At 44.1% G+C, this 110,306-nt stretch carries 120 protein-coding genes and 2 pseudogenes; 47 read left to right on the plus strand and 75 right to left on the minus strand.

Annotation, left to right across the window (positions count from 1 at the left end; translation table 11 throughout):
* From AB5026_RS03210 to AB5026_RS03245, 8 genes are all read left to right on the plus strand, one after another.
* On the plus strand, nucleotides 1-173 hold a 173-nt coding region (locus AB5026_RS03210), incomplete at its 5' end, for a S4 domain-containing protein (RefSeq protein WP_368212765.1).
* Between the two features lie 20 nt (nucleotides 174-193).
* The gene (aroB, locus tag AB5026_RS03215) at nucleotides 194-1,285 is read left to right on the plus strand and encodes a 3-dehydroquinate synthase (protein ID WP_092069990.1); all 1,092 of its coding nucleotides are present in this window, start codon (nucleotides 194-196) and stop codon (nucleotides 1,283-1,285) included.
* Between the two features lie 62 nt (nucleotides 1,286-1,347).
* On the plus strand, nucleotides 1,348-1,818 hold the full coding sequence (gene lspA / locus AB5026_RS03220; RefSeq protein WP_242872557.1) for a signal peptidase II: 471 nt from the start codon (nucleotides 1,348-1,350) through the stop codon (nucleotides 1,816-1,818).
* Between the two features lie 51 nt (nucleotides 1,819-1,869).
* Entirely contained in the window at nucleotides 1,870-2,784 is a 915-nt protein-coding gene (locus tag AB5026_RS03225) for an RluA family pseudouridine synthase (protein ID WP_015525156.1), read from the plus strand.
* A 102-nt stretch (nucleotides 2,785-2,886) separates the two neighbouring features.
* Nucleotides 2,887-3,528 carry an AAA family ATPase gene (locus AB5026_RS03230; protein WP_022427272.1) on the plus strand — a complete coding sequence of 214 codons (642 nt, stop codon included), beginning with the start codon at nucleotides 2,887-2,889 and terminating at the stop codon, nucleotides 3,526-3,528.
* 170 nt (nucleotides 3,529-3,698) lie between these two features.
* The gene (locus tag AB5026_RS03235; protein ID WP_178529005.1) at nucleotides 3,699-5,126 is read left to right on the plus strand and encodes an AI-2E family transporter; all 1,428 of its coding nucleotides are present in this window, start codon (nucleotides 3,699-3,701) and stop codon (nucleotides 5,124-5,126) included.
* Entirely contained in the window at nucleotides 5,123-5,572 is a 450-nt protein-coding gene (gene dtd / locus AB5026_RS03240) for a D-aminoacyl-tRNA deacylase (protein WP_114001611.1), read from the plus strand. The genes AB5026_RS03235 and dtd overlap by 4 nt, the downstream gene beginning before the upstream one ends.
* 223 nt (nucleotides 5,573-5,795) lie before the next feature.
* A complete protein-coding gene (locus tag AB5026_RS03245; RefSeq protein WP_173741191.1) occupies nucleotides 5,796-6,857 on the plus strand; it encodes a tyrosine-type recombinase/integrase in 1,062 nt (353 codons plus the stop codon).
* A gap of 221 nt (nucleotides 6,858-7,078) precedes the next feature.
* Here the strand turns inward: AB5026_RS03245 and AB5026_RS03250 are convergent, their stop codons facing one another.
* From AB5026_RS03250 to AB5026_RS03290, 9 genes and pseudogenes are all read right to left on the minus strand, one after another.
* Complete coding sequence (locus tag AB5026_RS03250; protein ID WP_015525151.1) at nucleotides 7,079-7,336, minus strand: hypothetical protein; 258 nt, start codon at nucleotides 7,334-7,336, stop codon at nucleotides 7,079-7,081.
* A 156-nt stretch (nucleotides 7,337-7,492) separates the two neighbouring features.
* The gene (gene rhaD, locus AB5026_RS03255; RefSeq protein WP_129974502.1) at nucleotides 7,493-8,323 is read right to left on the minus strand and encodes a rhamnulose-1-phosphate aldolase; all 831 of its coding nucleotides are present in this window, start codon (nucleotides 8,321-8,323) and stop codon (nucleotides 7,493-7,495) included.
* A gap of 390 nt (nucleotides 8,324-8,713) precedes the next feature.
* Nucleotides 8,714-9,286, minus strand: coding sequence for a class IV adenylate cyclase (gene cyaB / locus AB5026_RS03260; protein ID WP_161208780.1), 573 nt, complete (start codon nucleotides 9,284-9,286; stop codon nucleotides 8,714-8,716).
* Between the two features lie 4 nt (nucleotides 9,287-9,290).
* Nucleotides 9,291-9,638 carry a hypothetical protein gene (locus tag AB5026_RS03265; protein WP_015525145.1) on the minus strand — a complete coding sequence of 116 codons (348 nt, stop codon included), beginning with the start codon at nucleotides 9,636-9,638 and terminating at the stop codon, nucleotides 9,291-9,293.
* Between the two features lie 174 nt (nucleotides 9,639-9,812).
* Nucleotides 9,813-10,685 (minus strand): DegV family protein, encoded by an 873-nt coding sequence (locus AB5026_RS03270; RefSeq protein WP_161208782.1) that lies wholly within the window; start codon nucleotides 10,683-10,685, stop codon nucleotides 9,813-9,815.
* Nucleotides 10,686-10,708: 23 nt separating this feature from the next.
* Nucleotides 10,709-11,350, minus strand: a complete 642-nt coding sequence (locus AB5026_RS03275; RefSeq protein WP_059085858.1) for a GNAT family N-acetyltransferase — start codon at nucleotides 11,348-11,350, stop codon at nucleotides 10,709-10,711.
* Nucleotides 11,351-11,549: 199 nt separating this feature from the next.
* Nucleotides 11,550-12,560 carry a HAMP domain-containing sensor histidine kinase gene (locus tag AB5026_RS03280; RefSeq protein WP_059085857.1) on the minus strand — a complete coding sequence of 337 codons (1,011 nt, stop codon included), beginning with the start codon at nucleotides 12,558-12,560 and terminating at the stop codon, nucleotides 11,550-11,552.
* Entirely contained in the window at nucleotides 12,557-13,228 is a 672-nt protein-coding gene (locus AB5026_RS03285; RefSeq protein ID WP_021652048.1) for a response regulator transcription factor, read from the minus strand. Before AB5026_RS03285 ends, AB5026_RS03280 begins: the two co-directional genes overlap by 4 nt.
* A 10-nt stretch (nucleotides 13,229-13,238) precedes the next feature.
* A pseudogene (locus AB5026_RS03290) lies at nucleotides 13,239-13,424 on the minus strand (purine permease); the annotation flags it as partial.
* Nucleotides 13,425-13,735: 311 nt separating this feature from the next.
* Between AB5026_RS03290 and AB5026_RS03295 the strand changes: the two are divergent.
* On the plus strand, nucleotides 13,736-15,118 hold the full coding sequence (locus tag AB5026_RS03295; RefSeq protein ID WP_022427281.1) for a citrate/2-methylcitrate synthase: 1,383 nt from the start codon (nucleotides 13,736-13,738) through the stop codon (nucleotides 15,116-15,118).
* Nucleotides 15,119-15,338: 220 nt separating this feature from the next.
* Here AB5026_RS03295 and AB5026_RS03300 read toward each other — a convergent pair whose 3' ends face one another.
* The 6 genes from AB5026_RS03300 to AB5026_RS03325 form a co-directional block, all read right to left on the minus strand.
* Nucleotides 15,339-17,093, minus strand: a complete 1,755-nt coding sequence (locus AB5026_RS03300) for an alpha-amylase family glycosyl hydrolase (RefSeq protein WP_118607987.1) — start codon at nucleotides 17,091-17,093, stop codon at nucleotides 15,339-15,341.
* Nucleotides 17,094-17,267: 174 nt separating this feature from the next.
* The gene (locus tag AB5026_RS03305) at nucleotides 17,268-17,498 is read right to left on the minus strand and encodes a hypothetical protein (protein WP_015525138.1); all 231 of its coding nucleotides are present in this window, start codon (nucleotides 17,496-17,498) and stop codon (nucleotides 17,268-17,270) included.
* Between the two features lie 75 nt (nucleotides 17,499-17,573).
* The gene (locus AB5026_RS03310) at nucleotides 17,574-18,806 is read right to left on the minus strand and encodes an MYG1 family protein (RefSeq protein ID WP_114001617.1); all 1,233 of its coding nucleotides are present in this window, start codon (nucleotides 18,804-18,806) and stop codon (nucleotides 17,574-17,576) included.
* Between the two features lie 167 nt (nucleotides 18,807-18,973).
* Nucleotides 18,974-19,393, minus strand: a complete 420-nt coding sequence (locus AB5026_RS03315) for a twitching motility protein PilT (protein ID WP_114001618.1) — start codon at nucleotides 19,391-19,393, stop codon at nucleotides 18,974-18,976.
* Between the two features lie 131 nt (nucleotides 19,394-19,524).
* Nucleotides 19,525-20,763, minus strand: coding sequence for a DNA polymerase IV (locus AB5026_RS03320; RefSeq protein WP_114001619.1), 1,239 nt, complete (start codon nucleotides 20,761-20,763; stop codon nucleotides 19,525-19,527).
* 42 nt (nucleotides 20,764-20,805) lie between these two features.
* Nucleotides 20,806-21,354: a hypothetical protein gene (locus tag AB5026_RS03325; RefSeq protein WP_368212738.1), complete on the minus strand. Its 549-nt coding sequence runs from the start codon at nucleotides 21,352-21,354 to the stop codon at nucleotides 20,806-20,808.
* 195 nt (nucleotides 21,355-21,549) lie between these two features.
* Here AB5026_RS03325 and AB5026_RS03330 point away from each other — a divergent pair, with 195 nt between their 5' ends.
* On the plus strand, nucleotides 21,550-22,071 hold the full coding sequence (locus tag AB5026_RS03330; protein ID WP_092070016.1) for a hypothetical protein: 522 nt from the start codon (nucleotides 21,550-21,552) through the stop codon (nucleotides 22,069-22,071).
* A gap of 83 nt (nucleotides 22,072-22,154) precedes the next feature.
* Here the strand turns inward: AB5026_RS03330 and AB5026_RS03335 are convergent, their stop codons facing one another.
* The 29 genes from AB5026_RS03335 to AB5026_RS03475 form a co-directional block, all read right to left on the minus strand.
* Entirely contained in the window at nucleotides 22,155-23,321 is a 1,167-nt protein-coding gene (locus tag AB5026_RS03335; protein ID WP_022427287.1) for a D-alanyl-D-alanine carboxypeptidase family protein, read from the minus strand.
* Nucleotides 23,318-24,493 carry an FtsW/RodA/SpoVE family cell cycle protein gene (locus tag AB5026_RS03340; protein ID WP_015525128.1) on the minus strand — a complete coding sequence of 392 codons (1,176 nt, stop codon included), beginning with the start codon at nucleotides 24,491-24,493 and terminating at the stop codon, nucleotides 23,318-23,320. The genes AB5026_RS03335 and AB5026_RS03340 overlap by 4 nt, the downstream gene beginning before the upstream one ends.
* A gap of 3 nt (nucleotides 24,494-24,496) precedes the next feature.
* The gene (gene minE, locus AB5026_RS03345) at nucleotides 24,497-24,736 is read right to left on the minus strand and encodes a cell division topological specificity factor MinE (RefSeq protein WP_021978008.1); all 240 of its coding nucleotides are present in this window, start codon (nucleotides 24,734-24,736) and stop codon (nucleotides 24,497-24,499) included.
* Between the two features lie 46 nt (nucleotides 24,737-24,782).
* Nucleotides 24,783-25,571 carry a septum site-determining protein MinD gene (minD, locus tag AB5026_RS03350; protein ID WP_022427288.1) on the minus strand — a complete coding sequence of 263 codons (789 nt, stop codon included), beginning with the start codon at nucleotides 25,569-25,571 and terminating at the stop codon, nucleotides 24,783-24,785.
* A 58-nt stretch (nucleotides 25,572-25,629) separates the two neighbouring features.
* Nucleotides 25,630-28,527 (minus strand): penicillin-binding transpeptidase domain-containing protein, encoded by a 2,898-nt coding sequence (locus AB5026_RS03355; RefSeq protein WP_022427289.1) that lies wholly within the window; start codon nucleotides 28,525-28,527, stop codon nucleotides 25,630-25,632.
* Nucleotides 28,512-29,039: a rod shape-determining protein MreD gene (mreD, locus tag AB5026_RS03360; protein ID WP_021978005.1), complete on the minus strand. Its 528-nt coding sequence runs from the start codon at nucleotides 29,037-29,039 to the stop codon at nucleotides 28,512-28,514. The genes AB5026_RS03355 and mreD overlap by 16 nt, the downstream gene beginning before the upstream one ends.
* The gene (gene mreC, locus AB5026_RS03365) at nucleotides 29,029-29,925 is read right to left on the minus strand and encodes a rod shape-determining protein MreC (RefSeq protein WP_118070009.1); all 897 of its coding nucleotides are present in this window, start codon (nucleotides 29,923-29,925) and stop codon (nucleotides 29,029-29,031) included. The genes mreD and mreC overlap by 11 nt, the downstream gene beginning before the upstream one ends.
* A 13-nt stretch (nucleotides 29,926-29,938) precedes the next feature.
* Nucleotides 29,939-30,952 (minus strand): rod shape-determining protein, encoded by a 1,014-nt coding sequence (locus tag AB5026_RS03370; protein WP_021978003.1) that lies wholly within the window; start codon nucleotides 30,950-30,952, stop codon nucleotides 29,939-29,941.
* Between the two features lie 12 nt (nucleotides 30,953-30,964).
* A complete protein-coding gene (radC, locus tag AB5026_RS03375) occupies nucleotides 30,965-31,675 on the minus strand; it encodes a DNA repair protein RadC (protein WP_021978002.1) in 711 nt (236 codons plus the stop codon).
* Between the two features lie 105 nt (nucleotides 31,676-31,780).
* Nucleotides 31,781-33,382: an NAD(P)/FAD-dependent oxidoreductase gene (locus tag AB5026_RS03380; RefSeq protein ID WP_148446912.1), complete on the minus strand. Its 1,602-nt coding sequence runs from the start codon at nucleotides 33,380-33,382 to the stop codon at nucleotides 31,781-31,783.
* Nucleotides 33,383-33,384: 2 nt separating this feature from the next.
* Nucleotides 33,385-34,584, minus strand: a complete 1,200-nt coding sequence (locus tag AB5026_RS03385) for an NAD(P)/FAD-dependent oxidoreductase (RefSeq protein ID WP_021978000.1) — start codon at nucleotides 34,582-34,584, stop codon at nucleotides 33,385-33,387.
* Nucleotides 34,581-35,855: a methionine gamma-lyase family protein gene (locus tag AB5026_RS03390; RefSeq protein ID WP_186582311.1), complete on the minus strand. Its 1,275-nt coding sequence runs from the start codon at nucleotides 35,853-35,855 to the stop codon at nucleotides 34,581-34,583. The genes AB5026_RS03385 and AB5026_RS03390 overlap by 4 nt, the downstream gene beginning before the upstream one ends.
* Nucleotides 35,856-35,876: 21 nt before the next feature.
* Complete coding sequence (miaA, locus tag AB5026_RS03395; protein ID WP_186582312.1) at nucleotides 35,877-36,830, minus strand: tRNA (adenosine(37)-N6)-dimethylallyltransferase MiaA; 954 nt, start codon at nucleotides 36,828-36,830, stop codon at nucleotides 35,877-35,879.
* 27 nt (nucleotides 36,831-36,857) lie between these two features.
* On the minus strand, nucleotides 36,858-38,972 hold the full coding sequence (mutL, locus tag AB5026_RS03400) for a DNA mismatch repair endonuclease MutL (protein ID WP_368212740.1): 2,115 nt from the start codon (nucleotides 38,970-38,972) through the stop codon (nucleotides 36,858-36,860).
* Nucleotides 38,973-38,977: 5 nt separating this feature from the next.
* A complete protein-coding gene (mutS, locus tag AB5026_RS03405; protein WP_368212767.1) occupies nucleotides 38,978-41,596 on the minus strand; it encodes a DNA mismatch repair protein MutS in 2,619 nt (872 codons plus the stop codon).
* A 555-nt stretch (nucleotides 41,597-42,151) separates the two neighbouring features.
* Nucleotides 42,152-42,331, minus strand: coding sequence for an AlpA family transcriptional regulator (locus tag AB5026_RS03410; protein ID WP_110103134.1), 180 nt, complete (start codon nucleotides 42,329-42,331; stop codon nucleotides 42,152-42,154).
* 84 nt (nucleotides 42,332-42,415) lie between these two features.
* Complete coding sequence (locus tag AB5026_RS03415; protein ID WP_368212741.1) at nucleotides 42,416-43,519, minus strand: DUF4179 domain-containing protein; 1,104 nt, start codon at nucleotides 43,517-43,519, stop codon at nucleotides 42,416-42,418.
* On the minus strand, nucleotides 43,492-44,046 hold the full coding sequence (locus AB5026_RS03420) for an RNA polymerase sigma factor (RefSeq protein ID WP_118511542.1): 555 nt from the start codon (nucleotides 44,044-44,046) through the stop codon (nucleotides 43,492-43,494). The genes AB5026_RS03415 and AB5026_RS03420 overlap by 28 nt, the downstream gene beginning before the upstream one ends.
* 299 nt (nucleotides 44,047-44,345) lie before the next feature.
* Nucleotides 44,346-44,603, minus strand: a complete 258-nt coding sequence (locus tag AB5026_RS03425; protein WP_294415093.1) for an Ig-like domain-containing protein — start codon at nucleotides 44,601-44,603, stop codon at nucleotides 44,346-44,348.
* 115 nt (nucleotides 44,604-44,718) lie between these two features.
* A complete protein-coding gene (locus tag AB5026_RS03430) occupies nucleotides 44,719-47,364 on the minus strand; it encodes an ABC transporter permease (protein ID WP_368212743.1) in 2,646 nt (881 codons plus the stop codon).
* Nucleotides 47,365-47,379: 15 nt separating this feature from the next.
* Nucleotides 47,380-48,051: an ABC transporter ATP-binding protein gene (locus AB5026_RS03435; RefSeq protein WP_368212744.1), complete on the minus strand. Its 672-nt coding sequence runs from the start codon at nucleotides 48,049-48,051 to the stop codon at nucleotides 47,380-47,382.
* A 135-nt stretch (nucleotides 48,052-48,186) separates the two neighbouring features.
* Nucleotides 48,187-49,086 carry a sensor histidine kinase KdpD gene (locus AB5026_RS03440; RefSeq protein ID WP_173759225.1) on the minus strand — a complete coding sequence of 300 codons (900 nt, stop codon included), beginning with the start codon at nucleotides 49,084-49,086 and terminating at the stop codon, nucleotides 48,187-48,189.
* Nucleotides 49,079-49,756 (minus strand): response regulator transcription factor, encoded by a 678-nt coding sequence (locus tag AB5026_RS03445; RefSeq protein ID WP_161208810.1) that lies wholly within the window; start codon nucleotides 49,754-49,756, stop codon nucleotides 49,079-49,081. The genes AB5026_RS03440 and AB5026_RS03445 overlap by 8 nt, the downstream gene beginning before the upstream one ends.
* Before the next feature lie 172 nt (nucleotides 49,757-49,928).
* Nucleotides 49,929-50,885, minus strand: coding sequence for a helix-turn-helix domain-containing protein (locus AB5026_RS03450; protein ID WP_161208812.1), 957 nt, complete (start codon nucleotides 50,883-50,885; stop codon nucleotides 49,929-49,931).
* Nucleotides 50,886-51,134: 249 nt separating this feature from the next.
* A complete protein-coding gene (locus tag AB5026_RS03455; RefSeq protein WP_059085804.1) occupies nucleotides 51,135-51,515 on the minus strand; it encodes a hypothetical protein in 381 nt (126 codons plus the stop codon).
* Nucleotides 51,516-51,568: 53 nt separating this feature from the next.
* Nucleotides 51,569-51,901, minus strand: coding sequence for a DUF3784 domain-containing protein (locus tag AB5026_RS03460; RefSeq protein ID WP_059085803.1), 333 nt, complete (start codon nucleotides 51,899-51,901; stop codon nucleotides 51,569-51,571).
* Between the two features lie 124 nt (nucleotides 51,902-52,025).
* Nucleotides 52,026-52,442 (minus strand): YjdF family protein, encoded by a 417-nt coding sequence (locus AB5026_RS03465; RefSeq protein ID WP_015525019.1) that lies wholly within the window; start codon nucleotides 52,440-52,442, stop codon nucleotides 52,026-52,028.
* 248 nt (nucleotides 52,443-52,690) lie between these two features.
* Complete coding sequence (locus AB5026_RS03470; protein WP_110103126.1) at nucleotides 52,691-53,095, minus strand: hypothetical protein; 405 nt, start codon at nucleotides 53,093-53,095, stop codon at nucleotides 52,691-52,693.
* A 51-nt stretch (nucleotides 53,096-53,146) separates the two neighbouring features.
* Entirely contained in the window at nucleotides 53,147-53,830 is a 684-nt protein-coding gene (locus AB5026_RS03475; protein ID WP_173758373.1) for a hypothetical protein, read from the minus strand.
* Between the two features lie 551 nt (nucleotides 53,831-54,381).
* Between AB5026_RS03475 and AB5026_RS03480 the strand changes: the two genes are divergently transcribed.
* On the plus strand, nucleotides 54,382-55,251 hold the full coding sequence (locus AB5026_RS03480; RefSeq protein WP_118607976.1) for an HNH endonuclease signature motif containing protein: 870 nt from the start codon (nucleotides 54,382-54,384) through the stop codon (nucleotides 55,249-55,251).
* A 14-nt stretch (nucleotides 55,252-55,265) separates the two neighbouring features.
* Nucleotides 55,266-55,808 carry an SMI1/KNR4 family protein gene (locus AB5026_RS03485; protein WP_147603555.1) on the plus strand — a complete coding sequence of 181 codons (543 nt, stop codon included), beginning with the start codon at nucleotides 55,266-55,268 and terminating at the stop codon, nucleotides 55,806-55,808.
* Nucleotides 55,809-56,047: 239 nt separating this feature from the next.
* On the opposite strand, the gene AB5026_RS03490 is transcribed toward AB5026_RS03485, so the two are convergent.
* The 14 genes and pseudogenes from AB5026_RS03490 to AB5026_RS03555 all read right to left on the minus strand — a co-directional run.
* Nucleotides 56,048-57,841: a DUF4209 domain-containing protein gene (locus AB5026_RS03490; RefSeq protein ID WP_195567515.1), complete on the minus strand. Its 1,794-nt coding sequence runs from the start codon at nucleotides 57,839-57,841 to the stop codon at nucleotides 56,048-56,050.
* Between the two features lie 123 nt (nucleotides 57,842-57,964).
* Nucleotides 57,965-59,347 carry a DUF6034 family protein gene (locus AB5026_RS03495; protein WP_110103124.1) on the minus strand — a complete coding sequence of 461 codons (1,383 nt, stop codon included), beginning with the start codon at nucleotides 59,345-59,347 and terminating at the stop codon, nucleotides 57,965-57,967.
* Between the two features lie 110 nt (nucleotides 59,348-59,457).
* Nucleotides 59,458-60,717 (minus strand): cell wall metabolism sensor histidine kinase WalK, encoded by a 1,260-nt coding sequence (locus tag AB5026_RS03500; RefSeq protein ID WP_059085799.1) that lies wholly within the window; start codon nucleotides 60,715-60,717, stop codon nucleotides 59,458-59,460.
* Between the two features lie 2 nt (nucleotides 60,718-60,719).
* On the minus strand, nucleotides 60,720-61,379 hold the full coding sequence (locus AB5026_RS03505) for a response regulator transcription factor (RefSeq protein WP_015525013.1): 660 nt from the start codon (nucleotides 61,377-61,379) through the stop codon (nucleotides 60,720-60,722).
* A gap of 359 nt (nucleotides 61,380-61,738) precedes the next feature.
* The gene (locus AB5026_RS03510; protein ID WP_059085798.1) at nucleotides 61,739-62,845 is read right to left on the minus strand and encodes an RNA-guided endonuclease TnpB family protein; all 1,107 of its coding nucleotides are present in this window, start codon (nucleotides 62,843-62,845) and stop codon (nucleotides 61,739-61,741) included.
* A gap of 292 nt (nucleotides 62,846-63,137) precedes the next feature.
* Entirely contained in the window at nucleotides 63,138-63,302 is a 165-nt protein-coding gene (locus AB5026_RS03515; protein WP_368212769.1) for a CPBP family glutamic-type intramembrane protease, read from the minus strand.
* A gap of 241 nt (nucleotides 63,303-63,543) precedes the next feature.
* Nucleotides 63,544-63,735, minus strand: coding sequence for a DUF6019 family protein (locus tag AB5026_RS03520; protein ID WP_059085796.1), 192 nt, complete (start codon nucleotides 63,733-63,735; stop codon nucleotides 63,544-63,546).
* 63 nt (nucleotides 63,736-63,798) lie between these two features.
* On the minus strand, nucleotides 63,799-64,149 hold the full coding sequence (locus AB5026_RS03525; RefSeq protein ID WP_059085795.1) for a DUF2116 family Zn-ribbon domain-containing protein: 351 nt from the start codon (nucleotides 64,147-64,149) through the stop codon (nucleotides 63,799-63,801).
* A gap of 59 nt (nucleotides 64,150-64,208) precedes the next feature.
* Entirely contained in the window at nucleotides 64,209-64,460 is a 252-nt protein-coding gene (locus AB5026_RS03530; RefSeq protein WP_235812351.1) for a hypothetical protein, read from the minus strand.
* Nucleotides 64,461-64,504: 44 nt separating this feature from the next.
* On the minus strand, nucleotides 64,505-65,953 hold the full coding sequence (locus tag AB5026_RS03535; protein ID WP_118037293.1) for a L,D-transpeptidase family protein: 1,449 nt from the start codon (nucleotides 65,951-65,953) through the stop codon (nucleotides 64,505-64,507).
* Between the two features lie 60 nt (nucleotides 65,954-66,013).
* Complete coding sequence (locus tag AB5026_RS03540) at nucleotides 66,014-66,592, minus strand: energy-coupling factor ABC transporter ATP-binding protein (protein ID WP_235812414.1); 579 nt, start codon at nucleotides 66,590-66,592, stop codon at nucleotides 66,014-66,016.
* A gap of 339 nt (nucleotides 66,593-66,931) precedes the next feature.
* Nucleotides 66,932-68,422 carry a UDP-glucose--hexose-1-phosphate uridylyltransferase gene (gene galT, locus AB5026_RS03545; protein ID WP_021652240.1) on the minus strand — a complete coding sequence of 497 codons (1,491 nt, stop codon included), beginning with the start codon at nucleotides 68,420-68,422 and terminating at the stop codon, nucleotides 66,932-66,934.
* Nucleotides 68,416-68,766 carry a DUF2500 domain-containing protein gene (locus AB5026_RS03550; protein ID WP_044961943.1) on the minus strand — a complete coding sequence of 117 codons (351 nt, stop codon included), beginning with the start codon at nucleotides 68,764-68,766 and terminating at the stop codon, nucleotides 68,416-68,418. Before AB5026_RS03550 ends, galT begins: the two co-directional genes overlap by 7 nt.
* Before the next feature lies 1 nt (nucleotide 68,767).
* Nucleotides 68,768-68,947: pseudogene (locus tag AB5026_RS03555) on the minus strand (AraC family transcriptional regulator); the annotation flags it as partial.
* A 513-nt stretch (nucleotides 68,948-69,460) separates the two neighbouring features.
* Between AB5026_RS03555 and AB5026_RS03560 the strand changes: the two are divergent.
* From AB5026_RS03560 to AB5026_RS03670, 23 genes are all read left to right on the plus strand, one after another.
* Complete coding sequence (locus AB5026_RS03560; RefSeq protein ID WP_368212748.1) at nucleotides 69,461-70,840, plus strand: ParB/RepB/Spo0J family partition protein; 1,380 nt, start codon at nucleotides 69,461-69,463, stop codon at nucleotides 70,838-70,840.
* 309 nt (nucleotides 70,841-71,149) lie between these two features.
* Nucleotides 71,150-71,506, plus strand: coding sequence for a hypothetical protein (locus AB5026_RS03565; protein ID WP_003500157.1), 357 nt, complete (start codon nucleotides 71,150-71,152; stop codon nucleotides 71,504-71,506).
* Nucleotides 71,493-72,578, plus strand: a complete 1,086-nt coding sequence (locus AB5026_RS03570) for a DNA cytosine methyltransferase (RefSeq protein ID WP_110436876.1) — start codon at nucleotides 71,493-71,495, stop codon at nucleotides 72,576-72,578. Before AB5026_RS03565 ends, AB5026_RS03570 begins: the two co-directional genes overlap by 14 nt.
* A gap of 4 nt (nucleotides 72,579-72,582) precedes the next feature.
* The gene (locus AB5026_RS03575; RefSeq protein ID WP_110436877.1) at nucleotides 72,583-73,296 is read left to right on the plus strand and encodes an antirestriction protein ArdA; all 714 of its coding nucleotides are present in this window, start codon (nucleotides 72,583-72,585) and stop codon (nucleotides 73,294-73,296) included.
* 14 nt (nucleotides 73,297-73,310) lie between these two features.
* Entirely contained in the window at nucleotides 73,311-74,360 is a 1,050-nt protein-coding gene (locus AB5026_RS03580) for a hypothetical protein (protein WP_368212750.1), read from the plus strand.
* Between the two features lie 91 nt (nucleotides 74,361-74,451).
* The gene (locus AB5026_RS03585; protein ID WP_025543433.1) at nucleotides 74,452-74,922 is read left to right on the plus strand and encodes a PcfB family protein; all 471 of its coding nucleotides are present in this window, start codon (nucleotides 74,452-74,454) and stop codon (nucleotides 74,920-74,922) included.
* Nucleotides 74,919-76,742 (plus strand): VirD4-like conjugal transfer protein, CD1115 family, encoded by a 1,824-nt coding sequence (locus AB5026_RS03590; RefSeq protein ID WP_368212752.1) that lies wholly within the window; start codon nucleotides 74,919-74,921, stop codon nucleotides 76,740-76,742. The genes AB5026_RS03585 and AB5026_RS03590 overlap by 4 nt, the downstream gene beginning before the upstream one ends.
* An 89-nt stretch (nucleotides 76,743-76,831) precedes the next feature.
* Nucleotides 76,832-77,047 (plus strand): Maff2 family mobile element protein, encoded by a 216-nt coding sequence (locus tag AB5026_RS03595; RefSeq protein ID WP_016306504.1) that lies wholly within the window; start codon nucleotides 76,832-76,834, stop codon nucleotides 77,045-77,047.
* 40 nt (nucleotides 77,048-77,087) lie between these two features.
* On the plus strand, nucleotides 77,088-77,954 hold the full coding sequence (locus AB5026_RS03600) for a VirB6/TrbL-like conjugal transfer protein, CD1112 family (protein WP_005927637.1): 867 nt from the start codon (nucleotides 77,088-77,090) through the stop codon (nucleotides 77,952-77,954).
* A 42-nt stretch (nucleotides 77,955-77,996) separates the two neighbouring features.
* Nucleotides 77,997-78,638 carry a septation protein SpoVG family protein gene (locus tag AB5026_RS03605; protein ID WP_173772645.1) on the plus strand — a complete coding sequence of 214 codons (642 nt, stop codon included), beginning with the start codon at nucleotides 77,997-77,999 and terminating at the stop codon, nucleotides 78,636-78,638.
* A 9-nt stretch (nucleotides 78,639-78,647) separates the two neighbouring features.
* Nucleotides 78,648-79,301 carry a hypothetical protein gene (locus AB5026_RS03610; RefSeq protein ID WP_173772643.1) on the plus strand — a complete coding sequence of 218 codons (654 nt, stop codon included), beginning with the start codon at nucleotides 78,648-78,650 and terminating at the stop codon, nucleotides 79,299-79,301.
* Between the two features lie 44 nt (nucleotides 79,302-79,345).
* Nucleotides 79,346-79,732, plus strand: a complete 387-nt coding sequence (locus AB5026_RS03615) for a PrgI family protein (protein WP_003500106.1) — start codon at nucleotides 79,346-79,348, stop codon at nucleotides 79,730-79,732.
* Complete coding sequence (locus AB5026_RS03620; protein ID WP_368212753.1) at nucleotides 79,686-82,079, plus strand: VirB4-like conjugal transfer ATPase, CD1110 family; 2,394 nt, start codon at nucleotides 79,686-79,688, stop codon at nucleotides 82,077-82,079. The genes AB5026_RS03615 and AB5026_RS03620 overlap by 47 nt, the downstream gene beginning before the upstream one ends.
* Before the next feature lie 279 nt (nucleotides 82,080-82,358).
* Nucleotides 82,359-84,026: a CD1108 family mobile element protein gene (locus AB5026_RS03625; RefSeq protein WP_368212755.1), complete on the plus strand. Its 1,668-nt coding sequence runs from the start codon at nucleotides 82,359-82,361 to the stop codon at nucleotides 84,024-84,026.
* Nucleotides 84,027-84,048: 22 nt separating this feature from the next.
* The gene (locus tag AB5026_RS03630; RefSeq protein ID WP_005927622.1) at nucleotides 84,049-84,315 is read left to right on the plus strand and encodes a DUF4315 family protein; all 267 of its coding nucleotides are present in this window, start codon (nucleotides 84,049-84,051) and stop codon (nucleotides 84,313-84,315) included.
* Complete coding sequence (locus AB5026_RS03635) at nucleotides 84,302-84,949, plus strand: DUF4366 domain-containing protein (RefSeq protein WP_368212756.1); 648 nt, start codon at nucleotides 84,302-84,304, stop codon at nucleotides 84,947-84,949. Before AB5026_RS03630 ends, AB5026_RS03635 begins: the two co-directional genes overlap by 14 nt.
* Nucleotides 84,946-85,143 (plus strand): hypothetical protein, encoded by a 198-nt coding sequence (locus AB5026_RS03640; RefSeq protein WP_005927616.1) that lies wholly within the window; start codon nucleotides 84,946-84,948, stop codon nucleotides 85,141-85,143. The genes AB5026_RS03635 and AB5026_RS03640 overlap by 4 nt, the downstream gene beginning before the upstream one ends.
* A complete protein-coding gene (locus tag AB5026_RS03645; protein ID WP_118771694.1) occupies nucleotides 85,144-85,545 on the plus strand; it encodes a cysteine-rich VLP domain-containing protein in 402 nt (133 codons plus the stop codon).
* 132 nt (nucleotides 85,546-85,677) lie between these two features.
* The gene (locus tag AB5026_RS03650; protein ID WP_202615304.1) at nucleotides 85,678-86,268 is read left to right on the plus strand and encodes a hypothetical protein; all 591 of its coding nucleotides are present in this window, start codon (nucleotides 85,678-85,680) and stop codon (nucleotides 86,266-86,268) included.
* A gap of 12 nt (nucleotides 86,269-86,280) precedes the next feature.
* Nucleotides 86,281-86,463 (plus strand): DUF4316 domain-containing protein, encoded by a 183-nt coding sequence (locus AB5026_RS03655; RefSeq protein WP_003500078.1) that lies wholly within the window; start codon nucleotides 86,281-86,283, stop codon nucleotides 86,461-86,463.
* Nucleotides 86,463-86,804 carry a plasmid mobilization relaxosome protein MobC gene (gene mobC / locus AB5026_RS03660; RefSeq protein WP_005927607.1) on the plus strand — a complete coding sequence of 114 codons (342 nt, stop codon included), beginning with the start codon at nucleotides 86,463-86,465 and terminating at the stop codon, nucleotides 86,802-86,804. The genes AB5026_RS03655 and mobC overlap by 1 nt, the downstream gene beginning before the upstream one ends.
* A gap of 175 nt (nucleotides 86,805-86,979) precedes the next feature.
* Complete coding sequence (locus tag AB5026_RS03665; RefSeq protein WP_154252646.1) at nucleotides 86,980-87,270, plus strand: CD1845 family protein; 291 nt, start codon at nucleotides 86,980-86,982, stop codon at nucleotides 87,268-87,270.
* 79 nt (nucleotides 87,271-87,349) lie between these two features.
* Entirely contained in the window at nucleotides 87,350-88,765 is a 1,416-nt protein-coding gene (locus AB5026_RS03670) for a relaxase/mobilization nuclease domain-containing protein (RefSeq protein ID WP_055194526.1), read from the plus strand.
* A 169-nt stretch (nucleotides 88,766-88,934) separates the two neighbouring features.
* Here AB5026_RS03670 and AB5026_RS03675 read toward each other — a convergent pair whose 3' ends face one another.
* Nucleotides 88,935-89,300 (minus strand): helix-turn-helix transcriptional regulator, encoded by a 366-nt coding sequence (locus AB5026_RS03675; RefSeq protein WP_004064252.1) that lies wholly within the window; start codon nucleotides 89,298-89,300, stop codon nucleotides 88,935-88,937.
* Nucleotides 89,301-89,499: 199 nt separating this feature from the next.
* Between AB5026_RS03675 and AB5026_RS03680 the strand changes: the two genes are divergently transcribed.
* The 10 genes from AB5026_RS03680 (at nucleotide 89,500) to AB5026_RS03725 (ending at nucleotide 96,811) form a co-directional block, all read left to right on the plus strand.
* Complete coding sequence (locus AB5026_RS03680) at nucleotides 89,500-89,883, plus strand: GntR family transcriptional regulator (RefSeq protein ID WP_015564335.1); 384 nt, start codon at nucleotides 89,500-89,502, stop codon at nucleotides 89,881-89,883.
* Nucleotides 89,876-90,736: an ABC transporter ATP-binding protein gene (locus AB5026_RS03685; RefSeq protein ID WP_173813658.1), complete on the plus strand. Its 861-nt coding sequence runs from the start codon at nucleotides 89,876-89,878 to the stop codon at nucleotides 90,734-90,736. Before AB5026_RS03680 ends, AB5026_RS03685 begins: the two co-directional genes overlap by 8 nt.
* Nucleotides 90,729-91,379, plus strand: a complete 651-nt coding sequence (locus tag AB5026_RS03690; RefSeq protein ID WP_015542934.1) for an ABC-2 transporter permease — start codon at nucleotides 90,729-90,731, stop codon at nucleotides 91,377-91,379. Before AB5026_RS03685 ends, AB5026_RS03690 begins: the two co-directional genes overlap by 8 nt.
* A 128-nt stretch (nucleotides 91,380-91,507) precedes the next feature.
* Entirely contained in the window at nucleotides 91,508-91,687 is a 180-nt protein-coding gene (locus tag AB5026_RS03695; protein ID WP_074021989.1) for a cysteine-rich KTR domain-containing protein, read from the plus strand.
* 80 nt (nucleotides 91,688-91,767) lie between these two features.
* Entirely contained in the window at nucleotides 91,768-92,391 is a 624-nt protein-coding gene (locus AB5026_RS03700; protein ID WP_025580950.1) for a VanZ family protein, read from the plus strand.
* A 588-nt stretch (nucleotides 92,392-92,979) separates the two neighbouring features.
* Nucleotides 92,980-93,237 (plus strand): hypothetical protein, encoded by a 258-nt coding sequence (locus AB5026_RS03705; RefSeq protein ID WP_008689645.1) that lies wholly within the window; start codon nucleotides 92,980-92,982, stop codon nucleotides 93,235-93,237.
* A 532-nt stretch (nucleotides 93,238-93,769) separates the two neighbouring features.
* On the plus strand, nucleotides 93,770-94,192 hold the full coding sequence (locus tag AB5026_RS03710) for an RNA polymerase sigma factor (RefSeq protein WP_015564337.1): 423 nt from the start codon (nucleotides 93,770-93,772) through the stop codon (nucleotides 94,190-94,192).
* A 507-nt stretch (nucleotides 94,193-94,699) separates the two neighbouring features.
* Entirely contained in the window at nucleotides 94,700-94,903 is a 204-nt protein-coding gene (locus AB5026_RS03715; RefSeq protein ID WP_117851693.1) for a hypothetical protein, read from the plus strand.
* A gap of 133 nt (nucleotides 94,904-95,036) precedes the next feature.
* Nucleotides 95,037-95,213, plus strand: a complete 177-nt coding sequence (locus AB5026_RS03720; RefSeq protein WP_165483719.1) for a hypothetical protein — start codon at nucleotides 95,037-95,039, stop codon at nucleotides 95,211-95,213.
* Between the two features lie 89 nt (nucleotides 95,214-95,302).
* The gene (locus AB5026_RS03725; RefSeq protein WP_005927564.1) at nucleotides 95,303-96,811 is read left to right on the plus strand and encodes a recombinase family protein; all 1,509 of its coding nucleotides are present in this window, start codon (nucleotides 95,303-95,305) and stop codon (nucleotides 96,809-96,811) included.
* 162 nt (nucleotides 96,812-96,973) lie between these two features.
* On the opposite strand, the gene AB5026_RS03730 is transcribed toward AB5026_RS03725, so the two are convergent.
* The 13 genes from AB5026_RS03730 to vanR all read right to left on the minus strand — a co-directional run bounded on the left by AB5026_RS03730 (nucleotide 96,974) and on the right by vanR (nucleotide 104,575).
* A complete protein-coding gene (locus tag AB5026_RS03730; protein WP_158565314.1) occupies nucleotides 96,974-97,072 on the minus strand; it encodes a hypothetical protein in 99 nt (32 codons plus the stop codon).
* 25 nt (nucleotides 97,073-97,097) lie between these two features.
* Nucleotides 97,098-97,577 (minus strand): hypothetical protein, encoded by a 480-nt coding sequence (locus tag AB5026_RS03735; RefSeq protein WP_059085791.1) that lies wholly within the window; start codon nucleotides 97,575-97,577, stop codon nucleotides 97,098-97,100.
* Between the two features lie 61 nt (nucleotides 97,578-97,638).
* Nucleotides 97,639-97,833 carry a zinc ribbon domain-containing protein gene (locus AB5026_RS03740; RefSeq protein WP_055056113.1) on the minus strand — a complete coding sequence of 65 codons (195 nt, stop codon included), beginning with the start codon at nucleotides 97,831-97,833 and terminating at the stop codon, nucleotides 97,639-97,641.
* Nucleotides 97,834-97,913: 80 nt separating this feature from the next.
* Entirely contained in the window at nucleotides 97,914-98,294 is a 381-nt protein-coding gene (locus tag AB5026_RS03745; protein WP_055056114.1) for a DUF4825 domain-containing protein, read from the minus strand.
* A 92-nt stretch (nucleotides 98,295-98,386) separates the two neighbouring features.
* The gene (locus AB5026_RS03750; RefSeq protein WP_055056115.1) at nucleotides 98,387-98,719 is read right to left on the minus strand and encodes a DUF1648 domain-containing protein; all 333 of its coding nucleotides are present in this window, start codon (nucleotides 98,717-98,719) and stop codon (nucleotides 98,387-98,389) included.
* Entirely contained in the window at nucleotides 98,707-98,868 is a 162-nt protein-coding gene (locus AB5026_RS03755) for a hypothetical protein (protein WP_173722117.1), read from the minus strand. Before AB5026_RS03755 ends, AB5026_RS03750 begins: the two co-directional genes overlap by 13 nt.
* A 118-nt stretch (nucleotides 98,869-98,986) precedes the next feature.
* Nucleotides 98,987-99,190 carry a PF20097 family protein gene (locus AB5026_RS03760; protein ID WP_015524992.1) on the minus strand — a complete coding sequence of 68 codons (204 nt, stop codon included), beginning with the start codon at nucleotides 99,188-99,190 and terminating at the stop codon, nucleotides 98,987-98,989.
* Between the two features lie 100 nt (nucleotides 99,191-99,290).
* Nucleotides 99,291-99,623 (minus strand): DUF3784 domain-containing protein, encoded by a 333-nt coding sequence (locus AB5026_RS03765; RefSeq protein WP_059085790.1) that lies wholly within the window; start codon nucleotides 99,621-99,623, stop codon nucleotides 99,291-99,293.
* Nucleotides 99,624-100,004: 381 nt separating this feature from the next.
* Nucleotides 100,005-101,246, minus strand: a complete 1,242-nt coding sequence (locus AB5026_RS03770) for an ABC transporter permease subunit (RefSeq protein ID WP_059085789.1) — start codon at nucleotides 101,244-101,246, stop codon at nucleotides 100,005-100,007.
* Nucleotide 101,247: 1 nt separating this feature from the next.
* On the minus strand, nucleotides 101,248-102,135 hold the full coding sequence (locus AB5026_RS03775) for an ABC transporter ATP-binding protein (RefSeq protein ID WP_059085788.1): 888 nt from the start codon (nucleotides 102,133-102,135) through the stop codon (nucleotides 101,248-101,250).
* Between the two features lie 140 nt (nucleotides 102,136-102,275).
* Nucleotides 102,276-103,340 (minus strand): sensor histidine kinase KdpD, encoded by a 1,065-nt coding sequence (locus AB5026_RS03780; RefSeq protein WP_059085787.1) that lies wholly within the window; start codon nucleotides 103,338-103,340, stop codon nucleotides 102,276-102,278.
* Between the two features lie 13 nt (nucleotides 103,341-103,353).
* The gene (locus AB5026_RS03785) at nucleotides 103,354-103,863 is read right to left on the minus strand and encodes a VanZ family protein (protein WP_059085786.1); all 510 of its coding nucleotides are present in this window, start codon (nucleotides 103,861-103,863) and stop codon (nucleotides 103,354-103,356) included.
* Between the two features lie 16 nt (nucleotides 103,864-103,879).
* Nucleotides 103,880-104,575 (minus strand): VanR-ABDEGLN family response regulator transcription factor, encoded by a 696-nt coding sequence (gene vanR / locus AB5026_RS03790; RefSeq protein WP_059085785.1) that lies wholly within the window; start codon nucleotides 104,573-104,575, stop codon nucleotides 103,880-103,882.
* A 380-nt stretch (nucleotides 104,576-104,955) separates the two neighbouring features.
* Here vanR and AB5026_RS03795 point away from each other — a divergent pair, with 380 nt between their 5' ends.
* Both AB5026_RS03795 and AB5026_RS03800 read left to right on the plus strand, forming a co-directional pair.
* Entirely contained in the window at nucleotides 104,956-105,435 is a 480-nt protein-coding gene (locus AB5026_RS03795) for a sigma-70 family RNA polymerase sigma factor (RefSeq protein WP_059085784.1), read from the plus strand.
* The gene (locus AB5026_RS03800) at nucleotides 105,432-106,874 is read left to right on the plus strand and encodes a DUF4367 domain-containing protein (protein ID WP_059085783.1); all 1,443 of its coding nucleotides are present in this window, start codon (nucleotides 105,432-105,434) and stop codon (nucleotides 106,872-106,874) included. Before AB5026_RS03795 ends, AB5026_RS03800 begins: the two co-directional genes overlap by 4 nt.
* A 274-nt stretch (nucleotides 106,875-107,148) precedes the next feature.
* On the opposite strand, the gene AB5026_RS03805 is transcribed toward AB5026_RS03800, so the two are convergent.
* The 3 genes from AB5026_RS03805 to AB5026_RS03815 are packed head-to-tail and all read right to left on the minus strand — an operon-like array spanning nucleotide 107,149 to nucleotide 110,217.
* Nucleotides 107,149-108,015: a DUF2971 domain-containing protein gene (locus tag AB5026_RS03805; RefSeq protein WP_059085782.1), complete on the minus strand. Its 867-nt coding sequence runs from the start codon at nucleotides 108,013-108,015 to the stop codon at nucleotides 107,149-107,151.
* A 57-nt stretch (nucleotides 108,016-108,072) separates the two neighbouring features.
* Nucleotides 108,073-109,821 (minus strand): M56 family metallopeptidase, encoded by a 1,749-nt coding sequence (locus AB5026_RS03810; protein WP_015542764.1) that lies wholly within the window; start codon nucleotides 109,819-109,821, stop codon nucleotides 108,073-108,075.
* Between the two features lie 6 nt (nucleotides 109,822-109,827).
* On the minus strand, nucleotides 109,828-110,217 hold the full coding sequence (locus tag AB5026_RS03815; RefSeq protein WP_059085781.1) for a BlaI/MecI/CopY family transcriptional regulator: 390 nt from the start codon (nucleotides 110,215-110,217) through the stop codon (nucleotides 109,828-109,830).
* Between the last annotated feature and the right edge of the window lie 89 nt (nucleotides 110,218-110,306).

Below are 110,306 nucleotides of genomic sequence, written 5' to 3' on the forward strand. Positions count from 1 at the left end.
GTATTGAAGAAGGGCTTGTTTTTGTAAATGGAAAACTGATCACATCCAATGGTTATGAGCCCAAAGAGGGAGACATCATATCCGTTCGGAAAAAGGGACGTTTTATTTATGATGGGGTATCCCGTCAGACAAAAAAAGGACGTCTTGGGGTACGGATTCTGCTTTATATCTGAACAGCTAGGAGGAAAACGCAATGACAGCATCAAAATTACTTGTAAAACGAGAAGGTGATTTTCATTATCCCATCTGTTTTGAAGAAGATTTTTCTAATCTGGCACAGGTTATGAAGGAAGAAGGACTTGTTGACAGAAAAATCTGCATTGTAACAGATTCTAATGTGGGACCACTGTATGAAGAATCTGTAAAACAGGTTTTAAGTGAGGTAAGTTCCGATATTTCTGTGTTCACCTTTGAGGCAGGAGAAAAAAACAAAAACCTTAATACCGTTTCGGCATTGTATCAGGCCCTGATCCAAAATGGTCTTGACCGAAAAAGTCTGCTTGTTGCATTAGGCGGTGGTGTGGTAGGGGACCTTACCGGATTTGGCGCGGCAACTTATCTCAGGGGGATTGACTTCATTCAGGTACCGACAACACTGCTTGCACAGGTAGACAGCAGCGTTGGCGGAAAAACCGGCGTAGATTTTCAGCAGTACAAAAACATGGTAGGAGCTTTTCACCAGCCACGTCTTGTATATATGAATCTAAGCACTCTTTCTTCGCTTCCGGCAGAACAGTTTGCCTGCGGAATGGGTGAGATTTTAAAAACAGGATTGATCTGTGATGGAGATTTTTTCCGCTATGTATGCTGTGAGCAGAAAGGGATCAAAAAGCTGGATATGGAACAGATTGCCAGAATGGTACGCAGATGCTGTGAGATCAAAGCAGGCGTTGTGGAGCGTGATCCTAAGGAACAGGGAGAGCGTGCGCTTCTTAACCTGGGACATACTGTGGGGCATGCAGTAGAAAAACTTAAGAATTTCACCCTGCTCCACGGACAGTGTGTGGGAGTCGGACTGGTAGCTGCGGCATATCTTTCCATGAAACGAGGACTTCTGACCAAAGAAGAATATCAGGAAATCTGCCAGGGATGTTCGGATTACGATCTTCCGGTGCATGTAGATGGTCTTATTCCGGAAGAAGTTCTTTCCGCAACAAAGAAAGACAAAAAAATGGAACAGGGACATATCAGGTTTATCCTGATGGATGGTATCGGAAAAAGCTTTATCGACAAAACAGTTACCGATGAAGAAATGCTTTCCTGTATTCAGGAGATAACTCTATGATCAGTCGTGTTAACCATCATCAGAAAATGTCTTTTAGTAAGTGTATGTCGGGGGACATTTTTTTGCTGATCTTACTCGTGGCTGCGGATCAGGGAGCAAAATGGCTGTCATATCTGTATCTGAAAGGACAACCATCGGTTTCGCTGATTCCCGGCGTACTTGAACTTCATTATCTCTATCCGGAAAACAGGGGAATTGCGTTTGGAATGTTTCAGGGAAGTGTACTCTTTTTTGCCATTGTGAGTGTACTGTTTCTGGGAGTGATCCTCTATGCATGGATCCGTATTCCGAAAGAGCGGTTTTATCTGCCGTTGCTCACCATTGCTACAGTACTTGCAGCTGGTGCACTGGGAAATTTTATCGATCGTTTTTTCAGAGGATATGTGATCGATTTTATCTATTTCTCCCTGATCGATTTTCCGGTATTTAATCTTGCGGATGTTTATGTGGTTGTAAGTGGAATTTTTCTGATCCTGTTTGTATGCACGAAATACAGAGATGATGATTTTGCGTTTCTGAATATCAAACAGTGATCCGGGCAGAGAGATATATCATGTATCTGTCTGTTCTTGTAGGAGATATAAATGGAAATATATGATTATACAGTAGAAAAAGAAGAATCAGGTATACGAATCGACCGCTATCTTGCTGAGAAAGACAGCGGTCTTTCCAGGTCTTTCCTTCAGAAACTTCTGAAAGAAGGACAGATTACCGTGGGAGAGAAGGCTGCCAAATCTAATTATAAGGTCCGTGAAAATGACAGGATCCATCTGGAGATCCCGGATTCCAGTGAGCCGGATATCGTTCCGGAGGATATTCCGCTGGATATTCTTTACGAGGATGAAGATGTACTGATCGTTAATAAGCCCAAAGGGATGGTTGTACATCCTGCAGCCGGGCATTATCAGGGAACATTGGTCAATGCAGTTATGGCACATTGTGGTGACAGCCTTTCCGGTATTAACGGAGTGATGCGGCCTGGAATTGTCCACAGAATTGATAAGGATACCACCGGGGCATTGTTGGTATGCAAAAATGATATTGCTCACCGGGATCTGGCAGAACAGCTGAAATGTCACAGTATCCGCAGACGCTACCGGGCAGTTGTGCAGGGAAATCTGAAAGAGGATGAGGGAACCATAGAGGGACCTATTGGACGGCATCCGACAGATCGTAAAAAAATGGCCATCAATCATAAAAATGGTAAAGACGCAATAACACATTACAAAGTGCTGGAACGTTTTGGCGAGGCCACGTATGTGGAATGTCGTCTTGAAACAGGCCGTACCCACCAGATCCGTGTGCACATGGCCAGTATCGGACATCCGCTTCTTGGGGACACGGTGTATGGTTCATCCAGAAATCCCTATCATCTGGAGGGACAGGCACTTCATGCAATGATCCTTGGATTTGTTCATCCACGTACCGGGGAATATATGGAATTTACAGCCCCACTTCCGGAATATTTTGTTAAATTGCTGACAAAATTGCGAAAATAGCTGGAAAACTTGTGAAATATAGTGTATAATAACTATATTAAAGAGGAAGCGGAGTTAATATTTGCAAATTCGCTGAATCTGAGCAGAAAGGATGTGGCTGTTATGAGTAACAATACAACAAGTTCTATTATTACTATCGGTCGTAAATATGGCAGCGCCGGAAGACAGATCGGCCAGGAAGTTGCTAAATATTTTGGAATCAAATGCTATGATAAAGAGCTGCTGGAGCACGCAGCCAATGACAGTGGGATCTGCAAGGAGCTGTTTGAGCATCATGATGAGAAGCCAACAAACAGTTTTCTTTATTCTCTTGTAATGGATACTTATTCATTTGGGTATTCCTCAGCCGGATTTACAGACATGCCTATGAACCATAAGATTTTTCTTGCACAGTTTGAGGCAATCAAGAAGCTGGCTTCAGAAGGTCCCTGTGTAATGGTCGGCAGATGTGCGGATTATGCACTTGCAGATAATCCGGATTGTTTCAGTGTATTTGTTCATGCAAACCTTGACTGGCGTATCAACCGTATTGCTCAGAAATACAATAAAAATGCCAAAGAGGCCAAGGACATGATCAACAAAACAGACAAAAGCCGTTCCAGCTACTATAATTATTATACCAACAAGAAATGGGGATCTGCGGACAGCTATAATCTTTGTCTGGATAGCAGCAAGCTTGGCATTGATGGAACTGCGAAGGCAATTATCGAAGCCATTCACATTTATGACAGCCTGAAAAAATAAACATCAGATTTTTAGGCACCCTGCCATTTTATGGCGGGGTGTTTTCTGTATCAGCGCGATACCCTGAAGTCGGAATTTATCTTTGCAGGTTATTGGAAAATAATGTTTATGTTTTTTTTAGACACAAACCAGAGATGCTATGTTATAATCACCTGGTGGAGGAAATTACTATGAAAATTCGTTGGAACCATCGCTATGTGCAGTTAGGTGTGACTGCATTTCTGGTTATTGCTGCCAGTATTTTATTTTATTACGGGATTTTCCATATGAAATCTCTGATCACCGGAATTAAAACATTTTTCGGTATTATGGCGCCGATCATTTACGGAGCTGCCATAGCATATCTGCTAACTCCCATTGTTAATTTTTTGGAGAGGAAGATCATTTTTCCGATTTTTGAAAAAAGGAATAAAGCACTTCAGAAAAAGGGGAGGAAAGTAGTACGCTGGATCTGTGTGATCCTTTCTGTATTTCTTATGTTTCTGGTCATTTATGCCCTTGTCATGATGATCCTTCCTCAATTGATTCGAAGCATCATGAATATTATCTACAGTTTTCCTCATTATGTAAGTGTAGTGGAAAACTGGTTAAATTCCGTCGTGGAAAAGGGATGGAAACTGAATCCGGATATGATCAGCCAGATCAATCAGTATTCCAGCAGATTACAGGAGTATCTGACAAATACGATCCTTCCCCAGATGCAGTTTATGATGAAAAATATATCCGCAAGCTTTCTGGATCTTCTTGTTTTTTTGAAGAATTTCCTTATTGGAGCGATCGTATCTCTTTATATACTGGCGGATAAAGAGGGATTTGTTGCCAAGGCAAAAATGGCTGTTTATGCAGTTCTTCCAACCAAATGGGCAACCTTTCTTGTTCATTCCATGCGTTTTACGCATAAAACCTTTGGTGGATTTATCAGCGGAAAGATCCTGGATTCCGCAATTATCGGTGTATTGTGTTATGTTGGAACATCGATCATCGGAACCCCATATGCGATTCTGGTCAGTGTGATCGTTGGAGTTACAAATGTTATTCCGTTTTTCGGGCCATATTTGGGAGCAGTTCCGTGTTTTCTTCTTATTTTGCTGGTAGATCCCATTCAGAGCTTGTATTTCCTGATCTTTATTCTGATCCTTCAGCAGTTTGACGGAAATATCCTTGGACCAAAGATCCTGGGTGAGTCGACCGGACTGTCCAGCTTTATGGTTATTGTTGCAATCATGGTCGGTGGTGGTTTATTTGGAGTTCCGGGAATGATCGTTGGAGTTCCGGTATTTGCTGTGCTGAATGCTGCCGTATGGAAGCTGATCGGACGTAGTCTTGATGAAAAAGATATGTCTGCAGATGCTGAGTTTTATAGAAATATTGATTGTGTAGACCCCGTTTCCGGAAAGGTCCTGCCAATGCCGGTGAAAAAATCCGTATCAAAAGCACAGGAAGTTACAGTAAAAGCGGAAAAAAACAGAATCTGGTCCGGGGCTTGGGATGAAATTAAACGAATGTTTACATTTTTAGTTAAATTTATTCAGGCGAAATATATAGGCTTTCGATTGAAGCAGAAAAACAGACGGAGACGGAGGAAGAACAGGTTATGAAATTTGTAATTCAGCGTGTAAATCATGCAGAAGTCAAAGTAGACGGAGAAATTGTCGGAAAAATCGGAAAAGGGTTTCTTGTTCTGATCGGCGTTGGCCGTGAGGACACCAAAGAGGATGCAGACTGGTATCTGAAAAAGCTTCTGGGACTTCGTATTTTTGAGGATGAAAATGGAAAGACCAATTTGTCCCTGGCGGATGTAAACGGGGAATTGCTTTTGGTTTCACAGTTTACCTTATATGCAAACTGCCGTAAGGGAAACCGTCCAAGCTTTATAGAAGCCGGTGCACCGGATGAAGCAAATAAATTATATGAATATATTATTTCGGAAGCCAGTAAACAGGTTCCGGTTGTAGAACATGGAATTTTTGGTGCAGATATGAAAGTATCTTTGGAAAATGACGGACCGTTTACCGTTATTTTTGATGAAAGCCTCAGAGGGTAACGACAAATAATAATAAAAAGTGCTTCCATAAGGAGGCACTTTATTTACTTGAAAATTTATCAAAAACAGACAATTTTGTAGGAAGTAGCTGTTTATACTACCCATCTATTTGAAAAACTCGGGTTTGTCGTATAGATATAGATGAGTGTAAAACCACTTCTTTTAACAGGTGTTTCAGGTATTTCCTGCAAATTATGTAAAATTTATATATTAAGGAGTTTTTATGGATAACAAAATTACTTACCACGAACAAAATGACATTGACAATACTTTAAAACTCCGTGAGGTTTTAAAAACGCTTCCGCCATTTTGCAGGGATTATTTCCGGGCTATCGATGCAACGACTACAACCAAGACCAGAATTTCCTATGCATATGACATTCGTATATTTTTCCAGTTTTTACTGGAGCAAAATCGAATGTTCAAAGACAAAACCATGTCGGATTTCACAGTTGATGTTCTGGATCAGGTCAAAGCTGTTGATCTTGAGGAATATGAAGAATTTCTCAAAGTTTATAAATCCGCGGACTCTTCCAAAACGGAAACAAATGGTGAACGTGGCGTCAAACGTAAAATTTCTGCTTTAAGAAGTTTTTATGCTTACTATTATAAACATGAAATGATCACCACCAACCCGTCTGTTCTGATCGATGTGCCCAAGATCCATGATAAGAATATTATTCGTCTGGATACAGATGAGGTTGCCATGCTGCTGGATTATATTGAGCATTGCGGAGATACGCTGACCGGGCAGAAACGGATGTACCATGAAAAAACGAAGGACAGAGATCTTGCTATTGTTACTCTCCTTCTTGGTACCGGGATCCGAGTATCGGAATGTGTCGGACTGGATGTTGAGGATGTAGACTTCAAAAACAATGGAATCAAAGTTACCCGAAAAGGCGGAAATGAAATGGTTGTATACTTTGGTCCTGAAGTAGAAAAAGCGTTGAAGAAATATCTGGAAGTCAGGGAGAATATTACGCCTCTGGCAGGCCATGAGCACGCTCTCTTCTATTCTACCCAACGCCGCCGGATCGGTGTTCAGGCTATCGAGAATCTGGTTAAAAAATATGCCAGGGAGATCACAACTACAAAAAAGATCACCCCGCATAAGCTTCGCAGCACCTATGGTACTGCCCTGTACCAGGAAACCGGTGATATTTACCTTGTAGCGGATGTTTTGGGTCATAAGGATGTCAATACTACTAAGAAGCATTATGCGGCTCTGGATGATGCCAGACGGCGTCAGGCGGCCAAGGCGGTACGTCTTCGCGAGGACTGATGAATAATGGGACTGCGGAGTAACTGATTCGTTTGACATGCATTGCATATAAATATAGAGACAGTTAGTTCACATAATATAAATTATGTAAATCAACTGCCTCTATATATTTAATCAGATCAAGAAAATCTCAAATTCCCTGTAGGGTTCAAAAAACCTTAAGCAGTGATTATGGACATCTGTATTATATCCATGACCCAAAATCAAAATCCGTACTTAACTTATTTATCAAAATCTGTCTCGAATACACCCTCCGGAGTACGCATGGTAAGAACACCCAGATTAAATTCACTGTCCATAATTGAGATATGATATTCAAAGATCACATCATCATCAAATTTGGAAAGCAGCACATAGCTTCCATTCTCTTTCCCATCGATCTGATCGCAGATGTCGTCGTAAACGTCCTCTCCGGAAATCTTTCGCGGGTATCCGCTTGCCTTGATCTTCTCTTCGATCGCTTTATATAATTCTTCCATACCTTATCCATATCCTTTCTGATATTAATTTGCTGATAAACCAGATATGTTTTTATCATACCAGATTTATCGGCAAAAATCAGCAAATATTTGGTTGTTTCTGATAAAGTTTCAGATAGAGATACCGATTATAGGATTTGCTGCATATGAAGGATTTTATTTCTTTTCGTAAAGGAATTCTTCCGGCAGAGTTACTTTGAAATCCTTTGCAAGGGCGCGGAAGTTATTCGGTGTGATAGTCTGCAGCTTCTGTGGAGCCATGGATAAGATCTTAACCAGGATCTCTGCAGATTTTTCAACGGTATGAAGAAGTCCGAAGGTCAGGTCGAAATCCTCGCCTGAGCAGAACATACCATGATGCGCCCAGATAACAACATCATATTTTTTCATCAGTTCAGCGGTTTTGATCGCGATTTCTCTTCCACCTGGAACCATCCATCCGATGACACCTACACCATCCGGGAATACTACCGGACACTCAGTTGCGGATTCCCAGAGTTCACGGGTAAATACCTTGTCATCCAGGGGAAGAACGAAGGTAAGTGCAATGGTATTGGTGGTATGTGCATGGTAAATAACACGATGTTTACCGTTGGTAAGTTTTTTCTTTACTTCATGGTTCATCAGATGAGTTGGAAGCTCACTGGTCGGACGACCGCCTTCCACAAGACCCCAGCGGATACGGTAGTTGGTTCCTGTTTCGTCAAGCTCAATGATCGCAAGACATACTTCCGGGTCAACGATGATATTACGGAAATATTTACCGCTTCCTGTTACCAGGAAAAACTCTCCGGCAAGTCCCGGAACCTCAACACCGATGGGGGTCCATTCTCCGGGGGCGTTCAGTCGTGGGCGGATCATTTCCACTTCTTCTGCTTTCAGACGATAGCTTAAGTTTCCGCCGTTTCTTTCATGCCACCCCTGCTTATATCCATCATCTGCCATTTTGATAAAGCCCTGTACGAATTTAGATTCAAGAATTTTCATAATATATTTCCTCCGTGTTTAAATGTGGTTTATTGTTGGGTTTGCGATTGCTTCAATATGCTTTCTTGTTGTTTGTGACTTTATTATATGCCCGATTGTGTGGATTTGTAAAGGGCTTTTTTGAAAAAATATCAATAAATCCACATGTAAAATGCAAAAAATCTTGTAAACATTCAATAAACCACATAAAAATAAACATAAAGCAACAAAAATCACGAGTGGTCAATAGTAATGACATGTACATTGAATGTGGTTTGGTGTTGCTTTGTGATGTGGGATTTATAGTATGATAGATAAACTTGGAACGCCGAAGAATTGTAAGAAAAGAAAAAACAGGAACATTTCCGTATTCTGTACCTTAGATACTCACACGAAAATATTCCTGCTGGTTTAAAAAAGATTTTTATTTAATTTTTTCGAAAGCATACTGAGATAAGAAGTCTGTACAGTGTCCGACATGTGATATCCCAATATGGCAAGCAGATCTTCCATTTTGGATAAAATTTCTTTCCGCTCACTTTCCTGCTCTGCGATCACCTCAAGCTCCAGAAAGTCTCCAAGTCCCTCTACCTGATCCAGACAGGCGGTAAATCTGCCACATTTCATATACTTTCGCGTTTTCATGACAGACGCTACCGGAGAAAAATCCAAATGGATGAGAATATTTTTAAGCACTTCTGCATCGGATACTTCTGTTTCCAGTTCCATTCGGGACATGGAGATTTTATCCAGTTTGGGCCCCTTAAAATTAATCTGAGTCTTAGAAATACCGGATCTGCAGTCTGTGCTTGTTCGGATACGCAGTGCTTCATCACGTTTTTTTACATCATGATAGACACTGTTAAAATAGGTATCTTCTTCCTGGATCTGTGCTGTCTCCTGAAATCCCTGATCTGTCAGAAATTTCAGGGTTTCCTTAAGATTCTTTAATGGAAGCTTGATCTCAATTTCAAACTGGGCCATGTGATTACTTCAGAATTTCTGCTTTTTTGTTCAGAAGTGCTTCGCAGGCTGCACATGCTGGGCAGTCACAGTATTTTGCACCGGAAGCTTTGATCTCCTCAGCATGAGCCAGGATCTTTTTTGCGTCATCTGCGCCAAATACCTGTGCGCCCATGTCAGAACCTGCAAAAGAGATCAGTCCGTCGATGGGCATGATATCTGCTTCCAGCTCTTTTACGTAAGCAGTTGCCGCATCTGCTTCTTTCTCAGTTCCTGCCGCATCCAGATAATTCTGTGCCGCTTCTTTTACTTCTTTGCATGCAGATGGTGCCTGAAGAAGATCCTGTGTTAATTCTTTAATTGTTTTTGCCATGATAATTTCTCCCTTCTGATCATAGCACTCCCAGAAATTACTGCATCGAGTTCAGCTGTGCAGAACATGAATGGTTGGAAGTGCTATAATAACAGATAAAATCTGCCTGTTATGTATTGATAACAATATCATACCACAACCCTGGATTATTTGCAGAAAATATTGAGACGTTTTTTATAAAGGCATGCAGGAACATCCGATTCCCAGTCCGTCCGGGCCAATATGGCAGGAAAGTCCAAGGGAAAGATCATCACACATCACATCCATTCCCGGAAAGCTTTCCCGGATCTGTGAGATCCAGTCTGCGGTAATTTCCGCAGTGCTGCTGGAAGCAGCCATAAGATATACTTTTCCGGCATCATATTCTTTTTTAAAAGTTGTTTCCAATTCTCTGTGCATAGCATCGATCATGGCTTTTCTTGATTTTTTCATGCCTCTGCATTTCTGGAAAACATCCAGTTTACCGGTTCCAAATTTCATAACCGGTTTGATATTGAGAAGATTTGCGGCCAGTGCTGTGGTGGTATTGATACGGCCTCCCTTTTTCAGATATTCCAGTGTGCTTAATCCGACATAGATCACGGTTTTTTCACGGGAAGCTTCTAGAATATCCTTGATCTGCGGTGCTGTATATCCATCTTCCACCAGGTCTATCGCATCCAGAATGGAACGGTGAAGGGGTGTGGAAACACGCCCGTTATCTACCACAAACACTTTGTTTTCGTATTTGGGTTCCTGAGACAAGGCGGCAGCAGTCATGCAGGAACCGCTTAAACTACTGCTCAACGGAATGTAAAGGATCTGATCATAAGATAAAAGCATTTCGTCCCACATTTCCATAACTTCCTGTGGGGAAGGCTGTGAAGTTGAAACATCTGCTCCTTCACGCAGCTTCTCATAAAATCCTGTTCTGGAAAAATCCAGGTCTTCATGAAACAGTTCTCCATTCAGATAAAAAGGCATGGGAAGGACATGAATATCCAGTTCCTTTGCTTCTTGTTTTAAAATGCCACTGTGGCTGTCAGCCATGATTCCAATTTTTTTCATTTTCCATTTATCTCCTGCGTAATTTATGAATGTGTTTCGCAACGCGGTTCTTTTTTATAAAGAGCTACACTTTCCCGGAAGCGTTTTTTGTTTAGCTCCCGCATCTGGGAAACCTCGTTTTTCTTTACGAAACCATGACTTTCCATAAAGGTTCTTTGATCCAGCTGGTCCATATATATGGAATAATCCGTATCCTTCTCTGTTGAAATCTGTTTGAGAAGCCCGGTACCGATTCCGTTTCTGCGGTAATCTTTGCTTACATAAAGAAAGAGGATATTTCCGGGAGTCGGTTTCTCCGGGGAAACAGTCAATTGTTTTTTCATATCCTGAAGTTTGTTAAAATGCTCCAGATTCTTCCGGCCTTCCTTAGTAAACTTCAGGCGCAGGAAATGATAGCCTTTTTTCAAACGGAAAACCGGGGCAAAATGGCCATGAGATTCTTTACCGGTAATGAGCACCCCAACTACCTGATCACGGTAGGTTGCCACGGTAACGCTATCTCTGTATATCATATAGGTGTAAAAGAAAAGTCTGGTCAGACGTTTTTCGGTATGTGTTTCCTCAAACTCCCAGCGGTCTTTATAATTTCTTCGGATAAATTCCCGGATTATTGAAAAATCTTCCTTTTCTGCTTTCCGGTAGGCAGGTGCTTTTTTTAATAACATAGTCCATATCTCCTGTATTTTTTCATAAATAACTATCCTATACTTTAAAAGATGATCTGCAACTTAACATCAACTGTTTCTCAACAATTGTTGAAGTTTATGAAAAAGTTTATATAAAATAAAAAACAACGGAAGAACCTCATGAAAAATAAGGTGTCCGCTGTTTTTTGGTTTTATGGATATGTGTAAAATATTTGTTTTACAGTATAACAGTAAAACGACAGCCGCTTCCGGGAATATTTTCCACGGAAACGGTTCCCTTACACAGGTTCAGGATCTGTTTTACAAGGGCAAGTCCAAGACCGTTTCCCTCCTGTTTATGGGAACTGTCGCCCTGGTAAAATTTGTCAAAGATATGTTTCATGGAGTATTCACTGATCTGGGGGCCTTCGTTTTCTATGGAAAAACGAATCTTTTCTCCTTCCGGCATCATCCGGATATAGATCGTACCACCACAGGGACTGAATTTGATAGCATTGGAAAGCAGATTGTCCCATACATGACAGATGAGATTTTCGTTTCCAAGATACTCCACATCCATCATGTCCACATCAAATTCAATTTCTTTTTCTGACCATTTCGGTTCCATCATAACAATGGATTGTCGGATCTGCTCATCCAGACGGTACCAGTTCTGACGGGTCTGGATCGACTGGTGTTCGATCTTGGACAGCAACAGGATATTTCCTGCCAGGTGGGAAAGCCTTCTGGTGTTAAAAAGGATTTTGCTGATGTACTGCTCCTGCTCTTCTGATATAGGCATGTCATCATCCTGCAGCAGAGTTGCATAACCCTCAATAGCACTGATGGGAGTTTTGAATTCGTGGGAAACATTGGAAACAAAGTCTGTCTGCAGAATCTCCGTTGCTTCCAGTTCCTGGACCATCAGGTTGAAATTAGAATAAATATCCCGGATTTCCTTCATTTGCTTTTCCGTTTCCAGTCGGACGGAAAAATCGCCTTCAGCAACCTGTTGCATGGCTTTTTTCAGCTTTAGTACAGGACCGAAATACCGGATACTGAGAAAGTTGTTAAGGACACCCCCTGCGGTCACGCTGGCCAGGATGATCCATACGATGTTCGGAACAGCTGAAATATGCAGTACATCCATAACAAGCCAGGATATCAGAGATACACAGACAAGCTCCAACATGATCATAAAGATAAAACGTAAACGAATGCTTAAATTTATGAAGAGTTTCTTTTTCATGCCTTTACCACCTTATATCCAACTCCACGGATCGTCACGATCTTAAAATCCGGATTATCGCGAAAGCGTTCCCGAAGCCTTCCAATGTGGACATCTACTGTGTGGGCATCGCTTGCGGAATCATATCCCCAGATATCATCCATAAGCTGTTGCCGGGTAAAGATTTTTCCCGGAAAAGAAACCATCTTATATAAGAGCATGAATTCTTTCTGAGGAAGTACCATACTTTCCGAGGAGGTGGAGACCGTCAGGGAATCGCACTCCAAAATGGTATCTCCGATTCGCTGTTTCCGCTCATTGATCATCTGTGCTCTGCGGAGAAGTGCACCTACCCGCAAAACCAGTTCATTGATATTGACCGGTTTCACCATATAATCATCGGTACCGGACAGAAATCCCATACGCATATCATCAAAAGCATCTTTGGCAGTGACCATAAGTACAGGAATGGAATCTCCGGCATCTCTGAGTGAGCGGACCAGTTCATAGCCATCCATGTTGGGCATCATTATGTCCGAAATGATCAGATCGTAATAATCTTTTTCCAGGACATCCAGCGCTTCCTGCCCGTCAGAGACCCCTTTTACTGTATAACCGTTTTTTAAGAGGACATGCCGGAAAAGCTGGCGGAGTTCCAGGTCATCTTCCGCAATGAGAATTTTAAACATTTTTACATCCCTATTCCTTGATCTTTTCAATGTCCATGTTTTCAGGCAGGATACAGCTTAAAACAATGGATATGATAAATACAACAGCAACTACATTTTACGCAAAAACGGACTGTATGATCGACGGGAAAATATCCCAGATCCCGCTCTCACTTGCTGTGGTGAATCCGATTCCGACAGCAAGAGAAAGAGATAGGCGGCAGCAGTCCGATGTGAAACAAACTACTATTATAAGAAAAATTACGGAATAATCATAACATAGATTCGTTGTGGAAACCAGACGGATTTTGATGAATAAATGTAATAATAGATGAATTAGGTCATATTATGAATATTTATACACGAAAAAAAGAAATACCCTCTTGCATTTTCGAAACTTTTACTGTAGAATTATTAACCAGGTAAACACAAATGTATGCCATACCCGAACACTGATTACAAAGATGTAACCAATCTTAACTGTATCAGTGTTTTTTAATATACAATGGGGAAACGAGGAAAAAGATTATGGAAAAAAAGCATGAAATGATGAGTCTGGAGGACTCCGAACAGCTGAAAGGCAGAATGAAATTCTTTGAAAAGGAACTGGTAGAGAATCATCACATCGATCCCAACCTTTATGTGGAATACGATGTAAAAAGAGGACTTCGTGATTCCGCAGGTAAAGGTGTTCTCACAGGTCTTACTGAGATTTCCGATGTTACCGGCTATAAGCTGGTCAATGGCAGACGTATTCCTGCAGACGGTGCATTGTATTACCGGGGAATCGATGTGCAGGATATCGTAAACGGACTGAAGGACAGACGTTTTGGTTTTGAGGAGACGATCTATCTTCTGATTTTCGGTAAGCTTCCCAGCAAGGAAGAGCTTTCCAGATTTCTTGAGCTTCTTTCTGACATGGAGGATCTGGGAGGACGTTTTGTCCGTGACGTTGTCATGAAGGGAACCAATGCCAATATTATGAATGCTATGGAGCGCTGCGTACTTGCTCTCTATACATATGATGATAACCCGGAAGATATTTCTGTGGAGAATGTACTCCGCCAGTCTCTGGAACTGATCGCTAAGCTTCCTGAAATCGCGGTTTACTCCTATCACGCATACCGTCATTTCCGTAAAGACGAGACACTTTTTATCCGCAATCCGCAGAAGGGGCTTTCACTTGCCGAGAATATCCTTCTGATGCTTCGTCCGGATGGCAATTATACAGAGCTTGAGGCCAAGGTCCTTGATATCGCACTTGTACTTCATGCAGAGCACGGCGGTGGTAATAACTCTACTTTTACCACACATGTAGTAACATCTTCCGGAACAGACAGCTACTCTTCTACCTCTGCATCCATCGGTTCACTGAAGGGACCGCGTCATGGTGGTGCCAACCTGAAGGTCCAGAACATGTTTACAGATCTGAAGGCCAATGTAAAGGACTGGGAAAGTGATGAGGAGATCACGGCATATCTGCAGAAAATACTGAATAAAGAAGCATTTGATCATGCAGGTCTGATCTATGGTATGGGACATGCAGTTTATACACTCTCCGATCCGCGAGAAGTGATCCTGAAACGTTTTGCACAGGCTCTTGCAGAGGAAAAAGGAATGATAGATGAATTTAAACTCTATGATAAGGTTGAGGGTATTGCCGGAAAACTGGTCATGGAACACAGAAAGCTGTTCAAAAATGTTTGCGCAAATGTTGACTTCTACAGTGGCTTCGTTTACTCAATGCTTGGTATTCCGGAAGAACTTTTTACTCCGATCTTTGCCATCGCACGTATGCCTGGCTGGAGTGCACATCGTCTGGAAGAGCTGATCAGTGCCAATAAGATCATCCGTCCTGCTTATAAGTATGTGGGGCATCATGCAGATTTTGTACCTTTTGATGAGAGATAATAAACAGAATGATAAAAGCAGTGGGGATTTCTGACCTATTTAAGTTGGAAATCTCTGCTGTTTTTTTGTTCTCCTAAATTACAGAAAAACAGAATCATAACTATACATAATATATATTATGTAAAATAAATATCTGTTTTCACAAAAAAACAAGGCTCACCGCATAAGATATGATCGGATTGCCTTGTTTTTTATGGAATCTTACTTTATTATTCCTTTCCTATCGGAAGCTCTTCAGCCAGTTTACAAGAGAATCATGCCAGATGTTGTCGTATACGGTCTTTTTCATCTGGTCATCTACGGGTCCGTTTCCTGCCATTTTTGCAAGGATAGCAGCCTGAAGTTCGCCTACTGTCATTTCTTCTGGTGTTTTGTGCGGATTTGGCGCAGTGACCGTTTCCGTTTCCTGTGTATTGGAGGATTCTGCTTCAGGAGTTGACGGAATATCCGCTGCGTTTGCTGTATTGTCAGAAGCTTTATCTGTATTTTCAGCGTTTGAAGCTTCTTTTTCCGGGGCAGCTTCTGTTACAGTGCTGTTTTCAGCCGCCTGCTCCTCTTCTGCCTCAGATGCAGCGTTTTCGTTCTCTTTTGCTACGGCAGTTTCCAGAACATTAGTCTGAACCGGCTTATATTCCGGCATATCTCCTGCAGGAAGCCAGATCTCACCGCTGTTTGCTGCAACACGGACACGGATCCGTCCGCCCTGTGCGGAAACCTTCTGACCTGTGAGGGCACCTACGTATTCCGGAGCACTTCCTGTTGGAAGGTTCATCTCTGAATCACTGTCATCATTATTCACAGTAACGATCACTCGTATGCCTTCCAGATCTCTTGCAAAGGCAAACTGACGGTTTGTAAGAGCCAGTTCTGCGTAGGAACCATAGCTTAATGCAGGAGTTCCCTGGCGGACCTTTCCGAGGGCTGCGATCAGTGCAGTACATGGGTTCTTTGTTGCAGCATCCGCATAATCGTTAAGATCAAGTGCCGGACGTAAGCTGGCATCGGAAAATTTTTCTTTTTTTCCGTCAATACCAAATTCTGAGCCGTAATAAATGCTTGGAACGCCAGGTAAAGTATAAAGAAGTACATGTACAGGAGCAAAATGTGCTTTGTTCTGCAATTTGGTATGAATTCGCTCTACGTCATGGTTGTCCACGAAATTGTAGAGGTCCAGATCTCCCATATTCTGAAGATATTTTACTGTATGAGCAATTTCAAAATAGTTGTGGTCATTATGTCCGCTGTAAAGTGCCTTGTGAAGGGCATAGTTGGTTACACTGTGAAGAGTCTGTCCGTTTACCCAGCGGCTGTAATCTCCGTGAATGACCTCTCCCATAAGCCAGAAGTCTTTCTTAACCTCATCTGCGGTATGACGTAGAATACGCATGAAATCAAAATCCAGAACATCAGCGGCATCCAGGCGGATTCCATCAATATCAAATTCGGAAACCCAGAAACGGATCACATCACAGATATAGTTCTGTACTTCCGGATTGCGCTGGTTCAGCTTTACAAGAAGATTGTATCCACCCCAGTTTTCATAGGAAAAACCGTCATTATATTCGGTATTTCCGCCGAAATTTACATTGCAGTACCAGTTAACGTAAGGGGAATGCTCACGGTTTTTCTGGATATCCTTAAAAGCGAAGAAATCACGGCCTGTATGGTTAAATACACCATCAAAGATCACGCGGATGCCTTTTTCATGGCAGGCTTTTACAAAATTGGTGAGATCTTTATTAGTTCCAAGACGGGAATCCAGTTTTTTGTAATCGGTTGTCTCATAGCCATGTCCGACACTTTCAAAAAGCGGCCCTATATATAAGGCAGTACATCCGATCTCTTTGATGTGGTCAATCCACGGCAGCAGTGTGTTCAGTCGATGTACAGGAGTTCCGTAATCATTTTCTTTTGGAGCGCCTGTAAGTCCAAGTGGATAAATATGGTAGAAGATTGCTTCGTTGTACCAGCTCATAATATTACACCTCTGTTCTAAAAATTTGCAATTTCCTGATAATTAGAGAAATTACACAAATATCTTCTCTATAATACCAGATTCCTATAATATAATCCAGAATAAATCAGCCAGTTTTTCAGCGAAAAATCCGGCATATTGCTAATTGCCGGATCTTACCTGATGGACATATGTTTATTCGTCAAATTCTGCAGTAACTATAAAGCCGCGTGGCGTATGCTCAATGCTTTTGATGATCCCCTCTTTGGATCTGATGCGGTCTGCGTTTCTGTAGCAGCCAGACATGGCTACTGCAGGCTCAATGATATAGCTGTAGTTTGTGGCAGAGAGAAATTCGGAGATCTTTACTTTATCTCCCACCTGTATCAGCCCCTGTCTTTCCATTTTAAATTTTTCTTCTCGCATAAACATGCCTTCTTTCTGTATAAATACGCAATGTGAATATATCTGTAAATACAATTAATTACATGTTTAAGATCTTTAAGAACCGGATGGGATCCGTACCAGAAGCTTCTGTCCGTCTTTTTCTACTGCTGTAAGAACGGGAATATGTTTTTTTCGCAGAGCATGAACGATGGGATACAGGGAAAACATGGCATTATCTGCAAAAACTGCTTCCGGTTTGTAGCGGAGGATTTCTTTAATCCTGTCTTTTATAAAGCTTTTCCATTCTGTCTTTTCCATGGAGAGTTCTCCGTAGATTCCGTTCAGAGTCAGCTCCGGTAATTGGGGAACCGGCAGATGTACGATCCTGGCAGAAGAAAGATCCGGAAGCTTTTGAAGCAGCATGTCTGTTTCTTTATTTCCGCCAAGGCTTACGATCACAGCTTCTTCATGGAAGGCGGCAAGACTGCTCCTGCAGGCAAGAACAGAATCCTCAAGGGTTCCGCAGGTCATGAGAAATCCTCCTTTATGACAAAAGGCTGCACTTTTAAGACCGGTTACCAAAGATAACTCTTCGCCTTCCAGGCCAAGCCAGGAAGAAGGAAAACTGCATTTGTAATTCATGGAATATTCTTTTTTCTGTGGCTGGATACAGTAACCGCCCCGGTTGGACGGAAAGATCACAAAAGCAATGTTAGTTTCCGAAAGGCGTTTTTGGCAGGGAATAAATTCCGGAAGTATAAGGATATTGGTATTTTCTGCCGGGGTATCGCCCGAAGCCAGGGAAGCAGCATGTTCTGTAAGAACTTCTTCCACCCGTCTGTCTGCACGTTCATTTCCAAGGTAACGCTCGAATTTATTTTCCAGGATCATACCTGCCACACTGACTGCCTGGAAAAAGGCTTCGTCATTGCTGCTTTTGGAATCCCATCCCGGATTAAAATTGCCGATCAGTGTGGCAAGTTCATTTTTTTCACCGGTATTATCATTGATATCCAGAGGCTGGACAAAGGATTCATCGAATTTTAGTGCCAGCTCCTCACCTAGGATTTCCGGTCCAAGCTTTTCCCAGAGAAGGCCGAAGGCCGCATATGGGACGCCATTATCGCGGATACGGCTGTCTTTCTGATGATGATCATACTGTCCTCTGCCAATATCAAAAACAAGACCTTCATAGTTTTCAGGAACCTGGTTTCCACGTGTGATGGTAATCTCGGGATTCAGATATAAAAGCAGAGCGGCAGAAAAAACATCGTCTGCGTGAAATTTTCCGCTGTGGGTGAATGCGGATGCATTTTTTTGTTTGATTTTTTCCAGTAAATGATTCATATGAAACGCTCCTGTGTGTTTATTCTGCTCTTCAGTATACCACAGAAATGAAGAATAAACAAAGTTTCCTACAGTTAAAAAGGGATCCGTCCTGAGGACAGATCCCTTTAAAAATTTACGTTCTTTTATGCTTTATGTACAAAATAGGACGTTCATATTCAATTTTATTATAATGCGCAGATAATTTTATCCTGATATGCTTCCGGAACTTCTTCTTTATCCAGAGACATACTGATAATAAAGGAAACTTTGAAGGTTTTACCGATGGCACTTAACTGATCCAGTGTTTCGGTTGCATCCTTTCCTTCAAGCTTGGCTGTTGTAAGGAAGCTGTCCAGATATACCTGCTCCAGATCATGATCCTGAGAGAGGATACCACAGATAAATCCTACAAATTCGTCCGCATTTTTAACCGGAAATCCGGAAACATCGATAAGGCGGACCTTGTTGTTCAGCTCATACATGTGCTTGGTGCTCTTGTCTAAGTAAACAATACTACCGTTGGCGTCCTTAACAGCTCCGTTTACTTTGTCTAACAGTACTTTTGTTTTTCCTTTGCCTTTCTTTCCTACGATCAGTTCAACCATCCTGTTTTCCTCCTTAGACACATATAATAATTTTGAATAAAATTGCTATTGATATGCTTCAAATTATAGTGCATTGTGAATAAAATTGCAAGGGCTTTTTGAAAAAAACTGGTAATTTTAATCAAGCTTTACTACTCTCTTTCATTTTCCATTTGTGCTTTTGCTTTCCTTCCAATCCGGGCAGTGCTGTTCATGATACTGGCCCGGGTAACTTTGTCGTTTCCGTACTTCAGACGGATGGAATCCAGTGCTGCATCCAGTTTCTGCTGGCGTTCCTTCTTGTGAGTATCCTCAAAAAAGGACAGCTGTTCAAAGGAATCATCCGTAAGACCGGTCAGTGATACTCCCAGGAGCCGGAGTGGCTGTCTCATCCAGGACTCCTGAAAGAGGTTTTGGGCATTTCTGTAAATCTCTTCTGTGATATCGGTGGCATTTGGCAGTTTAGTCTGATGAGATTTGTTTCGAAAATCCAGGGTACGGAAGGTTACAGAAATGCAGGTGCATTTTTTCTTTTTGCGGCGCATGCGGGCGGCCAGAATATCGCATTGTTCCAGCAGGATCGGAAGTGCCTGCTCCAGTGAGACCAGATCATCGTTAAATGTAGTTTCCAGACTGAATCCTTTTGCTTCATCAGGTTTTGCTTTCACAGGGGAGTCATCAAGGCCACGGGCATACTGATATAACTGCTGTCCTGCTTTTTCACCGAGAAGTGCCTGTATCTTTGCTTTTTTTTCATGAGCCAGATCTCCGATGGTTCTGATCCCTGCATCCTGCAGTTTTTTTTCAGAGGATTTGCCAAGAAAAAGAAGCTCTCTCACTGGAAGAGGCCACATTTTTACAGGGATTTCTTCCGGAAATAAAGTATGCACCTTATCTGGCTTTTCGAAATCAGAGGCCATTTTTGCAAGAAGTTTATTGGTGGAGATGCCGATATTTACGGTAAAGCCGAGTTCTGTACGGATCTTATCCTTCAGCTCATGGGCAGTTGCCACCGGATCCGGGTAAATATAGGAGGTTCCGGTCATATCCAGAAAAACCTCATCAATGGAAAAGGATTCCATTACCGGTGCATAGGACCCACAGATTTTTTTGAAGGCTCTGGAACATTTATCGTATAATTCAAAGTCAGATGGAACGGCCACAAGATTCGGACATTTGCGAAAAGCCATAGCCATAGGTTCTCCTGTCTGGATTCCGTATTTTTTTGCAGGAATGGACTTGGCGACAACGATGCCGGTACGTTTACTGGGGTCTCCGCCAATACAAGAAGGGATGTCTCTCAGATCCGGAAGTCCCATCTTTACTCTTTTTGCTGCTTCCCAGGAAAGAAAAGCACTGTTTACATCAACATGAAAAATCAATCGTTCCATATAGGGTTCTTCTTTCAATTGTATAAAGTGTGTCTGTTATATCTATTTACAGATTTTTGCAGACAGCTGATCAAAAAGGTTTCGATATTCCTCTTCTACCTGTGAAAAAGGGTATTGCCGGTATTGGATCGGAACATGGACAACCGGTTTTGGAGTGTCCGGTGTTTCATTCAGAAGATATTTCAGGTCATACCAGAGCAGGTCATTGTCGATCTCCTTCAGCTTCTGCTCTTCTATGGCAGAAAGTCCGGATCCCAGATATTTCTGATAGATAATGTTTAAAAGAGCTTCCTCCTGTTTCCGATACGCAGGAAGACTTTTCTTAAATGGTCTTGGAACATCGGACATATAACATTCGCTGGCATCGTGAAGAAGGGACGCCAGTATAAGACGGCCGGAATAGCCACGTGCTTCGGCTTCTTTGGCACAAAGGATGCAGTGTTGCCCTACAGAAAAAAAAGTCCTTACATGACCATTTCCGCGGCATAGAAGAGAAAGTGCGTGTGCAATGTCCTCAATGCAGATCAGCTTTTCGTCTGGATGTGTCGGATCAAAATGTTTTCCAGTGTATGTGGTAATGCAGTCGCCCATAAAGTGTTACGCCTTTCTTTAAGCTTATGAATAAATATGATTATTTATTATAAACACCCAGAGAAAGTGTGTCTATATGATCGCGAAATAAATTTCGGGAACTGTTACAGAAAAACAAAAGAAATACATGGCTGTTTTACAAATATGAGTGATTCTGTGCTATAATACAAAAAAACGACAGGGAGATCATCAGCGATGAAACATATGGAAGAAATGAAGATTGCCGGATTAGCCATGGCATTATGTATCGTGATGCTGGGAATCTATATCGTCGTCCCAAAGGATGGAACGGTTTCTCATCTTACTGCTATTCCGGATAATAATGCGGCGGAGCCTGTTACAGATTCTACATCAGAGGGAACTGCTGATGCGGATTTTCCAATCTATACAGAGGACAGCTACAGCAGTGAGCCCGAGAGTTCTGACGATACTGGGGACGGAGATTCCTACACGGAAGAGCCGACTTATGATCCAGGTGATAATTCTTACGACGGCAATACGGATAGTGAAGCCAATGGAGCAGATACCTCGGATACTTCAGATACATCTTCAGATGGAACCGGTGAAGACGCAGGCAATTATGAAGATCCGGACAGTGGCTCCGGTGAAGTGGTCGATGACAATGATTACAGTGGTACTTCGGATACGGATCTTGATAGCAGTGAGACCGAAGATACCGGCAGTGATGGCACCGATGATATAGTAGAAATTAACTGAATGTAAAAGAAAGAATAAAAAAGCAGATCTGCGAAATAAAATTTCAAACAGATCTGCTTTTTTGTTTTTTGTATGGAATCCTGTCAGTTGATGTTCTGGAGCAAGGATGTCATTTCCTGATAAAGAACATCCTTTGAGGATGCACCCATGACGATGGAAATAAATGGCTTCCCATAAGCATTCTGGCTTAAAAGTGCCAGACAGTTACCGGCTTTATCGGTTGTTCCTGTTTTTCCTCCAAGGATAGTGACATCCTTAGGAGTTGCTGCCTCTCCGGTAAGATAATGATCTGTAGCGGGTAAGGTAGCACTTGCATCGGAGCCATCGGAATGCTTATAGCTAACTGTATAAGATGCCATTTGTGTGATGTCTGTAAACTCCGGATAATTCAAGGCTTCTTTCAGCATCAGATAAATGTCATAAGGCGTTGTATAATGATTTTCGTCCTGAAGACCATGGGGATTGGTAAAGTGAGTTCCTGTACAGCCAAGTTCTGCAGCAAAGCTGTTCATCATCTCTACAAATTTATCTGTTGATCCACCTATATGTTCCGCAATGGCAGATGCTGCATCATTGGCAGAATAAACAAGAAGACAATGAAGAAGCTGATCCATGGTAACCTGATCTCCCGCCTGGAAACCAGCTACCTGAGAACCGGATTCCAGGGTAACATTCTCCTGTGAGATCGTTACTGTATCGTCCATGTTTCCATATTTCAGTGCAAGCATAGCTGTCATGATCTTTGTGATGCTGGCAGGATAAACCTTGTTGTAGGCACCTTTTGCATAGAGTACCTTTTTATCACTGAGATTCAGAAGCACACCGGACTGGCTGTCATCCAGACTGACAGAATCCAGAGCAACATCTTTTGTAACAACACAGAGATCATGGGCGAAACCTGCCGCGCGCTGCTCTTCTTTGGAAGTCAGAGTATTATCAAACTCGGAGAATGCATTGAAAGAATTTGCAGGAGTGGAAAAATCTCCGCCCTTCAGCATGTAAACACCAAAACCGCCAGCTGTGCATAGTACGATCAGCAGAAGAAGGAGAAAAATGGTGTTGCGGATCCTTTTACGACGCATCCGTTTCATCCGGGTATTTTGAGCTTTACGTCTGGCAGAAACAGTCCTGTCAGACGGCATGGAAGTTGTTTTTGTCCCCTTGGAAGCTGTATGTGCAGCCCGGGAAGCCTGACCTCTGGAAGGATTGCCAGAACGTACATGATTTTTTACAGGTTCTTTACGTGTCATAAGTATTCCTCTTTCCGAAAGTAGGTATCCGATTTCTGACCTTTTTTCTGTAATTCTTTATTATATGCACTGCTCTGCAGTCCTACATTGAGAACAAGTCCCATACCCATAAACAGACTGATCAGAGAAGTAAGACCATAGCTTACAAAAGGAAGCGGAGTACCTGTGTTTGGTGCAAGGCCGGTAGCAACACAGATGTTGATGAAGCTCTGTATGGAAACGATGCTTCCAACACCGCAGCATATGATCTTACCGGCAAGATCCTTGGCCCGCAGGCTCATACGAATACATTCAAAGGTGATCAGAAACAGCAGCAGTACGATCAGAGTACAGCCGATAAATCCGTACTGCTCTCCAGCCACCGCAAAAATAAAGTCGGTCTGATTCTCAGAAACAAAGTTTCCATCATTTACGGATGTAACACTGGTGTCATTACTGAAAGCACGTCCCACAAGCTCTCCGGAGGCGATGGCTGTTTTTGAGTTGTTCTGCTGTTCAATATCATCTGCGTATTCTTCGTTCTCCGGATACAGGAATGACATGATACGGTTTCTCTGGTAATCCTGTATCAGTTTCTGATCCGGCTGCACGATAATGGACAGAAAGATGATGGCCAGAGGAATCGCGATCAAGGCTACACCTCCGATGATCTTATAACTAAGTCCTGCGATGTAGATCAGAATACAGAACAGGACTGTTACGGTGATGGTGTTTTTCATATCCGGCTGTACATAGATCAGCATCAGTGGGATGACCAGAAGGACAGCTGATTGTATCAGAGTCTTTAAGGTATTCAGATCTTCCTCATGATCCATAAAAAATTTGGCAAAAAACAGGATAATGATGATCTTTGAAAGCTCGGTAGGCTGGAAACGGATAAAACCTAAATCCACCCATCTGGCAGCACCATTGGCGCTGGATCCGAAGAACCGGACAGCCAGAAGCATAACGATATTAAATCCATACATGATCCATTGAAAATTCAGCAGCCAGGAATAATCCATCAGTGAAAGGATCAGCATAAAGACCACACCGATGATCACACCCAGAAGCTGACGTGTGCGAAGGTAGTCGGCAGCTGTTCCTACAAGCTGAATTCCAATAAAGCTGATCGCCAGGAGAAAGATCACCAGTCGAAAATTGTAAAACCGCAGCTTATACTGTTTAATCATAAATTATGCATCCCTTTTCTTAAGTACAGGTATGACAGCATGCAGAACAGGTGGTTCCTGTGAAATCTGTATGGTCACCCTTGTTTCATCAATTACAACGTATTTTTTTACGGTATGTATGAGGTCATTCCGCAAAAGTTTCATCATCTGTGGAGAGCAGTCTATGCGTTCCGATACAAGAAGAAGTTTCATTCGGTCACGGGCATAACCTGCGGAGCGTTTTTTTTCGGAGAAAAACCGCATATTTATTCCTCCCTCTGTGATGAAAAGATAATCTGGCAGTGCTTATTTATCTGCGAAAAATACTGCCAAGCCGTTGGAATACACTGCTTTTTCGCCGGACGGTAGTATAGGGAACATCTTCTCCAATAAGTCGTCGACAGATATTGCGGTATTCCTCCTCTGCCTGTGAATTTTTCCCAGACAGTGGTTCACCCTGATTTGTGGAAATTACAATCTGTTCATCATCAAGAATGGCACCGATCAGATCTACAGCAAGGATTTCCAGGACATCTTCTACTGACATCATATCTCCTTTTGCGATCATTTCAGGCCTGAGCCTGTTGATAATCAGCCGGATATCCCGAATCCCTCCGGATTCCAGCAAACCTATGATACGATCTGCATCACGGATTGCGGAAACCTCCGGAGTTGTTACCACAAGGGCACGATCTGCACCGGCTACCGCATTTTTAAATCCCTGTTCAATTCCGGCAGGACAATCCAGAAGAACATAATCAAATTCCTCCCTGAGATCGTCCGTAAGCTTGATCATCTGTTCCGGTGATACAGCAGTCTTGTCCTTTGTCTGTGCAGAAGGAAGAAGGTACAGATCCTGATGCCGTCTGTCACGGATCAGAGCCTGTTTCAGGCGACAGCTTCCATTGATGACATCTACCAGGTTATAAACAATACGGTTTTCAAGTCCCATAACAACATCCAGGTTTCGAAGTCCGATATCCGTATCCACAACAGCAACCCGTTTTCCCATGGCCGCCAGCCCGGTCCCGATATTTGCTACCGTAGTGGTTTTACCCACGCCGCCTTTTCCGGATGTAATGACAATGACCTCACTCATATTTTCTGATTCCTCCCATTAAAATGTTCCACACTTCTGGTATCCTCATAAAGTTTGTTTAGTCATTCGATACATTACTGGTGTCGCTTGCGGCATAACCAGTGAGAATGGTGCTTTCATCTGCAAGTCCGAAAATGTATTTAAAAATATCATTAGCTGCAAGGCAGGCATTACCGGATGCATATCCGTTTGAGATTCGAACGGATATTGCGTATTTCGGTTCGGAAACCGGAGCATATCCCACGAAAAGAGCATTATTTGGATGATAGTAATCAATTTCGGCAGTACCGGTTTTTCCGGCAACTTCCACACCAAGTCTGTTAAACTGATCATGAGTCTGCACTACACGGTACATACCATCATGGATATCATCCCATATATTGCTGGAAATGTCCAGCTGTCCCTCTGTTTCAGAAGGATATTCCTTGATCAGTTTGCCCTTGGAATCTGTTACACGGTCCAGCAGAGAAAGCTTGTAGATCGTACCGGATGTAGCGATCGTTGAAGCATATCTTGCAAGCTGGCTGGTGGTAAACATATTCGTACCCTGTCCCATATAGGAAGGAACTGCGTTTTTGTCTGAAATCTGAGGAGAAGCTTCAGAAATTTCAATGCCAGTTTTTTTGTCGAGTCCCATAAGGGATGCATACTTCTGAAGCATACCAAGACTTCTTGCTTCAGAAAAGTTTCCTTCGGAATCTTTTCCAAGTTCAAGACCGATCGTACTGAAAAATACGTTACAGGACTGCCCGATTGCTCCACGGATATCCAGAGCTCCGTGCCCCTGTTTATTCCAGCAGTTGATCGGTGGTGTTACAAGATCGAAACTTCCTGTACATTCAATATAAGTACCGTCATCGATAACACCTTCTGACATGCCTGCAACGGTAGATAATATCTTCAATGTAGAACCTGGAGCCGTTCTCTGCTGTGTTGCCTTATTAAAAAACGGACTAGAAAGATCAGTTGATAATTTGGCATAATAATCAGTATCCATATTATTGGTCAGTCTGTTATTATCATAACCAGGATAGGAAACGCAGGCAAGAACATCTCCACTTGTAGTATCAGTAATAACAGCAGAAGCAGAACATGGTGCCAGTGCAAGCTGAGCTGGAGTGATTTCAAGACTGGCAATCTTTCGATACATAAAGGTATATGCATCCAGACCTCCGGAAAGCATTGTCTGATACAGCTCATCTTCTTTGGAAAGAACTCCCTGTTCATACAGAACAACACAAAGTTCTTCACCACTGATGGTGTCTTCCTGAAGCATATATTTGTACAGAAGCTTGGAGAATCCGGTATCTGTCTTCAGATAGTCGATAATATAATTTGTCAGTGCCTGATAGATTTCTTCAGAATCCAGATATTCATTAGAAGTGGAAATCTGAGAAATATCAATCCAGTTCTGACTGGCAGCATAATTCAGATAATCTTTCAAACTGATGCTCTCATCATTTTTCCATGCTTTATATGTTTCATCAGAGGTATCAATGGAATCACTTTTCAGTATGTTTAATGTGTTTGTTAAAAGATCATCACAGATATAGGTAAGATATTCCTGCATTTGTGAGTCTTCGTCTTTATATGCCGGAGGATTATCTCCTGTCAGCCTGTTACTTATTGTATCAAAAACCTGTTGCTGTTTTTGCTGAAATTTGGCATATAAATTTTTTTCTGTATCGGATGCATCATCGTTACTGAATTTATTGATATCAATAACGCTGTTGGCAATAAGAGCATTATATACAGAGTAGATTGGAATTGTGATTTTACTTGCGTCTTTCTCTGCTTCATAATCAAAACTCTTATCAGGGGTCAGTTTGGAAAGAACAATACCGGCTACACGCTGCTCAAGAATCTGGTAAATACTCTTCTGCCAGTCAGAATCAATGGTGAGATACACATCGTTTCCGGCTATTGGCTCAACAGTTTTGGAATTATCAATATCAAGAACTTTTCCAAGATTATCAACTGTAACGGTTTCTTCACCGTCTTTTCCCTGAAGCTGAAGTTCCATATACTGTTCAATCCCGGCTTTTCCGACAATGGCATCATTGGAATAATCTGGATTATCTTTCCGAAGAGTTTCCAGTTCTTCAGAAGAAGCCTGACCGGTATAGCCAAGAATCGGTGCCATACTCTCATCTTCCACATATTGCCTTGTGGAATCTTCCACAATATCAATTCCCTGAAGTGCGGATTGATTTTCTTTTATGGCAGCAACTGATTTTTCGCTGACATTCGTTGCAATCGTTACCGGCATATATTTTTTGAAACTGTTCGTATTCAGCTGATAGCGCATGATCGCAATTTCAAGGATTTCCTGTTTGGTAAGCTCTTTGGGGAGAGAATGCGCTGCCAGCTCTTCGTCAGTATAGGCATCTTTTCCGTAGAGTACAATGGAAAATCCATTGCTTCCTGTAAGATAATCCATCATTTGTGCTGCAGTTGCGTTTTTCTGCTCATCACTCAGATTATCAATCTGTGCTTCACCATAAACATCTGCACGAAAACGGTTCAGAGTAAAACCTTCCTCCACATCGAAAGCATAATCACCGTGATCATTAACAATAATATGAAAATTGTCGGCCAAACTGTCCCCGTTTTTGGAGAGAATCTGCAATACCTGGTATGCGATACCATTTAATGCCAGATTTTTTTCACGTGTGCTGTTATATGTTCCACTATCTTCAAAAGTAACAGAATAGGCAAGAACATTGGAAGCTACAACAGTGCCGTTTCGGTCATAGATATTTCCTCGTGTACTTTTGATCACACGTGTTTTTGTGGTACGTGTCTGAAATTTACTGATATAGTCTTCTCCCTGTATGATCTGCAGGCTGAAAAGCTGCCGAACAAGAACAGATGAAAGAAAAACAAATACGATCACAAGAACAGTAGTACGTTTCAGACGGATTTTTTTGATGATTTTTTTTATTTTAATTCCCAAATAGACTCACTTTCTTTCCTTACAGTATCCATTAAGTGGTAGTTGATCCAGTAAAATATCCGATATACGATAATTGTGAGAAAAACCGTATAAACAATCTCGGGGATAATAATTCTGTATATGTAGGTCAAAAATCCAAGTCGGCCCCGGAGAAGAAACTGAAGGCCGTATACAGACAGATTATAAAGAAGATCTGTTCCTGCTACAAGAAAAAGCGGAACTTTCAGATCATCATCATAAAAGCTGCGGAATGCGTAGCCGCTGATATATCCTGCATACATATAAATCAGCGCATAGAAACCAAACAGTGATCCGTAAAAAAGATCAATAAAAAGTCCTGAAAAAAATCCTGTCCAAAGTCCGACTTTTCTTCCGCGCATCAATCCCATGGCTACACACAGGATCAAAGGCAGGTTTGGCGTAATGGAACCAATGGAAATGTAATCCATTATTGTACATTGCAGGAGAAAACAGACAATAATGGTAATAAATAATACTATTTTATTTTTCATTGGACGCATCCTCCGTTTTGTCTATTGCGTCCTGTTTATTGACGGTAATGACAAACACATCTTTCAGATGGCCGAAATCAACGGGTGTAACGATCGTACCTGTTTTTGTCAAGTTATTGGGATCCTGTTGGATTTCGCTGACATAACCGATAAACAGTCCTTCCACGTATTTTTCGCTGATATTTGAAGTGACAATACGTTCTCCCACGGTTACTTTGTTATCCTGGTCATAGAGCTGTTCAAAACTCAGTTTTCCCTCATCGATCAGCTCCAGATCTCCGGTAACAACGCAATTATCAGAAGTGCTGACAGCCATGGCACTGACATTACTGCTGTCATCAATAATGGAACGAACGGTAGCCCATGATGGGCCAACTTCCGTGACGATCCCGACAAGTCCTTTTCCTGCAATTACGTTGTTGTCAACATGGATTCCATCATTAGTACCTTTATTGATCATAAATGTATCGTACCAGTTGCCTGGATCTTTGGAGATGATCCTTGCCGCAACTTTTGGATAATCAGTGTATTCCTGATCAAGATTATAAAGTTCTTTCAGCCTGGTAAGTTCTGTCTGATCCTGGATCAGGATATTATTCTGTTCGGTAAGACTGTTGATCTGATTTTTAAGTTCCTCGTTTTCCTGAAGTACGTCCTGCTTATCACGAAGACTGTTTTTTACATCTCCGAACATATTACTGACACCGGAAATGCCCTTTTCAAAGGGAACAACCAGAAATCCGGCCACATTCTGCAAAGGTGCTGAAGTTGTTCCGGAAGCTGCGGTAGCAACAATACAGCTTCCACAGAAAAGTGTCATGATTACCAGAAGATGTTTGCTTTTTAAATTAAAATGAAAACGCACTTTTTTTCGGATGTTTTTCATTATATATGCCCCTTTACAGTTTTTTCTGCTTTACAGGCTGTGCCCATCTGCGCAGTTCTCTGTCGTGAATGATCTTTTCCAGTCCATGTACAGCAGAAGTTTCGTACAGATCAGAAAGATTAAAGGCAAATCCTGTATAACTTGCCAGATAGTTGTCGATATATGGAAGTCGAGTACTGCCACCGGTAAGGTAAATTCCCTCTTTTGCAATATGATAGGCAATCTGTGGTGGTGTACGTTCCAGAAATGTTTTCATTTCTGCCGCGATCTGATTTACGCAATTGGTGATTCCCTCATTAACAACATAGGCGGAAACAACTTCTTCTCTGGGAAGTCCGGAAACGCTGTCGATTCCTACAACTTTCCGGGCTTCCTTTTTCTGGTCGTTAAGCCGTCCCATGACTACTTTCAGGCGTTTGGCCGTACGTGTTCCGATCTGCAGATTGTAATGTTTACGAATCTCACTGCAGATGGATTCATTCATCTGCCGGCCTCCAAGAGGGATCTTACGGCTTATGATGATCTTGCCATCTGTAAGGATTGAAAATTCTGTACTCTGTGCACCAATGTTTACAACCATACTGCCTTCATTTTTTTCAAGATTGATGTTCATGGCTACCGCATCTGCAATCGGAGATTCTACCATGAAAACCCGGTTTTTTCTAAGCCAGTGTCCATTGACCAGATGATAGTAGGCTCTTTTTTCAATGGCCGTCATATCAAGAGGAACCGAAAAAAACATATCCGCACCAAGGCCGGATGTATGATCGATCTTTTTCAACATGCTGTAAAGTACGATTTCCTGTAATTCGAGATTCGCAAGCATTCCAAAAGCCATGGGAGAATCTACAGAAATATCCGAAGGTGATTTTTCAAACATTTCATAGGCCTCATTTCCAATAGCAAGGATTCGACGCCCCCGGTAGGCAACCATGTTTTTTTCTATGTAAGTTTTATTTCTGAAAAAAGAATAGACTTTTACAGAGCTGCTCCCCAGGTCTACCCCGTAATTATTTCTAAAAAGCATAAATCTGCCCCTTCACTTAATATACTCATCAAAAATCCCCTTTTCCCGGAAACTGATGTACCTGTGATCTCCAATGATAATATGATCCAACAGATGGATTCCAAGAAGCTCACCAGATTCGAAAACCCGTCTGGTGACTTCCAGATCGGCCTGACTGGGGGAAGGATCACCGCCTGGATGATTATGCACAAGGATCAAATTTACAGCATGATATTTTACAGCTTCTACAAAAACTTCTCTTGGAGTGATCAGTGTGGCGGTGGCAGTCCCACGGCTTAAAAGCTGCTCTCCTGTGAGATGATTATGTCCGTCCAGCATCATACAGTACAATAATTCCTGTTCTTCGTGACGAAGCTGTTCCATATAATACTTTGCAATTGTGACAGGATGCTGAAAAGACAGTTCCGGCTTCGCTGCAGCAGTTGCCATACGTTTGGAAAGCTCCCCGATGCATTTCAGCTGTATGGCTTTTACCTTGCCAATCCCATGGATCTTCATCAGCTCCGGTACAGAAGCATGAAACAGACCCAAAAGTCCGGAATGACCTGTTTGTTCCGATAAATTAAGGATTTTATCAGCCAGTGTCAGAGAACTTAATCCCTGTACGCCACAGCGCAGGATCACAGCAAGAAGCTCACGATCGCTTAAAGACTGTTCTCCCTCCCGAAGACATTTTTCATACGGGCGCTGATAATCTGGCATTTCCATTATAGTATCTTTCATATGATTTCCCTTTTCGCTCTCGAAGAAGGGTATGCAAAATTGCAGAAGTTATTTTAGCATAAAAAAGCAGGAATGTACACTCTATCCCGGAAATTTCCACTTTTTTCACATTTTATTTACAGGCAGGGCATAAATGGAAGCTACTGCTTCTGCCACTTTAATTCCGTCCATTGCTGCAGATGTAATGCCACCGGCGTAACCAGCGCCCTCTCCGCAGGGGTAGATTCCTTCTATATTGGAAGTGAGTTTTTTTGGTTCCCGCACAATCCGGACAGGAGAAGATGTACGGCTTTCTACTCCTTCCAGCAATGCATCCGGCCGGTCAAAACCGGAAAGTTTTTTTCCAAAAGCATGGATTCCGGCTTCAATGGAATCCCCGATCTCTTTCGGGAAAATGCTGCGGACATCGGTAAGTGTATAGGCTCCTTTGATACAGGGGCTCACATCTCCAAGTTTGATACTTTTCTTATGCGCACAGTAATCTTTGAAAAGCTGTACCGGAACTTTTCCGTTTCCGGCTTCCCAGGCAGCACGTTCCAGCTTTCGTTGGAGTGCGATTCCTCCAAGAACGCCTTCCTCCGGAAAATCAGAAGGATTTACTGTAACGATGATGGCACTGTTGGCATTACGGCTGTCACGTGCCTGGTAACTCATCCCATTTACTGCCAGCATGCCTTCCTCAGAAGAAGCATTTACCACATAGCCACCGGGACACATGCAAAAAGAATAAACGCCACGTCCGTTTTCCAGTGTATGGGTAACTTTGTAGCTGGCTGCGCCCAGGTAATCATTTTCCGGCTCTCCGTAAAGATCCTGGTTGATCATGGTCTGTGGATGTTCCACTCGTACTCCTACTGCGAAAGATTTTGGCTCCATGGAAAGATTGTGCTTGTTCAGCATGGCAAAAGTATCTCTGGCACTGTGGCCGGGAGCAAGAACGCAGATTTCTGCCGGTATTTCTTCTTTTTCATTGACGATGACAGCCGCAAGTTTCTGGTCACGGACCACCAGATCAGTCACTGTGGAACGGAATCGGAATTCCCCGCCCATTTCTTCAATCTGATGGCGCATAAACTGAACGATTCCCACAAGCTGATCCGTACCAAGGTGGGGTTTTTGCTGGTAAAGGATTTCAGATGGAGCTCCTGCTTCTACAAATCTGGAAAGGACTTCTTTTCCTCTTCCGTAGGTATCTTTTACCAGAGTATTCAGCTTTCCGTCGGAAAAAGTTCCCGCACCGCCTTCTCCGAACTGCACATTGGAATCCGGATCCAGGATGCCGTTCTTCCAGAAATTTTCTACAGTTTCCTGGCGTTTATCTGCTTCTTCTCCACGTTCCAGTACCAATGGACAGTATCCGGCTTTTGCCAGATACCAGGCGCAGAATAATCCGGCCGGTCCGCTTCCGATCACTACCGGTCGATGGGACAATGTTTCAGAACCAGGTGTCGGAAAATGATACTTTCTCTCTGCGATTAACATAATGTTTTTATCGTGAACCTTTTTTAAAACACGGGATTCATTATCCACTTTAATGTCTACAGTATAGACAAATTTTTTGTCCTCTTTATGCCGGGCATCCAGAGATTGTTTTCGGATCTCATAAGTGAACGGCTGATTTCCAAGGCGAAGTGTTTTCGCTATTTTTCTGTGAAGCTGCTCTTCTGTATGGGTGATGGGAAGCTTCAACTGTGTGATCCGGATCATTGTTATTCCTCCTTTGCTGCCCAGATACCGGCGGTAGCTCCACTTGACCATGCCCACTGCAGGTTGTATCCACCGCAGGTGCCGTCAATATCAAGGAGTTCTCCGGCAAAATAAAGGCCTTTATGAAGTCTGGATTCCATGGTTTTACTTTGAACTTCAGAAGTATCCACGCCGCCGGAACAAACCTGTGCCTGTTCAAAAGAAAGGCTGTCTTTTACCGGAAGGCGAAAATCATTGATCCCATGGATCAGATCCTTCTGTGCACATAAGACACGGATCAGTTTTTCCGGAAAAAGTCCGATGAGAAGTTCTTTTTCTGTTTTATAAGGGCAGGCTGTTTTTCTCTGTTCCAGGTATTCTTCCAGTTCTTTCTGGTTCAGTTCCGGAAAAAAATTTATGGAAAGCTCTGCGTTTTTGTTTTCGTGAACCGCTCGGATGGCGTAGCGGGAAATCTGAAATACCGGGATCCCGGATACACCGTAATCGGTAAGCTGCAGTTCTCCCTGCTGAGAGGCTGCCGGAATGCCATCTATATAAAGGGTTATCTTACCTTCTGTCCGCACACCACTCCAGCCGGAAAAAGAATTTCCCTTACATTTCAAAGCTGTCAGAGCTGGAAGAGGTTCGATCAGATGATGTCCGAGACTTTCTGCGATTTTGTATCCACTTTCACTGGAACCTGCAACGGAAGAGGCGCGGGAACCGTTTGCAAGAATCACGGCATCACCATTGTAGGTCCATCCGTCAGTATGGATCTTCCACTGTCCGTCTGTGAAAGACACGCCGGTAACAGTCTGATTGGTTTTCAGTTTTACTTTCAGGCTGCGTGCTTTCATGGTAAGAACATCTACCACACTCTGCGCCTGGCTGCTCCGGGGATAGATCCATCCGTCGCGGTCTGTGGTACAGATTCCCAGTTCCTGAAAAAATTCCAGAGTCTTTTCCACAGGAAACTGTGCCAGGGCATCTTTGACAAATTCCGGATGGGATCCCCGGTAAGCGTTTTCATCCTGGTTCAGATTTGTCATATTACAGCGTCCATTTCCTGTAGCACAGATTTTTCTTCCGGGACGGTCATTCTGTTCCAGAACCGTAACCGCTGCTCCGTTTATGGCAGCCTGAATAGCCGCCATAAGGCCGGAAGCACCTGCTCCTACGACAAAGACCTGCTTTTTTAAGTCCTGTCCTTCGGATTTTTTCATAATTTCACAAGTTCCTTATCAACCATATACTGAAGAGATTTCAGGATTCCAAGTTTAGCATGCTCCCAGGTAAGACCACCCTGGAAATAAACAGCATAAGGTGGTTTCATAGGACCATCGGCAGAAAGCTCGATGGAAGAACCCTGGATGAAAGCACCTGCAGCCATGATGACCTGACTGTCATACCCTGGCATATCCCACGGTTCCGGTGTCACAAAACTGTCTACCGGTGCTGCAGCCTGGATACCCTGGCAGAATGCTACAAGACCTTCCGGTGTTCCAAGGGTGACTGCCTGGATGATATCCTGACGTGGTTCTGTGCTGTTCGGTACCACCGGGAAACCAAGTTTTTCGTAAATGTTTGCTGCAAAAACGGCGCCTTTTAAAGCTCCTTTGGTAACCATCGGTGCAAGGAAAAATCCCTGGTACAGAGAACGGTTTACACCAAGGGTTGCCCCCACTTCCATGCCCAGTCCCGGGCAGGTCATACGGTAGGAAGCGTTTTCCACACAGTCTTTTCTTCCGGCGATATATCCGCCGATAGGGGCAAGACCGCCGCCTGGATTTTTGATCAGGGAACCCACCATGATATCTGCACCTACATCACTTGGCTCTATGGTATCTACGAACTCACCGTAGCAGTTATCTACCATGCAGATCACATCCGGTTTGATCTTCTTTACAAAAGCGATCAGCTCACCGATCTGTTTTACGGAGAAAGAAGGACGGGTCTGATAGCCTTTGGAACGCTGGATGGTTACCAGCTTTGTTTTTTCATTGACTGCTTTTCTGATGTTTTCATAATCAAAGGTACCATCCTCGAGAAGATCCACCTGACGATATTTTACGCCATATTCCGCAAGGGAACCATTGGACGGGCGGATACCGATCACTTCTTCCAGGGTATCGTAAGGCTTTCCTACAGGGGAAAGAAGCTCGTCACCGGGGCGCAGGTTTCCGAAGAGAGCAATGGCAAGTGCATGAGTTCCACAGGTGATCTGCGGGCGTACCAGGCAGGCTTCTGTGTGGAAGGTATCGGCATAGACCTGCTCCAGAGTTTCGCGGCCAAGGTCGTTGTAGCCATAACCGGAGGAAGCTCCGAAACAAGCCTCACTGACACGGTTCTTCTGCATGGCGCGGATAACCTTCATCTGGTTGTATTCTGCAGTCTTATCAAATTTCTCAAAACGTTCTTTCAGGGAATCTTCCACAGATTTACCGAAATCGTAAACTGCAGAAGAGATTCCAAGTTGTGCATATAATTCTTTCATGATCATTTTTCCTTTTTTATTTTATTTGGCAGGGAGGATTCCCTTTTCCCTGCATACAGAAAGCATGTAGGAAAGGATCCTGCTGTCATCGTAATCAAAGTTATCTTTATCTACCCAGGTTACTTCGCCTTCTCTGCGGAACCAGGTAAGCTGACGTTTGGCAAAGTGTCTGGTGTCACGTTTCAGGACCCTTACGGCTTCCTCATAAGAATAGTTTCCGCCCATCCAGTCCAGGATTTCCTTATAGCCAAGCCCCTGCATGGAAACCATTCCCCTGTGGCAGCCCATCTCCCGAAGCTTTTTAACTTCTTCTGTCAGACCGTTTTTCAGCATTTCGTCCACTCTTGTGTCAATGCGTTCATAGAGAAGTGGGCGTGGTGCGTTCAGGACGAAATAAGCCAGTGCATAGGGACTGGTATGCTCCTTCTGTTCTTCATTATGTTCGGAGATCCTGGTACCGTTCTGTTTATAAAATTCCAGGGCACGTATCACCCGCTTGACATTGTTCTCATGGATATCTTCGGCTGACTTGGGATCGACCTTAGCAAGCATGTCATGGAGAAATGCAGGCCCCTTCTGCTCTGCCAGCTCTTCCAGCTCCCTGCGGTAATGTTCATCCTGGTCGGAGCTGGTAAAATCAATATCTCTGGTCACAGACTGAATATAAAATCCTGTGCCGCCTACCAGGATCGGAATCCGGCCTTTGTCATAAATTTTGTCCATGGCATCTTTTGCCATCTGCTGAAAAAGGACAATGTTAAAATCTTCTGTTGGCTCCAGTACATCCACCAGATGATGTGGGACGCCATCCATTTCTTCCGGCGTGATCTTGGCGGAACCGATATCCATATGGCGGTAAACCTGCATGGAATCCGCGGAAATGATCTCTCCGTTTACTGCTTTTGCAAGTGCAATGGAAAGCTTTGTTTTTCCCACGGCAGTAGGCCCGGTAAGCACGATAAGAGGTTTTTTCATATATTTCCTCCGTTTATGTTAAGTATCTTACACGATACGTTTGAATTTTTTTTCGATTTCTGTCTTGCTCATGGCAATGATCGTTGGTCTTCCATGAGGACAGTTATAAGGATTTTCCAGTGTCAATAATTCATCGATCAGCTTGTCAGCTTCCTGAGGTGACATGGAATGATTGCCTTTTACAGCAGCCTTACAGGCCATGGTCGCAAGCCTTGAGGCAAAAATTTCAAAGGCATCCTTGGAACCGTCTGCAGTGAGATGGTCCAGCATTTCCAGAAACAGCTCTTCTTCTGTCATTCCCAGAAGGCTGGAGGGAACCGCACTGATACTGTACTCCCTTCCGCCAAAGGGTTCGATCTCAAAGCCGAAATCCCGGAAATACTTTTTGTTTGCCTTCAGCAGATTCTCCTCCTCAAGGCTGAGTGAAACGATCAGTGGGGGACTTACATACTGGGACTGGATGTTCTGGGACTGAAACTGCTTTACAAATCGCTCATAATATACTTTTTCATGGGCAGCATGCTGGTCAATGATATAAAAATTATCCTCAAACTGTACCAGCCAGTAGGTATCAAACAGCTGTCCGATCAGTCTGTGGCGGCTTCTGGATTCAGGAGCAAGAAGCCGTTCTTCGAACAGTTCCAGCTGTTTTGGCGGTTCCTGTTCCTGCGATTTGATCGGCTCGTTGTCTACCTCAGGAGGTGCCGATTCAGCAGGCTTTTCAGAAATCACTTCATAATCTGCTGTTTCTGCAACGGAATTTTCATTTCTTCCGTCTTTTAATGTTCCGGAAAACATTTCCTCTTCTTCTTTTGTGAAAGGCTGCGATCCATATACGGGATTTTCCCGCAGAGAATCCACACGTTTGTATTTATCTGCAGAAGAAGCTGAAGAATTGTGAGCTGTTTCAGCTGAACCATAGGAGGCGGTACCATTTGTTGGCTTATTATAAGGTATCGATGGAACCGGCGCTGTACTACGTACTTCAGAAGCTGTCGGTGCAGCATGGGAAGCTATATTTGCCGTCCGATTCGGGTGACCGTACATCTCCTGCCGCCGTTTTACTTCAAAAGGCTCCGGAATATTTCCTGGCTTTATCTGTTCTGTGCGGGGTGTCGGTTCGTCTTTGCCCACAGATACCTGCGGGATCAGTTCTCTGTGGGTCAATACCTTGCGGACAGTTTCATAAATGGCCGTATAAACTTCGGTTTCTCTGGCAAAACGCACTTCTCTCTTTGCGGGATGCACATTAACATCCAGGTCATTGCCGTCCATTTCGATCCGAAGTGAGACAAACGGAAATTTATGCTGCATGACAAGTCCTTTATATCCGTCCTCAATGGCCTTGGTAATGATCTTGTTTTTTACATATCGGCCATTGATATAATAATTCTCAAAAGTGCGGTTTCCTCTGGAAATCTCCGGTTTTCCCACAAAGCCTTCGATCTTCATAAAATCATTTTCATAGGAGACTTCCAGAAGTGCTTTGGCGATCTCCCGTCCGTAAACGCTGTAGATCACATCCTTTACGCTGTAATTTCCGGAACTGGAAAGTTTCACCTGACGATTCTGGATATATTTAAAGGAAATTTCCGGATGGGAAAGCGCCAGCTGTTCCATCAGCGTATTGATGTAACCGGCTTCTGTCATGTCGGATTTCAGAAATTTGCTTCTTGCAGGTGTGTTGTAAAAAAGGTTCCGGATCAGGAAGGTGGTTCCCTCCGGTGCGCCCATCTCCTCCAAAGACTGTTCTTTTCCACTTTCGATCACATAGCGGGTACCGCTGATCCCGGAAGGAGTCTTTGTGATCAGCTCCACCTGGGAGACGGCGGCAATACTGGAAAGTGCTTCACCACGGAAGCCAAGAGAGGCAATGTGGGTCAGGTCTTCTACTTTTTCAATTTTACTTGTGGCATGGCGGAGAAAAGCAAGCGGAACCTGCTCTGCATCCATTCCGGAGCCATTATCCGTGATACGGATCAGCTTTTTTCCGCCGTCTGTGATCTCTACAGTAATAGCGGTAGCACCTGCGTCAATGGCATTTTCCACAAGCTCTTTTACAACAGAGGAGGGGCGCTCTACGACCTCTCCTGCTGCGATCTTATCAATGGTATTCTGGTCTAAAACTGCAATTTTTTTCAAGGGTATCACCACCGGTTCTTAATTTTGTTCTGCAGGTTATAGAGAATATTCAAAGCTTCCATTGGTGTCAGATTCCCGATCTCCAGGTTTTTGATCTCTTCAATGATATCATTGTCCTGTACCGTGTCAAACAGTGACATCTGTGCCATATCTAACTGATCATAGGTGATCTTCTGCTTTTTCTTTGGAGCAGTCAGATCTTTTACAGCTGCAGTGATATCTGCATCACTGAGCTCCTCTACCAGTTCCTTGGCACGCTGGATCACGGAATCCGGAACACCGGCAAGCTTGGCTACCTGGATACCATAGCTTTTATCTGCTCCGCCTTTTACGATCTTACGCAGGAATACGATATCGTCACCTTTTTCCTTGACAGCGATACAGTAGTTGTTGACACCAGAAAGCTTGCCTTCCAGTTCGGTAAGCTCATGATAATGGGTCGCAAATAAGGTCTTGGCGCCGCAGAGTTTGGTGTTGCTGATGTGTTCGATCACTGCCCAGGCAATGGAAAGGCCGTCAAAGGTACTGGTTCCACGTCCGATCTCATCCAGGATCAGAAGACTTCGGGAAGTGGCATTACGAAGAATGTTGGCAACCTCTGTCATCTCCACCATAAAGGTACTCTGTCCGCTTGCAAGGTCATCGGATGCTCCCACACGGGTGAAGATCCGGTCAACCACACCGATATTCGCACTGTCCGCAGGAACAAAGCTTCCGATCTGTGCCATCAGTACGATCAATGCTGTCTGGCGCATGTATGTGGATTTTCCGGCCATGTTCGGTCCTGTGATAATGGAGATACGTTTTTTGTGGTTGTCAAGATACGTATCATTTGGAATGAACATATCGTTTTCGATCATCTGTTCCACAACCGGGTGGCGGCCATTTCGGATATCGATGAGGCCGGTCTCATTGATCTTGGGCCGGACAAAGTTATTCCTCTGTGCAACCAGTGCAAGGGAAGCAAAAACATCCAGAGCAGCTACTGCCTTTGCAGTACGCTGGATACGGACAACCTCAGCTCCAACCTGATCACGGATATCTGAAAACAGTTCAAATTCCAATGCATAAAGCTTATCTTCCGCTCCAAGGATCAGATCCTCCAGATCCTTCAGCTCCTGGGTGATGTAACGCTCTGCGTTGGTAAGGGTTTGTTTGCGGATATAGTCCTCCGGCACGAGATCCTTGAAGGTGTTGGTAACTTCTAGGGAATAGCCGAATACACGGTTATATTTGATCTTCAGGCTCTTAATACCGGTGCGTTCCCGCTCTCTTGCTTCCAACTCAGATAACCACTTCTTTCCATCTGTCCGGGAGCGGCGGAATTTATCCACATCTTCATTATAACCTTCCCGAATGATACCGCCGTCCTTCTGGGCAAGGGGCGGATCATCAGTAATGGAATTACGGATCAGAGCGGTAATGTCTGACAGTGGATCCATGTCTTCATTGATCTGCATAAGCAGCGGAGAGTTAAATCCTGCAAGGATCTGCTTTATATAAGGCAGCATTTCCAGGGAAGAGGCAAAGGAAACCAGATCTCTTGGGTTGGCAGATTTGTAGCTGATACGGCTTATCAGACGTTCCAGATCGTAGATCGGATTTAAGTACTCCCGGATCTCATCACGATCCATAGGTTTTGCGTTCAGTTCTTCCAGGGCACCAAGTCTCTTTTCGATTTCCTCTGCATCGATCAGAGGCTGCTCCACATAAGAACGAAGGGTTCTTGCACCCATGGCAGTTTTGGTTTTATCCAGAACCCAGAGAAGAGAACCTCTTTTCTGCTTTTCGCGCATGGTTTCTACAAGCTCCAGGTTACGACGGCTGGAGCTGTCGATGAGCATATATTTTTCAGCAGAGTAAGGGCGGATGCTTGCCATATGGGAAAGTGCTGTTTTCTGTGTTTCCTTCAGATACAGGAACAGTGCACCGGAAGCAATGATCCCGCTGTCATAATCTCCGATCCCGAGACCTTCCAGATTTCCGACATGAAAATGCTCTTTCAGGGTTTTCTGGCACAGCTGGTCGTCAAAGTACCAGGGATCCAGAGCAAATACACAGATCCCAAGACGCCCCTTCAGATCCGCTACATCCACACCGCTTAAAAGAAAGGCGTCGTTGCAGATGATCTCGGCAGGTGTGAATTTATTGATCTCATCCAGAAGCTTCTGTGGTTTATCCAGTTCTGTGAGAAAACAGTCACCGGTTGTGATATCTGCAATTGCACAGCCAAAATGATCTCCAATGGAGACAATGGACATCAGATAATTGTTTTTTGACTCGTCCAGTGACATGGTATCCAGAGTAGTTCCCGGTGTGACAATGCGGACAACCTCTCGTTTAACAAGACCCTTGGCTTTTTTCGGATCTTCTACCTGTTCGCAGATGGCAACCTTATAGCCTTTTTCGATCAGCCGGTTGATATAAGTTTCCGCAGCATGAAAAGGAACGCCACACATGGGCGCTCTCTCTTCCAGTCCGCAGTCTTTTCCTGTAAGTGTAATTTCCAGTTCCCTGGATGCAGTCAGTGCATCCTCAAAGAACATTTCGTAAAAATCGCCCAGACGGTAAAAAAGGATACAGTCGCTGTACTCTTCTTTGGTCTTTACGTATTCTTTCATCATCGGTGATAATGTACTGGTATCAGCCGGAAACCCAGTGTTTATGCGGGTTTCAGATGCCTCATATTCTTTTTTGACCCACTTTTGCCCCATTTTTTTTTCTTCTTCAGTGTTTCTTGCTTTTTCCAAATATTTAAACCTCTTCCTAAATTGTCATTTTATCAGTAAAATCAGATTTCTTTTCCATACTTTTCTTCATAATTTCTTATCGTGGTTGCTTTAAGATTCCGAACCTTATAAAGTTCCATCCATTTCTCATACCATTTTGAAACGGACATACTCGAATCAAAGCCTGGAATACCTGGGAGAACTTCCGCCAAATACATGTTTCTTTGCTTTTTCACCTGCTGAAGATTTGTTCCATAGATAGAAAAAGGCGGTTGCCAGATCCCTTAATTGTGATTCTGGCTTCTTACCGCCCATCTTTTCTTTGTCGGATTCCCTTACCTATTTCTTTTCCTCTTAGATTTTTTCCATAACATTACCATCCTTTTTCTAATAACAATAGATGATCATGCATGGCACTGGACTTAATTTTAACACAACCCCAAAAACCTTTCAAGACTGCCGATCTATCCATTTCTGAAATTTTTTCTTATCAATCAGGGTTCTTCGCCCAATTCGTACCATGAAGGTATTATTCTTCATAAGAATTCTCATGGTTTTCTCTGAAAGACCTGTGCGTTCACAGGCTTCCTTGACTGATATAAGAATCTTATCGTTATCTGCTGCTTGTATTTTTTATGTATCATATATATTACAGCCAATATCTGAAGGCAGATGATATTGGCTGTTCCTCTCTTCGATTAAATTATTCTTTTGTCATCTGATTTTAATTTCTATTTTTCCTTCCACTGGGCTATATAAATCCAGAGGATCTTCATCACTTTCATAAACACGTCCTACGCCTTCTCCGTAAGTATCTTCTGTTCCTGTTTCATATTTTTTATATGTTGTTCTGTTTTTTTCTTCTTTATTTACATATAATTCTAATGTCACCGTTTTTGCATCTGGAGAAATTCCTTTATATTTTGTATTATTTCTGCTTTCTTCAAACACAGTCTCTGTGTCTCCATAATTTGTCATTCTATAAAGCCCCTGATTTCCTTTATCGTCGGTTCCTATTAAATAATAATCTTCATATTCTTTATTATCCAAATTTCCATAAATTGTACTTGCCAAATCGTTTAAGCTCATTTTTGAAATTGTCAGATTTTGATTTGGAGATATCTTTATTTTTTTATTCACATTTACATCTATGGTATTCTTCTCCAGTTCTTCCCAATTTGATGAAAATTCAAAAATATAGTCATCCGTATCTTCTGTATCTGCAGTATCCATTTCTGTTGGATCAAATAACCATACTTTCATTTTTATATCTGCTGTATTGTCTTTAATAGTTGTATCTTCCAGCCTATAATGACAAACCTGACCATCTGTTCCGTTCTCCTTTTTCTCCAGAGCATATGTTCCATCTAACTGTGCCGCTTTTCCATTTATCTCCACTTCTGTTAGTAGAATAGTCTCCTTTTCTTTTGAAGCATTTATATTATCAGATATTGCCACCCATAAATTCTCCTTATCCGCAGCAATTTCATCTAATGTAATAGAAATTCCATTTTTAGTAATCGTTTTTCCAACACTATCTATATATGATTCTACATTTTCATTAATCCCCAATGCAGTTTGAATCCACGAAGTAATCTGTTCCCAGGCCGCCTTTATCTCGTGCGGATGTCCCAAGCCTCCTATCAATAATGCTATTACAACTCCTGCTGCTGCAATCTTTGCTAATTTTAATTTCAAATTAACATTTCGCTTTTTCCATGGCAAGGAAGCTTCGTAAACAAATTTTTCATCTATTTCTCCCATCAAATCCAAAAAATTGTTTTCTTTTTTCATATGATTTCTTTCACCTCTTCCCATAATTTGTTTCTGCTTCGAAAAAGACTAGATTTAATTTTAGTCTCAGAGCATCCATGTCTTTTTGCAATGTCTTTAATATTATCCATATACCAATATCGCCTGACAAAAATATCCCTGTCCCCTGCTTTTAAATCACTTAAAAATTTTTCTAAAATATTCAAAATTTCCTTTTTCTTTATATCCTCTTCCACATAATCCTTTATTGTATTTTCCAGTTTTTCCACTTCACCACAAATATCCATCATATGTGTATCTGCTCTTTTTGAAGCATTTTTCTTTCTGAAATTGTCCAATGCCAAATTTCTGGTTATTTTTCCAAGAAATGCAGATAATTTTGTTGGCGTTTTGGGCGGAATCTTATTCCACGTTATCAGCCATGTATCATTTACACATTCTTCTGAATCTTCTGTGTTATATAAAATATTCCATGCAATCTTAAAGCAAAATTTTTCATACTTTACTTCTACCTGGCGAATTGCATCTTCTGATCTTTCTAAAAATAAATTTATAATATGTATATCTTCCATATCACATTTCTCCCCTGTATATTAGTGTTTTTATGCAGATAGGTTATTTGCAGTGTGCCATATTAATGTTGTCTATTATATATAACGTATTTTTTTCTGTTTGGTTGCACTTTTTTTATAAATTTTTTTGTTACCATAATTCCATTATCACTATAACATATTATCTAATCATTCTTCTCTCCCTGGTCAACTATTAATATCGTAATCTACTTCTGCAAATAAAGCTACATGCAAAAAATGAAAAAAGGAGCTGACATTCCATGTGTATTCATGAAAGGCAGCTCCTGCTTAAATCATTTTTATTTAACTACTACTTTTACTTTTTTGCGGATCTTTCCAGATTTCACTGTGATATAGGCTGTTCCCTTTTTCTTTCCAGTGATCACACCACTGGAACTTACCGTTGCGATCTTCTTATTTGAAGAACTGTAGGTAACCTTCTCCTGGGAAGTGATCGGGCCGATGACCGGTTTCAGCGTAAGTTTTTTATTTCTTGCAACGGTCACGCTTGATTTCAGTCCGGTGATCTTTGTTGTTCTTACTGTTGTTTTTTGCACAGTAACGGAAATGACCTGTTTCTTGCCGCTGGCCAGTGTAATGGTCACTTTGATTATTATTTGAATTCCAGCCCTCAGCCTTTTCATTGACAGAGGGCTAATTTTGGCTTAACAATTATTGAGCATCCCTTAACTGATCTACAATGCTGCATTTCGCTGCGTTATCATACATCATGCAGGGAATCAGCCACCCAAGCAGAAGAAATACCGGAATTGTCAGCAGGACAGGCAGAACGGTGAACCGATACTCAAAGAACCAGAACATACTGCCCAGCATTTTCCCCGCAAGAGGTCCCACCGCCAGTGAAAGCACAAAGGCCACCGATACGGAAGACATTGCGTAAAACAACCCCTCGTAGATCAGCATGGTTTTGAGCTGTCGGGGCGTCATTCCTACAGCCTGAAGCACCGCAAATTCCCGGCGGCGGGAAAGAATACCGGTCATCATGGCGTTGAAGAAATTTAAGAGTCCCACCAGCCCAATGATAGCACAGAGGATACCACCGATCAGAAGGAACATCTGCCGGAACTGAGCAAACTCAGAGCGAACCGTGGCTTTGCTTTCATACATCAAGGGCGAAAACTCACCGGACGTGAGCTTTGACAGATATTGCTCTGCTTCGGCCTCGTCAGCTTCGTCCGCTGTGTCGAACAGGTAGAGCATCGGAACGACTGCACCACCGCTGTCCCTCTGTGCGGTGTCCACAGGCAAAACTGCGTTATATCCAATACCACCATAACGATAACCCATGGAGTTCGGAAGTTCTACCAAGGCGCAGACCGTGTACTCTACATCTCTGGCCCCATACAATTTTGCCTGAAGGTACTCCTCCGGTGTGTCTTCGTTGCACAGTTCCCCGGTGCGGCTGTCGATATATTTCACATCATCCGCATAGGTAGCCGTGATCGTGTCTCCCACCTTGGGGTAGTATTCAGGATTGGGCAGATTGCCGTAATCATCCAAAGAAACCGCAATGGCAATGGCGTTATTGTCCGGCTCCAGCATAGGAGAAATATCTCCGTCGAACACTTGCAGCTTGTCAAACAGACTGTTATCCAGAGCCTCGATTCTGGTATCTCCCATCACCATATTGCCCCGGTGCTCCATGCGGCTCATATGGCTGTCCAACTGCTCGGCGCTTTCGTACCTTGCATAGTCTTGCCGCAGAGCATCCTCCGTCATCCACAGGTATGCGGTTTTTAGCACAGCATATCCCGTGCCGGAAAGACTGGCCTTTGTGTTTGCTGCGATCTCCTCGATCTGTTCTGGCGTGATGAATTCATCTGCCGGGTTGAAACGGAAATAGTCGGGAGTGCTGACGATAAAATCGGCGCAGGTCATGGAGGATACATACTTCTCCATGCTGAAGCCTCCCACAAAGGCACACAGCGCATTGAACAGTGTCACCGACAGTGCCAGAGACACCACCACCAGCACCGTCTTTTTCTTGTTTCGTCCCAGATTGGCAAAGGCCATCTGATGGAGCTTGGCTCCCCGAGTGCTGCGCTGTTTTTTCTTAGTCTGTATCGCATCCGTATATTTGGTAGCCTCTACCGGAGAGACCTTGGCTGCCATTTTTCCGGGCTTGGAACAGGACAAAAGCACCGTCAACAGGGCAAACAGCATGGAACCAAGGAAGATCACAGGCGAAGTGCTGATGGTGGTGATGCCTGCATCCAACTGGGTGGAGCGCAAGACAACAGGTACCAGAACAGCGCCGATGCCGTAGCCCAGCAACAGTCCTGCCGGAATGCCGATCAGACAAAGTAGAAGTGCCTGCTGGCGAATGATACGTTTGAGCTGCCGGGGCGTTGTGCCAATGGTTTTCAAAAGTCCGTAAAACCGGATATCCCCTGCAACAGAGATCTGAAAAATGTTATAGATGATAAGATACCCGGTGAAAATCACCAGCAGCAGAAAAGCTGCTATGGCGACCATCAGCTCTGGATCGAGCTGCGACTCCAGCTGGGATGAGGTATATCCCCAGTTAACACCGATTCGGACGCTGTTGGGATCAGTATAGCTGTCCCAGGTGTAGCCAAGATCGGTATCCACCTGCTCCATCTGCCCTTGAATATTTGTGCCGGAGGCCAGCATGACATTCAAATCGGTGCGGAAAGGCTGTAACCCTGTTTTCACTGCCTGCGCTTCGATGTCATCTGCGTAATCACGGCTGATGTTGATGTAGTGAACAGGCATTAGTTCATCATATTCCCAATAGCCCACCAGCGTAAAGGTATCTGTTACAGTAAAGGCGGTTTGATCCTTGTCCGTGATGGAATAGGAAACCGTGACCTCGGCGCCCAGCTCCGGCGTTACGCCAAGCAGCTGCAACGCTGCCGTATCCATGGCTACTTCTTTGCCGCTTTCGGGCATCCGCCCGGTAGTAGGGGTGGCATAGCTCCATTTGGTGCAGTTGGCATCCATGTAGCTGATCTCTGCAGGCGTTTTGGAAAAGACTCCTTCCGCAGTGATGCCAATCACCTTCCGTGCCCCCACAGCCTTCACCTTTGGATGAGCAGCGATACGTTCCGCCTGCTCGGGGGAAACATCTTTAAAGGTGCCGTGTGCATAGCCGCCTACCTGCCGAAACTGGTAGGTTTCATAACTGGCGTTCAACGACAAGACAATGGTGAACATGGAAGTAAATAGCAGCGTTGTCAGCGCAATGGCAAAAATGGCGATCAGATTGCGGCGACGGTTCGCATAAAGGGATTTTAAGCTGAGCTTTCGAATACATTTTCTGTTTTTGACATTCATCGTAGCCACCTCCCGTTAGTTCTGGGAGACGATCCGACCATCTTCGATACGGATAATGCGGTCTGCCATCTGCGCAATTTCTTCGTTGTGAGTGATCATTACGATTGTCTGGGCGAACTTTTGACTGGTGACTTTCAAAAGGCTCAATACATCCTGGCTGGTTTTGGAATCCAGATTGCCGGTGGCTTCATCTGCCAGAATGATAGCGGGTGCTGCCGCCAGCGCACGGGCAATGGCTACTCGCTGCTGTTGACCGCCTGAGAGCTGATTGGGCAGGGCATCCAGACGGTCGCTCAGTCCAAGCGTCTGCACGATCTGCTGCACAAAAGCCTTGTTTACCTTTCCGCCATCCAGTTCAGTGGGTAGAATGATATTTTCATATACATTCAGCACCGGAACAAGATTGTAGCTCTGAAATACAAAGCCGATTTTCCTGCGGCGGAAGATGGTCAGCGCTTCCTCCTTCAGGGAGAAAATATCCTGTTCGTCCACTATGACCGTGCCGCTTGTAGGGCGATCCAGCCCACCCAGCATGTGTAACAGCGTAGATTTGCCGGAGCCGGATGTGCCGACTATTGCAACAAATTCGCCCTTCTTCACACTTAAATCAACTCCATCCAACGCATGAACTGCGTTATTGCCGGAGCCATAAATTTTTTTCAGGTCTTTTGCCTGTAAAACCTCCATAAATGAGTACCTCCATGAAAAAATCTGTATGTATGAAAGGAAATGATCCTTTGATACATACAGATTATCGCATAAGATTCTTTCCACATTCTTTCCTGCGGAAAATGAAATCTAACAATTTTGATAGAATTGTTGTTATTTCGGCAGAAATATGGAAAACGTACTTCCTTTTTCCGGAACGGAAGCAACCTTGATATAACCACCCTCGCCGGATATGATCTGTCGGGCAAGGTATAAGCCGATGCCAACCCCTTCTTGTTCCTGAACAGCATTTGAACGATAAAAACGGGAAAATATCTTTGCCTGCTCGTTTTCCGGGATACCTGAACCGGTATCCGATATATCGATCCTTGTAAACATTTCGTAACTTACGGTAGAAATCGTGATTGTTCCATGCTCCGTATATTTGATGGCATTGTCTACAATATTAGCCAGTGCTTCCGCTGTCCATTTGAAGTCAAATGTAGCGGAAATATCTGTATCGTACAGATATATGGATAATCCTTTTCCAGAAGCCTTGGCGGCATATTGTTCTACTACGCTTTCAAGCAGCGGCTGAAGTGATGCTTGCTGAGGGGAAAGTGAAATGATCCCATTTTCCAGTCTGGAAAGTTTTACGAGAGAATCAATCAGAAATCGTAGCTTTTCCGATTGTTTGTACAGTGCCTCCACGTTTTCCTTTGCCGATGCAGGCAGAGTTTCCTCCATCAAAAGCTCGCTGTATAACAGCAGGTTTGCAATCGGCGTTTTCGTCTGGTGGGAAATGTCCGCAATCAAGGATTTGATTTTGTCTTTTTCCTGTGCCATATTTCGAGAAGATGCTTCTGCGGCAGAAAGATAGTGTGCAAACTTTGTTTCCAAAGCAGACAGCTGGCTTTCATCAAAAGTTGTTTCAGAAAAGGAGCCGGTCATGGCGGCGTCCAGCATCCTTTCGATTTCTTCCATCGCTTTTATGACCTTTCTCCGCTCCCATAATACAACAGCTGCTGCCGCCAGAAAACACAGCAGTATGATCGCGATGCCGCTTTTATTCATCTTTTGTCACCCAACTATAACCGATTCCATAGACGGTTTTAATGTATTTCTGTGCCCCAAGCTTATCCCTCAGACGCTTGATCGTAACAGACAAAGCATTTTCATCCACATATTCAGCACCATCTGTCCAGATCCTGTCTACAAGGTCTCCACGGGTCATGGTTCGACCACGATTTTCAACAAGCAGACGCAGTAATTTTTGCTCTGTTTTACTCAATTCCACTTTTGAATCTCCCACATAAAAGGTCATAGCCTCAAAGTCAAAGTGAAAAAGATCAATATGGATCGGTGCATTTTTATGGCTTGACGTTTGCTTTCGCAGTTGGGTATTCACCCTTGCCCGCAAAACCGAAAGAGAAAAGGGCTTGGTAATGTAATCATCAGCGCCCCTCTCCAGTCCGTCCACGATGTCCAGATCGGTATCATTGGCAGTCAGCAGAATAACAGGAATCCCGGGTGTGTTTTCCTTGACCTCCCGGAGCAGCTCAAGCCCACTGCCATCCGGTAGATTGATATCCAACAGGATCAGGGATACACCGCCGCAAAGCAGCTGCTCCTTCGCCGTTTTCAGGTCTTGGCAGGAAATAATCTTCCGATCATCTACTTTCAGTGCTTTGCATAAACCTTGATTCAAACCAATATCATCTTCAACAATCAATAATTGCTCCATATATCTCACTCCCTCGTTACTCAAAGGTATTCGGCAAAGTTAATAACAAGACACAAAAATAACCGCCCCAGCAAAACTGAACGGTTATTTTCAATCAATTAAGTATGTGGACTAACCGTTTATCGGCAGCACACTTTTTCTATAATCATATTAGCACGCATATGTGACAATGTCAAAAAATTTCTTCATTCTCTTGGTTATTAATCTCCTTGATCAGCTGTACTGCCTTCTCTGTATCATCGGTTTTCACGAATATATCCACGCCATATATTCCAAATCCGGGTGCCCCATGCATTGCAACATTCGCACCTGCTTCCTGGGAAAAAGCTTCTATTTCACTTTGCTTTAACATTTCTACGAGCTGTTCTGTCTCTACTATATTCTGTGCATTATAAATCTTTGTCCATTCTGTCTTAGATTGGGAAGTTTCTTTTCTCTCCTGAACATTTGGTGAATTCTGATTTCTTTTTCGATTAATAAATGCTAAGGTCCTAAGAATAATAAATGACACAATAGTAATACCTATCAGAAATCCCAATGCCAATCGTGTTATCTGTGTTTCTGTAGCTCCCATTCTAAATAAACATATACCATAGATGACTGTAAAAATTCCTGCACATATTACACTGGTGAGAAAATTTCGCCATATAGCAGCACTTTTTGGCAGGCATTTATCCCATATTCCATTATACACCATAATAGCTACATATAGGATTCCTCCTACTAAGACAGTTACTATCTCTCCCAAAACCAAACGAGTATCCACCATTAATAGCATCTGAATAATAATCGCTAACACACCAATCACAAACATTGATGCAAATGCAAGATTTCCAGCCTTTAATGCTTTTTGTTTCACCCATTCTTCATACACCGCAACTTTGTCCAGTGTTTCTTTCATATCTTTATTCATAGTCTGGCTCCTTTCTCCATCCAGGAGCTCTCTCATCTCAACATCGTAATATTCAGCAAGTTGAACAAGTACACTGAGATCTGGCATATTTATTCCTGTTTCCCATCTGGAAACTGTTCTTGCAGATACCCCAAACTTCTCGGCAAGCTGTTCTTGCGTAAGATTCTTTTCTTTACGACATTGCTTTAAAAAAGCTCCAATCTTTTTTGTATCCATATCTCTACCTCTCTTCCACTTACAGCTTACCAATATGCACCAAAATTACCACGACATAAAACGAGAATCCGTTAATTTTCAACCGGACATCTTATGTCTGGAATAAATAAACGGTATTTTCATACCGAAAACAAATACCTATAATCATTCCAACATTCAAACAAGAAGTATCTCTCGCCCAATGCGCTCGGTCATATGTGAGAATGTCACAATTTTTTTAAACTCAATATTGCAAGACTGCTGGCATTGTTATTTCTTCTCATTCAATAATTCTTTTACTCTTTTAACCGGAAATCTATCTTCAATATCAACTACTTCAAACAGATTTAATGGCAATTCCTTTTCACCAATCAGGGAAAGGTATTCATTAACAGCTCTACGATCAACCATAATCTTTCCATGTCCTGCCCAATGACGATTGCTCTCTTCCTTTTTCAGTCCGGAAATCCAATATTTATCACCATTCTCAATATCTATATAATTTGCATAGTTACCGATATTTTTCTGAAAGGCATGGTCATTAAAATAGATTGTTTTCTTACTTTTTGAAGTTTTGACATATCCAATCCATGCCGGACCATCATCAGAATATCCCGTTTTTAATTCAATATACATCAAATTGTTAATCATTCTTATTCTCTCCTGATTCCAAATTTTGCAACATCTCAACTAACTGGAAGTTATTACTTTCTGCATAGCGTGTTTCCCAAAATGATAATTACCGCGACATCAATCAAAATAATTCCCAATGCAATATATACAAAAAATGCAGGCAAAATATTTTCAAGCACGCCCATAATTAATGCAAGAATTGCTATAATAGACATTCCAATTCCCATTGTTCTGCATAACTTCTTTTCATCATATTTTTCCTTTTCTTCTTTTGTAGCTGTATTATATCCAGAAATAAACCAGCTTCCGTGTCCAGAAAGTAAAGTTATAGAAAGTGCAGCAAATATTACAAAGACAATCCACACTATCCAATCAGAACCTGTTGCTAAATCTGCTAATTTCATCTATATGCTCCTTGAATTCCAATTTTCTAAACTCTCAATTCCATCTTCTTGCCATTCAAACAAGAAGTATCTCTCGCCCAATGCGCTCGGTCAATCCCGATTTGAGTTAAAGCCCAAGAGGCTTTTAATGCCCCTTATGCTTTTCTCTTTTCTTTTGCTGTTTCAATTCAAACATTCGCTGTTCTTTCGCCTCTTTTTTCTTGCGATTTCTCTCTTTACGCTCCTGTTTGTTATGTTCCTGCTGTAACTTCAATGCTTGCTGCGATTTTGTGCCAATACCTGTCCCTATTGTCTGCTTTTTTACTTCTCGATGCATCCGTTTCGGATTTCTTTTTATATCCTTTACAACAGTTTCAACAGCCGGACTGAATTTCAAACTGAAATAGTATTGTTGAATATATTCCTGCACTTCGTAATCTTTTGGTTCTGCACCAAATATTACCTTCGCTACAGATAATTTACCATCCTCAATACGCTCGAATACGCCTACCCAAAATGGTTCTTCAAAATATACCGTCAGTTTTCCATTTGTTTTGTCCATAAAAATCCCTCCTAAAATGAATTGAACAAAGAATGGACAACCCGGAGGGGCAGGTTACTTACCCTATTTACATAGGACGGCTGGGCTACATACCAGCTCTAGCATATCTTAAAAATATGCATTGCGTTTTTATCTTGTTTTTATCATATAAAGTGCAATATCACACAATATATCCTTACAATTTATATATTCTAATTTCTATAGTAAATCTATACAATCATCTTTTCCATTGATAGTACGAGACGATTTTAACATAATACTTTATCTGCTTTCAACACATAATCATGGGAACATATAATTCTGCTTCTCTGAATGATATCACCTCTAACAGAACAGTTTCCTTTTGCACAGCCTTCTATCGGTGTAAAATTTTCGCAGGAACCACATTTTCTGCGTTCCTTTTTCATTCCACGTCCATCGCACCGGATCATTTCATAACCAACAATGTATTTTTGCAATTCATCTTCCGGGATTGTCTTTTCGAGCTTTTCCCCTGCATCATTTCTCAGTTCAAAATGAATATCCTTGCCATTTATGTCTGCTTGCAAGGCTATATTATTATTTAAGAGACCTTCCTCGTTTAACTCATTGATTTCTTCACAATCCAGATTTTCAATAAATTGCAAAATATCTTCCATTATGTCCACAGACAAGCCATATCCTCCAGAGCTGTATTCATAGAATATATTTCCATAATAATCGCCTTATTTTAAGGTTATCGCAATCACATAGTCCCTGGATTTGTAATCATCAGATAGATCATGGTACATTTTTGTCTTCTCCTTATACTGATATCTGTTCTGGTTTTCTTCCCTATACTTTTCATTTTTTATTTTATCGACTGCATTTTGTTTTTCTATCTTTGCTTCCATTGCAGCATAACCATTTTGCTTAAATTTTTCTATCAGCTCGTCCCCATAACAATCACGAAATTCTTCTCTACATTTCTTTAATGCATCCAGCTGTGTAGATAAAAACTCATCAAAGAAGCTTTCCGGAATATGTAGCCTGCTTGAAAATTGTCTTTTTCTCTTTGGTATCGTTTTTTGTGTGCTGGCATATCCCAGCACTCCCATAGACACATCTAATACCCCTGCTAATTCTACTGAATTTAATTCATAGACCTTTTCAATCGCATCATAAATATTTATTTCTACATCGACTCCCTGTTCATCCTGTTGTAAAAGATCCAGAAATTTTTCATAACTTATTTTACATCTATCATAAGGTCCCTTAATATACCAAGGTGCTTTTTTCGTAATCTCCGTATAATACTCCAAAGAAGCTTCCCAGTCATCGCACTCTTCGTCTTCCTTACATGTGCTATACATACCACACACACCATTAGAGTCAAATCCACAAGTTTTGCAAGTTTTGTCAACCCTCATACTGATCCCCTCTCAATCCATCAATACTTTTTTGCATAGATAAATTTTTTCATCGAATTCTTTCCTTGTAATTATACACTTTTTCTGATGATATTACTATCTGCATGGATATTTGAACTTACTATTGAACTCTTCTTACTGAAAACTATAGATACTCAATTTGAACATACGTTTTTGACAATTACATTGTATTTCAACCCGAAGATTCTTATTGTCATTCAGTGTGTTTATAAATGAATTTTATTATATATTCATAAAATTTTATACTAAAAACTTCAAAATAGTGATACTATATTTATATTTAGATTAAAAAACCAACAACATATACAACGTCACCTTTTTTCTTTCCAAATACACTCTTTTGGGTTCAATTACTCAATTCTTACTGTAACTACTTTTCTAGTGATATTATGTTTTTTCATAATAATCTCTATACAAATCTTATAAATGCGCAAAAAACTATTGAAAAAAACATAAAACGTGCTATAATTGCTCTCCGTTGTTGAACAAAGCGCTAATTTGACAGCTAAATATTTTTCGGGAGGACAACTATGCGTAAAAAAAACAAATTAAGAATAATACTCATGTGGATGTTATCGCTTACATTGATATTAAGCGTCAATTTTAGTGTTTTTGCCTCAAATCAAAATATTACTCAATCTGATATAAAAATATCCTCATTACATGATGAAGAGGGATTATCTTTAAATGCTACATCTTTAAGCACTGACTCTGTAAATCTTCATAATAGAAAAAATGCCTCTTCTTTAGCTTCCAGAGAACAGGAAGTTGTCGGTGAGTTTACATATCATACTAATTATCTTTATGTTGACGGAAAATTACGTTATGGTTTTGTTATAGACTCTATGATTGGAGAAAAACCTAAAGTTCTCACTGTTCATTTCACACTACGTCATGGATCCAATATAAAACAAGTAACAGCTAATACAAATTTAGGAACTGTAACTTTTAAAAGTAGTGAAATAAGAAAGGGACAGGTTAAATATGTTACTACCGCTGCTAATACAATGTTTTGGAAATTAAATACTTCCTTTAACGCGGTTATGGCTGATGGCACTTCTAATCCTGGTGCAAACGGACAAATAACTCCTATTTTAACAAATAAAAAAGGACAAATCTTCCCTCAATATGTTGATCCCGTATCTAAAAAAGATGCTGAATCTACAATTAGCACCACTTGGAAAAAGCTTGCGAAATCTCCTACATGGAATGGAAGATCAAAGTATATAAAACAATATGAAGAAAAATATGGAAAACAGCCTTCTTCCTTCTGGTCAAGTGTTCAAATTCATCATATACGCCCAAGACAATATGGAGGTGCATTAAATGATTTTAATAATTTAATGCCCGTCAAAACCGAAAGCCATAGAGCAATAACTTCTTGGTTTAGAAATTATTAAGGAGAGAGTACATAATGGAAGATGTAAATGCAATACACAGAATTTTCAAAAATTTAAAATATGAGATGGATAATAATGGTTGGGTCTATCAATGGCATTTAGGTGATGAGCCTATAAAAGTAACTCATAAATTTTACCCACCTGTATCCTCCGAAGAAATTCAGTTATTTGAAAAATATTTTCCCAACATGAAACTTCCCGCTTCGTATAAAGCCTTTTTATCTTGTTCAAATGGAATGGAGCTTTTTTGTGGAGAAGAGGGTAGTTCTCTAGTCAGCTGTACCATCTACTCTTTAAAAGAAGCTCTTAATCAAAAAGAGGTTTGGAATAATACACCCATTTTATCTGATCCAGAATTCACCTATCATCTTCCCATTCTTTTTCTGCAAGATATAGGTGATATAACCATGGATTTACAAGCTGTATTAGAAGGTAGAGACGATTATTTATGTTATCCAGCTCCTGACACCGATCGTTTTAACCTTCCTTTTAATGAGTGGTTGGAGCGCTATATTGTATGCCAGGGACATGAATTTTGGTTTTTCTTAAATCCGTAACTACCAAAATACTTTCTCTCTATTTTTATAAAAAAAATATATGCTTATGAAAAACACTCTGACTACTAAGTTGGAGTGTTTTTATAATTCATATTATATTTATAGATTTACTCTCAGTGCTACACATTCCGGGGGTTGAGGCCGTCCCCAAAGTGCGTTTTGATGTCCAAACGCTATGCTTGCCAGATACTTCCGAACACTTTTTAAGGAAACCATACCATCCGTCCAACCATTTTATATTAATTCTCATCCATATTATCTTTCTTCTCCATCAGCTGTTTCAGCTTTTTATTTATTTTACTTCTATTCTCTTCCTGTAATTTTCCGCAGAATAGATAGCAAAATTTCAGTGCAAACCACCAGATATACAAAGCCTTAAAGCTCTGGAATGCCTGATCATCCAGCATTCCATGTGCCACATTGTTGCGCATGTTAAATCCAAATTTTGAACAAAAAATCGTATTTAAAGCAAATATAAGGTCTTCATCCAGACTTTCTTTTACTCCTTCCAATTCTAAGACAGCGTGCATTGATTTTATTTCTTCAATCCCTTCTTCATTCATGTTATAAACAGGTTCTCCACATTCCACTGCCAGATATCTTACTGCATTTTCTATCTGTGGAATCAGGATACTGAGCGCCGTCAAGAAATCTCCAGAAAAGCCAAACATGAGACCCTTGGTATACGATTCTTTTCTCCCCTCCGGAATCGCACAACTTACATCTACAATCTTTTTTATATCACTCTCTTCGATCAAAAATCTGGAACGAATATATTCAAACGTATTGCTCACCAGGATCTGTGCAAAATAATCCATCTCCATGGTTGCTGTCCGCTCCATATTATCCTTAAGCGCACCTTCATCGATTGTTCCATCGGGCTTTTTCACAGGCCCGCTTTTAGCAATTAATTTTCCTCCTTTTCCAAGGATTGCCGCTGGAAATATCGTGTGCAGGATCCCAGTCCTATTTAATACCTGATTCTTTACCCTTTCTCTTTCCGGAATCGGAATAAATGAAGCAAAATAACATAATGCCTCTTCTTTATCAAGATCTTCCAGTTGGCGGAACAGTTCTTTTACAATGCCGCTGGCATCCTGTTTATCACTCCATACCATCATCTCCGAAAGGGAAGCTTCTTCTATCTGTGCTATTTCCTGCAACAGTGCCTTTCTTTCTTCTTCCGTACCTTGTATGGTCTTTAACAACTGAATAACCTCTTTCAAATTGTGAATCTTTCTCATTAAATTTCCTTTGGAAGAGGCCCCGGCATATTCAGCCTCCATCCGGACAGCCTGAATCTTACGTCTTCGTATCGCAATCAGTTTAGGTTCAGTAATACACTTTTTCTTCAGCCAGTTATTTTTTCTGCAATAGAGTTCTTCCAACAGATCACAAAACTTACCAATGAGCAGTGCATCGCAGCTATTATCATCGTAAGTTTTCAAGATATTTTCCACATAAGGGATCAGATATCCTGTATCCACTTTTTCCTCCATGGCAGTTTTTATCAAATATCCAATTTTTGCGTGGCTGCTGTTATCATACTCTTCTAATACTTTTATCAGCAGATTCTTTCGCACCTCTTCATTGATTTCCTTGCTTCGGATTTTTTTAGAGATAAACAAGATCCGGTTTATAGCCATGATATGATCTGCAAATGCACCGGTGTTCTTCAAGTGTTCGCAATAAGCCGTTTCTGCTATTTTAGCATTTGAAAAATCATTTTCCACAACCCATAAAAAATCCGATATCTTTGCCTTGTTGATCGGTGCGATGGGATAGCTTCGGATTTCCTCCAGCAATGCCTGATACTCTTCTCTATTTATATCTTTCCGATTCCAAATGCTGCGGGCATAGGAAAACGGTACGTCTTTAGGCGTATCAATCCATCGTTCCACAATAATATCCACCAGAAGATTCCTGAATTCCCCATCCATCGTTCCGCAGAAATCTGTCAGTGCTTTCTCTGCCGTTTGAAAATTAGGTCCTTTTAAAATCTCTGCGATCCGCTCTGCCATTTTTTCTGCCATACATATTCCTCCAACCTTTTTCTATAGGAAAAGTATAACGTATTTTTCTTTTTCCTGTAAAGCAGAAAGACCTGAAATTCCAGGTCTTTCTGTCATCATTGATTAGAAATTGAAATTGACACTCTATTTTATATCCTTGGAACCCATAGAAGCCGCCCATCCAGCCTGAATCCTTTGTATTACGCTTCCATCCCGTGCATCAATCGTAAGGAGTGGAACACCTGCATCATCCATCGTCACGTCTCCCATGACCGGTCCATCCTCCCCATTTCCGTACTCATACTCTGGCTCTTTGGATGTCCAGGTTCCATAAAAATCCCACACCGGGATCAGGACTGCTTCGGTATCGCTGCCTTCACTGTCTGGCATGCACATATAACCCAGCTGTACCTTTGTTATGGCTATCTCCGCACTCTGTGCATCAATGGACGGATAACGGTAGTGGCTTCCTCCATCGACAGAGATCAGCCGATTCTTGTCTTCTGTCATGACCTGCAAAGTGATCGTTTTTTCAAAGATATCCTTGACCTCATCAAAAGGAAGTAAGAACAGCCTCTCATCGGAAGCATTCGATGCTTCTATGGGATTTCGGTGCAGAAAACTTTGAAGTGTCCCACTGCAAAAGTCCATCGTCAGTACTTCATTTTCCCATCCTTCAGACTGTCCTTCATGAAGGGTTCCATCTTCGTTTTCCCATTCAAGAGCCTGTTCATTAACAGGCAGAGAGGTTTCCCTCACATAATTAACCGGAACCCCGTCTATCATCCGTTCAAAAATGAAATCATCTTTTTCCAGGGTAGTGCTTCCTTCAGTAAGTGCTTTTGAGGAACTTTCAAATATCTCCCAGTCTCCGGACACAAGACCTGAAACCTTCTCCTTTGCTTCCTTTTCAGACACTTTCCCGCTTCCTGCCTTTATATAATTTTGAAAGCGTTCTTCCCTTTCTTTTTTCTCGCTCGATTCCAGGGTCATGTCTCCACAATCGTCAAAGATAAACTTCGCTATCCCACATCCGAGTTCCTCCACATCCGATACCTGTTCACTCTGTGTATAAGAATACCGATAGGTCAGTCCATCTACTGTATATGTCCCCGCCTGTTCGTTCTCATTCTTCTCTTCCTGCATGGGCTGTCCTTTTCCGAATGTGTCTTTTATTTTATTCTGTTCTTCTTCAGGAATCGCCAATCTTTTTACTTTTTTTAAACAGATTGCATCTACATCCGGCACTTTTACCGGTGCATCCGCTGTCAGGGTAAAATTCATTGGGGTTTCTTTATCCTCCCGGTCCGCTGATCTTAGATCTGCCTGGATCGTTGTCTGGTATATTTCCGGTGCCTGTACCTGTTCGGCAACGGTTTTCTGAACTGTCTCCTTTTTCTCTTCTTTTTTCTGTTCTGTCTGATCCTTTTCTTCCACAACAGCAGACTGGACAATACGGTCACATCCGGATAATGTCAAAAGATTCATACACAGAACGGCTCCCATAAACATTTTTATTTTCTTCATCCTTTTTCCATCCTTTCCTTTCGGTATTAAAAAAGGTACCCTTTTCTTATGAGAAAAGAGTACCATATTGCTTTGCCGATGTATTCATTAAGATGTAAACAAATTGTAAATCAGAAGATGGCTCTTACCGTGGTCCCCTCTCTCTGTCTGCTTTCGATTTTCAAGCATCCGCCATGGATTTCAGCCACCTTCACACAGAGTGCCAGCCCAAGTCCGGATCCGCCTTCTTTTCGACTTCGTGATTTGTCCACCATATAGAATGCATCTGTGATCTTTCCCAGTTCTTCCTCCGGGATCCCCATTCCGGTATCCGACACCTCAAAGATCTTTTTTCCAGCTTTCTCATAAGCCTTTACCCAAATGCTTCCACCGGCATCCGTAGCCTTTAGGGCATTGTCGATCAGGTTTATCAGAAGGCTTTCCATCAAGGCCGGATCCATTTTCATGGAAAAGGCTTCACATTCCATCTTGAGGTGTACCGCTTTCTTTTCTGCCTGTTCTTTTTCCATGTCTATGACATGGTTTAAAAGGTCACCTGCCATGGTCATTTCCATCTGTATGGCATGGTTCTGATAAAGCCCCAGCATCTGCAGCATCTTCCCAGAAAGAGCCTCCAGGCGTTTTCCCTCCCGGTTGATATGTTCCAGTGCCCGGTCTTTCTGTTCGTCTTTCAGCTTTACATGGCGCAGGGTATCCGAATACCCGATAATGGACGTTAACGGGGTACGCATTTCATGGGAAAGTGCCCCCATGAGCAGCTCCTGTTTCTCTGCCACTTCCTGTAGCTTCTCCATCTGTTCCACAGTTCTTCGCATCATCATATAAATAAAAAGGCCGGCGATCAGGAACACAGCCAGATAAATTCCAAAAAACCAGACAGCGGTCTGTCTCAGCTCTGCAAAAAGCCCTGTGACTTCCCGGACAGAGAGGACTTCGTATCCTTCCGGTCTGGATAATGGTTCCAGCTGGAGAAGGAGGTATTTCTGTCCCAGTTTCTGTATCTTGTAGGCATACGGATCTCCTTCATCCTTTAAGCCTAAGTTTTCGAGCCCCACCACTTTATAATCTGTCAGGTTTTCAATGACGGCATTGCTTTTTCGGTCGATCAGGGCCATGCCTTCCCCACAGCATCGCTGGAACTGAAAGCCCATATAAGCCTGCTTTCCAGTCTCGGACATCTGCTCATATTTGCTGTTATCCCAAAATTGTTCCAGGAGTATCTTACCATTTTCCAGCTGTCTTCCGTAGGTCTCTGCAGCATTATTGAGGCTTCGTTTTCCTGTGATATAAAGACTTAGCGTTCCCACTGGAATCAGGGCACATAATAGCGTTACCAGCATAAGAAGTACCGTTCGTTTCCACAGCTTCATCCTTATTCCTCCAGACGGTATCCAAGTTTCGGGATCGTCCTGATCTCATCATAAAGTTCCAGCTTTTTTCTGAGCTGTCCGATATGGACATCCACCGTCCTGCTTTCTCCCAGGTAGTTTTCTCCCCAGACCCGTTTTAACAGTTCTTCCCTTCCAAGCGCAATGTTCTTATTTTGCAGGAGCAGCACAAAGAGGTCATATTCCATTGGCTTTAGGCTTACCGGAAGCCCGTCTTTGTAGACCTGATGGCTTTGCATGTCCACCAGGATGTTCCGGACCGTTAAGACTTTCTTGGCCCGTCCCGTCCTCTCCAGCACCTTCTCAATGCGTACCAGAAGTTCCAGCATCTCAAAAGGTTTTACCATATAATCTTCTGCACCCAGTTTCAGCCCCTTTACCTTGGAAGCCACATCATCCTTTGCAGTCAGGTAGAGCACCGGAAGCTCCTTCTTTTTGAAATCCTCCATCAGTGCAAATCCGTCTTTTCCCGGCAGCATGATATCCACCACTGCCAGGTCCGCGTCCTCCTGCCATAAGAGCAGCCTCTGGGCTTCTTCCCCATCATACGCTGCCACAGTCTCATACCCTGCTGCCTCCAGGTTCATGCACAGCAATTCTGAAATTGCACGGTCATCTTCTATCACCAAAATTTTATTTTTCATTCCCGTTGCCACCTCTAACGCTTTTCTATAGTATAGTTTTTTATATCCCAAGTCTACATTGCATTTGTTCTTGCTTTCTCATCATTTATACGTATCAGGGCACGATAATGTGACCAGCTCAATTCAGGGCACAGTGTGTCTCGAATTAGAAAAGTACAATAAAACTGAAATTATAGATTTTTGTCCCTTTTCTTTTTGGCCATTACGAATCCAAACAGTGACATGCTCCCACCACTTAAATCTCTGATTTTGAAGTGGGGGCTTCTTGCTCAATGGCTCTACTGAGCCAAGTATCTACAAGCTATCCTCGCGTGCCCCGCGATTTTTATTAGTCCGGTTACGGACTTTTTATTGTGCTGTCATGCACATTCTGCAAAGATTCTTTTTCCCTCATTCATGATGTTAACTGCTGCATTTACATCACGGTCCATTCTGTGTCCGCATTCACAGTAATAGATCCTTTCAGATAAAGACAATTTTTCTTTTTTCTTTCCACATGCACTGCAAATCCTACTTGATGCAAAATAACGATCTACTTTTATCAGATACTTCCCGCGTTCCTCCAGTTTATATTCCAGCATAGACAGAAACAGGCCATATCCATTATCATGTACGCCTTTTCCAAGATGAAGTCCTCCTGCCATCCCTTTCAGATTCAGATCTTCCACGCATACTGCATCGTAGCTCTCGGCAAGACTGGCACTGAGTTTATGTTGAAAGTCTTTTCTCTGATTTCGGATCTTTTCATGGCACAGTGCAACTCTTTTCTTCTGTTTCTTATAATTCTGACTGCCTTTCTGACATCTGGACAGCTTTCTCTGTTCCCGCGCAAGCTTTTTCTCTGTATTTCGATAGAACATCGGATATTCAGCTCTTTTACCGGTAGAAAACACACACATTCCCTGCATCGCAAAATCGATCCCAATAAATTTTTCTGCCGGTCTTTTTTCTGCTGTTTGGTTTTCACAGCAAAACAAAAGACTGGCAAAATATTTTCCGGATGGCTCCCTGCTGACTGTCACAGATTTCAGTTTCCATTTTTCTGATACCGGACGGTGAAGCTTTATTCTGACAGCCGTCATCTTAGGCAGTTTCAGATATTTCCCTTCCAGAAAGATATTTCCATTCACCACGTTTGTTGTATAGGATTTCCTTGATGACTTCTTTGATTTGAAACGCGGAAATCCTGCAGATGGTTCACGAAAAAACTTATGGAATGCACTTTCCAGATGCATCTGTACATTTGCTAACGCCAATGAATCCACCTCTTTCAGCCAGGGATATTCTTTCTTGTAACTGGCTGGTGTGTTCCTTAACATCTTTTTTTCTTTTTTATAATGTTCCATTTTGTCAGCAAGCATACAATTATAGATGAAGCGACTGCAACCGATTGTTTTATCTATTTGCACACGTTGTTCTGCATTTGGATAGATTCTTATTTTTACTGCCCGATTTATTTTTCTCACCTTATTCCTACATATGAATGATTTCAATCATCGTTTTTTGAACAATATGTTCTCTTTTTATTATTATAATACAATTCCAACACGCGAACAAGTGTTTTCTTTTTTTGTTTATAAAATTCTTTTGAGCATTTATGCTCAGATCTACAATTCATCTCCCACCTATAGAGGAAGGAGAATTCTTGTTATATTTTGTTAAATAACTATCGTTATCAATTCTATTCCAATCGAATAATACTCCTTGTAAGAATTGATCATTCATCTAATCACCTGCCTGTAAAAAACACTTTCTAATCTACCTTTTCTTTCTCTTTGGACAAGAAGCAAAAAGAACAGAATTGATTATTCCAACTATCCACTGACTGTTTATGAGTCCAAATAATCTTGTTTGTATGTACCCTCTGAATAATACTTCTAATGTTCTCTTTGCTACAGTAAAAAAATAAAAAGAAGCCAGCAGTCAAAATCAAAGGGATCCATATCTGTGATAAATTCAGCACAATAACATTTATATTTGTTGTATAAAGCCAGCCCTGACAGAAAGCACTGCACATGATTAAGCAGTAAACTGCAAGAGCTTTCATCCCATCCCTTTTATCATTTTTTCTCAAATTACTTTCGTACTATATATTTAACCAACTCATTCGATCACTCCCACATGCCAGCTAATTCTATTATGCTTTCATCATCTCTATAAACTTTTATTTATCTTCTAACTCAAATCCGAGTTCTTTCAATTCTTTTTCGTTTCTGACATCTTCTTCCGTTTTCTTTCCAGTAATGGCACTGTAGGCTTCTTTGATTCCATTTTTCACTGCCCATTTGATGACGAAATACAGCGCAATCAAAATAATAATTGCGGTTCCCCCGCTTAAACCTAATTCATTCCACATAATCATTAACTCCTCCGATTTCGTAACTTTCAATTTATTTTCAATTTTGCAGGCTGGGATTTATCATTGAATAAAACACATCCATACTCCAACTGCTATAATCAATATGCCTGATATTCTTCCTGCGAATTTTGACTTTTGATATCCTAGAAAATTAATTGTTTCAGGAGTTGTAAATGGCAATAAAACAACATCTATACCCATTACTACAATCCCAATTCCTATTATAAAGACATTATTGTTAGAAATAATGCCATAAAACATAACTAAGAATCCCAAAATAATGCCTAATGTAAAATACTTGATTTTATGGCTGTCTTTATCCATCATCTTTTCATAATAATTTTCACATTTACTGTTACAAAATTCAAAATTATCATTGAGTTTTTTGCCACAATATTTGCATTTTTTCACACTCTATTCCTCCATAATTTCCGTTTTGTTACTAACATGATATCATATTTTTTTCTCAATTACATCCACCTAATTTTATACACTACCATTCGTTTTGCTTCTGTAACCAGCATCCTCTTGATCTTCTCCTGCAAGGTTTCCTTTGCATCTTCATCAATCGAATAAATCTCATTTATCTCGATTTTTTTCGGTTCCCGGTCAAAATGGTCAAAGACTTCTTTCCATATCTGGACGGAACATACACACTTTTCTTCCATGAAATTATTGCTGATAATTATAAAAAAAACAGAAGACCATTTAAGATCTTCCATTTTATAAACAAACCTCTATATAAAACTATATATCCTGCCCATTTTTAATAAAAACAGACAATCGGCACACTTTCGTCTATCCTATTATAAAGTTCTGCCGCTTTGTCCGCCGGAAGATTAATGCATCCATGGGATCCACCACCTTCTCGGAAACGATTTCCTCCAAAGTATGGCTGCCATGAAGCATCATGAAATCCAATCCCCCCATTAAAAGGCATCCAGTAAGTTACTGGTCTTTCATATTCATATTTCCCATTTTCCAGCATCTTTCCTTTCAGCACAGATGGACTTTTCTTGTAATACAGTTGAAAAATTCCCGGTGGTGTCTGCCGTTTTGCATACTGCATATCTCCTGACACAATATCCGATTCCAAAATGATAGAACCATCCTGATAGTAATATAAATGCTGTGCAGACAGGTCCACTTCAATATACGTGCTGCCTATATCATTCATTCCCCGTGCATTTGCCCGCATAGCGTATACCGGTTCCCGGCTTATCTGTACTCCTGCAATCATTTCCTGCATAATGGTTTCTATTTCTTTTTCCTGATCGATCTTCCATCCATAAACGGAACTATACACCTGAACAGTACGTCCGCTTGTTGTACAAAATTCCCTCTCTGTATTTACGGTATCATGTGTGGCAGCCAGCTGTGCCACATATTCTGCCACACACTGTCTCAGTTCATCCTCATTTTTTTGCAGCCGTCCTCTCTCATCAAAAATAAGCCATTTTCTGATCTCGTCTCCCTCCAATGTTACCGTTTCTTCTCCAAATATATATACGATTTTGGTCCGAATCAGATTTTGGCATTCTTCCAATGAATTTTTAAGATCTGGATCATCTTTCAGTACTGCCGCTTTTACATAAACAGCCGGACAGCTATTCAGGTCAATCGTTCTTTTTTTGCTAGCAACCGCTTCTGACAGTGCCTGATAAGCTCCATTGAAATCCAGGGTATTCCCTTCTGTTTCCGGTACGATTTCAAACTTCGAATCTTTATAAGCTACATATGCATCTTCTGGTGCTGTCTGATTCTCTTTTTTTACACATTCCAGTTTTTCCAGCTGTTCTTTTAACTTCACTTTATCATAGGTCATGTTTTCCTTGGCTGTATAATTTTGTTTTTTCCAAAATCCCCGAACCCATTTATATGGTTTTTGTTCATCCAGATATTGGGAAATACTGCCATCCGAAACATAACGATATCCGATCAATTTTCCATTGATACTCTGTGATTTCAGATTTCTTGCCTTTACTTCCAGCAGATAATCCTCTGCTTTTTTAGCAACCGCCTGTTCTGCCTCTTCCGATGTTTTTCCAGAACAGTTAATTCCGTTGATCGTTGTTCCCCGAAAAAATCTGTCTGAATAGTAATAAGACATTCCTGCATAGCCAGCCATAGCAAAGAACACTATGATGACAGTGATTATTGTCCACATTTTTTGCTTTCCATTATCCTTACCGGTTATCTCTTTTCTTTTTCCCATCCATGCCCCCTGTTTTTAACGATAAACAGCATTCAGACATATTTTTTAAATCGTCTGATTTTAATATCTCCGATTTAATAAAAAATAACCAGGGCTGCTGGAAAAAACATTTTCTTTTACAAACAGTAAGCTGATTTCTACAAAACATTTTACGCTGCTCTTTTCTGCGAGGATCCGTATCAGCCGTCTCCGGTTCTTTGGGTCTAATGCTGTTGATGGTTCGTCCATCAGCATTACCTTTGGGTTCATTGCAAGGATGGTGGCTATGGCAGCTATTCTCTTTTCGCCACCTGACATCTTATAATTCTGGCGGTCTTTCAAATGTATAAGGTCCAGTTCTTCCAAGGCCTCCCTGGCAAGCTGATCTGCTTCTTTTCTGCTCTTACCATAATTTAATGGTCCAAATATCATATCTTCATAAACCGTCGGCATAAACATCTGATTATCAGAATCCTGAAACACATACCTCAGGCATTGCCGGATTCTACTTGAATTTTCCTGATTTACTTCTGTTTCATCAACAGTGATCTTTCCCTTTGCAGGGATCAGTCCCAGCATTGCCTTCATTAGCGTAGACTTCCCTGCACCATTGGCTCCGATCAGCCCCACCTGTTCTCCTTTACTGATATGGAAAGACACATAATTCAAGGCATTTTTCTCTTCTCCATATCCAAATACTACATTTTCAAATTTTATTATTTTCGTCTACACTTTCTATACAAACATTCTTCCCAGCAGCACTGTGACTGAGCATGTTCTCATCAAAATAAATACTGATACCCAGAAAATCACATATCCCCAGGATGCAAGTTTGTTATATGCTTTCTCTGCATAATAAAATTCCCCATGGAATCCCCGCAATTCCATACTTTCGTATAATGCAACTGCCCGATCCATGCTTCTTAAGAGTAGCTGCCCTAAAAAAATGGGAGGTTTCACTTACCTCCCATTTCCCAAAGAATCCTTTTATTTCAGTTTTTATAATGTTTCAAGAAAACGCATGAATGCTTCTCTTCCCTCGGTCGTACATTTGTATACTCCTGCATCTTCCAGAACATGGGTAAATACGATTCCAATCTCTTTCTGAAGAATGCCATGGATGTTTTCTTTTGTGATTTCCGGATATTTCGGAAGGAACTTCTTAACCCACTTTGCATGTTTCTCAATCTGCTCATTTGAAGAAATATCTTTGCCTTCAAGAATATACTCTTCCAAAAGTTCCATCTCACCTTTTAATCTGGCCGGAAGAACTGCAAGGCCCATAACTTCGATCAGGCCGATATTCTCTTTCTTAATATGATGATATTCTGCATGCGGATGATACACACCCAGCGGATGTTCTTCTGTTGTAATGTTGTTTCTTAATGTCAGATCCAATTCGTAGATATCCCCTACTTTACGTGCAATTGGTGTAATTGTATTATGAGGCTCTCCATTGGTTTCAGCATAAATAAATGCTGCTTCATCCGTATAACCTCTCCATACTTCCAGCACATGTGTTGCCAGATCTACCAAACGGTTAGAGTCTTTATGACGAATACGAAGTACAGATAACGGCCATTTTACAATTCCAGCCTCTACATCTTCAAATCCCGGAAGTACCACGTGCTGCTCAATTGGTGCTTTTGCCATTGCAAATGTATAATGTCCACCCTGGAAATGATCATGGCTTAAGATCGAGCCGCCTACGATCGGCAGATCTGCATTAGATCCAAGGAAATAATGCGGAAACAGTTTTACAAAATCAAACAGTTTAATGAATGCATTTCTCTCGATTTTCATTGGAGTATGCTGGCCGTTAAACACAATGCAATGCTCATTGTAATACACATACGGAGAATACTGGAATCCCCAAGGAGTATCATTGATTGTGATCGGAATAATCCTGTGGTTCTGCCTTGCCGGATGATTAACACGTCCTGCATATCCTTCATTTTCCGGGCAAAGAAGACATTTCGGATAGCTTCCGGATTTTACATTCCTTGCCGCGGCAATTGCTTTTGGATCTTTTTCCGGTTTGGACAAATTGATGGTAATGTCAATCTCACCGTATGGACTGTCTACCTTCCACTTTTGATCCTTCTCTACGCGATATCTGCGGATATAATTGCTGTCCTGACTCAGTTTATAAAAATAATCGGTTGCTTCCTTTGGGCTTTCTTTATATTTATCCCAGAATTCTTTTTGCACCTGGCCCGGACGCGGCATCAGACAGTTCATTAATCTGGTATCAAATAGATCCCGGTATACAATACTGTCTTCGATCAGTCCTCTTTTTACAGCTTCGTCCAGCAATTCGCCCAATGTTGTTTCAAGATTAACAGGTTCCTCAATGCTGTCCGGTTTCTCATAGTCATCCTCATGAAAAACGTCCAGCAGAAGATTTGTTGTGTAATTTCTTTCACATTCTGGTGTCAGACCTGTTGTAATCCCATACTGTACCAGTTTTGCAATGCTTTCACTTAACATTTTTCTTCCTCCTGTGCTTCACTTTTAAATTTATATTTTTGGTAACATATATACCGATTTCCCTGATAAGTCAGCATACCTCGATCGCCTTTTTCCAATTCACGAAAATCTCCCTGTTGCATTTGAAATTCCATCAAACTTCCATCTGTCATCTCAAATACAACGCGAAACCAAGGTACATGTGATTCAGACTGCATATGGGTATAGATTCCTTGCTTCTTTTCAACTACAGTCGCATCAACAGATTCAACTGCCGCACTGCTGTTATTGCCAAAACTTAACAACATTTTGGTAAATACAAACATCATGATTATGAGTGCTGCTACACAGATTATAAATGCCATCCTATTTCTCCATTCCAGATATTTCATCCTGGGTCTGACTTATATGTTGTTCACGATAAAAATTCCGGTATTCCCTTGACGTTACTTTATATCTTTCACGAGATACCCGGTTAAATGTCCTTTGGCTCTCAACTCCTGCATCCAGGCAAATGTCTGTGATGCTCTTACCAGTACATTCCAATTAATCTCCTGCAAGTTTTGTCTACTTTTTCTTCCCATTTGGCAAGTAATAGACGTCTTCTGATATTATAATGTGCTTGTAAGATAAAGAAAGGAGGAAAACGAAATGAAAAGATTTAAAGCATACGTCAACTACCTCATGAACTTCTATGCCAACTACTTCAGAATTTACCGCTATATGTAAAGGACATTCCTGCCATCACAGGAATGTCCTTTACGGAAACCCAGTTTCAATGGTTTCCCTTATTATACTCTAATTTAGTTGCATTTGTACATGAACAGGATTCTCGAAAACATAGACAAAATTGAACAGAATTATGAAAATACTCTTGCAACGGTGTACAAAGGGAACATAATAAAAAACTTAATAATGGACTGCCAATCTTACACAAAGTACCGCCCAAACGAGACTACGGGCGGTATTTTTGTATCATGGCGGAGAAAGGAGGAACTTCCCACGGGGGCTTGACTGAAAAGTTGAGCCCCTTTTTTCATGCCAAAAAACAGGAGGTAAATGCTTATGGCAGATGATAAAACCACAAAAACGCCGGAACAGCCGGTAACGGATAGCGGGCCGGGCAAGGAAACGCCTCCCGCTCCCCCAAAAGAGCCGGAGAAGGTTTCCGTTTCCTCGGAGCCGGGAAAAAAGACGGAACCAGAGGTAAAGAACCCACAGGTTTCCGTCTATAACTTCGCTGAAATTATGAAGGAAAAGAAAGCCGAGGAACGGGCGGCAACTCCCGGCGTGGAAAAGCCTGACCCGGCAAAAGTGGAGAAACCGGAAAAGCAGCCGGAGACTCCGAAAAAAGCAGAGGAAAAACCCAAAGAGCCGGAACAGCCGAAGCGCCGGGGCCGTCCCCCGAAAGCAGATAAGGACAAGGCCGCAGCCCCAAAGTCCAAAGCCCCCGCACAGAAACCGGAAAAGACGGTCAAAAAGGAGCCGGAGAAAAAAACGGCTCCAACGGTGCAGACCGCTCCCACTCCGAAGGAACCTGAAAAGCCGCAGGATGCACCACGCCGGGGCAAGGAGCAGATCGTCTATATCAAGCTGAATGAACTCCACGCCTTCAAGAACCATCCCTTTGAGGTTCGGGATGATGAAGAAATGCGGGCTATGGTGTCCAGCGTCAAGGACAAGGGCGTTACCCAGCCCGCTATCGTCCGTCCCCGTGAGGATGGCGGCTATGAGATCGTGTCCGGCCACCGCCGCCAGAAAGCCAGTGAGCTTGCCGGATATGCGGATATGCCCTGTATCGTCCGAAACCTGACAGACGATGAAGCCATCACCCAGATGGTCGAGGACAATCTGAACCAGCGTGAAGAAATCCTCCCCAGTGAGCGGGCCAAAGCCTTGAAAATGCAGCTTGAAGCTATCAAGCACCAGGGCTCCCGCACTTCGGGCCAGATTGACCCGAAGGACGCTGGCAAACGCTCCAACGAGATCGTGGCCGAGCGCAATAAGATGGCGGTCAAGCAGGTGCAGCGGTATATCCGTCTCAATGAGCTGGTCCCCGACCTGATGAAGTTGATGGATGAAAAAAAGCTGGGCTTTACTACGGCGGTGGAGCTTTCCTATGTCAGCAAAAAGAACCAGAACTATATCGCCGTTGCCATTGACAGCCAGCAGTCCTCTCCTTCGCAGGCGCAGGCAAAGCGTATGCGTGAGCTGGACGAAAAGAAGTTGCTCAACGGGGATGTGATCGACGGCATTATGATGGAGGACAAAAAGGAGGTAGACAAAGTGATTTTGACAGGTGCGGAACTGAGCAAGTATTTCGGCAAGGAAACTACGCCGCGGGAAATGAAGGACCAGATCATCAAGCTGCTGGACGACTGGAAGGGTCAGCAGAAGGAACATGAAAAGCCGGAGAAGAAAACCGAACAGGAAAAGTAAGCCCAAACTTCGGGTCAGCATGGCCCGAGGATTGCGGGGCTCTGCCCCGCGCCCCGAAGCTCTGGAGATATAAATTATTCCCCGTCGCCAGTTATTCCGTAGCATAGCCGGGAAAATCAGTCAAGGGCAGCGCCGCCGCAGGCGGTGCCGGAGGCACCCTTGACGGATTTCTCCCGGTTATGCTTTTTCCCGGTCAAGCGACGGGGATATAAATTCTCCAGAGCCGTTCCCCTTCCCGGGGGAAGGGGCGGAGGGGTTGGGCGATATCTTGCTTTTTTCTAAACCAAAACAGAAATGGAGGCTCAACCAATGAAACGACCTTTAGCGTACCTGACCGCCGCATGGAGCGGCGAGCCGGATGTTGATATGGAGCTGGCGGCCCACTACTGCCGCCTTGCTTATGAGGCGGGCTTTTCCCCTATCTGCCCGCTCTTGTACCTGCCGCTGTTTTTGAATGACAGCGTTCCCGAGGAACATAAGGCCGGGATTGATATGCGCCGGGATATGCTGCGGCGTTCCCACACCCTGATCGTCTGCGGCAGCGCTGTGGACGAGGATGTAAAAAATGATATTGCGGTTGCCGGGCGGCTGGGCATTGCGGCGACCACACTGGAAGGGGTGCTTGCCGTGAAGGGACACGGCACCCCGGGCCATGCCGGACATTAAGCTGGGGAGCCTTTTCGACGGAATCGGCGTGTTCCCTCTGGCTGCTTTCCGGTGCGGTATCCGTCCGGTATGGGCCAGCGAGATTGAAAAAGCGCCCATCTCCATAACCAAAAGGCACTTTCCCGACATGGTGCATTTGGGGGATATTACGAAGGTGGACGGCGGGAAAATCCCGCCGGTCCATGTGATAACCTTCGGCTCTCCCTGTCAGAACCTTTCTCTGATCGGCAACCGCTCCGGCCTTGCCGGGGCAAAATCAAGCCTGTTCTATCAGGCGTTTCGTATCATACAGGAAATGAGGGATGCTACTGATAACCTATATCCAGCTATCGCTGTTTGGGAAAACGTCATGGGAGCGTTTTCTACAAATGACCGGATGGACTTTAGAGCCGTCCTATCCGCCTTCTCGGACACCGAAGTTCCAATGCCTCCTTCGGGAAGATGGGGAAACGCCGGAATGGTGCGAGGGGGAACGCCTGATGTGTGCTGGCGGCTCATGGACGCCCAGTATTGGGCAGGCTCCCGAAGGCTGGCACGAAGGCAGCGGATTTTCGTCGTGGCGGACTTTGGAGGCAGACGTGCCGCAGACATACTATTTAAGCCCCGTCCAATGCTCCCACTTCCTCCGCCTTGCGGAGAGGGCGGGCGGGCCGCCGCCGAAGGAGATCGAACAGCTTCTTTTGAAACAGGGCGGCAGATACCAGTCATCCACCCCTTTCAGTGCTTCCGTATGCGGGGAGCGGCAAAAAGGCAGGAAGAAACGGCCTTCCGAAACAGCTTCGGATTACCAACTGACCCTTTTCCCACTCTTTTAGCCAGTGATGTAACGCCCTTTGCCTTCTGGTATGAGGGCGACCCGGAGGGCGGCTGTATCCGTTTTCTGACGGAAACAGAAAGTGAACGGCTGATGGGGCTGCCGGAGGGCTGGACAAAGTACGGGGCGGACGGCATGGAGATCCGGCCTCTGCAACGCTACAAGGCGCTGGGAAATGCGATTGCCCTCCCTTGTGCCGATTACATTATGGCCGGGATCTATGAGGTGCTGGCTGACCGGGCCGGAAAGGAGGAATAAGCCCATGTTTGAAGCCTATATAACCAATACAGCCCTGTACCCCTTAATGGGGATCGAGGTAGGGACAACGGTACATTTCCCCACGACGACACAGGAGTTGCAGGCCGCCCTTGCCAAAATCGGGATAGACGGGAAACGGTACAGCGAAGTGTTCTTTACCAGCTTTGACAGCGATGTACTGGGGCTCTACGATCATCTCTACGAATGTGAGAACATCGACGAGCTGAACGAGCTGGGCCACGCTCTGCTGGAAGTACGGGATAAGGGCGGACTGGAAACCTTTGAAGCCGCTCTTGTCTTGGGAAACCACACACGGAGCGTGAAGGATTTGATAAACCTGACGCAGAACCTTGACCTTTACCGCTTTTACCCGGATATTTCTGATGATGAAGGGCTGGGCCGTCTGTACGCCGACGAGCTTGGAACCATCGACATACCGGAGCACATTCAGAACTACTTCGATTATGAAGCATACGGACGGGATGTGCGTATCAACGAGGGCGGCGTATTCGCTCCCGGTGGGTATGTGTCGGTAGTCCCGGAGGGCTTCAAGGAGTATTATCACGGGCCGCAGGACATCCCGCCGGAACACCGGATATTTGCCTATCCTGAAAAGGCCGAGCCTGTCCACTCCATTCTCGCCGCACTCAAACGGTTTCAAGAAGCCCCGCCCGCTCCGAAGAAGGACAAGGCGGGGCCTTCCCATGAAGAACGGTAGGACTTCGGGCCAGCATGGCCCGAAGCATGAAGGAGGTGCATACCATCAACTATTACTCTATCAATGAAGGGGCCGCCCGCCGGGCAAAGGAAATGAATAGCTTTTCCGACTACAAGGAAGGGAGCGCAACGGCGGAATACCGGGCAATGGTAGACAAGGCCGCAGCCATAGCCGAACAGCAAAAATCCCGGGTAGACCCCATGTACCATGAGAAGATCGACCATCTGTTAGACACCTACGCCCGCAAGCTGGCCGAAAACATGAACCAGGGCTTTGCCATTGACGCAAGGGTTCCCTCTGTGATGATCGCCGGACCTGCCAATTTCCCGGTGGGAAAGAAGGAAAAACAGAACCGGGCCCGGGACAACAACATGGAGGAATGGCGGTATATTCAAGGGCTTCTGGATAAGATACGCAGTACCGGCATGGGCGGGATCAGCGCCGATGACCCGGCGGCCATTGAAAAGCTCCAGAAGAAGCTGGACGGGCTGGAACGCTCCCAGCTCATTATGAAGGAGGTCAACGCCTATTACCGCAAGCATGGCAAACTGGATGGCTGTGCGCTGCTGTCGCCGGACCAGATCGAAAAGCTGAAAGCAAGCATGGCGTCAAGCTGGCGGGGCGACCCGAGGCCCTTTGAAAGCTACCAGCTTACCAACAACAATGCGGAGATCCGCCGGGTAAAGGCCCGTATCGAACAGCTTTCCAAACAGGCACAGCGGGAGTTTTCCGGCTGGGAGTTCAACGGGGGCCGTGTGGAGATGAACCGGGAGGACAACCGCTTGCAGGTATTCTTTGATGGAAAGCCTGACGCGGACACCCGGGCCAAGCTGAAAAGCAGCGGCTTTCGCTGGGCTCCCAGCGTAGGCGCATGGCAGAGGCAGCTCACGGACAACGCCATCCGGGCGGCTGACCGTCTGGAATGTATCAAGCCGCTGTCCGGCGAAAAGCCCTCCCAGCTTCAAAAGAAGCCCTCTATCTTGCAGACCATGCGGGAACAGGGCGAAAAAGTCCAGACGGAGCCGGAAAAGAAAGCTCCGTCCGGCAGAGATGCCGAGCGGTAAGCCTCGGGCCACATTGGCCCGAGGTTTTCTGTTCCCCGAGATTGTACGGGGGCCTCCCGGATAGCGGGAACCCCGATGGAAAGGAGGTTTTATGCAGGAAGAAGTAAACCAAAAAACGGTTGCCCTTTCGATCAGGACAACGAAGCTCACAGGAAAAGTGCTGGCTGCCGCTCTTGGCAAGGTGGTTCGGGCGCTGCAAAAGCACCACCAGAAGGCGCTGACCCCGCAGGGACGCCAGAGCGTGAAAAAGCTGATGAACCACTATGGCGGCAAAAGTGCCATGCCCTATGTAGGAGCTCCAAAGGATTTTGACCGGATCGCAAAGGAGTTCCATGTGGACTACGCTTTCCATAAAGTGAGCCCCGGTCATTACCTGCTGTTTTTCAAAGCCAATCAGGCGGACGCTATCACGGCGGCCTTCCAGAAGTACAGCGCAAAGGTGCTGAACAAAGAGCAGGACAAGGCTTCCATCCTCGGTCAGCTTCGGAAATTCACGGAGCAAATCAGGACGCAGGCAAAGGAAAAGCAGCGGACCAGAGAGGCGGTGAAGGACGGACGTTGAGTGACAAGATCAGAAAATATGTGCTCCCAAACCTGCCGTACCTCTTTGTGTTCTGGTTTTTCTCCAAAATCGGGACGGCCTACCGGATCGCCCCCGGCACAGACTTCGGGACAAAGCTCATGGGGATGCTTGATACCTTCCCCAAAGCCTTTGAAACCTACTGGCCGGGGCTGGGAGGTATTGACCTGCTGGTGGGCCTTGCCGGTGCGGCTGGGATGTATCTGCTGATACAGTCAAAGATCAGGCAGGCGAAAAAATTCCGGCGGGATGCGGAATACGGCACCGCCCGCTTTGGAACAAAGGAGGATATAAAGCCGTTTGTTGACCCTAAATTTCAGAACAATGTCATTCTGACCGGGACGGAGTTCCTTACCATGAACACCCGTCCGAAGATACCTGCCAATGCCCGGAACCTAAACGCCTGTGTCATCGGCTCGTCCGGCTCGGGAAAGACAAGGTTCTGGTTGACCCCGCAGCTCCTTCAAGCCCATTCCTCGTATGTGGTGGTAGACCCGAAGGGCGGCACCCTCGACCAGTGCGGGCGGTTTCTGCAACGGGAGAAATACAGGGTGCGGGTGTTCAACAGTATCGACTTTTCAAAATCCATGCACTACAATCCGCTGGCCTATATCAAGACGGAAAGCGATGTTTTGAAATTCGTTACTGCTCTGATCGCCAACACCAAAGGCGACGGCAAGGAGGGCGACGAATTCTGGACTAAAGCTGAAACCCTCTTGTACTGCGCCCTTGTGGCCTACATCGTCTTTGAGGGGCCGGAGGAAGAACGCAACATGAATACGCTGGTGGAAATGATAAACAGCATGGAAGTCCGGGAGGATGACGAAACCTTCAAAAATGCGGTGGACTATATGTTTGACGGGCTGGAACGTCGCAGCCCCCAGCACTTCGCCGTGAGGCAGTATAAGAAATACAAGCTCGCCAGCGGCAAGACAGCCAAAAGCATCTTGATTTCCTGCGGTGCAAGACTGGCTCCTTTTGATATTCCCCAGCTTCGGGAGATCATGTCCTATGACGAGCTGGATCTTGATAAGCTGGGGGATGAAAAATCGGCGCTGTTCTTTCTTATCAGCGACACGGACACCACCTACAACTTTTTGGTTGCCCTTGCTTTTTCGCAGATGTTCAACCTTCTGTGTGAACGGGCTGACAACACCTATGGCGGGCGTCTGCCCTACCATGTGCGGGTGCTATGGGACGAGGCTGCCAACACCGGGCAGGTGCCGGGGCTGGAAAAGATCGTGGCCGTCATTCGTTCCCGGGAGATCAGCCTGACGCTCTTTTATCAGGCTATGAGCCAGTGCAAGGCATTGTACAAAGACCATTCCGAAACCATCATGGGAAACATGGACAGTATCGTGTTCCTCGGAGGCCGGGAGGCTTCCACCCTAAAGGATATTTCGGAAAACTGGCTGGGCAAGGCCACCATCTCTATGCAGACCGAGGGCCGAAGCCGTGGACAGTCTGAAAGTTACAGCCAGAATATGCAGCGGCTTGGTCGGGAGCTGATGACCACCAGCGAGATCACCACCATGCCCGGGGATAAATGTATCTTGCAGCTTCGGGGGCTCCCGCCCTTCCTGTCCCCGAAGTATGACTTGAAAAAGCACCCGAATTACAAGTACACAGCCGAATTTGATAAAAAGAAAAACGCCTTCCGCTTGGAAAGCCTGTTCCGCCACCGGCTATTGAGACTAAAGCCGGAGGACGAATACACGGTGTACGAAGTGGACGGCTCCGACACGGACGAAGAAGCTGACCTGTTGAACTTCGATGATCTGGACAGCGACGAGTTTGTGTAACTTCGGGCCATGATGACCCGAAGCGCCGCCGATGTGGGCGGCTTTTTTTGTACCCAAAACCATCAAACAAACAAAATGGAGGAACGTATATGGAATTTTTCAATCAGGCAATCGACATTCTCAAAATTCTGGTCATGGCTCTTGGCGCCGGTCTGGCGGTATGGGGCGTCATCAACCTTCTGGAAGGTTACGGGTCGGATAACCCTGCGGCAAAATCACAGGGCATTAAGCAGCTCATGGCGGGCGGCGGTGTCGTTCTGATCGGCCTTCAGCTTATCCCTCTGCTGTCCGGCCTGTTCAGCTAAGTGTCACCCGTTGTCCCTTTTCCAGAAAAGGAGCTGATGTATGGACTTTATCATCGACGCAATCGTTGAATGGCTGAAAGGTCTGCTCGTCGATGGTATCATGGGAAATCTGGACGGCCTTTTCGATAACGTCAATCAGAGCGTTGGCGAGATCGCCACACAGGTAGGCACGACCCCGGCGGACTGGAACGCCGGGGTCTTTTCCATGATACGACAGATCTCCGAAACTGCCATTCTGCCAATCGCCGGGGTCATCCTCACTTTTGTTATGACCTATGAACTGATACAGATGCTCATAGAACGCAACAATCTCCATGAAGTTGACACATGGATGTTTTTTAAGTGGGTGTTCAAAACCTTTGTGGCTGTGATGATCCTGACGAATACCTTCAATATCGTGCTGGCAGTCTTTGATGTGAGCCAGCATGTGATACAGCAGTCAGCGGGCATTATCCAGAACGGGACAGAGATCACGCCGGATGTGCTGGACAGTCTGCGGACAGAGCTTGAAGCGATGGAGTTAGGCCCTCTGTTCGGACTCTGGCTCCAGTCCTTCCTGATCCAGCTTACTATGATTGCCTTAAACATCGTGATTTTCGTCATCGTATATGGCCGTATGATTGAAATTTATTTACTCACAAGTTTAGCGCCTATCCCGTTTGCCACAGTCCCCAACAGGGAAACCGGACACATGGGGCAGAACTATTTCCGCTCCCTCTTTGCGGTGGGCTTTCAAGGTCTATTGATCTTAGTCTGTGTCGCCATCTATGCGGTGCTGATCCAGAGTATCGCCACCGACGGCGACCCCATCGGGGCAATCTGGGGATGCGTGGGATATACGGTGCTGCTGTGTTTCACCTTATTCAAAACAGGCAGTCTTGCAAAATCCATCTTCGGCTGCCATTAAGAGACTTCGGGTCATGCTGACCCGAAGCGGAAAGGAGGCGGTATGCCCCGGCGTTACAAACAGGGTGCGGACGGACAGCCGCACCCGGCTTTCTACGGAAAGCTCCCCGAAGAATTTTCTAAAGCAGACACCATGCGCTTTATGGTGGAAACCGATCTGAAACTGTCCGGGTGCGTATCGGCGGACACGCTGGCGGCACTCCGGGCGGAAGGCTATGACTACAAGGACGGGAACCTTGTTCCCGCCGGAAAGGAGGAAACCATGCAGGAAAAGGTTGCAAACACCACCCCGGCCGCACCGTTGAAGCTGGATGTAAGCGTGCGGGTCATCGAACCTGTGAAAAACCTCATGGGCTTTGCCAGCGTGAAATTCAATAACTGCTTTGTGGTGGAAAATCTGAAAATCGTACAGGGCAGCAAGGGGCTCTTTCTTGGGATGCCCAGCCAGCCAGACGGCAAAGGCGGCTACCGGGATATGGCCTACCCTGTCACAAAGGAGTTCCGGGAACAGCTCAACACCGCTGTTCTGCAAGCCTATGAGGCAAAGCTGGAACAGATGGCGGAGCGTGGCTCTGTGGGGCGTGCATCCATCAGCGACCAGCTCAAAGCCGGAAAAGCGGCTGCCGAACAGGCAAAGGCGGAACGGCCCCCGAAGGAAAAGCCCAGCCGTGGCGCGGAGCGTTGACCTTGGGCCATGCTGGCCCGAAGCGGAAAGGAGGCGAAACCCATGCCACGCAAACGGACGAGCTATGATGCGGCCTGCTACTATGACGGCAAGCTGCTGGGCCGCTGTACCAAAGCGGACAGCGACGCCTATACCCTGTTGATGAACGCCTGCGGCGGGGACGCCGCCCGTGTCCTTCGGGAATATGCGTATTTTTCCCCAGAACTGAAAGCCATCTTGGAAAAGGCGGCGCTCATGCAGGCGGACCGGAGCCGGACGGGCGGAATGTTCCATGCGCCGAAAAGCTCCCCGTGGGGCGAGGTGCAGAGCTGTGAAACCCTCTGTCCGGGGGTGTTTCTGGTATCTACCGCCAGCCACGGCGGAACGATGGTGGCAAATGAGGTAGCCGCTGTCCTCTCCCCAGCGGCCAAAAAGTGTGGCTTCAAGGATAAGGGTTATATCTGCTATGAGGAGGACGCACAGGAAAGCGTAGTGCTCCGGGAGCTGCTGGACAAAAAGCTGTGGAAAATCCCTGACCGCATTAAGGACAAAGGACAGTTTGAAGAAAAACTCAATCAGTCCATCCGGCAGTATCACCCCGAATACTGGCGGGCAAGGCAGAGCGGACGAGAGGCCGCCGAAGCTGCCCGCAGCACAGCCCCGGCCAAAGAGGCCGCAAGATAACCTCGGGCCATGCTGGCCCGAAGCAATAAAGGAGGTGTACCAAAATGGCCTATGTGCCAGTACCAAAAGACCTTTCCAAAATCAAGACAAAGCTGGCCTTCAACCTAACGAAGCGCCAGCTTGTTTGTTTTTCCAGCGCGGCGGCGGTGGGCCTCCCGGCTTACCTGTTTTCCCGTGGCAGTATCGGGAACAGTGCCGCCATGTTCCTGATGATCGGCCTCATGCTCCCGTTCTTCTTTCTGGCTATGTATGAGCGGGACGGTCTGCCGCTGGAAAAAGTGCTGAAAAACATCATCCGCACCCGGTTCCTCTATCCCCGTGTGCGGCCTTACAAAACCGAAAACTTCTATGCGCTGCTTAGCGCCAGAAAGGAGGCGCAGCCGATTGCGAAACAGCAGAAGGGCCGGAAAGCCCGCAGGCAGAAAGCCTGAAAAGCAGGGCCTTACCGGCCTGTTCACGAAAGAAAAGAACATTCCCACCACCGCCCAGCAGACCCTCCCTTACCGGGAAATGTACCGGGACGGGGTGTGCCGGGTAGCGGACCGCTATTACACCAAAACCATTGAATACGAGGACATCAACTACCAGCTCGCACAGTCCGAAGATCAGGCAGCCATCTTTGATGGGTGGAGCGCCTGCCTCAACTACTTTGACAGCAGCCTTCCGTTCCAGCTTTCCTTCCTCAACCACCGAAGCCGCCCGGGCAGCCGGTACAGCGTGAACATCCCCATGCAGGATGACGATTACAACAGCGTCCGGTGTGAGTATGTGGAAATGCTGGAAAACCAGATCGCCAAAAGCAACAACGGCATTGTTCGCACAAAGCTCCTGACCTTCGGCGTGAACGTGGACGACCTTTCCACCGCCAGGGCAAGGCTGGAACGTGTAGAGGCGGACATTTGCGGGAACTTCAAAAAGCTGGGCGTCAAGTGCCGCTCCCTTTCGGGGCTGGAACGACTGGAGCTTCTTCACGGGCAGCTTCACCCCGGCAGCGGCTCCCCCTTCCGGTTTTCATGGGATATGATCCCCAAAACCGGGCTTTCCACCAAAGACTTTATCGCCCCGGACAGTTTCGATTTTCGTTTCAGCCGTCTGTTCCGGGTGGGGACGACTTGGGGCGCTGCCTCCTACTTGCAGATTTTGGCCTCAGAGCTCTCGGACAAGCTGCTGGCGGAGCTTTTGGAAATGGATGCGGAAATGACCATCACTCTCCATATCCAAACCGTCGATCAGGCCGCCGCCGTGAAATCCATCAAGGCCAAAGTCTCCGACATTGACAAGATGAAGGTGGAGGAACAAAAGAAGGCCGCCCGGGCCGGGTACGACATGGACATACTCCCGCCCGACCTTGTGACGTACAGCAACGACGCAAAGACCCTTCTGGAAGATTTACAGAGCCGGAATGAAAGAATGTTCCTTCTGACCTTCCTTGTGGTAAACATGGCCCCGACCCGCCGGGAGCTGGACAATGACCTGTTCACGGTGTCGGGTATCGTCCAGAAATACAACTGCACCTTGAAGCGGCTGGACTTCCAGCAGGAGGACGGTTTTCTTTCCAGCCTTCCGCTGGGTCATAACGGCATTGAGATCAAGCGTGGCATGACGACCAGCTCCACGGCCATTTTCGTTCCCTTTATGACGCAGGAGCTCCGCATGGATGGCGAAGCCGTCTATTACGGGCTCAACGCACTTTCCCATAACGTCATCATGGCAAACCGGAAAAAGCTCAAAAACCCCAACGGCCTGTTCCTCGGCGTGCCGGGCTCCGGCAAATCCTTTGCCGCAAAGCGGGAGCTTGTGAACGTGTTCCTTGCCACCCGTGACCGGATCATTGTGGTTGACCCGATGGGCGAATATTCGCCCCTTATCAAGCGGCTGGGCGGACAGGTCATCGAGATCGCCCCGGACAGCCCCCACCACATCAACCCGATGGACATTGACCTGAGCTTTGACGAGGAAAACCCGATGGCGCTGAAAGCCGACTTTATCCTGTCGCTGATGGAGCTGATCGTTGGCGGCAAGGATGGCTTGCAGCCGGTGGAGCGGACCGTCATTGACCGCTGTGTACGCCAGATGTACCGGGAACACTTGCAGGACCCGGAAACAAGCAAAATGCCGACCCTCCAAACCCTGTATGACCTGCTCTGTTCCCAGCCGGAGGGCGAGGCGGTACGGCTGGCAACTGCCCTTGAAATCTATGTGTCGGGTTCCCTTAACGTGTTCAACCATGAAACCAATGTGGACCTGAACCGCCGTCTGGTATGCCTTGACTTAAAAAAGCTGGGTGCCGGGCTTCGGACGATTGCCATGCTCATTATGCAGGACTTGGTAAACTCGCAGGTGTCCATGAATTTCCTGCGCGGTATCGCTACATGGTGCTACTTCGACGAATTTCATGTGCTGCTCCGTGACCGTCTGACGGCAAGCTATTGTGTGGCGATCTGGAAAATGCTCCGTAAGAAGGGCTGCGTACCCAGCGCCTTAACGCAGAACGTGAAGGATTTTCTGGCAAGCCCAGAGATCGAGAACATCTTTGAAAACTCGGACTTCCTTGTGCTTCTCTCGCAGGCACAGGGGGACCGGCAGATTTTAGCCAAACAGCTTGGAATCAGCCCCCATCAGCTTTCCTATGTGACCCATACCAATTCCGGCGAAGGGCTGCTGTTCTTCGGAAACACCACCATCCCGTTTGTTGACCGCTTCCCGCAGAATACCGAGCTGTACGCCATTATGACCACCCGCCCGGAGGACAAAAAACAGGAAATGAACCGGGCATAACACACTTCGGGCCATGCTGGTCCGAGGTTTGGAAAGGAGGGATACATCATCGGAAAGAAACCGGACAAACGGAATTTTCAAAGGCCGAGGCCGACGGAGGATACCGGGGGCAATCGCCCCGGACCGGCTGAACGGGAAGGACCTTCCCCCGCACCATCCCGACGTCTGCGGTTTGAGGACGAGGATACCGGGCAGGACAGTCCTTCGGGCCACGATGGCCCGAAGTCCAAAAGCGGCAAGTTTCAAGAGGACAGCCGGAAAGCCCGCCCTTCTGACCGCATGAGGCAGGAGGATGACAAGGGCGGTCCGCAGGATACCGGAAAGGCGCAGGAGCCGGAAGGCTCCGCCGAGAAGGCCGGGAGCAAAAAGGACAAGTACCAGAAGGCGCAGGCCAAAGCGGAATACGCCGGGGAAAAGCTGGAAAAGGCCCGGGAGAAGCTGGATAAGGTCGAGGCGAAACGGGCGGCGCAGAAGCCACCGGGGCTTGCAAAGAAAGCTGTCCGGGGAGCCCGCACCGAGGCATGGTTTTATCTCCACAACAAGATACACGAGGTCGAGCATGAAAATGTGGGCGTGGAAGGAGCGCATAAATCCGAGCTGACCGCCGAGGCCGGGACCCGGAAACTGGCCCGGTATGCCAAACGGCGCTGGCAGGAACACCCGGCCCGGAAGGTGGCAAAGTGGGAACGGAAGGACATAAAAGCCCGGGCCAATATGGATTTTCAGAAGATGGCCTCCGAGCACTCGGAGCTTGCCAGCAATCCGCTTTCCCGTGTGCAGCAGAAATGGAAACTGAAACGCCGGTATTCCAAAGAAGCAAAGGCAGCTGCAAAACAGGGCGCAAAGGCCGCAAAGAAAACCGTTGCCGCTTCGGGAACTGCGACCCGCCGGGCGGCGCAGTTTGTGACCCGTCATCCCGTGGCGGTGCTGGTCCTGCTCCTGCTGTTGCTGCTCTGTTTTCTTGTGTCGGCGGTAAGCTCCATCTTTCCCACGCTTGGCAGCGGCCTTGCCAATGCGTTATCCGGCACCTCCTACGCCTCGGAGGATACGGATCTGCTGGGGGTGGACGAGGACTACACGGCGCTGGAAAACGAGCTGGTGCAGACGGTAGCGAACATTGAAAGCACCCATCCCGGCTATGACGAGTACCGCTATTCCGTGGACGAGATCGGCCATAACCCCTATGAGCTGGCGTCCTATTTCTCTGCAAAGTACCAGGTGTATTTCCGGGAACAGGTGCAGGACGAACTGCGGGAAATCTTCGATGCACAGTATGAGCTGACCTTGACGGAGGAAGTCGAGATACGCTACCGCACCGAAACCAGCACCGACCCGGAGACAGGGGAAACCACCACCGAGGAAGTCCCCTATGAGTATTACATCTTAAATGTGACCCTCACAAACAAAACGCTGCCCGCCGTGATCCTGCCGAGGCTTGACGAACAGCAGCGGGAAATCTACACCGTTATGCAGCAGCTCAAAGGCAACAAGCCCTATCTGTGGGAAGGGATTTACAACGGCGGCGAAGATACCGGCCCCAGCTATGAGATACCCGGCGAGGCGCTGGATGACCCGGCTTTTGCGGCGCTCATGAAAGAAGCCACAAAGTACATCGGCTGGCCCTATGTGTGGGGCGGCTCCAGCCCGTCCACCTCCTTTGACTGTTCGGGCTTTGTCTGCTGGGTGTACACGGCCAGCGGCGTCCACAACCTGCCCCGTACCACGGCGCAGGGCATTTATAATCAGTGTGCTATCATTTCCCCCTCCGAGGCAAAGCCCGGCGACATTATCTTTTTCACGGGAACCTATGACAGCCCCGGCCCTGTATCCCATGTGGGGATTTATGTGGGCGACGGGATGATGCTCCATTGTGGGTCCCCCATCCAATACGCAAACATCAATTCAAGCTACTGGCAGACACATTTCTATGCCTTCGGGCGTTTGTGAGCCAGAGGAAAGGAGTCCTTGCATGAACAAGATCGACAAGCTCGATAAGGAACTGGAAAAAGCCCGGGAGAAGGCTGCCGAGTGGCAGGCCAAAATCCGGGAGCTGGAAAAGCAGAAACAGGAGGAAGAAAACAGCCAGATCGTGCAGGCGGTGCGCTCCCTCAAACTGACGCCCGCCCAGCTTATGGCTTTTTTGAACGACCCCAAAAACAGCCTTACCGCTTCGGGTCATACTGACCCGAAGCCGGAGGCACCCGAAAAGGAGGACACAGCCCATGAAGAAAATTAAATACCGCAGGCTGGCGGCGATGGCTGCCAGCCTTTTGTGTTGCCTGATCTTTACAGCCCCGGCTTATGCACAGAGCAGCGAGCCGCAGCCGGAGACAGCTCCCTCCCCGGCAGAAACCGAAGCAGAGCCGGAAACCCAGAACCCCTTTACCCCGGACGGGACGGGAACCGTGGTGGACAACGCCACCGACGAGGATGGAAAGGAGTTCTACACCATCACCACAGCAGACGAGAGCGTGTTTTATCTGGTGATCGACAAACAGAAAACCAGCGAGAACGTCTATTTCCTCAATACCGTTACCACAGACGACCTTCTGCCTCTTGCCGAACAGGGTAAGGAACCGCCCAAAGAAGTGACCCCGGAGCCAGAGCCAAAGCCCACCGAACCGGTGGAGGAAGTACCGGAACCCGAGCCGGAGAAAAAGGACAGCCCCCTTCTCTCTCTGCTCCTGATCGGTACGGTGGTGCTGGCCGGCGGTGGAATTGGTTACTATTTCAAGATTTACAAGCCGAAGCATGAGGCCCCGGATTTGGAGGATGATTACTGCGAATATGAGGACGGGGAGCTGGAGGAGATCGCAGAGAAACCCGAGGACGAAGATACCCCGCCGTGGGAGGAAGATACGGAGGAATGAGAATGAATTTTACAAGCAGCCCTTTTGAACGAATGATGAAGGAAGTACCGCACCCCGGCTGGGACAATGACGACCCTTGTAAGGGATGCCGTTACTACAAGGAGTGCAAAGGAAAGAAAAAACAGTGCCGGAAGAAGTTCCGGGCGCTGATCGTGGAGCCCCGCCCTTCGGGCCATCGTGGCCCGAAGTCTTAAATGGACGCCCGTGAGCTGACCCGTGACGAGAAGAAGAAAATCCGCACTCTGGTCACGGGGATGTGCGCCAACTATGACCGGGAAAGCGGCCTATGCCTTCCTCTTGACTGTGCCTGCTATATGCTGCACAAGTGCTGGACAGGGGCGTACTGCCGTTACTTCCGTGAGGCTGTCCTGCCCCTTGACCCGGAGCTTCAAGCGGCGCTGACAACGGAAGGCATCTCCCCGGAGCTGCGGGCCTGTGCGGTCTGCGGAAAGGCGTTTTTGCCAGAGGGGCGTCAAGCCTACTGCTCCGACGCCTGCAAGGCCGAAGGGAACCGACGGAAAAGCCGGGAACGCATGAGGAAAATGCGGGAGAAAAGGCCGGGCGGCTGTTACGATTTGCCGCCTCCAAAGGCTTGACATTCCGGGCTTTTTGGAGGGTGTTTCCGGGGTGGGAATATCTTATTACATTCCTCCCTGGTCTGCCCTCTTATTTCGTAACATCCAGCACTTCGGGTCATGTTGGCCCGAGGCACAGAAAGGAGGAATCTCTTGGAGACAGTACAAGGATATGTGATTTTGAAAGCTGCCACCTTTGAAACCGGACACGGCTTTGCGCTGGGGCATAATCCGGGAGCGCCGAGCCCCTTTGTGACCTGGCAGTTTACCGAGGGGGAAAACGGCCATCGGGATTACTACTGGGGCCGCTATGGAACCAGTCAGGCGTGGGCGCAGAGGGACTTTGACCGCCGGGTGGACGACTATCAGCAGTTTTACCATGCGGCGGTCAAGCATACCGAGCTCGGACCGGAGGGCGTTTACCGCTATTATTCCACCCAGCGGCCCGTGGACATAGGAACTTACCCGAAGCCGCCGGATAACCAGCCTCTTTCCATCGTCAACTACGATGATGACAGGCGGCGTCCTGTGGCAGACGGCAGGCTGATGGCATGGGGCGAACTGACCTACGCAAAGCCGCTGACCGAAAAGCAGATGGAGGATTATGAGCTGAAACCAGCACCGGGCAATCCTGACCGGGTGCGCCCATCCATTACTGCCCGGCTCAAAGATGAAACCAGAGGGCAGGAACCCCCGAAGGAACCAGGCCAGAAGCGAAACCATAAAAACCATGAGGAACGATAAAGGAGGATCGCCATGCACGAAAAAGACAACTATCTGAAAACCGCCGAGCTCTCCACAGAGCAGAACTGCAACATGATCGACGGCGTACCCAACAACACGCCCATCCCGCCCACGCCCCCGGAGCTGGACGCAAAACCGCTGGATAAGGTAAAGGAGCCCAAAGAACGCCGGAAAGGCCGGGAGCTGGAACGCTGATGGAGAACCGCAAGCGGAATGTCCATCTGCACGTCATGGTAACGCCGGACGAGCTGGCGGCCATCCATGAGCGGATGGCCGAGGCGGGCATTTCCAACGCCGGGGCTTATGTACGGAAAATGGCTCTGAACGGGTATATCCTGCACATCGACCTTACGCCCGTAAAAGAGCTGATCTCTCTGCAACGGCGCTGTTCCAACAATCTCAATCAGGTCGCCGTACACGCACACACCTATGGCGTGTACCCGGAGGAAATCGACGGATTGAAGCGGGACTATGAAAAGCTGTGGGGCGAGGTGTCAAAGGTGCTGCGGGAGCTTTCCGAGCTGGTGGCAAAGTAAGACGAGGGCGGCAGGCTTCCGTTACGGGGCTTGCCGCCCTGCTCTTTTTTTACCACTTCGGGCCAGTATGACCCGAAGGTTTGGGACAGGATTTACTAATCTTTCGCAACATTTATGTCCCCGGGCAGGCATGATAAAATAGAGGTAGGAAGGATAGATAAAGGAGGTTTTGAAGATGAAGATACTGCTGAAAATATTGGTTGCTCCCTTTGCTTTAGCGTTGTGCCTTCTGGCGGCTCTGCTGGTGTTCCTGTTTGATATTTGTGCCGTCCTGCTGACGATTGCCTCTGTGATCCTGACGGTGCTGGGTGTCGCTCTCTTTTTCACGCCGACGCCCATAGGCGGGATTGTATTTCTGTTTCTTGCCTTCCTTCTTTCGCCGTATGGACTGCAAGCGGCGGCGGGCTCCCTTCTTTGGGCGCTGGACGGAGGCAAATCCGCTCTGTACCGGTTTCTGGCAAGTTAAGCAGCCTCGGGCCATACTGGCCCGAAGTCGGGGCGGTCTGAATGGGCCGCCCCTTTCTCATGGAAAGGAGGAATGATTTTTGGCTACCACAACTTTGTTACAGCGCCATGCGGGCGAAGGCGAAACGATTGCTGAGGCTATCCGGGATTGTCTGGACTATGGCAAGGACCCGGAGAAAACAGAAAGCGGAAAGTATATCTCCGCTTATGAATGTGATCCGGCCACCGTGGCGGACGAGTTCCTTTTGGCAAAGGCCAGCTATGCCGCTATGACGGGCCGGGAACAGAAGAAAGAAAATAATGTGCTGTGCTATCAGATACGACAATCCTTCTATCCGGGCGAGATCACCCCGAAGGAGGCGAACCGTATCGGCTATGAGCTGGCTATGCGCTGGACAAAGGGGCGGCACGCTTTTATCGTTACCACGCACACCGATAAGCAGCACATCCATTGTCACATTTATTACAACTCCACCACCCTTGACTGCACTCGGAAATTCCGAAATTTTTGGGGCTCCAGCTTCGCCCTTCGGCGGCTCTCTGACAGGCTGTGCCTTGAAAACGGGCTGTCCATCGTGGAGAACCCGAAGCCCCGAAGCAAGAGCAAGTATCGGAACTATGGGGAGTGGCAGAAAGACCGGAAAGGGCCGCTTTCCTATCAGGACCGACTGCGCCTTGCCATTGATACTGCGCTGGCGGAACGCCCCGCTGATCTGGACGAATTTCTCAATTTGATGAAGCGGGCCGGGTATGAGGTCAAGACGGTTCGGGGCGGCGGTATCAGCTTCCGGCTGACCGGGCAGGGACAGGAACGCTTCACCCGTCTGCGTGCCTCCACGCTGGGGGACGGCTACGACTTGCAAGATGTTCTGTCCGCCATTGAGGGCAAAGAAAAACACCCCGGGCGCTCGGAGCGGAAAATCAGTCTGGCGGTGGATATTCAAGCAAAGCTGGCTGCCGGTAAGGGGCCGGGATATGAACGCTGGGCGAAGGTATTTAACATTAAGCAGATGGCCGCCGCTCTTGCCTATATACAGGACAATAACCTGACCGATTATGAGCAGTTGGCGAAGAAAGCCACCGAGGCGGCAGACCGTTTCCATGTTATTTCCGAACAGGTCAAGCAGACGGAACAGGCCATGAAAACCAATGCCGGGCTAAAGGCCGCAACGGTTCAGTATGCCAAAACCCGCCCAGTCTTTGAGCAGTATAAGGCGACGAAGTACAGCCGGAAATTCCTTGCGGAGCATGAGGCCGACCTTGAACTGTACCGGGCTGCACAAGCGGAAATGCGCTCTCTGCTGGGCGGGGCGAAGCTCCCTAAAATGGATGTGCTGAAGGAGGAAGGCCGCAAGCTCACAGCAAAGAAAAAACAGCTCTATGGAGAATATCAAAAGGCACGACGGGATATGCAGGAGATCGTCACGATCAAAGCGAACATTGACACTCTGATGGGCTACACCGAACCGGGAAGAAAGCAGGAAAAGGAGCGTTAAGGTTATGAAAACAAGGAGCAAAGCGACGCTGACACTTCGGGCCATGTTGGCCCGAAGATACGGGTTTGGGGCGAGCCCCAACAAGCCGCCTTTGTGCCACTTGTGGCCACAGAGGCATTGCTTGCCACTTAGCGGCAGCCCCTAAAATGGCGCAAAAAAACAGAGGCCCTTATTCTGGAACCTCCGTTTCTCTGGCTTTCTTAATGCCTTCGGCTGTGGCTTCTATCACGACAAGCTCTTTTTCATTCATGGAGTTTAGAAGAACATCAATGTGCTTTCTGCAAGAGCTTGACCTTGCCCCTCCGTCCGCATGAATAAATTGGTCAACTGAAACGTCAAACATGGTAATGAGTTTAACAAAAAGGTCGAAACTGGGATACTGACCTTTGTTCTCAATATTCATAATGGTACGGGAGTCACGGTCTACTAATTCCGCAACATAGGCTTGTGTCCAGCCCTTTTCTTCTCTGGCTCTTTTGAGAGCCGCCCCGAGGCCGTGAAAGTCAAACCTTCTTTCATCTTGGTTCATTCTCATATCACCCTATATCATTGTACATTTCGGGTTGGATTATGAAAATGTAATGAAATATGATGTAAGGTGGTATTTTATTTCCGCTATGTTTTCTTGAACCTTGAAAACACAAACATCCATTCATTCATTGACATTATTTTTTCTCTGTGTTATACTGTTATACACAACAGCATAACAGTTAAAACACACGGAGGATGCAGCAATGAAACTGATTATTTCAAATGTATCTGGCATCCCCATATACGAGCAGATTAAACAGCAGATCAAGGCGGCTATTTTATCTGGCGAGCTTCAAGCCGAAGAAACTTTGCCCTCCCTTAGAACACTTGCCAAAGACTTAAAGATCAGCGTCTTAACAGTGACAAAGGCATACACAGAATTAGAGCAAGAGGGCTTTGTTAAAAATGTGCAGGGGCGTGGATGTTTCGTAATGGGGTCTGGTTCAGAACTGATTAAGGAGCAGCTTATTTGCAAAGTAGAAAACAATCTCACCGAAGCAATAAAAGCTGCAAGAATGGCAAATCTATCCACAGAGGAATTACATCGCCTTTTGGACATTTTAACGGAGGTAAAAACAGATGACTAATTATTTAGAGGTAACGAATCTTTCAAAATCTTTTGATTCTTTTCAGCTTCACAATATCAGCTTTACTTTGCCAAAGGGATATATTATGGGCTTGATCGGCCCGAATGGTTCTGGCAAAACAACGACAATCAAACTGATTTTGAATATGCTCAAGCGCACCGGTGGCACAGTCAAAGTGATGGGGCTGGATAATATCGCAGAAGAACAAAAAGTAAAATCAGAGCTGGGCGTTGTTTTCGATACAAATTATTTCAGTGATGATTGGAAAGTGTCGCAGGTTGAAAAATCCATTTCGGTATTTTATCCAAATTGGGACAGCCAGAAATTTGCGGATATGTTACGGAAATTTCACATTGCACCAACCAAAAAGGTAAAAGAACTTTCCAAAGGTATGCAGATGAAGTTAATGCTTGCCTGTGCGTTTTCATACGACGCCAAGCTGCTGATCCTCGACGAGCCGACCAGTGGACTTGATCCGGTTTCCAGAGATGAACTTTTGAAAATTCTTTCAGAGTATATTGAAGATGGCGAGCATAGTGTTTTGTTCTCCACCCATATCACAGGCGATTTGGAGCGTGCAGCCGATTATATTACCTACATCAGTTATGGCGAGCTGTACTTTACTGGCAGCAAAGATGATTTTGTAGATATGTTCCGCATTGTAAAAGGTGGAATTGAGGAACTGTCCGATGATCTGAAAAATAAGGCGGATGGTATTCGTACATTCCCTACGGGATTTGAGGCTCTGATGAAAACCGAAGATATTAGCGGTTTCCCTAACCTGACCGTTGATCCTGCCACCATTGATGAAATTGTAGTGTTTACAAGCAAGAAAGGTGACGATTATGAGTAATATTTTGAAATCCACAAAATTAGATATTGCATTGGTAAAACCATATTTTAAGACGATTTGCTTTACCCTGCTCCTGCCGATTGTGTTTGCCGCAATCAATCGTTCTTTGCTGACAGGGGTATCATTTGCTATGTGCTTTATTGCCATGACGACGGGATATACCTTTTCCATCACAGAAAAAAACAGCATGGATCGTCTGTTTGGTATTTTACCTGTTCGTAAAAGCGAGCTTGTGATCGGACGCTATGTTTTTGTCCTTGCAATGGGGCTTCTTTCCTTGATTATTTCTTTGATTGCACAGCCGCTTGTCTTGAAAGTGCTGGGTGAAACAGTTGGCGTATTTGATATTGTAACTGCCGCTATTGCAGGAGTATTCTTATTTGCACTCTATACCGTGTTCCAGATTCCGGGATATTACAAGTACGGCTCAATCAAAGGACGGGTATTTATGTATATTCCAGTGGCCGGTTTCTTGGTGACTTTACTTCTTCTCTCTAAAATGCCAGCTATCGGGAACTCAATTATTTCAGTCGTTGAATCTTCTCCGATACTTCTCGTTTTCCTTGCGGTTTTTGCTATTGTCGTGATGTATGCGGTTTCAATCTTCTTGTCCATTCGGGTTATGAAGAATAAGGAAATGTGAGGTGATTGTATGGATTTCACAATTTTGGCAGTTGTGCTTTTGATTGGTGTTGGCGTTCCTATCCGTAATAAACTCATACGGAAATATCGGGATAAGAAAAAGAATGATCGCAATTCGGAGTGAACAATATGGAGAAAACAGAGTTCATCCGCTGCCCAGTCTGCGGGAATAAAACACGCGACAAAATTCGGGAAGATACCGTACTTAAAAATTTTCCTCTCTTTTGTCCAAAATGTAAAAGTGAATGTCTAATCGACATTGAACAATTAGACTTACGATTAGCATTATGGGAATACCGTCGTTACTAATGACAGTATTCTGTTTGCTTTATGAGAAAATGCTCAATGCTGGAATGGGCAATAAATTTGAATTTGACAAGGAGATAATAATGATACCAATTTCTGATATTCTCATCCGCTCAATTAGTGGGTATGTGTTTATGGTTCCAGTCTTCGTACTGTATTTCTTGTGGCTCAAAAAATTGGGGAGAACACAAAGTTTTCTCCATACCGCTGCAGTGTTTGTTTTTGGTTATTATTTATTCGGACTTTTGACCGTCACAGGCATCGGCTTTACAAGCACAATGACCTTTCGCCCGAACATTTCTTGGACTCCATTTATCGGTATGATAACTGGGCCAATTGATACCATTCTGAATATTATTCTGTTTGTCCCGTTGGGATTTTTCCTGCCGCTGCTGTACAAGAAATATCATCACATGAAGACGGTTGCATTGACTGGCTTTCTGTTTTCTTTGGCTGTTGAAATTGTCCAGATGTTTGGCTGGGGTTCTTCCGACATCAATGACTTGATGACAAATACCGCTGGAGCCTGTATTGGATTTTTAGTTTATTGTCTGCTGTCAAGAATCTTGCCTGCCAATCTGAAAAAGCAACTTCAATCCAGCCGTGTCAATGCTGTGGCTGAAGTACTTCTCTTTGCTATTTGCACATTTGCCATTATGGTCACGGCTCAGACTTGGTTTGTCCATGATGTGCTGAATGTTCCATAAATTGTATCGGAAACAATCGGTCTCAGATATAAAAAAATAGTGTCTTCTGTTTGACACACCTGCAGACCGATTTTTCCGTATTGAACTTAGTCGCGTCAACGAAGCCACTACCTATGGAATTTCAATCTTTTCCTTCCTGTTATGCTTGGACAGATTGAATAATTCTCTTTGTGTTATATCTATTATTTTTAGGTAATAGTCCACAACGGCTTCTAACATGAAGGTACAAAAAATAAAAGTTGATCCTCAATCAACCCTATTATTGTACTCTTCAATTCATACTTTTCGATCTCAATGGTAGTATGGTTAGATAGACATCTGTTGCCGCTATCCCTTGGTAAGTTACCCGTTCAGCTTACCTACAAATTTAGAATACAATAAATGGCATCATTTGAACAGACTATATTTTTGGGATGAACTGTTCTACTATGAGAGCTTCGGCCTGTTCGCTGCGCTGATTCTGGTGCAGTTGGTGGCCACCGGCGCAGCAGCGTTCCGCTTTTACTACAAACAAAGAAAAGGTTTAACAGAAAAAAGGTTGAACAGAAAATAGGTATCATCAATCAAAAATATCATTGGAGGTAACTTATGGAAAAAGAAACAATGGGAACTGTAATTTCAGTTACAAAACAATGGTGGTTAAAAGTGAATCGTAAACCTGTCCGCGCTCACGCTATGGATGGCGCAGCCTTTCCGCATACTATCAAGGTCAAATATACGATAGACGGAAAAGATTACATCTGCCGAAAATGGATTGGCGCAGGAAACAAAGTCCCTGACAAGGGAACAACGATTAAAGTTACCTATTGTGAAGATAAGCCATCGAAAGCAAGAATTGAACTCTAATTCAAATTGACTGACTAACACGGTATGTTTTGGCCTTTGCGGCATGAAACATACCTACATATTCAAACATCTGCCTCCACAGCGGGGAAAAGAAAAAAACCGCTGACGGGCAGAGGATTTCGTGCGCTTTTCTGTATCATCGACTGATACGGCGGTTTTGAGAAAATCAGAGCCGCCGTTTCTTTTCGTCTATCCTAAACCAACGACGACCTAACACCGTGTAAATCCACGGCGGCATATAGGAGGATTGCCGCCGTGTCTATTTTTGCCTTTTTTCATAGCACCCATGACCTACATCAGTTAAAAAAAGCATAGCTCCGCATCCGGGTTATTCCGGCTATGTATGCGAAATTTGTTGGAACCTTAATTATTATGTCATTTCATGCGTCCGTGTGGCTTCATGCCGCCCGGGCGCTTTTGCGTTCTTATGCGTTAGCTTCGGGTCATGTTGGCCCGAAGTCATTCCCCGGTGCCGCTCCCCGCCGCCTTCGTTTCGGTCACTCGTCAACCAACAACCGAAACGGAGGTCAATATGGCTATTATCAATTTGCGGGACTATTACCCATTTTATACATCGGATTGCTTCATGGAAGTATCGGAAGAAGTTGCAGAAATGTTCAAAGAGTTTGAGCGTAAAGAGGCTGCTTATCGGCTTCGTACATACCGCCACAAAGCCTACTATTCCCTTGATCGGGACGACGGGCTGGAGCACGAAGCTGTCTTTGTCGCCTTATCGCCCCATGAACTGTATGAGCGGAAAGTGACCATGCAGGAGCTTCACGCAGCGATTTCCAGTTTGCCGGACAAACAGGCAAAACGGATTTATGCTCATTTCATTCTCGGCATGACCAAACAGGACATTGCCCGGGCAGAGGGCGTCCATGAAAAAGTGGTTCGTGTCGCAATCGAGCGAGGTCTGCGGCGCTTAGAAAAAATTTTGAAAAATTCTTTGTAAGGCGTACCGATTTAGGCCGGAAAATGAAATGGCTTATGAGAGGCAAAACACTTCGGGTCACAATGGCCCGAGGTTCAGACAAGCCTCATGCAGATTGAAAATTGAATAAAAAGACACCCGGATACGAAGGGGAACGCGCTGTGTGACAGACCCGCCATGACCTCGGATTTCAGAGAATACAGTCTTTGTAAAACTGAGCGAGCGAACAGGTCCATGCCATAGGTGGGGCAAGGCTGGCTCCACCGGAACAGGCGCAGAACCCGGATACTTGCGTTTAGTCACAGTCCGAGCGTTGAAGCGGCCTTGCAAGCCGTGAGCCGTCGCAGGCAATGAGAACGCCTTGCCATCAGAATGGGGAGAGTTGAAATACTATGGGGCATGAAGCCTATGCCCGTCCGGTGTGTCTGAAATGAAGTGAAAACCTATGGGGAGCCCCCGGCAATGCTGTCTGATGATAGGCCAACCAATCCGGCGTGGCTCCCCATCTTTTCAAAAAAGGAGCACTTTATGGGAAATGCGTTTGGAATGATCCCCGGCTTGGAACCGGACGAATGGAGCAATGACGCCTGCCGTGGTTATGTCATTATGGCAATGGAGGACTGCGGATTTTCAAAGAAGGATATACGGCGTGTTGTGGGGCAGCTTTATGAAGTATTCGACCTCAACAGCGTGGAGGACGCCAAAGAAAAGTACCTTTCCAGTCCTTACTGACCTCGGGCCACATTGACCCGAAGTGGAGAAAGCTCAAAGGGCGGCACCTGCTGGGTGCCGTCTTTTGACATTTCCCCACGGGACAAGTGGGAAAGGCTGGCATATACACGCACTTTCGCAAAGGAGGTTTTCAATGACGCAAGCTGTCACTTATGAACGAGAAACAAAGTCTGTCGCATTTCAAGGGAAGATTATTGTGCTGGAAAGCCTCACGCCGGTACTTCCCCCGAAGGAGAAAGCACAGCGCAAAAAAGAAATTGAGCGTTGTCTTTATGAGGTGTTCCGCAAATATGGAGACAGATTTCCCTAATCATTCGCAACATTGTTGTCCGGGGCTGCTGATGGTATAATATAGTTGTAAGGTTGGTAGCTCCATTCCAACAAGGAAAGGAGCCCAATATGGAATTTATCAGAGAAGATTGTATTTACGCAAGACAGTCAGTAGACCGCAAGGACAGTATCAGCATTGAAAGTCAGATCGACTTTTGCAAGTATGAATTGAAAGGTGGGAGCTGCCGGGTATTCAAGGACAAAGGCTATTCCGGTAAAAATACGGACAGGCCGGAGTTTCAAAAGCTGCTGGGCGAGATCCGCAAGGGAAAGGTCAGGCGGGTCATCGTATACAAGCTGGACCGTATAAGCCGCTCTATTCTGGACTTTGCAACGATGATGGAGCTGTTTCAAGAGTACGATGTGGAGTTTGTATCCTCCACAGAAAAGTTTGATACTTCGACCCCGATGGGCCGGGCCATGCTGAATATCTGCATTGTATTCGCCCAGCTTGAACGTGAGACAATTCAGAAGCGTGTTACAGACGCCTACTATTCCCGGTGCCTGAAAGGCTTTCACATGAGCGGACAGGCACCATACGGTTATCAGTTAGAGCCTACTGTGGTAGAGGGTATCCGCACAAAGAAAATGGTTGCCGACCCCGTAGCCGCCGACCATGTTCGGCTGATGTTTGAAATGTACGCTGAACCGGAAACCTCCTTCGGAGATATTACCCGATACTTCGAGGAACATGACATAAAAATTTATGGCAAATCCATGTTCCGTACATTTCTTTCCCAGCTTTTAAGAAACCCGGTTTACGCACAGGCCGATTTGGAGCTGTACGAATTTTTCAAGAGCCAGGGCGCAGCGATTGTCAATGACGCTTCTGACTTTGCCGGAACAAACGGCTGCTATCTCTATCAAGGGCGGGATGTGAAGGAGGACAAGGACAGGTGCTTAAAAGACCAGATACTTGTTATCGCTCCCCATGAAGCACTCATTTCCTCTGACACATGGCTGAAATGTCGGAAAAAACTTATGGCAAATACCACCTTCCAGCAGGGACGGAAACCGAAGAACACTTGGCTGGCCGGAAAAATCAAATGCGGGCATTGTGGGTATGCTTTGAAAGCCACCCATGTACCAAACAGCACCGGATATTTCCGCTGTACCAAACGGACGGAAAACAAAGGCTGTCCGGGCTGCGGGAAAATTCGCAAAGAAGAATTTGAGCAATTCATTTTCTCGGCCATGCAGGAAAAGTTCAAAGATTTTCAGATACTCCACGGCAGGGAGGAAAAAGTCAATCCGAAACTGACAGCCTATCAAGTGGAACTGGCACAGGTGGAGGCAGAAATTGAAAAGCTGCTGGATACGCTGACCGGAGCCAATGCGACCTTGCTTGCCTACGCTAACAAAAAAATTGAAGAACTGGACACCCGACGCCAGACCATTTCAAAGGCAATCGCTGAATTGAGCGTTGAAACCATATCTCCCCAGCAGATAAAGAAGTTATCCTATTATCTCGACAACTGGGACAGCATAGATTTTGACGACAAAAGAAAAGCCGCCGATGGTTTGATCTCTACGATCAAGGCCACCAGCGACCGTGTTCAGATAGAGTGGAAAATCTGACATTTCCGCTCTATCGCCCCTCATTTCTATTTTATCTTGTTTGTACCCCTTGTACACCGATGTTTACCACGTTTTTTGATTTTTAAACCACTTATTAGCAGACGGATCCGCCAATGCTGAAAACGGATAGGCAGTTTTCCTTTCAGCTTTCAATTTGTCCAATTAATAATCTCTGAATTTCCATACATCTGATGGATTTGCATTTTTCATCCTCAGCATTCTTTGAAGCTGCTCTTCTGTAAACCACAAATCGTGCAGTATTTTTCCGAAATATAGAGGCTAGATATCAGACCGCTTCATTGCAATTATAAACTGTTGATTTACCAAGATTATTTACATATACGGTAATCAAGTCGCCTTTCTTAAGATCCGGCTTTTCCCATACCAAACGGCTTTTATGATAATACACTTTATCATGATATGTAAAACTATATAGAATCCTGTATGGAATCTGTCTTCTATATCTTGTGTATTTTTGCAAATATACTTTTTCTACCAAGCCCTTCACTTTTGTACCATTTTCGATTAATTGTAAATGTAATTTATCAAGCTTTGCAGTATAAATTCCAAGAGCAGCACTTATTATACACAAAAGCACCCCCGTTATAGAAAACACAGTTCCCAACATATCTGGATTCTGAATACCTGAGTTTACTGCTGGTTTTAATATCCCAAGAAAACTTAAGATACCGGAAACAAGAAAGAATGTTCCTATCCAAAAGAAGATAACTCTCAATAAATCTTCTGTATAATTAAGTTTTTTCATATTTATTTTCTCCACAAGCATTCCATCAAAATTTTTTATCCTGTTTCAATCATATCTAATTTTACTTCAATTTAGTTAAATCCTCTAAATACATTTCTGTATGTCCACACTCTGGACAGACTGCAACTTTAACATCATCTATAGTTGTCGTTTTTTGTTTTTCATCTACATCTACAACGATCCCATAGCCACCGCCATTAACTTTAAGTCTTAAATCCGCTCTCATGACTGTTCCACACTTTTCGCATTTTCTCATTGCTGTCCTCCAAATATATATTTCGCTTTCCTATTTTTCTTACTACATAATAGCAGACAAAATATTAACCACTGAATGATCTACCGTTCATACGATGCAATGATTTCCTTGCTATCCGCTATTTTATAATCAAGTGTTTCCAAATTACCAATCAAATCAAATGTCATATCCGCATTAACTTGCAATTCATCTTCAATCTTAACTGCAGACGGCTCAACTTTTAGAAATACTGTTAATCCATAAGGCTTCGTTTCAGACTGTATCTGTATGCTATCATAAGAATATCCTTCCGGATACTCTTGCCCACTTACAATATTTATAACATTCGAAGAATCTCCTACATAATCTGTCTTGTACTGTGACAGGTCAGGAATCTCGTACAGTTCTTCTTTTCTGCCACATGCAGAAAGCAATATTGCTGATACCGTAAATAAAATAATTGGAATTACTTTTTTCATCATGAACCAGCTCCTCTTCACACTTTGATATAAAACAGCCTGCCCAATGAACCAGAAACTGCCATATATCTGCTTCTTTATTTATAGATCAGCCTTTAAACAAACGAAGCATAAATCATAAAAATTTCTGCGATCAATATAATTCCTAAAACACAATCAATCATCAGGTTATATTGACCAACTGTTAGCCAAGTCTTCGAATGCATCAGAACATACTTTATACTTTTTATACCACTCAAGATTGTAACAGCCAGAAGGAGTATCGGCATTAAAAAAATTTCTATCTTATTGCCAAAGTCATCTGCGACTCCATTCCCAGCAAAGTGAACGGGAATAATCTCCGGTAAGAAAAAGAAGCTTATTATCGCAATCGCAATTCCAACGATGCAAATTCCCCATGTTAATTTCCTGCTGCTTATACCATCCATAACAGTGCCTCATCTGGAACGATATCTAGTAAATATGTTTCCTTAGAAGAAATTTTTTCAAGAAGTTTTTCCAGTAAATTTTCTTCCTTACCTTCTGCTATTAGCAGAAGTTCCTTATACAAAACCGTAGGAATTCCAATAGAATACATTTCTTCCTCATATACGAGAGAGCCAAATGTCCGGCCTTCCTCGCCCTCTGGATATTTTTCTATTATCTCTTTTTATCCTTTCCCGTTACGGTCATTACAATTCAAAGAATTGAAAATCTCAATATTCGTAAGAGACAATAATCTTTCTGCAAAAATCACAATTATAGGCAGCTATGCGGTCTCCAGATATCCTTGCTGCCAACTCTGGATCCGTATTTAACCGCAAACTCTCAGAGCCTTCTTTCCACTCCAGTCCTGCCCCTGCGCCAACCGCATGCAACTGACCCTTTCGCATTTTTCCTTCACAATATGGACATCTCATATTCACGTCATCTCCTTTAAGTAATTAAAGTTCCTCTTGTTCCCGAGAATTATCCTGTTCCTGGATAGCTTGTATATCTTCTTTCGAATATAATTTTTGCCTAAATGTTCTTTTCTATTTTTTCTCGTTTCATACGTTCTTTCATCAATAAAACAAATTGAACGGTCCATATTACACACGCTGCAAAACATCCGATTCCACTGTATAATAAATCTATGGCTGCACCGGCTACAAATGGCAGTGCCATCCACATCATCCGATTTCCATATACTCTGCACATTTCTTTTTCATCATACTGTTTTCGTTCTTCCGTAGATTTCATATTATAGCCAGACAAAAATGCAGCGGCCTTTCCATTTGATTTTACAAAACTGATTCCAAATAAAAACATAATCACTGCCATTCCCAAATCAAAGATAACACAGATTATCATTGTAGACACCTCACTTCCCACTCTGGCTATCAAATAAAAAAAGCCAAACACAACAGTAAAACTTATTATGTTTGGCTAGGTCAACTTGTTATTTTTTTATCACTTCTTATGGTTGTATTATACTATATATTTTTCTATAGTAAAACAATTTTTTATATTATTTTTTATTTTAATATTATATTTCTACTATCATCAATTTTTCAGATATTTTCAACGCATAAACAATGCTATTAACTACAATATTTCCAGAAAATTCATCATAGGTTTGTGTTGCCACAAAGAAACGCTGGCTCTGAAAATCAAAGCCGTCGTTCCAAATTGTCTGCTTTTTCTTTTGCCGTCGTGCGGCAGATAATCAATTCGTTCTATTTTGAACTTCTTTTATGCTACCTGATGTCTGCAATAGGAATGAATCGCCAAGAATGTAAACACAAATAATTCAATTCCTGCCGAAAGCAAAATAATATGCGGTGTCCAGAAACTCATCCCACCGATATTCAGATAATTGAAATTTGCAAGCTGACAAAGGAAATTGTTCTGCATACCAATTCCGGCAGATGGAAGTATGGTAGAGAGCCATGTTGCTCCCATCGCCACATAAGCAAAAAACGGCATGAGAAGAACTACAATAGAGATCAGCAAAACTGTCAATGTGTCTTTACATTTTGCAGACAGGAACAACGTACAGCTAACCGTTGCTAATACAGAAAGTAAGCCCGCTGCTGCGAGAATGATCTGCAACTGCCCCAGATTGATGTTTGGCAGGTTAATGATAGAGTATCGCATCTGAAACGATGTTTTTAAGCAATCCGTCCCGAACGCTGCATCTAAAATCAGAATGTGTACCGTGATCCCGACAAGGAAAGTAACAACGAAAAGTGTAAATGCTGCCAGAATTTTGGTAATTGCTAATTGTTTACGCCCGTATTTGGTGGTTCGCAGGATGCAGTCACCGCCCGTTTGATATTCTCCGGCAAAAGTAGGAGCTGCGATTGCCACACACAAAATAGCAAGGAACAAAATATAAAACTCAATATAATCAAATGCATCTTTAGAAATTCCAGAATGAAGATAAAATGGCGTATCAAGTTCTGAATATTTTTCAAGAGCTTTCTGTTGTGCGGTTTCGTTTTCTCTTTGCTCATTCCGCATGACATCCTGTAAATGTTCTGCGCACTTTTCATAATAGGCTCCGTCAATGTCATTCGGGTCAATATCCATTAAATCAGCACCAATGCCTGTTAATGGATCAGCAAACGCTTCGGGCAGACCCATCAGCAAGTGACGGAACGGGACGATTTTTTCAATAAATACAGCCAGAGGAAAGCCCTCTTCCTCGACTGGCCCATATTCTCGAACGCAGCTTTGATAAGTTTCCAAAGCCGATTTGATCCTATCCGGGGTCACTTCACCAGCGGATGTTTTATATAAATCTTGTTTGTACTTGATCGCTGCCAAGCCGTCTAATTCTGTAACCGTGCCATCTTCGTTTGGACGGTTAATACCCTCAAATGAAATAGGCAGGTATGCCATGGCTACGGAAAGCAAAAGTGCGATTGCAAGTATAATCAGGGTGCGCCGTGACTTCAAAATACGTTTTATTTCAAGTCTAAAGAGTCGCATATTATCTCTCCTCCTTTTCCAAGTCTGTCTGCGGAAACAACCACAGATACAGATCTTCCAATCGTGGCTCCGTTGTAACAGATCCATCAATTTCCGAGTGTTCGGACAGATAACGAATAGAAACCTGATTGTGATCTTCGCCTCGCTGATTGATAATGTGCAGCCGCATTTCACATTCCGGCAGCTTTGAGGCCGGAATTGTGCAATTCCAAACCTTGCCCTCAATCTGCTTGACAAGTTCTGCGGTAGTTCCGACATCAACAATTTCTCCGGCTTTCATAATTGCGTTGCGCGTAGAAATATATTCTATGTCAGATACGATATGGGTGGAAATCAACACGATTCGATCATGCGAAAACTCGGAAATGAAATTCCGCAGACGCACGCGCTCTCCGGGATCGAGTCCTGCTGTCGGTTCGTCCATGACAAGTATCTCCGGGTCGTTCAACATAGCCTGCGCAATACCAACACGACGCTTCATGCCACCTGACAGATTGGAGATTTTTTTCTTTTTCACATCGGAGAGCGAAAGAATGTCCAACAAATGATTGATCTTTTTGGTAGTTGCCCTTGTGGGAATATCTTTCAGCGCAGCTATATACTCCAAATAATCTTTGACCGTAAAATCCCGGTGATACCCAAAATCCTGCGGCAGAAAGCCAAACTTGCTTCGGTAGACTTCACCTAACTCTCGAATGTTTTTTCCGTCATAGTAAACTGCTCCGCTGGTTGGTGTCATAATATCAGCAATCATGCGCATGAGCGTGGTTTTCCCTGCACCATTCGCCCCCAAAAGTCCCCAAACGCCGGGAGTCAATGTCAGATTGACATCATTTACTGCTGTTTTGTCTTTGAACTGCTTGCTTAAATGCTCTATTTTCAGTTCCATGCTTACACTCCTTTCTTTTGCTTCGGCTGAACAATAAAAAGCCTTTGTTCGATAATCATTGTACCGAACAAAGGCTTTTCAATCTCAAAAATCACACGCTTAAATTCCTAAGTAATTCCTAAGATCACAGTCTTATTTTCCTAAGCGGAAAGGGGTAATGTAATCACAAAGTCTATAGTTTCGTTTTGACTGGATGCAGTAATCTTTCCACCATGTAAATGTATAATTTCTTCCGCAATAGAAAGACCAAGTCCCGCACCACCTGTATTAGAAAGCCGGGCATCATCCAAGCGATTGAATTTCTCAAATATACTGTTAAGCTGTTCCTCCGGGATTGTTTCCCCACGATTTTCAAAAGTAATCTGAATATCATGCTCTAACCGTTTGGCGGATATAGTGATTTCTGTCTGCGGGTAACTATATGACGCGGCATTTCGTAAAAGGTTACTGAAAACTCTCGCCAGCTTTTCGGGATCAGCGTTCACAGATAAGTTGTCCTCCGCAGTAAATACCGCCGTGTTGCCATTTGCAGAGAGTGTCGGGTATATTTCATCTATTACCTGCGCAATCAGACAATGCAAATCTACATTTTCTTTTTTGATAATGACCGTATGTGCATTGTACTTGGTAATTTCAAAAAGCTCATTGATAAGTCTTTCAAGGCGCTCTGCTTTGTCTAACGCGATCTTGACATACTTTTCCTTTTGCTGCTCAGGCATATCAGAGGCTTCATGGAGTAGGCTCAAATAACCGATCACTGTTGTTAAAGGTGTGCGTATATCATGTGCCAGATACATGACAATTTCATTTTTCTTTTCTTCAGCCTGCTTTGCAGCCTGCTTGCTTAACAGAACAGACATTTTGATCTGATTGAGCTGTTCCTCCAGTTCTTTCAGAGGATCAGACAACGATACTGTATGACTATTCTGCTCATAGACCGTTTGGGTTGCGTCAATTACTTCATCCAGATAGTCCCACGGCTTTTTCCAATAGTAATTGAAGATACATACAAAGCCTATCACCAGATACAGAATAAACAGCGGACCAAGCCTCCAGTAGATCCATGCAAAAATATCGTTGTCAAATTTTGAAAAGATGTAGTCCAAGAGAAGGGTCAAACCATATCCAACAACGGTATAAATCAGCAATGATAGATATAAGCGCACTTTAAGGCGCTTTTCTGTTGTCATTTCTTTCTTCGACATGAGAATACACCTCCTACCGATTAGCAAACAGAATTAAGCCAAGCAGTCCAATCACGACAACACTTACTATGCTTGCCAGAATGGAAAACAGTCTGTTTGCTTTTATTCTATTTCCGATTAACCGAGCCGTCATCGAATATACAGCAAGCCCCAAAAGACCACCTGCCGTATTTGTGAGTACATCAGTAATATCAGAACGTCCGACTGCTAAGATATACTGCATAGTTTCCAATAAAAAACTTGTTCCAGCAATCAGCATGAATTTCACATATAATTTTGTTCCTGGCAGAAGCATTTGAAGATAAATACCCATAGGCACAAAAATCAAGAAATTATCGAGCCCCTCTGTTAAGTGAAATGCTGCTCCGATTTCCTTGTCATAGTGAAAAGGAATAAAGTTTATACTTCTTATCTTATCCAGATCACTGATTGAAAATTGTAGTTTAAAAAGTATGATCCAAACCAAAAGTGCCAGATAAATTAAGAATAAAATGGTTACAAAGCAATTTGATTTTCTTTTCATAGCGTACTCCTTTCGCTTAAATTTTGTAACCAACACCCCAAATCGTTTTAATATACTGCGGAGTATCGGAAGTATCTTTCAGTTTCTCACGCAGATGCCGGATATGCACAGTAATTGTGCTGCTGTTTTTAGAGTAGTATTCATCTTTCCAAACTGCATGAAACAGTTCCTCAATGCTTACAACATTCCCGGCACTTTCCAAAAGAACCTGGAGGATAGAAAATTCTGTCGGTGTCAGAGAAACCGGCTCACCGTCTAACAGACATTCATGGGTCTGCACATTCAGGCACAATTTGTTATAGGAAAGTTCCGATGGAACTTTCTCTGTGATGATACTGGGCGAATATTTCTTGTAACGTCTTAACTGCGCTTTCACTCTGGCAATTACTTCAAGTGGGCGAAAAGGTTTTGTCACATAATCGTCCGCTCCCAATGTCAGCCCCGTTATTTTATCCGTTTCCTCAATTTTAGCCGTTAGCATGATGATTGGATAAGTGTATTTCTTTCGGATAAGCTGGCAAAGTGAAAAACCGTTCATATCCGGGAGCATAATATCCAGAATGGCAAGATCAATGTCGCCGCTTTCAATACACGACATGGCATCCGTTGCGCAATAAAATTTATAAACGATGTAATTTTCGTTTTTCAAGTAGACCTCCAACAGATCCGCTATATCTTGCTCGTCATCTATAATCAATATCTTTTCAGACATATTTTCAACTCTCCTTTTTGCTTGTACTCGATTAAGTATAACAAATACAGCATCTAAATTCACAATGGATTACATGAGAAATTATTAAGATTTTCCTAATTTTTTTTCATGCTAATATGATAATGCACATTAGCATATTAGCATGAAAGTAATCACAAATAACACCCATGAACAAATTTAATTATAACAATGTCCCTTTGCAAATGCTTGTTTTATTGCTTTTATTATGGAATACTATCGAAAGTAGACATTTTTTTGTGCAAAACCACGAACTTGTCCATTTATAAGAAAAAGAATAAATTATTAGGGATATTTTTGATTTCTGCACGTCTAATAGATGTAAAGAAAATGCTGGCTGGCAAAAAAAAGGTGGTGTTTAAATGACAAAGGAACAACTTGGATCTCTGATCCTAGATTCAGAAAGACAATTATACTCAACTGCAAAAACAATTTTATTTAGTGACTATGACTGTGCAGATGCTATTCAAGAAACAATTGTGAAGGCTTTTTCCAACGTCGGCACATTAAAAAACGATAACTATGCCCGGACCTGGTTAATCCGTATCTTAATCAACGAATGTTACAGCCTTGTGCGTAAATCCAGTAAATTTATCCCATTGGAAAATCTGGCTGACAGACAGGAACCGGAATCAGAAAAAACAAAGAATTACAGTGAATTGTATACAGCCGTAAATTCCTTAAAAGAGGAACTGCGTTTACCCGTTATTCTATACTATATAGAAGATTTCAGTGTAAAAGAAATCGCCCAGATCCTTGAAATATCGGAAGGTGCCGTTCAAAAGAGACTTGCAAGGGCAAGAGGAAAATTAAGGCAGGAATTACAGGAGGTGTCAATATGAGATTAGAAGATATGAAAAACGATATTCCCGAAACACCGGATTTTATCCATAATATGATTCAAAATGAGGTAGCAAAGCAGCTGGCGGATAATAAAGTGGCGAATCTGCGAAGAAGAAAACGATGGACAGCTCCGAAAGTTGCCGCAGTGGCAGCTGCGTGTGCACTGGCAGTTTCCACGGCAGTATATGCAGGAGTAAATCTGTATCACTGGTTTTTGGAAAAACAGGGTTCTTATGGTGTTTCAGTCAAAATTGATGCTGGTGATGCAGCAAAGAAGACCGTGCTTCCAGATGAGGTCCCAGAGGTAGATCTGTCTGCTAAATATGTTCCGGAGGGCATGAGCTGGATTGACGAGTACCATCTCCAATATCCTGAGCATGGCATGACTGGCGGGTTCAGTTTTTCATTTGTCCTGTTGGATAAAAATGATCTGGGACAGGTAGTACAGGATCAGAATGTTATTGATAGTGAAGAGCGTACATTTGGAAAATACCAGGGGATATATCTCAAATATAATAGCATTACCGAAAACGGGGCTCTTAACCAGAGAATTTATCTTGTCTGCCCGGATTTATATCGTGTGCTTATGATCTACATCGGAGATGATGTGTCAAAGGATGAAGCCATAAAAGTTGCAGAAAATCTGGTGATTGAGGGAAACACGACTATGGTAAAGACCGCCGGATTGCCTACATGGAGCGGAGAGATGATATCTGAAAAGACAGAAGATGATAATGATGAAATAAGTACTTCTGTAAATGAGAAAAAACTACCCATTTACCAAATTGGTGACACCTTTGATCTGGATGTGATTGGTGAAAACACAAATGGTGAATATCTGGAAAAAACGATTTCTGCAAAGGTAGATTCTGTTCAAATTTCTGATGATCTTCAGCTTCTCGATCCGGACAAAATACCACAAGAATGGGCGGAAGCCATTGATGCTGATGGAAAGCTATCTACAAACACATTGAATTATGTGAAATCTGGCGACGGAATCGATTCCCTGGATGAAATTGTGAAGTCAGAGGAAGTGAATCAGAAACTGGTCTATGTTACAGTTACCTATACCAATCATTCAAATGAGGAAATCGACCATATGCTTTATCTTGGTGCTTTACTGACCCTGACTAAGGAAAATGGAAAAGTACAGCTTTACATTCCAACAGAACAGGCCGGCGATGGCTATGACTACATTAGCTGGGACGGCGTGGCAAAGACTGGAGGAATGGTATATTATAGTGTCTCTGAAAATTATGGCAATGGTGGAAACTACATTTCCTCTATAAAACCAGGCGAAAGTGTACAGCTGAACATGGCCTGGATCGTAAATGAAAGCGACCTCAAAAATCTGTATCTGAATGTGACTGGAGACGGAGCTTCATATGAGTTCTCTGAATATATACTGAAAAAGGGACTAGTAGATATTCGCAAATAATATGCTATCGTTTATGATCCCATTTTTTTATATGTCATATATGAAAAAGCGTTTTTCGATTCCTTTTGGTTTCGAAAAACGCTTTCTTTGCTTCTTCGATCTCTGCACATGAAGTGTAATCTGTGGTATCCAATACGATTTCCTCATTCTTTCCATTGCCGGTTAATAATTATAACGACAGTGTACTATATGAAGCAACCGACAACAACAAAAATCATTAAATGAGTTTCGACAGAAAAAGAGATTCCACACTGTAAGTGGAACCTCTTATCTATTAACGCAATGGACAATCAGATACTTTTATATTTTGAGCCAGTTTATGCAACCCAAGATGTCTGCAGTAGTTTTCCAAATCTTTTGGATTCTGGGATGAACGTGGTCCGATAATAATTGAATTGATAATATCTTCCCTGTGCATATTTTCTGTTTCTAAGACTTTTTGTAAATCTAAAATGTAGAACTCTTTTATTATATTGAATGTTTTGTATTCGATATGAGGATCGTTGTCCGTTACAAAATATGGTGCGATTCGGATTTCCTTTTCAGCAGTAAATGTAGGATGTTTGTGAATAAGGGCACATAATGCTAAATTATCAATGAATCCATCTAAGTTGGAAAATCCTTCCAGAATTCCAGTGGAAATATATGAAGACAATAATTTGTATAATTCATGATCCCTGGTCTCCTGAGTATAATACTGTTCGCCAATGATCATCCCATGATAATATAACAGGTTGTGCAATGCTTCGGTATTGAATTCTATTGCAACACCACGTCCATGATCGGCATAGCGGTCCCATTGAGCTGCATCGTCTAATGCCTGTGACAAACAGAACATAAAAAGGTGTTTTTGCGATGTTCTGTCATATATTTCTTTAAATATTTTATCAACATCACATTTGGGTTTTATATTGTTTTGGGTAAGACCGTTCTCAATGTTCTGCTTCAGGTTATCAATAAACCCAATCACTTCTTTTGCATCATTCACATTCGTTGCGCTGCCAAACCAAATCTTTTTTTTCCTTAAAATTCCATCCAAGGCTGGAAAAGAAGTGTAATGCCATAAAGTTTTACCAACTTTCTGAACAAATTTGTCAGTAGATTCCTGTCTTTTCTGAATTTCTACTAAATTGTAGGTCATATACAATACCTCTTCTGAAATAATATCATTTGAATATGCATCGATCGGACAAATCCTTTATTCTGTATAGATGTTCCCATTCTCATCCGTCCAGGTGCCGTCACCATTGTCTGTGTATCCGACCCCATCTGCGTCACAATAATAATAATCTCCGTTTGTTGTTTCTATTACATTAACAGTACCGTTACTGCCCTGGAGTTCATGCTGTTCCAGTTGGTTTCCGAAATGATAACCTTCGTCATTCCAGGTACGATATGAATTTCCATTGGCATCTGCCCAGTTTCCATCTCCCTGATAACTGTATCGGCTCCCATAATAATCAGAATAGGTCCCATCTCCGTTATCGTAAAGAACTCTGGATTCTTCATCTCCTCCACCCGGTGCTACAATTGATGCTACACCGGAAGTAGTACTGAATCCACTGGTATATGGTACGCCTGCTGGCAGATTTTCATAAGATGAAACAGACCCGTTGTTGTCAGAGGTAATTCCATCATCGGTCGTTTCACTTACCTGTCCGCTGTTTTCCATGGCAGGTTCATCGTTTGTTTCCGCATCTGCTTTTTCCTCTTCGTCTACAGAATCCTCTGTATCTGTATTCTCTGTCACTCCTCCTTCGTCCTGGGTTTCAGCAGCTTTCTGCATAGTTACCATTTCAGAAAATGGTGCATAATCCGGTACATTATTTTTCTCTGGATCTGCATTTTTTTCAATACCAGACTTCTCCGTCTCTACTGAAACTGTATCTGTCCCGGCAGAGACATTAAATACCAGATTACCGCCTGCAAGCAGCAGCGTCACAAGAATTCCCGGAAGAATTCCTTTGCGGAGTTTCCGAATGTTCACCATATACAGAATCCGATCTTTAAACACCATTTCGCTGTCATTAAGACTTGCTGTCACATATGGAATCTGATTTTCCATGGCTACTGTCCTGAGAAGCAGCTGTCGATATAATTTATGTTCCTTTTTATTAACTCTGCGAACAACTGCTGTATCACACAGATTCTCAATATCCTTATCCGCTTCTTTCAGCATGATAAGAAGAAAGGGATTGAACCAGTATATCGATGCACAGATTCGAAGGAGCATCTTATACCAGAGATCCCGATGGCAATAATGTGTAAGTTCATGGTAAAAGATAAGTTTTCTTTCTTCTGCTGAATACCCGGTTGCTGGTAGATACAATTTTGTATGTAAAAGTCCTGCAAGAAGCGGTGTGGTAAGACCTGCGTTTTGCCTGAGTTCCGGTATTCTGCGTACGTGCTTCTTTTGACACGCTGCACGGTACATCTGAATACTCACCGTATCACTTACCTGCAGACTCATCCGTTCCAGATTCCTTATAGAAAAATAATATGCCAGCAATTCTCCCGTCAGTTTAAGTACCGCTACGCTCAGCCAGACAGCAGCAAAAATCAAAGCCACAATTCCCAGCCATTTATCTGATTCGTACCTGACAGTTCTCTTTTGTTCCGGGATTTCTGTCAGATTTTTCATGTCTTTGCTCGCAGATGATACGTTTTCTGTTATCTTCTGACTTTCCTCTGGTCTGACTGCGTAATCCGTTATCTTCGGGCTTTGCGTATTCTGTTGACTGCTTCTAAGTACTTTGAAATCCACCAGTGCCAGATTCGCCGGAAGGCGCACCGGAACACAAAGGCTTATCGTAATCAACAGCCAGATAAGGTACTTCCATCTCGCTGATACACGTCCTTTAAACAGAGTCGCAAGCACTTTTACCAGTAAAATTACTACTGCTGCAATAACATTCAGTTTCAGAATGTGTAGAATGAAAACCTCCATAATTCGCTATTCCTCCCTGTCCTCCAGGTTCTTAAGAAATTCACTGAGATCCTGGACTTCTTCCGAGCTGATCTTCTTTCCATGATAAAGTGAAGTTACAAACTTTTTTAGTGAATTCCCATAAAGTTTCTCAAGAACACTCTGGCTTTCATGTGCCTGATAATCTGACTGCGAAACCAGGGGTGTATACAGATTCATTTTTCCCTGTTTCGTCACTTCCACGAAATTTTTGTTCTCCAATCTGGTCAGCAATGACAAAATTGTTGTTGATGCAAGTTTTTTCTTCATAGTGATCACTTTCTCAATCTCCGGTCTGGTCATCGGCGGAGTATTATTCCAAAGAACGAGCATAATATCCAGCTCTGATTCCGGAAGTCTCTGGTAAGTTTTTTTCACTTTTTCATACCTCCTGTTACATATTTTCTACAAATGTAGGAATAACTCTATTTTACCACGGTTCACGGAAATGGCAAGGGCTTTTGCAC

It is taken from the genome of Blautia sp. RTP21359st1_E11_RTP21359_211015, from assembly GCF_040910705.1.
Taxonomy (GTDB): Bacteria; Bacillota; Clostridia; order Lachnospirales; family Lachnospiraceae; genus Blautia_A; species Blautia_A fusiformis.

Excerpts from the sequence above, each read along its gene's own strand:
- AB5026_RS03275 (WP_059085858.1), bottom strand. The coding sequence starts at position 11,350 with ATGTTATTAAAAAAAGCACCTGCCTACCGGAAAGCAGAAAAGGAAGAT.
- AB5026_RS03535 (WP_118037293.1), bottom strand. The coding sequence starts at position 65,953 with ATGGGAAAAAGAAAAGAGATAACCGGTAAGGATAATGGAAAGCAAAAA.
- AB5026_RS03520 (WP_059085796.1), bottom strand. The coding sequence starts at position 63,735 with ATGTGGAATGAATTAGGTTTAAGCGGGGGAACCGCAATTATTATTTTG.
- dtd (WP_114001611.1), top strand. The coding sequence starts at position 5,123 with ATGAAATTTGTAATTCAGCGTGTAAATCATGCAGAAGTCAAAGTAGAC.
- AB5026_RS03285 (WP_021652048.1), bottom strand. The coding sequence starts at position 13,228 with ATGTTTAAAATTCTCATTGCGGAAGATGACCTGGAACTCCGCCAGCTT.
- AB5026_RS03580 (WP_368212750.1), top strand. The coding sequence starts at position 73,311 with ATGGCCCGAAGCATGAAGGAGGTGCATACCATCAACTATTACTCTATC.
- AB5026_RS03330 (WP_092070016.1), top strand. The coding sequence starts at position 21,550 with ATGAAACATATGGAAGAAATGAAGATTGCCGGATTAGCCATGGCATTA.
- AB5026_RS03305 (WP_015525138.1), bottom strand. The coding sequence starts at position 17,498 with ATGCGAGAAGAAAAATTTAAAATGGAAAGACAGGGGCTGATACAGGTG.
- AB5026_RS03570 (WP_110436876.1), top strand. The coding sequence starts at position 71,493 with ATGCCGGACATTAAGCTGGGGAGCCTTTTCGACGGAATCGGCGTGTTC.
- AB5026_RS03615 (WP_003500106.1), top strand. The coding sequence starts at position 79,346 with ATGGCCTATGTGCCAGTACCAAAAGACCTTTCCAAAATCAAGACAAAG.
- AB5026_RS03710 (WP_015564337.1), top strand. The coding sequence starts at position 93,770 with ATGGCTATTATCAATTTGCGGGACTATTACCCATTTTATACATCGGAT.
- AB5026_RS03750 (WP_055056115.1), bottom strand. The coding sequence starts at position 98,719 with ATGGATGGTATAAGCAGCAGGAAATTAACATGGGGAATTTGCATCGTT.
- AB5026_RS03685 (WP_173813658.1), top strand. The coding sequence starts at position 89,876 with ATGACTAATTATTTAGAGGTAACGAATCTTTCAAAATCTTTTGATTCT.
- AB5026_RS03445 (WP_161208810.1), bottom strand. The coding sequence starts at position 49,756 with ATGGAGCAATTATTGATTGTTGAAGATGATATTGGTTTGAATCAAGGT.
- AB5026_RS03690 (WP_015542934.1), top strand. The coding sequence starts at position 90,729 with ATGAGTAATATTTTGAAATCCACAAAATTAGATATTGCATTGGTAAAA.
- AB5026_RS03315 (WP_114001618.1), bottom strand. The coding sequence starts at position 19,393 with ATGGTTGAACTGATCGTAGGAAAGAAAGGCAAAGGAAAAACAAAAGTA.
- AB5026_RS03600 (WP_005927637.1), top strand. The coding sequence starts at position 77,088 with ATGGACTTTATCATCGACGCAATCGTTGAATGGCTGAAAGGTCTGCTC.
- AB5026_RS03325 (WP_368212738.1), bottom strand. The coding sequence starts at position 21,354 with ATGGGCGACTGCATTACCACATACACTGGAAAACATTTTGATCCGACA.
- AB5026_RS03530 (WP_235812351.1), bottom strand. The coding sequence starts at position 64,460 with ATGGAAGATCTTAAATGGTCTTCTGTTTTTTTTATAATTATCAGCAAT.
- AB5026_RS03440 (WP_173759225.1), bottom strand. The coding sequence starts at position 49,086 with ATGAATAAAAGCGGCATCGCGATCATACTGCTGTGTTTTCTGGCGGCA.
- AB5026_RS03695 (WP_074021989.1), top strand. The coding sequence starts at position 91,508 with ATGGAGAAAACAGAGTTCATCCGCTGCCCAGTCTGCGGGAATAAAACA.
- AB5026_RS03770 (WP_059085789.1), bottom strand. The coding sequence starts at position 101,246 with ATGCGACTCTTTAGACTTGAAATAAAACGTATTTTGAAGTCACGGCGC.
- AB5026_RS03665 (WP_154252646.1), top strand. The coding sequence starts at position 86,980 with ATGAAGATACTGCTGAAAATATTGGTTGCTCCCTTTGCTTTAGCGTTG.
- AB5026_RS03630 (WP_005927622.1), top strand. The coding sequence starts at position 84,049 with ATGAACAAGATCGACAAGCTCGATAAGGAACTGGAAAAAGCCCGGGAG.
- minE (WP_021978008.1), bottom strand. The coding sequence starts at position 24,736 with ATGCGGTTTTTCTCCGAAAAAAAACGCTCCGCAGGTTATGCCCGTGAC.
- AB5026_RS03250 (WP_015525151.1), bottom strand. The coding sequence starts at position 7,336 with ATGGAAGAATTATATAAAGCGATCGAAGAGAAGATCAAGGCAAGCGGA.
- AB5026_RS03655 (WP_003500078.1), top strand. The coding sequence starts at position 86,281 with ATGCACGAAAAAGACAACTATCTGAAAACCGCCGAGCTCTCCACAGAG.
- AB5026_RS03575 (WP_110436877.1), top strand. The coding sequence starts at position 72,583 with ATGTTTGAAGCCTATATAACCAATACAGCCCTGTACCCCTTAATGGGG.
- AB5026_RS03280 (WP_059085857.1), bottom strand. The coding sequence starts at position 12,560 with ATGAAAAAGAAACTCTTCATAAATTTAAGCATTCGTTTACGTTTTATC.
- AB5026_RS03675 (WP_004064252.1), bottom strand. The coding sequence starts at position 89,300 with ATGAGAATGAACCAAGATGAAAGAAGGTTTGACTTTCACGGCCTCGGG.
- AB5026_RS03480 (WP_118607976.1), top strand. The coding sequence starts at position 54,382 with ATGCGTAAAAAAAACAAATTAAGAATAATACTCATGTGGATGTTATCG.
- AB5026_RS03560 (WP_368212748.1), top strand. The coding sequence starts at position 69,461 with ATGCTTATGGCAGATGATAAAACCACAAAAACGCCGGAACAGCCGGTA.
- AB5026_RS03300 (WP_118607987.1), bottom strand. The coding sequence starts at position 17,093 with ATGAGCTGGTACAACGAAGCAATCTTCTACCATATTTATCCACTTGGA.
- radC (WP_021978002.1), bottom strand. The coding sequence starts at position 31,675 with ATGAAAGATACTATAATGGAAATGCCAGATTATCAGCGCCCGTATGAA.
- AB5026_RS03370 (WP_021978003.1), bottom strand. The coding sequence starts at position 30,952 with ATGCTTTTTAGAAATAATTACGGGGTAGACCTGGGGAGCAGCTCTGTA.
- AB5026_RS03310 (WP_114001617.1), bottom strand. The coding sequence starts at position 18,806 with ATGAATCATTTACTGGAAAAAATCAAACAAAAAAATGCATCCGCATTC.
- mobC (WP_005927607.1), top strand. The coding sequence starts at position 86,463 with ATGGAGAACCGCAAGCGGAATGTCCATCTGCACGTCATGGTAACGCCG.
- AB5026_RS03805 (WP_059085782.1), bottom strand. The coding sequence starts at position 108,015 with ATGACCTACAATTTAGTAGAAATTCAGAAAAGACAGGAATCTACTGAC.
- AB5026_RS03380 (WP_148446912.1), bottom strand. The coding sequence starts at position 33,382 with ATGATCCGGATCACACAGTTGAAGCTTCCCATCACCCATACAGAAGAG.
- AB5026_RS03230 (WP_022427272.1), top strand. The coding sequence starts at position 2,887 with ATGAGTAACAATACAACAAGTTCTATTATTACTATCGGTCGTAAATAT.
- AB5026_RS03605 (WP_173772645.1), top strand. The coding sequence starts at position 77,997 with ATGCCCCGGCGTTACAAACAGGGTGCGGACGGACAGCCGCACCCGGCT.
- AB5026_RS03340 (WP_015525128.1), bottom strand. The coding sequence starts at position 24,493 with ATGATTAAACAGTATAAGCTGCGGTTTTACAATTTTCGACTGGTGATC.
- AB5026_RS03245 (WP_173741191.1), top strand. The coding sequence starts at position 5,796 with ATGGATAACAAAATTACTTACCACGAACAAAATGACATTGACAATACT.
- AB5026_RS03430 (WP_368212743.1), bottom strand. The coding sequence starts at position 47,364 with ATGAATGTCAAAAACAGAAAATGTATTCGAAAGCTCAGCTTAAAATCC.
- AB5026_RS03635 (WP_368212756.1), top strand. The coding sequence starts at position 84,302 with ATGAAGAAAATTAAATACCGCAGGCTGGCGGCGATGGCTGCCAGCCTT.
- AB5026_RS03740 (WP_055056113.1), bottom strand. The coding sequence starts at position 97,833 with ATGAGAAAATGCGAAAAGTGTGGAACAGTCATGAGAGCGGATTTAAGA.
- mreC (WP_118070009.1), bottom strand. The coding sequence starts at position 29,925 with ATGAAAAACATCCGAAAAAAAGTGCGTTTTCATTTTAATTTAAAAAGC.
- AB5026_RS03585 (WP_025543433.1), top strand. The coding sequence starts at position 74,452 with ATGCAGGAAGAAGTAAACCAAAAAACGGTTGCCCTTTCGATCAGGACA.
- vanR (WP_059085785.1), bottom strand. The coding sequence starts at position 104,575 with ATGTCTGAAAAGATATTGATTATAGATGACGAGCAAGATATAGCGGAT.
- mutS (WP_368212767.1), bottom strand. The coding sequence starts at position 41,596 with ATGATGAAAGAATACGTAAAGACCAAAGAAGAGTACAGCGACTGTATC.
- AB5026_RS03705 (WP_008689645.1), top strand. The coding sequence starts at position 92,980 with ATGGAAAAAGAAACAATGGGAACTGTAATTTCAGTTACAAAACAATGG.
- AB5026_RS03810 (WP_015542764.1), bottom strand. The coding sequence starts at position 109,821 with ATGGAGGTTTTCATTCTACACATTCTGAAACTGAATGTTATTGCAGCA.
- AB5026_RS03475 (WP_173758373.1), bottom strand. The coding sequence starts at position 53,830 with ATGAGGGTTGACAAAACTTGCAAAACTTGTGGATTTGACTCTAATGGT.
- AB5026_RS03795 (WP_059085784.1), top strand. The coding sequence starts at position 104,956 with ATGACAAAGGAACAACTTGGATCTCTGATCCTAGATTCAGAAAGACAA.
- AB5026_RS03435 (WP_368212744.1), bottom strand. The coding sequence starts at position 48,051 with ATGGAGGTTTTACAGGCAAAAGACCTGAAAAAAATTTATGGCTCCGGC.
- AB5026_RS03755 (WP_173722117.1), bottom strand. The coding sequence starts at position 98,868 with ATGTATTCTATTGGAATTCCTACGGTTTTGTATAAGGAACTTCTGCTA.
- AB5026_RS03500 (WP_059085799.1), bottom strand. The coding sequence starts at position 60,717 with ATGAAGCTGTGGAAACGAACGGTACTTCTTATGCTGGTAACGCTATTA.
- AB5026_RS03785 (WP_059085786.1), bottom strand. The coding sequence starts at position 103,863 with ATGAAAAGAAAATCAAATTGCTTTGTAACCATTTTATTCTTAATTTAT.
- AB5026_RS03800 (WP_059085783.1), top strand. The coding sequence starts at position 105,432 with ATGAGATTAGAAGATATGAAAAACGATATTCCCGAAACACCGGATTTT.
- AB5026_RS03715 (WP_117851693.1), top strand. The coding sequence starts at position 94,700 with ATGGGAAATGCGTTTGGAATGATCCCCGGCTTGGAACCGGACGAATGG.
- AB5026_RS03490 (WP_195567515.1), bottom strand. The coding sequence starts at position 57,841 with ATGGCAGAAAAAATGGCAGAGCGGATCGCAGAGATTTTAAAAGGACCT.
- AB5026_RS03565 (WP_003500157.1), top strand. The coding sequence starts at position 71,150 with ATGAAACGACCTTTAGCGTACCTGACCGCCGCATGGAGCGGCGAGCCG.
- AB5026_RS03680 (WP_015564335.1), top strand. The coding sequence starts at position 89,500 with ATGAAACTGATTATTTCAAATGTATCTGGCATCCCCATATACGAGCAG.
- AB5026_RS03765 (WP_059085790.1), bottom strand. The coding sequence starts at position 99,623 with ATGATAATCTGTGTTATCTTTGATTTGGGAATGGCAGTGATTATGTTT.
- AB5026_RS03270 (WP_161208782.1), bottom strand. The coding sequence starts at position 10,685 with ATGAAAAAAATTGGAATCATGGCTGACAGCCACAGTGGCATTTTAAAA.
- AB5026_RS03505 (WP_015525013.1), bottom strand. The coding sequence starts at position 61,379 with ATGAAAAATAAAATTTTGGTGATAGAAGATGACCGTGCAATTTCAGAA.
- AB5026_RS03295 (WP_022427281.1), top strand. The coding sequence starts at position 13,736 with ATGGAAAAAAAGCATGAAATGATGAGTCTGGAGGACTCCGAACAGCTG.
- AB5026_RS03415 (WP_368212741.1), bottom strand. The coding sequence starts at position 43,519 with ATGGGAAGAGGTGAAAGAAATCATATGAAAAAAGAAAACAATTTTTTG.
- AB5026_RS03550 (WP_044961943.1), bottom strand. The coding sequence starts at position 68,766 with ATGGCATTTATAATCTGTGTAGCAGCACTCATAATCATGATGTTTGTA.
- rhaD (WP_129974502.1), bottom strand. The coding sequence starts at position 8,323 with ATGAAAATTCTTGAATCTAAATTCGTACAGGGCTTTATCAAAATGGCA.
- AB5026_RS03595 (WP_016306504.1), top strand. The coding sequence starts at position 76,832 with ATGGAATTTTTCAATCAGGCAATCGACATTCTCAAAATTCTGGTCATG.
- cyaB (WP_161208780.1), bottom strand. The coding sequence starts at position 9,286 with ATGGCCCAGTTTGAAATTGAGATCAAGCTTCCATTAAAGAATCTTAAG.
- AB5026_RS03235 (WP_178529005.1), top strand. The coding sequence starts at position 3,699 with ATGAAAATTCGTTGGAACCATCGCTATGTGCAGTTAGGTGTGACTGCA.
- AB5026_RS03485 (WP_147603555.1), top strand. The coding sequence starts at position 55,266 with ATGGAAGATGTAAATGCAATACACAGAATTTTCAAAAATTTAAAATAT.
- AB5026_RS03725 (WP_005927564.1), top strand. The coding sequence starts at position 95,303 with ATGGAATTTATCAGAGAAGATTGTATTTACGCAAGACAGTCAGTAGAC.
- aroB (WP_092069990.1), top strand. The coding sequence starts at position 194 with ATGACAGCATCAAAATTACTTGTAAAACGAGAAGGTGATTTTCATTAT.
- AB5026_RS03720 (WP_165483719.1), top strand. The coding sequence starts at position 95,037 with ATGACGCAAGCTGTCACTTATGAACGAGAAACAAAGTCTGTCGCATTT.
- AB5026_RS03390 (WP_186582311.1), bottom strand. The coding sequence starts at position 35,855 with ATGAAAGAATTATATGCACAACTTGGAATCTCTTCTGCAGTTTACGAT.
- AB5026_RS03640 (WP_005927616.1), top strand. The coding sequence starts at position 84,946 with ATGAGAATGAATTTTACAAGCAGCCCTTTTGAACGAATGATGAAGGAA.
- AB5026_RS03760 (WP_015524992.1), bottom strand. The coding sequence starts at position 99,190 with ATGAGATGTCCATATTGTGAAGGAAAAATGCGAAAGGGTCAGTTGCAT.
- AB5026_RS03465 (WP_015525019.1), bottom strand. The coding sequence starts at position 52,442 with ATGGACAAAACAAATGGAAAACTGACGGTATATTTTGAAGAACCATTT.
- AB5026_RS03225 (WP_015525156.1), top strand. The coding sequence starts at position 1,870 with ATGGAAATATATGATTATACAGTAGAAAAAGAAGAATCAGGTATACGA.
- AB5026_RS03700 (WP_025580950.1), top strand. The coding sequence starts at position 91,768 with ATGATACCAATTTCTGATATTCTCATCCGCTCAATTAGTGGGTATGTG.
- AB5026_RS03625 (WP_368212755.1), top strand. The coding sequence starts at position 82,359 with ATGAGGCAGGAGGATGACAAGGGCGGTCCGCAGGATACCGGAAAGGCG.
- AB5026_RS03385 (WP_021978000.1), bottom strand. The coding sequence starts at position 34,584 with ATGAAAAAATCCGAAGGACAGGACTTAAAAAAGCAGGTCTTTGTCGTA.
- mreD (WP_021978005.1), bottom strand. The coding sequence starts at position 29,039 with ATGAAAAATAAAATAGTATTATTTATTACCATTATTGTCTGTTTTCTC.
- AB5026_RS03495 (WP_110103124.1), bottom strand. The coding sequence starts at position 59,347 with ATGAAGAAAATAAAAATGTTTATGGGAGCCGTTCTGTGTATGAATCTT.
- galT (WP_021652240.1), bottom strand. The coding sequence starts at position 68,422 with ATGTTAAGTGAAAGCATTGCAAAACTGGTACAGTATGGGATTACAACA.
- minD (WP_022427288.1), bottom strand. The coding sequence starts at position 25,571 with ATGAGTGAGGTCATTGTCATTACATCCGGAAAAGGCGGCGTGGGTAAA.
- AB5026_RS03320 (WP_114001619.1), bottom strand. The coding sequence starts at position 20,763 with ATGGAACGATTGATTTTTCATGTTGATGTAAACAGTGCTTTTCTTTCC.
- AB5026_RS03460 (WP_059085803.1), bottom strand. The coding sequence starts at position 51,901 with ATGAAATTAGCAGATTTAGCAACAGGTTCTGATTGGATAGTGTGGATT.
- AB5026_RS03265 (WP_015525145.1), bottom strand. The coding sequence starts at position 9,638 with ATGGCAAAAACAATTAAAGAATTAACACAGGATCTTCTTCAGGCACCA.
- AB5026_RS03455 (WP_059085804.1), bottom strand. The coding sequence starts at position 51,515 with ATGATTAACAATTTGATGTATATTGAATTAAAAACGGGATATTCTGAT.
- AB5026_RS03780 (WP_059085787.1), bottom strand. The coding sequence starts at position 103,340 with ATGTCGAAGAAAGAAATGACAACAGAAAAGCGCCTTAAAGTGCGCTTA.
- AB5026_RS03745 (WP_055056114.1), bottom strand. The coding sequence starts at position 98,294 with ATGATGAAAAAAGTAATTCCAATTATTTTATTTACGGTATCAGCAATA.
- AB5026_RS03420 (WP_118511542.1), bottom strand. The coding sequence starts at position 44,046 with ATGGAAGATATACATATTATAAATTTATTTTTAGAAAGATCAGAAGAT.
- AB5026_RS03450 (WP_161208812.1), bottom strand. The coding sequence starts at position 50,885 with ATGGATACAAAAAAGATTGGAGCTTTTTTAAAGCAATGTCGTAAAGAA.
- miaA (WP_186582312.1), bottom strand. The coding sequence starts at position 36,830 with ATGAAAAAACCTCTTATCGTGCTTACCGGGCCTACTGCCGTGGGAAAA.
- AB5026_RS03775 (WP_059085788.1), bottom strand. The coding sequence starts at position 102,135 with ATGGAACTGAAAATAGAGCATTTAAGCAAGCAGTTCAAAGACAAAACA.
- AB5026_RS03735 (WP_059085791.1), bottom strand. The coding sequence starts at position 97,577 with ATGAAAAAACTTAATTATACAGAAGATTTATTGAGAGTTATCTTCTTT.
- AB5026_RS03610 (WP_173772643.1), top strand. The coding sequence starts at position 78,648 with ATGCTGGCCCGAAGCGGAAAGGAGGCGAAACCCATGCCACGCAAACGG.
- AB5026_RS03335 (WP_022427287.1), bottom strand. The coding sequence starts at position 23,321 with ATGACACGTAAAGAACCTGTAAAAAATCATGTACGTTCTGGCAATCCT.
- AB5026_RS03645 (WP_118771694.1), top strand. The coding sequence starts at position 85,144 with ATGGACGCCCGTGAGCTGACCCGTGACGAGAAGAAGAAAATCCGCACT.